At 70.4% G+C, this 89,254-nt stretch carries 88 protein-coding genes and 1 pseudogene (1 of these 89 cut by a window edge); 40 read left to right on the plus strand and 49 right to left on the minus strand.

Annotated elements, in window-relative coordinates:
• Positions 1 to 339: the 5' end (the start) of a DEAD/DEAH box helicase gene (locus KYX17_RS27670; RefSeq protein ID WP_243232081.1), read on the minus strand. Its footprint begins 1,845 nt before the window's first position; only the first 339 of its 2,184 coding nucleotides appear in the window; its start codon is at positions 337 to 339; its stop codon lies beyond the left edge, outside the window.
• A gap of 234 nt (positions 340 to 573) precedes the next feature.
• Here KYX17_RS27670 and KYX17_RS27675 point away from each other — a divergent pair, with 234 nt between their 5' ends.
• Both KYX17_RS27675 and KYX17_RS32470 read left to right on the plus strand, forming a co-directional pair.
• Entirely contained in the window at positions 574 to 1,482 is a 909-nt protein-coding gene (locus tag KYX17_RS27675) for an aldose 1-epimerase family protein (RefSeq protein WP_243232083.1), read from the plus strand.
• Positions 1,483 to 1,767: 285 nt separating this feature from the next.
• Positions 1,768 to 2,367 (plus strand): annotated as a pseudogene (locus KYX17_RS32470) (hypothetical protein); the annotation flags it as partial.
• Positions 2,368 to 2,587: 220 nt separating this feature from the next.
• Here KYX17_RS32470 and KYX17_RS27680 read toward each other — a convergent pair.
• The 5 genes from KYX17_RS27680 to KYX17_RS27700 form a co-directional block, all read right to left on the minus strand.
• Positions 2,588 to 5,752, minus strand: coding sequence for an efflux RND transporter permease subunit (locus tag KYX17_RS27680; RefSeq protein ID WP_243232085.1), 3,165 nt, complete (start codon positions 5,750 to 5,752; stop codon positions 2,588 to 2,590).
• A gap of 115 nt (positions 5,753 to 5,867) precedes the next feature.
• Positions 5,868 to 6,239 carry a CrcB family protein gene (locus KYX17_RS27685; RefSeq protein ID WP_243232087.1) on the minus strand — a complete coding sequence of 124 codons (372 nt, stop codon included), beginning with the start codon at positions 6,237 to 6,239 and terminating at the stop codon, positions 5,868 to 5,870.
• Complete coding sequence (locus KYX17_RS27690) at positions 6,236 to 6,610, minus strand: CrcB family protein (protein WP_243232090.1); 375 nt, start codon at positions 6,608 to 6,610, stop codon at positions 6,236 to 6,238. Before KYX17_RS27690 ends, KYX17_RS27685 begins: the two co-directional genes overlap by 4 nt.
• A 35-nt stretch (positions 6,611 to 6,645) precedes the next feature.
• Entirely contained in the window at positions 6,646 to 7,608 is a 963-nt protein-coding gene (locus KYX17_RS27695) for a DNA topoisomerase IB (RefSeq protein ID WP_243232092.1), read from the minus strand.
• A 1-nt stretch (position 7,609) separates the two neighbouring features.
• Positions 7,610 to 7,879 carry a Rho termination factor N-terminal domain-containing protein gene (locus KYX17_RS27700; RefSeq protein ID WP_243232094.1) on the minus strand — a complete coding sequence of 90 codons (270 nt, stop codon included), beginning with the start codon at positions 7,877 to 7,879 and terminating at the stop codon, positions 7,610 to 7,612.
• A gap of 229 nt (positions 7,880 to 8,108) precedes the next feature.
• Between KYX17_RS27700 and KYX17_RS27705 the strand changes: the two genes are divergently transcribed.
• The 4 genes from KYX17_RS27705 (at position 8,109) to KYX17_RS27720 (ending at position 10,910) form a co-directional block, all read left to right on the plus strand.
• Positions 8,109 to 8,273 carry a DUF2207 domain-containing protein gene (locus KYX17_RS27705; RefSeq protein WP_137418322.1) on the plus strand — a complete coding sequence of 55 codons (165 nt, stop codon included), beginning with the start codon at positions 8,109 to 8,111 and terminating at the stop codon, positions 8,271 to 8,273.
• Between the two features lie 76 nt (positions 8,274 to 8,349).
• Positions 8,350 to 9,213: a bifunctional 2-polyprenyl-6-hydroxyphenol methylase/3-demethylubiquinol 3-O-methyltransferase UbiG gene (locus KYX17_RS27710; RefSeq protein WP_243232096.1), complete on the plus strand. Its 864-nt coding sequence runs from the start codon at positions 8,350 to 8,352 to the stop codon at positions 9,211 to 9,213.
• Positions 9,214 to 9,471: 258 nt separating this feature from the next.
• Entirely contained in the window at positions 9,472 to 10,305 is an 834-nt protein-coding gene (locus KYX17_RS27715; protein ID WP_243232098.1) for a DUF4097 family beta strand repeat-containing protein, read from the plus strand.
• Positions 10,305 to 10,910 carry a PadR family transcriptional regulator gene (locus tag KYX17_RS27720; protein WP_243232100.1) on the plus strand — a complete coding sequence of 202 codons (606 nt, stop codon included), beginning with the start codon at positions 10,305 to 10,307 and terminating at the stop codon, positions 10,908 to 10,910. Before KYX17_RS27715 ends, KYX17_RS27720 begins: the two co-directional genes overlap by 1 nt.
• Positions 10,911 to 10,913: 3 nt before the next feature.
• Here KYX17_RS27720 and KYX17_RS27725 read toward each other — a convergent pair whose 3' ends face one another.
• Entirely contained in the window at positions 10,914 to 11,408 is a 495-nt protein-coding gene (locus tag KYX17_RS27725; RefSeq protein ID WP_243232102.1) for a universal stress protein, read from the minus strand.
• A 144-nt stretch (positions 11,409 to 11,552) separates the two neighbouring features.
• On the opposite strand from KYX17_RS27725, the gene KYX17_RS27730 reads away from it, so the two are divergent.
• Positions 11,553 to 11,747, plus strand: coding sequence for a DUF3073 domain-containing protein (locus KYX17_RS27730; RefSeq protein ID WP_137418327.1), 195 nt, complete (start codon positions 11,553 to 11,555; stop codon positions 11,745 to 11,747).
• Between the two features lie 96 nt (positions 11,748 to 11,843).
• Here KYX17_RS27730 and purF read toward each other — a convergent pair whose 3' ends face one another.
• Positions 11,844 to 13,304, minus strand: coding sequence for an amidophosphoribosyltransferase (purF, locus tag KYX17_RS27735; protein WP_243232104.1), 1,461 nt, complete (start codon positions 13,302 to 13,304; stop codon positions 11,844 to 11,846).
• A 6-nt stretch (positions 13,305 to 13,310) separates the two neighbouring features.
• Positions 13,311 to 14,429, minus strand: a complete 1,119-nt coding sequence (gene purM, locus KYX17_RS27740) for a phosphoribosylformylglycinamidine cyclo-ligase (RefSeq protein ID WP_308220969.1) — start codon at positions 14,427 to 14,429, stop codon at positions 13,311 to 13,313.
• A 212-nt stretch (positions 14,430 to 14,641) separates the two neighbouring features.
• Here purM and KYX17_RS27745 point away from each other — a divergent pair, with 212 nt between their 5' ends.
• A complete protein-coding gene (locus KYX17_RS27745) occupies positions 14,642 to 15,232 on the plus strand; it encodes a zinc-binding alcohol dehydrogenase (RefSeq protein WP_243232106.1) in 591 nt (196 codons plus the stop codon).
• Between the two features lie 2 nt (positions 15,233 to 15,234).
• On the opposite strand, the gene KYX17_RS27750 is transcribed toward KYX17_RS27745, so the two are convergent.
• The 7 genes from KYX17_RS27750 to KYX17_RS27780 all read right to left on the minus strand — a co-directional run bounded on the left by KYX17_RS27750 (position 15,235) and on the right by KYX17_RS27780 (position 22,483).
• The gene (locus KYX17_RS27750) at positions 15,235 to 15,585 is read right to left on the minus strand and encodes a potassium transporter Trk (RefSeq protein ID WP_243232108.1); all 351 of its coding nucleotides are present in this window, start codon (positions 15,583 to 15,585) and stop codon (positions 15,235 to 15,237) included.
• Between the two features lie 169 nt (positions 15,586 to 15,754).
• Positions 15,755 to 18,208, minus strand: coding sequence for an HtaA domain-containing protein (locus KYX17_RS27755; RefSeq protein WP_243232110.1), 2,454 nt, complete (start codon positions 18,206 to 18,208; stop codon positions 15,755 to 15,757).
• A 111-nt stretch (positions 18,209 to 18,319) separates the two neighbouring features.
• Positions 18,320 to 19,096, minus strand: a complete 777-nt coding sequence (locus KYX17_RS27760) for a heme ABC transporter ATP-binding protein (protein ID WP_243232112.1) — start codon at positions 19,094 to 19,096, stop codon at positions 18,320 to 18,322.
• Positions 19,093 to 20,127, minus strand: a complete 1,035-nt coding sequence (locus tag KYX17_RS27765) for an iron ABC transporter permease (RefSeq protein WP_243232114.1) — start codon at positions 20,125 to 20,127, stop codon at positions 19,093 to 19,095. The genes KYX17_RS27760 and KYX17_RS27765 overlap by 4 nt, the downstream gene beginning before the upstream one ends.
• A gap of 11 nt (positions 20,128 to 20,138) precedes the next feature.
• On the minus strand, positions 20,139 to 21,122 hold the full coding sequence (locus tag KYX17_RS27770; protein WP_243232116.1) for a hemin ABC transporter substrate-binding protein: 984 nt from the start codon (positions 21,120 to 21,122) through the stop codon (positions 20,139 to 20,141).
• 110 nt (positions 21,123 to 21,232) lie between these two features.
• On the minus strand, positions 21,233 to 22,054 hold the full coding sequence (locus KYX17_RS27775) for an HtaA domain-containing protein (RefSeq protein ID WP_243232118.1): 822 nt from the start codon (positions 22,052 to 22,054) through the stop codon (positions 21,233 to 21,235).
• Positions 22,055 to 22,129: 75 nt separating this feature from the next.
• Positions 22,130 to 22,483, minus strand: a complete 354-nt coding sequence (locus KYX17_RS27780; RefSeq protein WP_243232119.1) for a sterol carrier family protein — start codon at positions 22,481 to 22,483, stop codon at positions 22,130 to 22,132.
• A gap of 50 nt (positions 22,484 to 22,533) precedes the next feature.
• On the opposite strand from KYX17_RS27780, the gene purD reads away from it, so the two are divergent.
• Positions 22,534 to 23,820 (plus strand): phosphoribosylamine--glycine ligase, encoded by a 1,287-nt coding sequence (gene purD, locus KYX17_RS27785; RefSeq protein WP_243232120.1) that lies wholly within the window; start codon positions 22,534 to 22,536, stop codon positions 23,818 to 23,820.
• Positions 23,821 to 23,938: 118 nt separating this feature from the next.
• On the opposite strand, the gene KYX17_RS27790 is transcribed toward purD, so the two are convergent.
• From KYX17_RS27790 to KYX17_RS27800, 3 genes are all read right to left on the minus strand, one after another.
• Positions 23,939 to 24,430 carry a hypothetical protein gene (locus tag KYX17_RS27790; RefSeq protein WP_243232121.1) on the minus strand — a complete coding sequence of 164 codons (492 nt, stop codon included), beginning with the start codon at positions 24,428 to 24,430 and terminating at the stop codon, positions 23,939 to 23,941.
• A gap of 165 nt (positions 24,431 to 24,595) precedes the next feature.
• Entirely contained in the window at positions 24,596 to 26,071 is a 1,476-nt protein-coding gene (locus KYX17_RS27795) for a DHA2 family efflux MFS transporter permease subunit (protein ID WP_243232127.1), read from the minus strand.
• Positions 26,068 to 26,685, minus strand: a complete 618-nt coding sequence (locus KYX17_RS27800; protein ID WP_243232129.1) for a PadR family transcriptional regulator — start codon at positions 26,683 to 26,685, stop codon at positions 26,068 to 26,070. The genes KYX17_RS27795 and KYX17_RS27800 overlap by 4 nt, the downstream gene beginning before the upstream one ends.
• Before the next feature lie 59 nt (positions 26,686 to 26,744).
• Between KYX17_RS27800 and KYX17_RS27805 the strand changes: the two genes are divergently transcribed.
• From KYX17_RS27805 to KYX17_RS27815, 3 genes are all read left to right on the plus strand, one after another.
• Positions 26,745 to 27,092, plus strand: coding sequence for a TfoX/Sxy family protein (locus KYX17_RS27805; protein ID WP_243232130.1), 348 nt, complete (start codon positions 26,745 to 26,747; stop codon positions 27,090 to 27,092).
• A gap of 43 nt (positions 27,093 to 27,135) precedes the next feature.
• Positions 27,136 to 28,068, plus strand: coding sequence for a phosphoribosylaminoimidazolesuccinocarboxamide synthase (locus KYX17_RS27810; RefSeq protein ID WP_243232131.1), 933 nt, complete (start codon positions 27,136 to 27,138; stop codon positions 28,066 to 28,068).
• A 170-nt stretch (positions 28,069 to 28,238) separates the two neighbouring features.
• A complete protein-coding gene (locus tag KYX17_RS27815; protein WP_243232133.1) occupies positions 28,239 to 29,558 on the plus strand; it encodes a uracil-xanthine permease family protein in 1,320 nt (439 codons plus the stop codon).
• A gap of 70 nt (positions 29,559 to 29,628) precedes the next feature.
• On the opposite strand, the gene KYX17_RS27820 is transcribed toward KYX17_RS27815, so the two are convergent.
• The 5 genes from KYX17_RS27820 to KYX17_RS27840 form a co-directional block, all read right to left on the minus strand.
• Complete coding sequence (locus KYX17_RS27820) at positions 29,629 to 30,642, minus strand: LacI family DNA-binding transcriptional regulator (RefSeq protein WP_308220970.1); 1,014 nt, start codon at positions 30,640 to 30,642, stop codon at positions 29,629 to 29,631.
• Positions 30,643 to 30,648: 6 nt separating this feature from the next.
• Positions 30,649 to 32,121 carry a GH1 family beta-glucosidase gene (locus KYX17_RS27825; protein WP_243232135.1) on the minus strand — a complete coding sequence of 491 codons (1,473 nt, stop codon included), beginning with the start codon at positions 32,119 to 32,121 and terminating at the stop codon, positions 30,649 to 30,651.
• 28 nt (positions 32,122 to 32,149) lie between these two features.
• Positions 32,150 to 33,061: a carbohydrate ABC transporter permease gene (locus tag KYX17_RS27830; RefSeq protein ID WP_243232137.1), complete on the minus strand. Its 912-nt coding sequence runs from the start codon at positions 33,059 to 33,061 to the stop codon at positions 32,150 to 32,152.
• Positions 33,058 to 34,113 carry a carbohydrate ABC transporter permease gene (locus KYX17_RS27835; protein WP_243232139.1) on the minus strand — a complete coding sequence of 352 codons (1,056 nt, stop codon included), beginning with the start codon at positions 34,111 to 34,113 and terminating at the stop codon, positions 33,058 to 33,060. Before KYX17_RS27835 ends, KYX17_RS27830 begins: the two co-directional genes overlap by 4 nt.
• Before the next feature lie 72 nt (positions 34,114 to 34,185).
• Complete coding sequence (locus KYX17_RS27840) at positions 34,186 to 35,457, minus strand: extracellular solute-binding protein (protein WP_243232148.1); 1,272 nt, start codon at positions 35,455 to 35,457, stop codon at positions 34,186 to 34,188.
• Positions 35,458 to 35,682: 225 nt separating this feature from the next.
• On the opposite strand from KYX17_RS27840, the gene purS reads away from it, so the two are divergent.
• From purS to KYX17_RS27880, 8 genes are all read left to right on the plus strand, one after another.
• Positions 35,683 to 35,931: a phosphoribosylformylglycinamidine synthase subunit PurS gene (purS, locus tag KYX17_RS27845; protein WP_243232162.1), complete on the plus strand. Its 249-nt coding sequence runs from the start codon at positions 35,683 to 35,685 to the stop codon at positions 35,929 to 35,931.
• Entirely contained in the window at positions 35,928 to 36,635 is a 708-nt protein-coding gene (gene purQ / locus KYX17_RS27850; RefSeq protein WP_243232164.1) for a phosphoribosylformylglycinamidine synthase subunit PurQ, read from the plus strand. Before purS ends, purQ begins: the two co-directional genes overlap by 4 nt.
• Before the next feature lie 205 nt (positions 36,636 to 36,840).
• Entirely contained in the window at positions 36,841 to 37,794 is a 954-nt protein-coding gene (locus KYX17_RS27855) for an ABC transporter ATP-binding protein (protein WP_243232166.1), read from the plus strand.
• Positions 37,791 to 38,552, plus strand: a complete 762-nt coding sequence (locus tag KYX17_RS27860) for an ABC transporter permease (RefSeq protein ID WP_243232168.1) — start codon at positions 37,791 to 37,793, stop codon at positions 38,550 to 38,552. The genes KYX17_RS27855 and KYX17_RS27860 overlap by 4 nt, the downstream gene beginning before the upstream one ends.
• Positions 38,553 to 38,561: 9 nt before the next feature.
• Entirely contained in the window at positions 38,562 to 39,653 is a 1,092-nt protein-coding gene (locus tag KYX17_RS27865) for a sensor histidine kinase (protein ID WP_243232170.1), read from the plus strand.
• Entirely contained in the window at positions 39,647 to 40,264 is a 618-nt protein-coding gene (locus tag KYX17_RS27870; RefSeq protein WP_243232173.1) for a response regulator transcription factor, read from the plus strand. The genes KYX17_RS27865 and KYX17_RS27870 overlap by 7 nt, the downstream gene beginning before the upstream one ends.
• 138 nt (positions 40,265 to 40,402) lie before the next feature.
• On the plus strand, positions 40,403 to 41,713 hold the full coding sequence (locus KYX17_RS27875) for a threonine/serine exporter ThrE family protein (protein WP_243232175.1): 1,311 nt from the start codon (positions 40,403 to 40,405) through the stop codon (positions 41,711 to 41,713).
• A 195-nt stretch (positions 41,714 to 41,908) separates the two neighbouring features.
• Entirely contained in the window at positions 41,909 to 42,826 is a 918-nt protein-coding gene (locus KYX17_RS27880) for a 2-hydroxyacid dehydrogenase (protein ID WP_243232178.1), read from the plus strand.
• Between the two features lie 4 nt (positions 42,827 to 42,830).
• Here KYX17_RS27880 and KYX17_RS27885 read toward each other — a convergent pair whose 3' ends face one another.
• The 3 genes from KYX17_RS27885 to KYX17_RS27895 are packed head-to-tail and all read right to left on the minus strand — an operon-like array spanning position 42,831 to position 44,999.
• On the minus strand, positions 42,831 to 43,325 hold the full coding sequence (locus tag KYX17_RS27885) for a hypothetical protein (RefSeq protein WP_243232180.1): 495 nt from the start codon (positions 43,323 to 43,325) through the stop codon (positions 42,831 to 42,833).
• Positions 43,326 to 43,368: 43 nt separating this feature from the next.
• Positions 43,369 to 44,403, minus strand: a complete 1,035-nt coding sequence (locus KYX17_RS27890) for a hypothetical protein (protein WP_243232181.1) — start codon at positions 44,401 to 44,403, stop codon at positions 43,369 to 43,371.
• A 35-nt stretch (positions 44,404 to 44,438) separates the two neighbouring features.
• Positions 44,439 to 44,999, minus strand: a complete 561-nt coding sequence (locus KYX17_RS27895; protein WP_243232184.1) for an NTP transferase domain-containing protein — start codon at positions 44,997 to 44,999, stop codon at positions 44,439 to 44,441.
• Positions 45,000 to 45,049: 50 nt separating this feature from the next.
• Between KYX17_RS27895 and KYX17_RS27900 the strand changes: the two genes are divergently transcribed.
• Both KYX17_RS27900 and KYX17_RS27905 read left to right on the plus strand, forming a co-directional pair.
• Positions 45,050 to 46,126, plus strand: coding sequence for an XdhC family protein (locus tag KYX17_RS27900; RefSeq protein ID WP_243232187.1), 1,077 nt, complete (start codon positions 45,050 to 45,052; stop codon positions 46,124 to 46,126).
• A gap of 122 nt (positions 46,127 to 46,248) precedes the next feature.
• Positions 46,249 to 47,016, plus strand: coding sequence for a nucleoside phosphorylase (locus KYX17_RS27905; protein WP_243232189.1), 768 nt, complete (start codon positions 46,249 to 46,251; stop codon positions 47,014 to 47,016).
• Positions 47,017 to 47,111: 95 nt separating this feature from the next.
• On the opposite strand, the gene KYX17_RS27910 is transcribed toward KYX17_RS27905, so the two are convergent.
• Both KYX17_RS27910 and KYX17_RS27915 read right to left on the minus strand, forming a co-directional pair.
• Positions 47,112 to 48,089 carry a zinc-binding dehydrogenase gene (locus KYX17_RS27910; RefSeq protein WP_243232191.1) on the minus strand — a complete coding sequence of 326 codons (978 nt, stop codon included), beginning with the start codon at positions 48,087 to 48,089 and terminating at the stop codon, positions 47,112 to 47,114.
• Positions 48,090 to 48,158: 69 nt separating this feature from the next.
• Positions 48,159 to 48,551, minus strand: coding sequence for a DUF1304 domain-containing protein (locus tag KYX17_RS27915; RefSeq protein ID WP_243232193.1), 393 nt, complete (start codon positions 48,549 to 48,551; stop codon positions 48,159 to 48,161).
• Between the two features lie 74 nt (positions 48,552 to 48,625).
• On the opposite strand from KYX17_RS27915, the gene KYX17_RS27920 reads away from it, so the two are divergent.
• The 10 genes from KYX17_RS27920 (at position 48,626) to KYX17_RS27965 (ending at position 61,492) form a co-directional block, all read left to right on the plus strand.
• Complete coding sequence (locus KYX17_RS27920; RefSeq protein ID WP_243232195.1) at positions 48,626 to 49,216, plus strand: TetR/AcrR family transcriptional regulator; 591 nt, start codon at positions 48,626 to 48,628, stop codon at positions 49,214 to 49,216.
• 350 nt (positions 49,217 to 49,566) lie between these two features.
• Positions 49,567 to 50,403: an FAD binding domain-containing protein gene (locus KYX17_RS27925; protein ID WP_243232197.1), complete on the plus strand. Its 837-nt coding sequence runs from the start codon at positions 49,567 to 49,569 to the stop codon at positions 50,401 to 50,403.
• Positions 50,400 to 53,102: a molybdopterin cofactor-binding domain-containing protein gene (locus KYX17_RS27930; RefSeq protein ID WP_243232200.1), complete on the plus strand. Its 2,703-nt coding sequence runs from the start codon at positions 50,400 to 50,402 to the stop codon at positions 53,100 to 53,102. Before KYX17_RS27925 ends, KYX17_RS27930 begins: the two co-directional genes overlap by 4 nt.
• Positions 53,103 to 53,482: 380 nt before the next feature.
• Complete coding sequence (locus KYX17_RS32145; protein ID WP_243232202.1) at positions 53,483 to 54,097, plus strand: helix-turn-helix transcriptional regulator; 615 nt, start codon at positions 53,483 to 53,485, stop codon at positions 54,095 to 54,097.
• A gap of 351 nt (positions 54,098 to 54,448) precedes the next feature.
• A complete protein-coding gene (locus KYX17_RS27940) occupies positions 54,449 to 55,822 on the plus strand; it encodes an amidohydrolase family protein (protein WP_243232205.1) in 1,374 nt (457 codons plus the stop codon).
• 11 nt (positions 55,823 to 55,833) lie between these two features.
• Complete coding sequence (locus tag KYX17_RS27945; RefSeq protein WP_243232207.1) at positions 55,834 to 57,339, plus strand: aldehyde dehydrogenase; 1,506 nt, start codon at positions 55,834 to 55,836, stop codon at positions 57,337 to 57,339.
• A complete protein-coding gene (locus tag KYX17_RS27950; RefSeq protein ID WP_243232218.1) occupies positions 57,336 to 58,715 on the plus strand; it encodes an NtaA/DmoA family FMN-dependent monooxygenase in 1,380 nt (459 codons plus the stop codon). Before KYX17_RS27945 ends, KYX17_RS27950 begins: the two co-directional genes overlap by 4 nt.
• Before the next feature lie 26 nt (positions 58,716 to 58,741).
• Complete coding sequence (locus tag KYX17_RS27955; RefSeq protein WP_243232221.1) at positions 58,742 to 59,242, plus strand: thiamine pyrophosphate-binding protein; 501 nt, start codon at positions 58,742 to 58,744, stop codon at positions 59,240 to 59,242.
• Entirely contained in the window at positions 59,239 to 59,853 is a 615-nt protein-coding gene (locus KYX17_RS27960; RefSeq protein ID WP_243232222.1) for a thiamine pyrophosphate-dependent enzyme, read from the plus strand. The genes KYX17_RS27955 and KYX17_RS27960 overlap by 4 nt, the downstream gene beginning before the upstream one ends.
• Positions 59,854 to 59,926: 73 nt before the next feature.
• Positions 59,927 to 61,492 carry a GMC family oxidoreductase gene (locus tag KYX17_RS27965; protein ID WP_243232224.1) on the plus strand — a complete coding sequence of 522 codons (1,566 nt, stop codon included), beginning with the start codon at positions 59,927 to 59,929 and terminating at the stop codon, positions 61,490 to 61,492.
• A 324-nt stretch (positions 61,493 to 61,816) separates the two neighbouring features.
• Here the strand turns inward: KYX17_RS27965 and add (KYX17_RS27970) are convergent, their stop codons facing one another.
• The 7 genes from add (KYX17_RS27970) to KYX17_RS28000 all read right to left on the minus strand — a co-directional run bounded on the left by add (KYX17_RS27970) (position 61,817) and on the right by KYX17_RS28000 (position 68,259).
• Positions 61,817 to 62,857 (minus strand): adenosine deaminase, encoded by a 1,041-nt coding sequence (gene add, locus KYX17_RS27970; RefSeq protein WP_243232225.1) that lies wholly within the window; start codon positions 62,855 to 62,857, stop codon positions 61,817 to 61,819.
• Positions 62,854 to 63,474, minus strand: coding sequence for a helix-turn-helix domain-containing protein (locus KYX17_RS27975; protein ID WP_243232226.1), 621 nt, complete (start codon positions 63,472 to 63,474; stop codon positions 62,854 to 62,856). Before KYX17_RS27975 ends, add (KYX17_RS27970) begins: the two co-directional genes overlap by 4 nt.
• 9 nt (positions 63,475 to 63,483) lie before the next feature.
• Entirely contained in the window at positions 63,484 to 64,518 is a 1,035-nt protein-coding gene (gene add / locus KYX17_RS27980) for an adenosine deaminase (protein WP_243232227.1), read from the minus strand.
• 50 nt (positions 64,519 to 64,568) lie between these two features.
• A complete protein-coding gene (locus KYX17_RS27985; RefSeq protein WP_243232303.1) occupies positions 64,569 to 65,450 on the minus strand; it encodes an ABC transporter permease in 882 nt (293 codons plus the stop codon).
• A gap of 5 nt (positions 65,451 to 65,455) precedes the next feature.
• A complete protein-coding gene (locus KYX17_RS27990) occupies positions 65,456 to 66,283 on the minus strand; it encodes an ABC transporter permease (protein ID WP_243232228.1) in 828 nt (275 codons plus the stop codon).
• The gene (locus tag KYX17_RS27995) at positions 66,273 to 67,097 is read right to left on the minus strand and encodes an ABC transporter ATP-binding protein (RefSeq protein WP_243232229.1); all 825 of its coding nucleotides are present in this window, start codon (positions 67,095 to 67,097) and stop codon (positions 66,273 to 66,275) included. The genes KYX17_RS27990 and KYX17_RS27995 overlap by 11 nt, the downstream gene beginning before the upstream one ends.
• Positions 67,098 to 67,182: 85 nt before the next feature.
• A complete protein-coding gene (locus KYX17_RS28000) occupies positions 67,183 to 68,259 on the minus strand; it encodes an ABC transporter substrate-binding protein (protein ID WP_243232239.1) in 1,077 nt (358 codons plus the stop codon).
• Between the two features lie 305 nt (positions 68,260 to 68,564).
• On the opposite strand from KYX17_RS28000, the gene KYX17_RS28005 reads away from it, so the two are divergent.
• Positions 68,565 to 69,065 (plus strand): septum formation family protein, encoded by a 501-nt coding sequence (locus KYX17_RS28005; protein WP_243232240.1) that lies wholly within the window; start codon positions 68,565 to 68,567, stop codon positions 69,063 to 69,065.
• Positions 69,066 to 69,120: 55 nt separating this feature from the next.
• On the opposite strand, the gene KYX17_RS28010 is transcribed toward KYX17_RS28005, so the two are convergent.
• From KYX17_RS28010 to add (KYX17_RS28020), 3 genes are all read right to left on the minus strand, one after another.
• Positions 69,121 to 70,491, minus strand: a complete 1,371-nt coding sequence (locus KYX17_RS28010) for an amidohydrolase family protein (protein ID WP_243232251.1) — start codon at positions 70,489 to 70,491, stop codon at positions 69,121 to 69,123.
• Positions 70,492 to 70,782: 291 nt separating this feature from the next.
• Positions 70,783 to 71,847, minus strand: coding sequence for an ABC transporter substrate-binding protein (locus tag KYX17_RS28015; protein ID WP_243232254.1), 1,065 nt, complete (start codon positions 71,845 to 71,847; stop codon positions 70,783 to 70,785).
• Between the two features lie 28 nt (positions 71,848 to 71,875).
• Positions 71,876 to 72,928, minus strand: coding sequence for an adenosine deaminase (add, locus tag KYX17_RS28020; RefSeq protein ID WP_243232261.1), 1,053 nt, complete (start codon positions 72,926 to 72,928; stop codon positions 71,876 to 71,878).
• A 112-nt stretch (positions 72,929 to 73,040) separates the two neighbouring features.
• On the opposite strand from add (KYX17_RS28020), the gene KYX17_RS28025 reads away from it, so the two are divergent.
• Positions 73,041 to 73,625 (plus strand): helix-turn-helix domain-containing protein, encoded by a 585-nt coding sequence (locus KYX17_RS28025; protein WP_243232263.1) that lies wholly within the window; start codon positions 73,041 to 73,043, stop codon positions 73,623 to 73,625.
• Between the two features lie 207 nt (positions 73,626 to 73,832).
• On the opposite strand, the gene KYX17_RS28030 is transcribed toward KYX17_RS28025, so the two are convergent.
• The 5 genes from KYX17_RS28030 to allB are packed head-to-tail and all read right to left on the minus strand — an operon-like array spanning position 73,833 to position 80,512.
• Positions 73,833 to 75,140, minus strand: coding sequence for an allantoate amidohydrolase (locus KYX17_RS28030; RefSeq protein WP_243232304.1), 1,308 nt, complete (start codon positions 75,138 to 75,140; stop codon positions 73,833 to 73,835).
• Positions 75,140 to 76,366 (minus strand): alanine--glyoxylate aminotransferase family protein, encoded by a 1,227-nt coding sequence (locus tag KYX17_RS28035; RefSeq protein WP_243232266.1) that lies wholly within the window; start codon positions 76,364 to 76,366, stop codon positions 75,140 to 75,142. Before KYX17_RS28035 ends, KYX17_RS28030 begins: the two co-directional genes overlap by 1 nt.
• Positions 76,367 to 76,389: 23 nt before the next feature.
• Positions 76,390 to 77,958 (minus strand): AtzH-like domain-containing protein, encoded by a 1,569-nt coding sequence (locus KYX17_RS28040; protein WP_243232268.1) that lies wholly within the window; start codon positions 77,956 to 77,958, stop codon positions 76,390 to 76,392.
• Entirely contained in the window at positions 77,955 to 79,169 is a 1,215-nt protein-coding gene (locus tag KYX17_RS28045) for an acetamidase/formamidase family protein (protein ID WP_243232270.1), read from the minus strand. Before KYX17_RS28045 ends, KYX17_RS28040 begins: the two co-directional genes overlap by 4 nt.
• Entirely contained in the window at positions 79,166 to 80,512 is a 1,347-nt protein-coding gene (gene allB / locus KYX17_RS28050; RefSeq protein ID WP_243232272.1) for an allantoinase AllB, read from the minus strand. The genes KYX17_RS28045 and allB overlap by 4 nt, the downstream gene beginning before the upstream one ends.
• A 112-nt stretch (positions 80,513 to 80,624) precedes the next feature.
• Between allB and uraD the strand changes: the two genes are divergently transcribed.
• The 3 genes from uraD to KYX17_RS28065 all read left to right on the plus strand — a co-directional run bounded on the left by uraD (position 80,625) and on the right by KYX17_RS28065 (position 83,036).
• The gene (uraD, locus tag KYX17_RS28055) at positions 80,625 to 81,149 is read left to right on the plus strand and encodes a 2-oxo-4-hydroxy-4-carboxy-5-ureidoimidazoline decarboxylase (protein ID WP_243232274.1); all 525 of its coding nucleotides are present in this window, start codon (positions 80,625 to 80,627) and stop codon (positions 81,147 to 81,149) included.
• Positions 81,146 to 81,478 carry a hydroxyisourate hydrolase gene (gene uraH, locus KYX17_RS28060; RefSeq protein WP_243232280.1) on the plus strand — a complete coding sequence of 111 codons (333 nt, stop codon included), beginning with the start codon at positions 81,146 to 81,148 and terminating at the stop codon, positions 81,476 to 81,478. The genes uraD and uraH overlap by 4 nt, the downstream gene beginning before the upstream one ends.
• Positions 81,479 to 81,665: 187 nt before the next feature.
• Positions 81,666 to 83,036, plus strand: coding sequence for an HNH endonuclease signature motif containing protein (locus KYX17_RS28065; RefSeq protein ID WP_243232281.1), 1,371 nt, complete (start codon positions 81,666 to 81,668; stop codon positions 83,034 to 83,036).
• 226 nt (positions 83,037 to 83,262) lie between these two features.
• Here the strand turns inward: KYX17_RS28065 and KYX17_RS28070 are convergent, their stop codons facing one another.
• A complete protein-coding gene (locus KYX17_RS28070; RefSeq protein WP_243232282.1) occupies positions 83,263 to 83,445 on the minus strand; it encodes a hypothetical protein in 183 nt (60 codons plus the stop codon).
• A 112-nt stretch (positions 83,446 to 83,557) separates the two neighbouring features.
• On the opposite strand from KYX17_RS28070, the gene KYX17_RS28075 reads away from it, so the two are divergent.
• Positions 83,558 to 83,884 (plus strand): hypothetical protein, encoded by a 327-nt coding sequence (locus KYX17_RS28075; protein ID WP_243232284.1) that lies wholly within the window; start codon positions 83,558 to 83,560, stop codon positions 83,882 to 83,884.
• Between the two features lie 58 nt (positions 83,885 to 83,942).
• On the opposite strand, the gene KYX17_RS28080 is transcribed toward KYX17_RS28075, so the two are convergent.
• Entirely contained in the window at positions 83,943 to 84,476 is a 534-nt protein-coding gene (locus KYX17_RS28080) for an adenine phosphoribosyltransferase (RefSeq protein WP_137418411.1), read from the minus strand.
• Between the two features lie 119 nt (positions 84,477 to 84,595).
• Between KYX17_RS28080 and KYX17_RS28085 the strand changes: the two genes are divergently transcribed.
• Together KYX17_RS28085 and KYX17_RS28090 are read left to right on the plus strand one after the other, a co-directional pair.
• The gene (locus KYX17_RS28085; protein WP_243232286.1) at positions 84,596 to 86,269 is read left to right on the plus strand and encodes a glycoside hydrolase family 13 protein; all 1,674 of its coding nucleotides are present in this window, start codon (positions 84,596 to 84,598) and stop codon (positions 86,267 to 86,269) included.
• Between the two features lie 99 nt (positions 86,270 to 86,368).
• Positions 86,369 to 87,583, plus strand: coding sequence for an amidohydrolase (locus KYX17_RS28090; RefSeq protein WP_243232289.1), 1,215 nt, complete (start codon positions 86,369 to 86,371; stop codon positions 87,581 to 87,583).
• A 24-nt stretch (positions 87,584 to 87,607) separates the two neighbouring features.
• Here KYX17_RS28090 and KYX17_RS28095 read toward each other — a convergent pair whose 3' ends face one another.
• The 3 genes from KYX17_RS28095 to KYX17_RS28105 are packed head-to-tail and all read right to left on the minus strand — an operon-like array spanning position 87,608 to position 89,144.
• Positions 87,608 to 88,411, minus strand: a complete 804-nt coding sequence (locus KYX17_RS28095) for a hypothetical protein (protein WP_243232292.1) — start codon at positions 88,409 to 88,411, stop codon at positions 87,608 to 87,610.
• Entirely contained in the window at positions 88,408 to 88,740 is a 333-nt protein-coding gene (locus tag KYX17_RS28100; protein WP_243232293.1) for a hypothetical protein, read from the minus strand. The genes KYX17_RS28095 and KYX17_RS28100 overlap by 4 nt, the downstream gene beginning before the upstream one ends.
• Entirely contained in the window at positions 88,737 to 89,144 is a 408-nt protein-coding gene (locus tag KYX17_RS28105; protein WP_243232295.1) for a YbaB/EbfC family nucleoid-associated protein, read from the minus strand. Before KYX17_RS28105 ends, KYX17_RS28100 begins: the two co-directional genes overlap by 4 nt.
• Between the last annotated feature and the right edge of the window lie 110 nt (positions 89,145 to 89,254).

Consider the following 89,254-nt stretch of genomic DNA (forward strand, 5'->3'; position numbering starts at 1 on the left):
GTCGTCGAACGAACGACGGGGACGGTCATCGAACGAACGGGCCGGGCGGTCGCCCTCGCGACGGGCCGGGCGGTCGTCGAACGAACGGGCGGGACGACCCTCGCGGATGCCGCGGGCCTCATCGCGGCCGGCGCGCTCTGCCGAGGTCCAACGACGCTTGGGAGCCGACTCCGCGGTCTCCTCGCGGTAGCCGCGGTGACCCGGGCTCTTGGAGCCGGCCGAGCCGGCGGAGGACTCGCCCGGGCGACGCTTGCGGTCCTGGAACGAGGTCTTCGCGCCGTAGCGGGGCTCGAAGTTCTTGGCCGGACGTCCGCCGGCGGGCTTCTTGTTCTTGGGCATGGGTGATTCTTCCTGGGTTCTCTTCGCACGAGAACAGCACCCGCTCAGAACGCGGGCATACCCGGACTACCGTCGGCCGGGGCCATTTTCGATGATGGTCATGTGCGCCGAGCGGCGCTCACCATCGGCCCCATGGACTCACAAACCCATCCGCGCACCACGCGGTGTCCAGAGCCGACATTCCAGAGTAACCCACTCGACTGAGAAAGTGCCTCACGTGGGTACGCTGAGGGGATGAGCGCCGATCCGACCGGAGTCCGTCACCGCCTGTCGTCGCCGAACGGATCGGCCGAGATCACCGAAGTGGGAGCCTCGTTGCGCGCGTTGCGGATCGACGGCGTCGACCTCGTTCCGCACTATCCCGACACGGCGGCGACGCCCGCCGCATCCGGGGTCGTTCTGGTCCCCTGGCCCAACCGGGTGCGCGACGGACGCTGGTCGCAGCGCGGCACCGACTATCAGCTCGCGCTCACCGAGCCCAAGCTCGGCAACGCCTCGCACGGGCTCCTGCGCTTCACCCCCTACCGCCTGGCGGGCTCGGAGGCGGATGCGGTGACGCTCGAGGCCGATGTCTTCCCGCAGACCGGCTACCCCTTCCATCTCGCGACCCGGGTGACCTACGCCCTGACCGACGACGGCCTGGACGTCCTGCACCAGATCACGAACGTCGGCCCGGATGCGGCCCCTGTCGCGCTCGGCACGCATCCCTACCTCTGCATCTCGGATGTGCCCACCGCCGAGCTGCGCCTCGAAGTGGATGCGGCGACGTGGTTCCGTCTCGACGAGCGCAACCTCCCGATCGCCGAGGAGCCGGTGGATGCGGCGCACGACCTGCGCGCACCGCGCCGGGTCGGAGACCTGACGCTCGACACCGCCTACTCGACGCTCCGACGTGGAACGGACGGTCGTGTCCGCGGCGTGCTGCACACCCCCGACGGCCGCCGCCTCGAGCTCTGGGCCGGCGCCGGGTTCGAGTACCTCCAGGTCTTCACGACCGACCGTTACCCGGGGCAGGAGGTCGCCGTCGCGATCGAGCCGATGACCGCCCCCGCTGACGCCCTGAACTCGGGCCGCGACCTGCGCTGGCTCGAGCCCGGCGAGACCTGGGAACTCGAGTGGGGCATCTCCCTCCAACGCTCCTGAGGCGCCGGCCTCGACCCGCGAGTGAGCACTCCTTCATCGAGCGCGCACCCGATGGGGTGCTCACTCGGCGAACGGATGCGCGTTCGGCGCGTATAGACGGCGCCAACCGCGTCCGCCGGTAACACGCGCCGGGGTTGTCGGTAACCTCCGACGGATATCGTTGACCCATGCGGTTTCGACCGCTGCGGCGACGCCGACCGGCTGCGCTGCTCGCCAGCCGGTGCGTGCAAGGGGCTCCACGTTCCACCGGCTGGATCGGTGTCCGTCTGGGTGGAGGGTACCCGCATGCTGCGTACCGTTTTCGCGTCGTTTCCCGCTTCGAGCCTCAGTGGGGCAGACCCCACGCCGCCGCGCGTGCGACTGCACCGCGCGGTGAGCGGGCTCCTGCAGGCGGATGCCCTGCGTCTCGCCGTCCTGGCGCTGACGATCCTGCTCACCGGGCTCGGGATCTCGATCGCGACGACGACGAACCCGCAGTGGTGGCGTCTGCACTTCAGCCAGCTCGGGACCTACGGCGACGCGTCGGCGATGTTCTTCAACGGCACGCTCATCCTCGGCGGCTCCACCGTGCTGCTGTTCGCGCGCGCCGCCGCACGCCAGCTGCGCCCGCTGGAGGGGACGCACGTGCGCCGCGGCACGGCGATGACCGCCCGCATCCTGTTCTCCGTCGTCGGCGCCAACCTCGCCCTGGTGGGATGCGTGCCGCTGACGACCAACGGATTCGTGCACGACCGGGTGGCCGCCGCGATGGTCCTCGGCTTCGCCGGGCTCCTGCTGACCAGCCCGTTCATGATGCACCGCTTCCCGAAGCGACTGGTGCTCACGACGGGATTCGTGTTCGTCGGCCTGTTCGCCGGCGCCTGGGTCTTCGTCGCGGGCACCATCAACCTCGCCCTGTTCGAGGTCATCGCCTTCAGCGCGATGTTCGGCTGGTCGGGCGTGTTCCTCAGCGCTCTGTCGGCGTGCGGCGCCCTGGCCGAGCCCGCCGCCCCCGTGCCCGCGTCCGCAGCAAAGCCCGCATCCGCGCCCGAGGAGTCCGTTCCCGTCGTCGCGACGGCATCCGATGCCGGTCCGCGGCTCGCGGGCGGTACGGCGACCGTCGAGATCAGGACCCTCGCAGAGCCCGCCGCGTCGTCGGCGCACCGGGTTCCCCGGCGTTCTCGGGCGAGCCGGATGCCGGCCCGTCGCCGTCGCGTCGCGCCCGCCGTCGCTCTCTCGCACCCTCGACGAGGTTGTAGAGCGTCGGCAGCACGAGCAGCGTCAGCACCGTCGAGGAGACCAGCCCGCCGATGACCACGATGGCCAGCGGCTGCGAGATGAAGCCGCCGTGGCCCGTGATCCCCAACGCCATCGGCGTCAGCGCGAAGATCGTCGCCGCCGCGGTCATCAGGATGGGTCGGAGCCTGCGCGAGCCGCCCGCGACCGTCGCATCGTGGGCGTTCAGCCCCTTCTCGCGGTACTGGTTGACCAGGTCGACGAGCACGATCGCGTTGGTCACCACGATGCCGATGAGCATCAGCACGCCGATGAGCGAGGCCACCCCCAGCGGCACACCCGTCGCGATCTGCAGCAGGATGGCGCCGGTCGCCGCGAACGGCACGGACACGAGCAGCAGCAGCGGCTGACGCAGCGACTTGAAGGTCGCGACCATGACGATGTAGACGATCAGGATGGCCGCGAGCATCGCGAGCCCCAGCTGGGTGAACGCGTCGGTCTGCTGGGTGACGACACCGCCGAGGGAGGCATCGGCGCCCGTGGGCAGCGACACGTCGGCGAGCGCCTTGTTGACGGCCGCGTTGGCCGATGTCAGATCGTCGCCCGCCGGGGTGACCGTGACGGTGGCGCTGCGCTGGCCGCGCTCGGTCGTGATGGAGGTGGGCCCCTGGCTCTGCTCCACCGTCGCGATCTGGTCGAGTCGCACCACGCCCCCGGCACTCGGGATCGTGAGTGCGCGCAGGTCGTCGAGGGTCGCCGGAACCTGGGATGCGGCGAGATAGACCGTCAACGAGGTGCCGTCGATCTCCACCGTGCCGACCTGACGCGGCTGCATCGTTCCCGACACGAGCCCACCGACGGCGACCTCGGACAGACCGCGTGCCGCAGCCGCATCCCGATCCACGGTCACGGCGATGTACGGCAGCGATGCAGAGAGGTTGCTCGTGACCTGCGAGATGCCGTCCTTGCCCTCGAGGCCCGACTGCACCGCGTCCGTGGCCTCCTGCAGCGTCCGCTGGTCCGGCGCGGTCACATCGATCTCGATGTCGCTCGAGCCGAAGCCGCCGCCGGAGGAGGCGAGTGCGATGGTGCCGACGTCATCGAGATCGGCGAGGGCCGACTGCACCCGGTCGCGCAGGGCGAGCTGATCCGCCCCCGCATCCGTCGTGATCGAGTAGGTGATGCCGCCGCTGCCGCCGGAGAACGCGTCGCGCACAGCGGAGCCGCTCGAGCCGATCGAGACCTGCACGGTCTCGATGCCGTCGACGCTCTTGAGGGTCTCCTCCACGCGGGATGCCGCCGCATCCTCCGCGTCGAGGCTGGCGGCCGGGCCGAGGGTCTGCGTGATGGTCAGCGTGTTCTGACCGGAGTCGCCGAGGAAGTTCGTCTTCATCAGCGGGGCCAGCGCGCCCGTGCCGACGAGCACCAGCAGCGCGATGCCGAGCGTCACCCACGAGTGCTTGAGCGTCCACGACAGCACCGGCAGGTATGCCTTCTGCAGACGCGAGGGCGGCGCGGACGGGTCCTCCGGGTCGATGTGCTCTCCGTCGGGACCCTGCACCGGCTTGCCGGGCTTCAGGAACCAGTACGCGAGCACGGGCACGATCGTGAGAGACACGAACAGCGACGCCGTCATCGCGAGGGTGACCGTCAGTGCGAAGGGACGGAACAGCTCGCCCGTGAGGTCGCCCACGAAGGCGATCGGCAGGAAGACCGCGACGGTCGTGATGGTGGATGCGGTCACCGCCGCCGCCACCTCGCGCACGGCGAGCAGGATCGAGGCTCGTTTGTCCGCATCGCCGACGTAGTGCCGGCGGATGTTCTCGATGACGACGATCGAGTCGTCGACGACGCGCCCGATCGCGATGGTCAGCGCGCCGAGGGTGAGGATGTTCAGCGAGTAGCCGAACGCCTGGATGCCGATGAAGGTGATCAGCACGCTCGTCGGGATCGAGATCGCGGTGACGATCGTCGCGCGCACCGACAGCAGGAAGATCAGGATGACGAGAACGGCGAAGACGAGCCCGAGCAGCCCCTCCTGCGCGAGCGCCTCGATGGACTGCTCGATGTAGGGGGCCTGATCGAAGACCACGGAGAACTGGGCGTCGCCACCCAGCGCATCGCTGAGCTGCGGCAGCGCGTCGGTGACGGCACGGGAGACATCGACGGTGTTCGCCGCCGGGAGCTTCGTGACGGCGATCGTCAGAGCCGGCTCGCCATTGACCCGCGAGAGCGATGTGACCGGATCGGCCGCTTCGGCGACGGTGGCGACCTGACCGATCGTCACGGTCCCCTCACCGAACTGCGCCGCATCCGTCGGCACGAGCGGCAGAGCCGCGAGCTCGTCGACCGAGGTGATCTTGGCTCCGGTCTGCACGGTCAGCGTCTGGTCGCCCTCCGTGATGGCGCCGCCGGGGAAGAGCACGCCGTTCTTGTCGAGGGCGTCGGTGATCGCCTGCTGCGTGAACCCGGATGCGGCCAGCTTCGCCGCATCGGGGGTGATGACCACACGCTTGCCGATGCCGCCGACGATCTGCGCGGCGTTGACGCCGGCGAGATCCTGGATCTCGGGGACGACGGCGGACTCGAGCTTGTCCTGGATCGCCTGCGCGTCGCTGTAGCCCGTGACGGCCAGCTGGATGACGGGCAGGTCGTCGATCGACACGGAGATGACGTTGGGCTCGACGCCGGTCGGCAGCTGGTCCTTGATGCGTCCGATCGCCAGGTTGATCTTCTGCTCGGCGGTAGCGAGGTTGGTGCCGTAGGTGAACGACGCGCGCACGATCGAGGCGTTGGTGGTGCTCGTGGCCGTCGTGGATTCGAGACCCGGGACGCCCTGGATCGCCGTCTCGATCGGCGTCGACACGTCGTTGGAGACGACCTCGGGCGAGGCGCCGGGGTACGTCGACAGGATCGACAGCTGCGGGAACTCGACCGAGGGGATGAGCTCCTGCTTGAGGCTGGTGAGCGCGAGCGAGCCGAAGATCGCTGCGACGATCGTGATGAGCGCGATGAGCGCGCGGTTCTTCAGGCTGAGGACTGCCAGGTGTGACACGGGAGCGCTTTCATGACGGCCGACTCGAGAGGGTGCAGCGGCGAGGAGGCACGATACAGGGCTGTATCGAGGTCAGTATCTCACGCGTTCTCGCGGGAACGCCGGGCTCACCGGCCTATCCGGCGACGAGCCCGCCGATCGCCAGACCCGCGGCCGCGGCGGCGGCAGCCAGCACGAGTGTGCCGATCGTGTTGGTCGCGGCAGCCCATCCGCGACGGTCGGTCGCCATCACGGCGCTGACCGCGGCCACCGAGCTGAAGGTCGTGAAGCCGCCCAGGAGCCCCGTCCCGATGACGGCGAGCAGCACTGCATCCGACACAGCGCCGGTCAGCAGGCCGAGCGCGAAGGAGCCCGTCACGTTGATGACGAGCGTCCCCCAGGGGAATCGAGCGCCCACGAGCGCGGTGACCGCGAGGTCCACGACGTAGCGTGCACCCGCGCCGATCCCTCCCGCGACGGCCACGACGAGGAACGTGAGAGGCGTCATGCGGACCTCCGCCGCCCGAGGGCGAGGCCCGCCCACGCGGCAGCGAGTCCCACAGCCGCGGTCGCGAGGGTGAGTGCGACCGCCGCGCCGTCGACCGCCTGCACCGCGAACGTGCTGTAGGTCGTGTAGCCGCCGAGCACACCGGTTCCGAGCAGCTGGCGCAGATCGCGCGAGCGCGCGGTCTCGGCGCGACGGGTCAGCACCCCCGTCAGCAGGCCCAGCGCAAAGGCTCCCGTGACGTTGATGACGGGCACCGCGATCGGGTGCCAGCCCGGCACATCGATGAGCAACAGCCCGGCGCGCGCGGCGGTTCCGAGGGCACCGCCGAGGACGATCAGTCCGAGATGCCGCCACGAGAACCCTGCTGCCACCCGGCAACGGTACCGCCGCCGTTCCGGGTCTGCGCTCAGCCCTCGACGAGACGGCGGATCGCGGTCTCGGGCGAGACGCCCGACTCCAGCAGCCGTCCCTTCGCATATGCCCGCCACACGCGCGGGTCGATGTAGCTGCTGCGCGCCACCGAGGGGGTGTTGCACAGCACGGCCGCCGTCGCCTTCACGGCCTCGCGCTCCGCGAGCTTTCGCGCCTTCTTCGTCTCCACGTGACCGAGACGCGCGAGACTCTCCGCCGCAGTGACCGTTCCCCGCAGCGTCCGAAAGTCCTTCGCCGTGAAGTCTCCGCCGGTCAGCACGCGGATGTAGGCGTTCACCTCCCCCGGGGTGAGGGGCACACGTCGCCGCCCGCGCCGGTGGGCCAGCAGCGGCGAGCGCGGACGCCCCGCCGTCAACTGTTCGAGGACGACGGCGAGATCCTCGTCCTCGATCCGGATGCGGGCGCGCACCCCGCTCTTGGCGGGGAAGTCGAGCTCGATCACCCCCGCCTCGACGCGGACGTCGCGGCGCTGCAGGGTCGTCAGACCCCGTCCGCCGCCGCGGCGCAGGTACTTCGTGGAGCCGATGCGGATGGCGCCCGCATCCAGCATGCGAAACGCTGCGGCGAGCACGGCCTCACGCGAGTCGTCCGCGCGCCGCAGCGCCGCCGTCACCCGACCGCGCGCACGCGGCAGCGACTCCGCCAGCGCCAGCGCTCGCGCGTACTTGCCTTTGTCCCGTTTGGCCGACCACTCGGGGTGGTACAGGTACTGCCGACGCCCGGCGTCGTCGGTGCCGACCGCCTGGATGTGGCCGTTGTCCTTCGTGCAGATCCATACGTCCTGCCAGGCCGGCGGGATGACGAGGGCCTCGATGCGGGCGCGCTCCGCGGCCGTGACCTTCGTGCCGTCGGGCCGCGTGTAGCTGAACCCGGTCCCGCTGCGCGTGCGGGAGATTCCCGCATCCGATCCGGGATCGACCCGGGCCAGTCGCGCCACGTCAGTGGTCGCGCAGAGCCGAGATCAGCTCCGCCTTGCGCTTGCCCGAGTACCCCGTGAGACCGAGTTCCTTCGCTCGCTTGCGCAGTTCGGGCACCGTCCAGTCCTCGTAGTCGCCGGAGCGCCCGCCGCGTCTGCCGACGGCCGACCGCCCGTCACGCGCGGCCGCGTTGGAGATGCGCGCGGCCTTCTCCTTCGACGCGCCCTCGTCGCGCAACTCCTCGTACAGCTTCGGATCCTTCAGGCTGTTCGCCCCGCGTCCACCCGGCATGTCGGCCTCTCCCGCCCCGCGTCCGCGAAGCGTTCCCCCGACGCTAGAGCGCCCCGCATCCGTACCTCAGCGGGCTTGACATGTGAGAGGACGCGCGCCTACGCGACTAGCACCGGCCGCTTTCGAGCGTCAACCCCTCTGACGCTGGGAGTGCGCAGTGGGAACGTGGGGGTGTGCCCACGAGGCATCCGGGTCGCGCGGCGTCCCGGCGAGAACGAGGAGAATCCAGATGAACATCGCACTGCTCATCATCATCGTCGTCGCCATCGTGCTGGCGATCGTCGGAGGCCTCAACACAGCGCTGAACTGGCTGCTGTGGGTGGCACTCATTGTCGGCGTCATCGCGCTGATCGCGTTCCTGCTCCGAGTCATCCGAGGCGGCAGCAAGGTCTGACACCTCGAGAGAGGGGCATCCGTCGCCGACGGGTGCCCCTTTTTCGTGCGCGGCTGTGCGCGGGTAGCGTGAACGCATGGTCTCCGCGCGCGAGCACATCGATCCCACGCCCTTCGTCGAGGCGAACCGCGCCAACTGGGATGAGCGCGCCGAACTCCACGCCGCCCGCGACGGATCCGGGTACGGGATCGAACGCTTCGTCGCCGACCGCGAGGCGCTCTCCGATGTCGTCCGCTTCGATCTGCCCCTGCTCGGCGACATCCGGGGCAAGCGCGCCGTGCACCTGCAGTGCCACATCGGCACCGACACGCTCTCCCTCGCGCGGCTCGGCGCGCACGTGACGGGGCTGGACTTCTCCGAGACGGCGATCGCCGAGGCCCGCAGGCTCGTCGCGGAGTCGGGCGACGATGTCGACTTCGTCCGCTCCGACGTGCGGGATGCGGCATCGGTCCTCGAGCCCGCATCCTTCGACCTCGTCTATACCGGCATCGGCGCACTGTGCTGGTTGCCCCGGGTCGACGAGTGGGCCCGGGTCGTCGCGACCCTGCTCGCCCCCGGCGGGTCGCTGTTCATCCGTGAGGGACACCCGATCCTGTGGTCGGTCAACGAGACTCTCGAAGACGACATCCACCTCCGCTTCTCCTACTTCGAGCCGGCCGAGCCCCTCGAATGGGACGACGACTCGACCTACGTGCCGACGACGCGTGCGCTGACGGCGACCAAGACCTACGAGTGGAACCACGCCCTGGGCGAGATCGCGACCGCGCTGCTGGATGCGGGCCTGCGCATCGACGCGCTCGTCGAGCACGACAGCGTGCCGTGGGAGGCGCTGCCCGGTCGCATGACGCACCGCGCCACCGACGGCGAGTGGGTGCTGACCGGCCGCTTCGCCGGCGTCATGCCGCTGACCTACACGATCCGGGCCACCAAGCCCGCCTGAGCCGCCGCTCCTGCACCGGGCTCCCGCCTCGGCGCACAATTCCGCCACATCCCGCCCGTTGCCGCCTCCCGCCCGCAACGGCCCGCGGTTCTGGCTGAGTTGTGCACGCCAGCCGGCGCCCGAACTCCTGCAATTCCGCCGAGGCGGTGGGCTCGGCGCCCGCAGTCCGCAGATGTGCAGGAGCTCGGGCCTTCCGAATCGAGATATATCGTGTTATCTTCACAACGCGATATATCTCGATAGACGAGGAGAACCGACATGGCACCGGAAAAGTGGCTGATCCACCCCGGCGAGACGCGCGTCATCGACCTGGACGACATCACGCACCTGAAGGTGGGCCTGGTCGGCGGTGAGATCGACATCGTCGCCCACGACGAACCCGGCGTGCGCATCGAGGTGCACGCGGTGACGACGAAGGATCTGCGCATCTCCGCCGAAGACGGCCGCATCGAGATCGACCACCCGCAACTGCGGTGGGACAACTTCCTCGAGGTGTTCCGCAACTTCGGCTCCGGCGGCCCCAAGGCCGAGATCAGCGTCGCGGTCCCCGCGGACATCGCCCTGACCCTCGGCGTCGTCAACGCCAGCGCTCTCGTCTCCGGCCTCGCCGCGGATGCGCGGGTCAACACCGTCTCCGGCGACGTGATCGTCGACGGCTTGAGCGGCGACCTCACCGTCAACGCCGTCTCGGGCGACGTGCAGAGCCGCGGACTCGACGGCGCACTGAACGCCAACAGCGTCTCGGGCGATGTGACGGCGACGGGACGCATCACGAAGGCGACGGTCGACACCGTCTCCGGCAGCATGATGATCGACGCGATCGGCCCGGTGCACCAGATCGGCCTCAACACCGTCGCCGGCAGCACCACCATCCGTCTGGATGCGGGCCTGCCCGCCAACTACGTGGTGCGCAGTGTCAGCGGCCGCGTGCAGATCGACGGGGTGCCGCACTCCGGCCGCGGCAACGGACCGACCACGAACTACTCCGGCTCGATCGGCGAGCTCAGCGGCAGCTTCGTGGATGTGCGGGCGAACTCGGTCTCGGGCGACATCACGGTGCTCCGCCGCCCCGTCGGGGAGGACGAGCAGTGATGGCGCCGGTCTTCTCCCACGGCGACCTGCGCCTGTACCTGCTCAGCCTCCTCGACGAGTCCCCTCGCCACGGCTACGACCTCATGCAGGCACTGGCCGACCGCACGGGCGGCACCTACACGCCGAGCGCCGGAACGATCTACCCGCGCCTCGCGAAGCTGGAGGAGGAGGGGCTGGTCACCAAGACCGTCGAGGGGCGCAAGACGATCTACGCGCTCACGGATGCGGGGCGCGCCGAGGTCGCGGCCCGCGCGGGCGAGCTCGAGGGCATCCAGTCCGACCTCGCGGACTCCGTGCGCCTGATCGCCCAGGAGGTGCGCGGCAGCGTACGCGAGGCGATGCGGAGCCTGCGCGCCGATCTCGCCGCGGCATCCAAAGCCGACCGGGAGGCCCCGACACCGCCGCGCGAGGACGACGAACGAAGCGCCACGCGCGAGCAGCTGCGACGTGCGGAGGCGGCCGTCACCGAGTTCCGCACGCAGGTGCGCGCCGACATGCGCACGCACGTGGCTCGCGGCGGTCAACTCTCCGCATCCGCCGTCGACGCCTTCATCGAGGCGATGGATGCGGCCGCGCGCGAACTCACCCGGGGACTGCGCGGCTAGGGACTACTCGACCCACGGATCGTCGGCATCGGCCAGGGGCTCCTCGAGAGGAACGACGAGCACCGGCCGGTGCTGACGATGGGCCAGGCGCGCGGCGACCGAACCGGTGAAGAACTCCCGCAGGGTCTCGCCGAATCCCCGCCGGCGCGTGCCGACCACGATCATCACCGCGTCCACTTGATCGGCGAGATCCTTCAGCGCCATGGCCGGGTCACCCACCAGCGAACGCATCGTCCACGTATCCGGCGCGAGGAGCTTCTCGGCTCGATCACGCACCGCATCCGCTTGCGCCTGCCCCGCCGCGAAGTTCAGATCGATCGGCGCGCTGTGTTCCACCCCGTCGGGATCGGCGTAGGTGACGAAGCGGGTCACGTCCACATACGCGACGACGAGATCGCGCCCGAAGAGCCGCGCATAGCGGGCGGCTTCGGTCCAGACCCGATCGGGAAGATCCGCCGTCGCTCCCAGCACGACCGGTCCCACAGCCTCTTCGCCCATGACTCCTCCGCGGGCGGCCGCGGGAGAGACCCGCGAACCACCGTGTTATTGTTGATGCTACTCTTCCCGGTTCAGAAACCGGACTACGCGGATGCGATGGGCGCCAGCTGAAGCCCTCGCCGTCAGAATATGAGGGGGTCTCGCATGGGGCGTGGCCGTCAGAAGGCGAAGCACACGAAGATCGCCCGTGAGCTGAAGTCATTCAGCCCGTCGGTGAACTACGCGGCGCTCGAGCGCGAACTCGGTCACCCGAGTGACGAGAACGAGTACGTCGACAAGTGGGCCGACCAGTACGAGGACGAAGACGAGGACGAAGACTCGCTCGAGGGCGCCCGGTAATCCACCGGAGCCCGCGCGGCGACACCTCGCCCGCTCGTCGTCACAGCCAGGCCGCACGGCGCACCGCTCCGGTGCCCGTGCGGCTGCTCTGTGAGATCAGGACGTCTGCGTGCCCTCGACCCAGGCGAGATACTCGTCGCTGACCGTTCCGGTCACATAACGGCCGTCGAAGCAGCTCATGTCGAGATCGGTGATGTCCGAGCCCTCGAGGATCGCCGCCTTCAGGTCGTCGATCTCCTGGTACACCATGTAGTCCGCACCGAGCTCCTCGGCGATCTCGGGGATCGTCCGGCCGTGCGCGACGAGCTCGTGCCGTGAGGGCATGTTGATGCCGTACACGTGCGGGAACCGCACGGGCGGCGCCGCGGAGGCGAACGTCACCGACAGCGCGCCCGCATCCCGCGCCATCTGGATGATCTCCTTGCTCGTCGTGCCGCGCACGATCGAGTCGTCGACCAGCAGCACGTTCTTGCCCTTGAACTCGCTCGGCATGGCGTTGAGCTTCTGGCGGACGCTCTTCTTGCGCACGGCCTGGCCGGGCATGATGAACGTCCGACCCACATAGCGGTTCTTGTAGAAGCCCTCGCGGTACTCGATGCCGAGCTTGCGGGCGACCTGCATCGCCGCGGGGCGCGAGGAATCCGGGATCGGCATGACCACGTCGATCGTGCCCTGCGGGGTGTACTTCGCGATCGTGTCGGCGAGGCGGTCGCCCATGCGCAGGCGCGTCTCGTACACCGAGATGCCGTTCATGACCGAGTCGGGACGCGCGAGGTACACGTACTCGAACGAGCACGGCGCGAGCGTCGTGTCGCTCGCGCACTGGCGCGCATGAAGCGTGCCATCGAGCGCGACGAACACGGCCTCGCCGGGAGCGACGTCGCGGACGACCTCGAAGCCGGCGTTGTCGAGCACGAGCGACTCGGAGGCCACCACCCACTCGTCGTGACCGTCCGGGTTGGAGCGGCGACCGAGGATCAGCGGACGGATGCCGAACGGATCCCGGAAGGCCAGCAGACCGTGACCGGCGATCAGGGCGATCGCGGCGTACGAGCCCTCGACACGCTCGTGCACCCGGGCCACGGCACGGAAGACCTGCTCGGCATCCAGCTCGAGACCGGGGATCTCCGCCTGCAGCTCACCGGCGAGCACGTTCACGAGCAGCTCGGTGTCGGAACTCGTGTTGAGGTGGCGACGGTCCTTGCGGAACAACTCTTCGGTGAGCTCCCGCGTGTTCGTCAGATTGCCGTTGTGCACCAGGACGATGCCGTACGGGGCGTTGACGTAGAAGGGCTGCGCCTCTTCCTCGTTGGACGCCGTGCCCTTCGTGGCGTAGCGCACGTGACCGAGCCCGATCTCACCCAGGAGGGCGCGCATGTCGCGGGTGCGGAACGCCTCGCGCACCTGACCCTTCGCCTTGGCGATGTGGAAGACACCCGACCCCTCGGCGGTCGCGATGCCGGTGGAGTCCTGTCCGCGGTGCTGCAGCAGCAGGAGGGAGTCGTAGATGTCCTGATTGATCGGGCCCTGCCCGACCATTCCGACGATGCCGCACATGAGGTGTTAGTTCGCTCCGTCTCGCGTGCCGTCGCCGTAGGCGCCCACCAGGCGCACCGCGCCGCCGTCGACGCCCTTGGCGCCCTCGATCCACTCGCCGTCGGCCCGGGAGCCCTCGCCCACCACGCCGACCTGCCAGGCGTCGATGCCGTACCGGGCGAGGACGGATGCGGCCGCATCCACGCGCTCGGCCGAGATCACCGCGAAGAAGCCGATGCCCAGGTTCCACGTGCCCTCGGTGGCGGTGAGCTCCAGGCCGCCGAGATCGGCGAGCACCCGGAACACGGACGCGGGCGACCACGTGGAGCGGTCGACCTCGACCCAGCTTCCGGGCGGGAGAACGCGGGCGAGGTTCGCGCCGATGCCGCCGCCGGTCACGTGGCTGAGGCTGTGCACGTCGCCACCGAGCTCGTTGATGAGCGCGAGGATCGGTGTCGTATAGAGCCGGGTGGGCTCGAGGAGTGCCTCACCCCACGTGCGGCCGAAGTCCGCGGCATGGTCGCCGTACTGCACGCCCGCCCGCGCCACGATATGGCGCACGAGGGAATAGCCGTTGGCGTGGAGCCCGCTCGAGGCCAGCGCAATCACGGCGTCGCCGGGGCGCACGCGGTCGGCACCCAGCACGCGGTCGGCCTCGACCACGCCGGTCGCGGCCCCCGCGACGTCGTAGTCGGCGACTCCGAGGAGCCCCGGATGCTCGGCCGTCTCGCCGCCCACGAGCGCGGTCCCTGTGGCCTCGCAGCCCTCGGCGATGCCGCGCACGATGGCGGCGATGCGCTCGGGGACGACCTTTCCGCACGCGATGTAGTCGGTCATGAACAGCGGTTTGGCGCCGACCACGACGATGTCGTCGACGACCATGCCGACCAGGTCCTGACCGATGGTGTCGTGCTTGTCGATCGCCTGCGCAATGGCGACCTTGGTGCCCACGCCGTCGGTGCTGGAGGCCAGCAGCGGCCGGCGGTAGCCGAGAAGAGCGGAGGCGTCGAACAGCCCTGCGAATCCACCGACGCCGCCCAGGACCTCGGGGCCTTGGGTGCGACGTACGGCCGACTTCATGAGTTCGACGGCCAGATCACCCGCGGCGGTGTCTACACCCGCGGCGGCATAGGGATCGGGAGCCACCCCTTCAGCCTACCCGGCCGAGCGCACCGTCGCTCCGCCGGGTCAGGCGGTGCGACATCCGCACGATCGGTGGGGCACACGCGCACGCACGAGGCGCATGAGGCGGCGAAGACACGACGGGCCGTGCATATGTCGCCGTACGATGCGGACGACATGCGCGCCGCGGCGGCAAACACCGTCTGCGAGGGCCGGGCGGCCCCTACAATGACGGCATGCCGAGCGCCGAGAGGCCGCAGTGGGTGGTCCGCGAAGACGCGGGACCGAGCGTGCTCGCCGCGCTCTATCTCCGGCAGATGCTCGGCATCCGCAGTCCCGAGGAACTGCCGGGGCTTCGCGGCGTCCCGACCGACGCGCCCGAGGCGGATGCGGTGCTGGAGCGGCAGTGGCGCGCGCTGTGGGCGATGACCGTGGAGCCGATGGCCCACCCCTCCGAGGTGCCGCTGGAGCTCGTCGCGGGCATGGACACGCTGCTCGCACTGCCCGCCGACGGTGCCGACGAGCTGCGTGCGGCGATCGTCCCGCACGCGGGTGCTGCGCTCGCGTTCGCCCGATCCGCCAGCGCGGTCCACACCGATCGCGTACGCGGCTCGTCCTACCGCGCCTACGCGAGCGCGATCGCGGTGCACGAGCGCAAGGTGGGTCGGCGCGCGCACTCGTTCGAGCTGAACGTGCAGGTGCTGCCGCTGGCCCAGCGCGGGCTCTGGTGGATCGGCTCTCTCACGATCGCCGTGACCGACGGGCTGCGCGGCGATGTGGTGGCCTTCGACGCGGCGATCCACCCGATCATCGCGGAACTGGCCTGAGCTCAGTCCTCGTCGAGTCGGACGTGGGCCACCTCGACCGAGACGTCGCGGGCGCGCCGCGCCATCGCCCGGTCGAAGAGGAGGGCGATGATGCCGCCAATCGCGAGGCCGACGACGGCGCAGACGAGGGCGAGGAATCCGAACACCTGCATCTGCGTGTACTGCACGCCCGCGGCGCTCGGTTCATCGGTGCCGTGGAACGCGAAGGTCAGGATCATCGCGACGAGCACGCCCACGGCCGCGCCCAGAACGAGGAAGACGCCGTACTTGGGCGCGCGACGCACCCGCAGGGTCTCGACGTGTTCATCGGTGACCGTGCGGGGGGTCTCGGGGTCCTGCGGCTCGGGGGCCATGGGTCCATTGTCGCATCCACCGCACGCACGCTCGTCAGAGCGGCTGGAGCGCGATGTCACGGCGCGGGGGCTCGGCGCGCCCGCGGACACGCCGAAGCGCCGGCCCCCAGGACCAGCGCTTCGGATTTCGGCGCCCCGCGGAAGCCGTTCGCGCGGGGCGCCGAGCCCGTCAGGCCCGCTGACGGCGACGCATGGCCGCCAGCAGCACGCCGCCGAACGCGATCACACCGATGCCGAACCAGAGCGCATCCGTCGGCGCAGCCGAGCCCGTGGACGCCAGCGCACTGTCGGTGGCGCTGTCGCACGGCACCTCGGCACCGAGCGGCAGCGAGAAGGTGACGGCATCCAGCGCCGTGCCCGCCTCATAGAAGCCGGCGAAGGCCTGCGCGCCCGCCGAGGTGAGCGTCGCCGACGCCCCGGAGAATGTCACACGGTTCGCTGACTCCTGCGCCTGAGGAAGGGACAGCGTCGCGAAGACGATGCCCGATGCGTTCGTGTCGGGCGAGCCGTTGAAGCCCTTCGACTGCACGTTCAGGATGAGCGAGGCGGAACTCGCGTTGTTGATCTGGATGCGGGGGTTGGACAGCGTCATGTCGAGCGCACCGCTGTGCCCCGTGTAGTGCACGGACCCGCCGAAGCTCACCCGTCCGCGGTCGGCCTCGGTGTTGAAGGCCCCCGAGCCCGTTCCCCAGCCGCCGTTGATCGCGCCGTTCGCGACCGAACCGGTGACGTAGGAGCGGAACGACTCCTTGACGCCCCAGTCGATGCTCGCGCCCGACACGGCGCGGGCGACGCAGACGGGAGCCGCGACCTGCTCGACTGCGGGGACGACGGTCGCCGCGGTGACGGAGAAGGGAGCGGATGCGACGACCGCACCGTTCACGCTGAGCTCGACCGTGTGCGCGCCCACCGGGAAGTCCGCGGGGACGTTCCAGCTGAACGTGACGGTGCCGCTGCCGCTCGCCGGCACCGTGCCGATGGTCACCGGCTCGGAGTGAGCGACGGCCGTCACGGCGTCGCCGGCCTGGAAGCCGCCTCCGGTGATCGTGAGCAGACCACCCTGCTGCGCGCTCGCGCCGACCGGGAAGCCGACGAAGGGAGCTACGGGCTGCGCGACGGCGACCGGCGTGAACGTGTCGAGCGAACGGTCGGTGACGGACAGGCCGTGTGCCGCGGAGGTGACGACCTGGTAGCTCTTCGATGCGTCGAGCGCCCCTGCGGGCACGGTCAGCGTCGTCGAGAACGCGCCGTCGACGATACCGGCCGACGGGACCCACGCCTGGGCGATCCAGCCCGCGGTGGGCAGCGGCGAGCCGCCGCTCCAGGCGGAGGTCTCACCCAGCAGGACGTACGCGCCATTCGCGGCGCCGGCTCCGACGAAGCCGGTACCGGTGACGGTCAGCACGTTCTGCACCGAGGGGTCCAGCGGCGTGCTCGGCGTCACCGTGACGGCGGGCTCGGTCTCCGGCTCGGGCTCGGGCTCGGGCTCCGGCTGCACCGCCGCGAAGGACACGACGGCCTTGGCGTCCTGCGTACGGTCGTTCATCGCGGTGTGGTTGGCGAGCGTGTACAGCGCGGTCGATCCGTCCTTCGGCTGCACCGTGAACGTGGTCGTGAAGGAGCCGTCCGGCTGGAAGGCGACCATCGTGGGAGTGGTCGGGTTGGAGGTGATCTGCTTCGCGCCGGTCGTGCACCGGTTCGCCGAGATGAATGTGAACGAGACCTCGCCCAGGGGCACATCGACACAAGACGTGAGGTAGATCGGCTGGTTCGGGTTGTAGCCGGTTCCCGTGACGGTGATCTCCTCGCCGGCGGGGTTCAGCCCGGTCGACTTCGAGAGCGTGAGGGTCGGGGTGCGCTCCGCGGGGGGCGCGGTGATCGACACCGTGATCGCGGTCGAGGTCGACGCCGCGTATGCCGACGTGTCGGCGGGCGTGAACGCCGCCTTCAGGGTGTGGTCGGCAATGCTCAGCGACGAGGTCCGCAGCACCGCGGTGCCCGAAGCCGCTGCGACGCTGCCCAGAGACGCGGCGCCGTCGAAGAACTCGACAGAGCCCGCCGCGGCGGGCGTGACCGTCGCGGTCAACGTCACCTCGGCTCCTGCCACGGCGGATGCGGGCGCGGCTGCGAGCGTGGTGGTGGTTGCCGTCGCGGGGAACAACGCCGTCCAGTCGATCGCGACGCCGGTGCGCGCGTACAGGTTGCTCGCACTCGGGTTCGAGCGGGAGGGCCAGGCGATCACGTCGTAGGACTTCGTGCGGTCGAGCGTCGCGGCAGACTGCTCGAGCGAGCCGGAAATGGCGCCGGAGGAGTCGGGGGAGACCGCGGCGGCGGGGATGCTGCCGCCGAGCTGGATGCTGCCGAGATCCGTGTCGGCGGGGATGAGTGCGATGTACAGGGACGGCTGAGACTGCCCCGGAAGGGGCGTGATGTTCTCGTAGCCGGCCCCCGTGACGGAGACGGTGACGGAAACGCCGGGGTCGACGGCAGCGGTCGCCGAGAGCGTGTAGCTGGCGGCCTGGGCGGGAACGGCGGCGCCGAAGACGGCGGCGGAGGCGACGAGGGCGGTCGCCACCGCGCTCGCGAGCAGGCGCCGCAGCGACGCTCGAGGTGATCTGTGCACGGGTAACTCCTTGCGGAAGGCGGGTCGGTGATCGCGGGGCGTAACCCATCTCGCGATCTGGAGTTAGCTTAGCCTTACCAAAGTCGAATCTGAGAATTCGATATGCGCCCGTTACGCGACGCGCCGCGGCAGGACGATCGGCCGGCCGGTGTCGGGGTCGGTCAGGATCCGCACCGGTGTCGCGTAGACGGACTCGACACGCTCGGCGGTGAGCACCTCCGCGGGGTCACCGAAGGCGGCGAGCGCTCCGTCGGCGACCATCGCCACGTCGTCCGCGTATGCAGCCGCGAGGGACAGATCGTGCAGCACCACGACGACCGCTCGCCCGTCGGCGGCGAGTCGGCGGGCGATGCGCAGCACATCCTCCTGATGTCGGAGATCCAGCGCCGCGGTCGGCTCGTCGAGGAGCACCACGGGAGTGTCCTGCGCGAGCACCCGCGCGAGCGAGGTGCGGGCCTTCTCTCCCCCCGAGAGCGACATGTACGTCCGGTCGGAGAGATGCGCGACATCGGCCGCCGCCATGGCGTCGGCGATGGCGACGTCGTCGCTTCCGTGACCCTCCCCGCGCCAGGGAGCGCGGCCCATCTCCACCACTTCGTACGCGGTGAAGGCGAAGGCCACGCGGTTCTCCTGCAGCAGCACCGACCGCATCCGCGCCAGTTCCGATGGCCGGAGGACTCCGATGGGTCGCCCGTCCAGGAGCACCTCGCCGGAGGCGGGTCGCACGTCGCCCGCCATGATCCCCATGAGACTGGACTTGCCGGCTCCGTTGGGGCCCACGAGCGCGACGACCCGGCCGAACCCGATGTCCAGGCTGATGTCGCGCAGGATATCGGCGCCGCCCAGACGCAGGCCGATCGTGTCGAGACGGATCGCCGGCGCGCTCATGCCCATCCTCCGCCACGCCGACGGCTGCGCCGGATGAGCCAGTAGAAGAAGGGTCCGCCGATGAGCGAGGTGAGGATCCCGATGGGCAGATCGGCCGCGGGCACGATCGTGCGGGCGAGCAGGTCGGCGTAGACGAGGAGCACGGCGCCGCCGAGCAGCGATGCGACCAGCAGCGGCCGATTGGCGGGGCCCAGCAGCATCCGCACGAGGTGGGGGACGACGAGCCCGACGAACGCGATGATCCCCACGAACGCGACGGCGACACCGGTCAAGGACGCCACCAGGACGATCGAGACGATCCGCAGCCGCTCCACGCGCACGCCGAGGTGCGCCGCCGTCCGTTCTCCGAGCGCCAGCAGGTCGTACCTCCGCGCCAGCGCCAGAGCGCCGACCGCGGAGAGCACGCCGACGACGGCCACGACGACGACCTCGTCCCAACGCGAGCCGTTCATGGACCCGAGCTGCCAGAAGACGATCTGTTCACGGGAGGCGGTGTCCCCGACGAACATGAACACGGCCAGGGCCGCCCCCGCGAACGCGTTCACGGCGATGCCCGTGAGGATCAGCGTGACCGACTCGGTGCGCCCCTGCGCCCGCGCGGTCGCGTAGACGATGCCTGTCGCGGCGAGACCGCCCAGGAAGGCGAACACCGCGGTCGTCCAGCCGCCGAAGGCGGCAAGGCCCAGTGTGATGGATGCGGCCGCGCCGACGGCGGCGCCCGAGGAGACGCCGACGACGCCGGGCTCGGCGAGCGGGTTTGCGAAGATCGACTGCATCACGGCACCCGCCATCGCGAGCAGGGCACCGACGAGCAGCGACATGACGACGCGGGGGAAGCGGATCTGCCACAGGGTCTGCTCGACGAGCGGATCGGTCGGAGCCCAGGGGTTCGCGACGCCGACCGCGTGCAGGAGTGATCCGCCGACCTCGGATGCGGGGATGGGCAGCTGCCCCACACCCGCGGACAGGAACACCCCGACCACGAGGAGGGCGCCGGCCGCACCGCCCACCAGCACTCGACGGGCCCTCATCGCTCGAGCACTCACGACGCGGCTGGCGCGTACACGGCGCGCGCCAGCGCCTCGAGCACCTCGGCCGAGCGGGGGCCGAACGAGAGGATCTGACCGTCGGCCATGTCGACGAAGCGGCGGTGAGCCCCGGCCGTCGTTATGGCGATCGCCGGCTTCGCGGCGAGCAGTCCGTCGACGCCTCCGACGGACTCGATACCGCCGGACATGACCAGGATGAGGTCGGGATTCGCCGCGACCATCGCCTCGTCGGTGAGCGGGCGCATCCCGTCCCATCCGAGCTCGTCGGCCACGTCGACGCCGCCCAGCGCCCGGATGAGCTCGTCGGCACCGGACTCCTCGCCGAACAGGTAGTAAACGCCGGCCGTTCCCCGCAGATAGAGGAAGACCATGCGCAGCCGATCTGCGTCGCTCGCAGGAGCGATCGCGGCGATGTCCGCTCGCGCGCGTTCCACCTCGTCGCCGATGCGCGTGGCCAGGGCCTCCCCCGCCGCGGGCGCGCCGAACACCGCTGCGACGTCGCGGGCCAGCTGCTGCGCACCGGCGAAGGATGCCTCGTTCTCGAGGAAGACGACGGGGATGCCGACATCCCTCAGCTGTTCGACCACGTCCCTCGGACCGATCGAGCCGTCCGTGATGACCAGCGTGGGGCGAAGCGCGATGACGGCCTCGGAGCTGACGGTGTGGCCGCCGGTTGTGATGACGGGCAGGTCCTCGACGCCCGGGAAGACGGTCGACACGTCACGTCCGACGAGGGAGTCGCCGAAGCCGAGTCCCCAGACGGTCGCCGCCAACGAACCGGCCAGGTCCATCGCGACGACGCGGGAGGTGTCTGCGACCGTCACCTCAGTCATTCCGCCGAGATCGTGGGAGAGTGCGGTCGTCGGCAGCGATTGCGCGGGCTCGGCGGCGACCGGGACGATCGCCGAGTCGGGCAGGACGGCGGTGGACGGACCCTCGTACGAGCGCGGATCCTGGAGCACATTCCACTCCGACATCGGCACGGCCTCGACGGACGGGACCTCCGCGGAGGACGACGGCGAGGGTGCAGCGCACCCGGCGAGCAAGGCCGCGGTGGCTGCAAGAGCGGCGAGGAGAGCGCGGCGCCTCACGACGCGTCCTCGCCTCGGCGGCGTCTCAGCCGGGCGATGATCACCGTCGCTGCGGCAGCCACTGCGGCGAACGCGGCACCGATACCCCACAGCCACACCGGGGCCGGCGTCTCGGCGGCGGCCGTCTCGGCGGCCGGAGTCGGCTCGGGCGCGGACGCCACGTCGGGATCGGGGGCGGGATCGACGCAGGCGAACGTCACGTCGAAGGAGATCGGATCGAATGCCGTCCCCGTCTCGTAGTTGCCGAACTGCGCGTAGCCGTCCGCGGTGACGGCCGTGGGGACCTCCGTCGCGGAGATCCCGGTGTCGGTCGTCGTGGACGCCGCGGCTGCGAGGTCGAGTGCAACGAAGTCGACCTGAGCGGCGGAGTGGACCCGGTCGGTCGCCCCGGCCAGTGCGTCCTCCATCGAGAGCCCGCTCACGTCGAGCAGGAGGTGCGCGCCCGAGGAGTCGATGACGAGGGTGGGCTGGGCGATCGTGGTGTCGAGCAGCCCGTTGTGCCCGGTGAAGCGGACACCGCCGCCGAAGGACACCGACCCCTCGCCCGTCGCGGGATCCACGCTGCCGCCGGTGGCGGGCCAGCTGAAGACCGGCGTGGTGTAGGACGCACCGTCGACGGGCTCCCACGACCCCTTCGCGATCGTGCCCGAGATGTAGGAACGGAACGACTCCTTGAAGCCCCAGGTCAGCGAACCGCCGGTCACCGCGCACGTCTCGTCGACCGCTGCGGCAGACCGCTCCGTGCCGAGAGCGGGCGTGGGCAGTGCAAGCAGTGCGGCGGACAGCGCGATCGCGGACACAGCGGAACGAAAGAGCATGGCGGGACCATTCCGTTGACGAATGAGGTAAGGCTTGCCTACCCTATCGGATGGTCGCGGACCGCCCGGGAGACGTTACGGGCGCAACGGGAGCAGATCAGAGACGTCCGACCGGGTGCCCGACGCGCGGATGCGGCCGGCGGTCGCCGCATCCGCCCACGATTGAGTCCCGGTCGCGAGGGCGATCCACGTCCGCGCGTCTGTCTCCACGACATTCGGCGGCGTGCCTCGCGTGTGACGCGGCCCCTCGATGATCTGGACCGCGCCGAAGGGGGGAACGCGCACCTCGACCGTGTGGCCGGGTGCCTTCTCCGCGAGCAGTTGCAGGAGGTACCGCACGGCCGTCGCGAGGTCGGCGCGCGCGGGCTGTTCGGCCGCCGCCACCGCGGCGAGCGCGGCGCGGCCGGCGTCGGTGGTGATGCGCGGCATGACGCCACGCTACCCCGGCACCCGCGAGCCGCTCTCGGTAGGGTGGGCGCGTGAAGATCCTCGTTCTCGGCTCGGGCGCGCGCGAGCACGCCATCATCCTCGCGCTCGCTTCCGAACAGGCGCGCCACGAGATCCTCGCGGCGCCGGGCAATGCCGGAATCGCGCGCGACGCCACGATCGCGCGCGTCGCCGATGGAGGAGTGCTGAACCCCGAGGACCCCGCCGCCGTCACCGAGTATGCCAACGCCCACGCGATCGATCTCGTGGTCATCGGCCCGGAGGCCCCTCTCGTCGCCGGCGTCGCCGACGCCCTCCGCGAGCACGGCATCCCCGTGTTCGGCCCCGGCCGGGCCGCGGCACAGCTCGAGGGCTCGAAGACCTTCGCGAAGCGGATCATGGATGCCGCGGGTGTTCCCACCGGCCGCGCGGTCCGCGCTCAGACGATCGACGAGGTGCGGGCAGCGCTCGACGAGCTCGGCGCCCCGCACGTCGTCAAAGCGGACGGGCTCGCCGCCGGCAAGGGCGTGATCGTCACCGAGGACCGCGATGCGGCGCTCGCTCACGCCGCGGAGTTCCTCCCGACCGGCGCCGTGCTCGTGGAGGAGTTCCTCGCGGGCCCCGAGGTCTCCCTCTTCTTCCTCAGCGACGGCGACACCGTGCGCCCGCTCAGCCCGGCGCAGGACTTCAAGCGGCTGGGCGACGGCGACAGCGGCCCGAACACGGGCGGCATGGGCGCCTACTCGCCGCTCCCCTGGCTCGCCGAGAGCTTCGGCGACGAGCGCTCGTTCGTCGATCTCGTGACCGAGACCGTCGCCCTTCCCGTCATCCGCGAGCTCGACCGCGAGGGCACACCCTTCATCGGCCTCCTGTACGCGGGCCTCATCCTCACCGACTCCGGCGTCAAGGTCATCGAGTTCAACGCCCGCTTCGGCGACCCGGAGACGCAGGTCGTGCTGCCGCGCCTGGTCACCCCCCTCTCGCGGCTGCTCCTGTCGGCGGCGTCCGGCACGCTCGAAGACGAGCCGCGTCCGGAGTTCTCCGATGCGGCGGCGGTGACGGTGGTGCTCGCGAGCGAGGGGTACCCGGTGGCGCCCGTCACGGGCCGCGCCATCGAGGGGCTGGATGCGGCCGCATCCGTCGAGGGAGTGCACATCGCCCACGCCGCCACGCGCGACGAGGACGGCGAACTCGTCGCGACGGGCGGGCGCGTGCTGAACGTGGTGGCCGTGGCCGACGACTTCGCCACCGCCCGCGATCGCGCCTACCGCGCGCTCGCACAGGTCGAGCTGGCGGGCGGGCAGTACCGCACCGACATCGCGGCCCGCGTCGCCGGCTGACACACCGCGCCCTCGTATCCACCCCGGCGCGGCCCGAACTCCTGCACAATCGCGCCACGCAGGCGCGTGAGCCCGGTTCAGGCCGGATCTGCAGGAGTTCAGGCGCCCGCGGCGCGGGTCACTGCACGCGCGCCTGCACCCAGCCGGCGCTCGTTCCGCCGGTGGTGACGAGAACCTGCACGGGGCCTTCCGCGTCGACCTGCTGATGATCCTGCATCTGGAGGGTGTCGTCGCAGGCGAACGAGCCGGAGGCGATCGCACGGCGCTCCTGATCGACGGCGGAGGTCATCACCTCGTAGCTGATGTCGCCGCCCGTGCACCACGCGTCGATGCGGAGGATCTGGCCCGGCGAGACGACCGCCGGGCCCGTGATCGAGGCGTTCGCGGCGGCGTCGCCATCCGGGTCGAATCTCGTGAGCGCCACCTGGGCGGGGTCGTCGGCGTCGGGCTCGAGCGGCGCCGGGGGCGGGGTGGTCTGCTCACCGGAGGGCGCGGACGGCGTGACGGAGACGGTCGGTGCGCTGTCGTCGGACCCCGCCGTGCACCCGGCGACACCGAGAGCGGCGAGGACCACACCACCGAGAAGCAGGGGACGGATGCGGCTGCTCATGCCTTCCACGGTAGGAAGCGCCCGCCGCGGGTGCCCAACCCGTTGATCCGGGGCCGTTCTCCGCCTACGGTGGGCGCCCTCATCCGGCCCGAACTCCTGCAGAACCGGCGCACCGCGGCCCGGAAGCCCGTGATGGCCTCTATCTGCAGGAGTTCGGACCTACGCTCAGCGGCGCACGAGCTCCTTCGGACGCCGCATGAACAGCACCGCGACCAGGCCCACGACGATGATCCCGGCCGGCAGCAGCGTGGCCTGCGCCATGGCGGTGGAGAAGCCGGCGATCACCGGCTCCGGGAGGGTGCCGGCGCCGAAGCCGGATGCGGCATCTGCCGCACCCGGGAGGTTGGCCTCGAGGCGGGCCTGCATGACCGCCGCGATCGCCGCCGAGCCGATGACCGAGCCGACGACGCGCGTCGTGTTGTAGATGCCGGCGCCCGCACCCGCCTGGCGCGGCGGAAGTCCGCGCGTGGCGGTCGTGGCCAGCGGCCCCCACATCCCGGCGTTGCCGATTCCCTGCAGAGCGGAGGGGAGCAGGAAGAGCCAGATCGGCGTCGAGGGGTCGCCGATGAGGATCGAGTTAAAGACGAGCGAGCCGCCGACCAGGACGAGCCCCGGCACGAGGATGACCCGGGGGTCGACCCGGTCGAGGAGACGGCCGGCCAGGGGTGCAAGCACACCCGAGAGCACGGCCATGGGGATCATCAGCAACGCGGCCTCGGTCGGCGTGAGCCCCCGAGCCAGCTGCAGCGCGAACATGAACGGGACCGACATGGCCGTCACCGCGAAGCCCACCGCCGCGATGCCCGCGTTCGCCGCCGAGAAGTTGCGGTCGCGGAACAGGTCCAACGGCACGAGCGGTTCGCTGCGGGTGCGCCCCTGCGTCCAGATGAAGATCGCGAGCACGACGACACCGACGGCGATCATGAGCCACACCCACGGCGCCCAGTCGAAGTGCTCGCCCTCCTGCAGACCGAACACGATGAGGAACAGCGCGAGGGCGGAGAGGAAGACGCCGACCATGTCGAAGCGGTGACGGTGCGTCTCGAGCTGCGGCACCAGGATCCACGCGAGGACCAGTCCGATGATGCCCACGGGCACGTTGATGAAGAAGATCCACTCCCAGCCGAGGCCGTCCACGAGCAGTCCGCCGGCGAGGGGGCCGACGAGCATCGCCACACCGGCGGTCGCACCCCACAGGCCCATGGCGGCGCCACGCTGCGAGGGCGGGAAGGTGCGTGTGATCACCGCCATCGTCTGCGGCGTGACGAGCGCGGCGCCGATTCCCTGCACGGCGCGCATCGCGACGAGCATGCCGAGACTGGACGAGAGCCCGCATCCGAGCGATGCGAGCGTGAACAGCGCGAGGCCGATGAGGTAGATGTTCTTGGGCCCGAACCGGTCACCGAGACGGCCCGTGATCAGCAGCGGCACGGCGTAGGCGAGCAGGTAGGCGCTTGTCACCCACACGACGTTGTCGAGATTGTTCGTGTTCGGATCCAGCGCGGCCTTGATCGCGGGGTTGGCGACCGAGACGATCGTGGTGTCGACCAGGATCATGAAGAACCCGATGACGAGGGCCCAGAGGGCCGGCCACGGGCTGCGGGCGGGTGTGTTGGCGGTGGCGGTGGTGGGAGCGCTCATTCGCGAGCAGCCTTTCTCTGAGTGAGGTACCGGTCGCTGGTGCGGTCGTGCGCATCCGGCCCCCAGGCGAAGCTCGGGTCGCCGAGGCGCCCGAGGAAAGCGTCGAGCCAGGCCAGGTCGGCCTCGGCGAGTGCACGGGATCGATCGACCTCGATGAGGTACTGCTCGGACACTCCTCCCGGGCGGGCCTTGTTCAGCCCCGCGACGAGGTCGGCGATCTGCTCCGTCAGCGCGTCGCGGCGCACGGCGAGCAGCGCCGCGACGTCGTCACGGTCGAGGTTGTGGGCCTCGGCGAGCGCGACACGGAACTCGACCGGACGGTCGATGCGCACGAGCTCGGCGCGGATCCACTCGTCCAACGACGCCAGCCCGGCATCCGTCAGCGCGTACGTCGTGCGCTCGGGACGATTACCTTCGCGCTCGGTGCCCGCCTCCGCGACGAGTCCGGCCTTCTCCAGCCGGGCGACGGTGTGGTAGACCGTGCCGCCGGTGACGTTCAGGATGCGGTCGTCGTGGCGCAGTCTCATGAGCCGCAGCATCTCGTAGGGATGCATGGGGTCTTCGCGCAGCAGCGCGAGCACCATGATCCCCAACGGGGTGATCCGAGCCGTCATCCGATACTCCATCTCGATTAGTCCACATGGACTATACACCCGCGGCGTACCCTTCGGGCATGCCGGATGCCGAGCGCGAAGCCGCCCGCCGACGCGGTCACGAGATCTTCGATCCGATCGTCGAGCCGCTGCTCGAGATGCCCGACGTGGATGTGGGCAGGATGTTCGGCTCCGAGGGCATCCGCATCCGGGGCAAGGTCTTCGCCTTCCTCGGCTTCGACGGCACCCTCATGGCCAAACTGCCCACGGCACGCATCGATGAGCTCGTCGAGGCGCGCACCGCCCGGCGCATGATCATGAAGGGGCGCCCCCTGCGGGAGTGGGTCGAGGTCGGCACCGATCGGGCCGAGGCGTGGCCCGGGGTCATCCGCGACGCCTACACCTTCCTCGACGAGATCACGCCCTGACGAACGCGACGGGCGTACGCCGCCCGCACGGGATAATGGGCGGGTGAACGACCCTGCGCTCCTCGACGGCTGGCGGCACGTGTACTCCGGGAAGGTCCGGGACCTCTACGTTCCCGATGACACCCCCGAAGGCGCTTCCGGCGAGCGCATGCTCGTCGTCGCGAGCGACCGCGTGAGCTCCTTCGACCACGTGCTCGAGCCCGGCATCCCCGACAAGGGCGTGCTGCTGACGACGCTGAGCCTCTGGTGGTTCGACCGCCTCGCCGGCGGAGACGGCGGCCGCCGCATCCCGAACCACCTCGTCGCGGACCACGTTCTCGGCTCCGATGACAGCGCGCATGAGCTCATCCCGGATGCGGTCGCCGGCCGCGCCATGCTCGTGCGCGCGCTCGACATGCAGCCCATCGAGTGCGTCGTGCGCGGCTACCTCACCGGATCCGGCTGGCTCGAGTACCAGAGCACGGGGACGGTCTGCGGCATCCCGATCGCACCGGGTCTCGCCGACGGCGACCGCCTGCCGGAGCCGATCTTCACGCCGGCGTACAAGGCGCCGATGGGCGAGCACGACGAGAACATCTCGTTCGAGCGCACCGCCCAGATTGTGGGGAGCGAGATGGCCGAGCGCCTGCGCGAGCTCTCGCTGGAGATCTACGCGCGCGCCGCCGCCACCGCGGAGGAGCGCGGGCTGATCCTCGCGGACACGAAGTTCGAGTTCGGTCTCGACGAGCACGGCGTGCTCACCCTCGCGGACGAGGTCCTGACCCCCGACTCGTCGCGGTACTGGGATGCGGATGCGTGGCGCACCGGCGCGACCCCCGCCGAGCGGATGGCGAGCTTCGACAAGCAGATCGTGCGCAACTGGCTCGCCGCCGCGTGGGTTCCCCGCGAGGGCGAGCCGCCGAGGTTGCCCGACGAGATCGCGGCGCAGACCTCCGCGCGCTATGCCGAGCTGCTGCGCCGACTGACCACCGTCTGACCACCACCCATCCGCGTCGCCATGCGGGCCTGCGGCCACCACCGCTGCCCCCGTCGGCACGCCAGACTTGCCACGAGACTGCACTTTCGCCACGAGATCACGGGTAGTACCCGTGATCTCGTGCGGGAGATGCAGTCTCGCGGGATGAACCGCCCCGGAAAGGACCACCCATGCCCCTGTGGAAGATCCACGGAAACGGCCGCACCGTCGCCCCGGGCGACGTCGTCGCCCCCGACGAACGCCTGAACTGGCCCGCGACGATCGCGATCGGCGCCCAGCACGTGATCGCCATGTTCGGCGCCACGTTCCTCGTGCCGATCCTGACCGGCTTCCCGGTCGCCACGACCCTGCTGTTCTCCGGCATCGGCACGCTGCTGTTCCTCGTGGTCACGAAGAACAAGCTCCCGAGCTACCTGGGCTCCTCGTTCGCCTTCATCGCGCCCGTGACGGCGGCGACCGCATCCGCCGGCATGGGATCCGCGCTCGCGGGCATCGTCGCCGTGGGTGTGCTGCTGGCCATCATCGGCGTCGTCGTGCAGTTGGCGGGCCTCGGCTGGGTCGACAAGCTCATGCCCCCGGTCGTGGCCGGCGCCATCGTCGCGCTGATCGGCTTCAACCTGGCCCCCGCCGCGTGGAACAACTTCCAGCAGGCGCCCGTGATCGCCTCGATCACGCTGGCCGCCGTCATCCTGTTCAGCGTGCTCTTCCGCGGCTTCCTCGGCCGGATCTCGATCTTCCTCGGGGTCGTCGTCGGCTACATCGCCGCCGCGATCTCGGGCGAGCTCGACTTCAGCAGCGTCGCGGATGCGGCCTGGATCGGCCTGCCCACCTTCCACATCGCCGATTTCGGCAGCCCGGGCACGTGGAGCGCGATCGCGATGTTCCTGCCCGTCGTGCTCGTGCTGGTGGCGGAGAACGTCGGCCACGTGCGCGGTGTCGCCACGATGACGGATGCGTCCGTCAACCGCTCCACCGGCCGCGCCCTCATCGCCGACGGCGCCGCGACCACCGTCGCCGGGTTCTTCGGCGGCTCGGGCACCACGACCTACGGCGAGAACATCGGCGTGATGGCCGCGACCCGCGTGTACTCGACGGCCGCGTACTGGGTCGCCGGCGTGGTGGCGATCCTGCTGAGCCTCTCCCCCAAGATCGGCGCCGTCATCAACTCCGTACCGGCGGGCGTGCTGGGCGGTGTGACGACCGCGCTCTACGGTCTGATCGGCATCATCGGCATCAAGATCTGGGTGGACAACCGCGTGGACTTCTCCCGCCCGGTGAACCAGTACACCGCCGCCGTGGCCCTCGTCATGGCGATCGCCGGCTTCTCGATGTCGTGGGGCGACTTCCAGCTGGGCGCGATCGTGGTCGCCACCGCCGCGGCCCTGGTGATCTATCACCTCGGCAACGCCATCGCGCGCTGGCGCAAGACGGGCGCCGACGATGGCGGCCCCATCCCTGCGGTCGGCCCGCTGGGCGGCGACCCCGAGTGAGGCGTGGGCGTCGCGGGCGGGATCATCGCGCCGGCGGCGCCCCGCATCCGGTCGACCCGGATGCGGGGGCTCAGGCCGACTCGCGCCGGATGAGCTCGGACGACAGGATCGTGGCGTGCGGGGGGTTCTGGCCCGCGAGCAGCGCCAGCAGCACGTCGACCATCTGCTCACCCTGCAGCTGCGAGGGCTGGCGGACGGTTGTGAGCGCAGGTGTCACCGCGGTAGCGACCGGCGAGTCGTCGAAGCCGACGATGGCGATGTCGTCCGGCACGCTCAAACCCGTGCGCTCGAGCGCCGCCAGCGCGCCCCGCGCCATGAGGTCGCTCGCGATGAACAGGGCGTCGATCTCGGCGCCGGAGGCGAGGATGCGCTGCATCGCCGCGTAGCCCCCCGCCGAGCTGAAGCCCCCGTCCTCGATCGGACCGACCTGCAGCCCGGCATCCTGGAGCACCTCGCGGTACCCGGTGAGACGGTCGATGCCCGCGGGCATGTCGACGGGCCCCGAGATCGTGCCGATGCGGGTACGGCCCGCGTCGACGAGATGCCGTGTCGCCGTGCGCCCTCCGTCGACGTTGTCGATGTCGACGAAGTACGCACCGTCGCGGCCGTGGGCGGGCCGGCCGCCGTAGACGACGGGGACGGCCGCCGCGATCCGGTCGACGAACGTGTCGGTCGTGTGGTGCGAGACGACGATCGCGCCGTCGACGGCGCCGCTGCGCAGATACGCCGCCGTCTTATCCCGCGGGTCGTTGCTCGCGATGATGAGATTCAGCACGTAGTCGGACCTGCTGAGCCGGGCGTTGATCCCCGACACGATCGACGCGAAGAACGGGTCGCCGAAGAACCGGTTGGTGTCTTCGGGCACGATCAGCGCGATCGCCATCGTCGCCCGGCTCGCGAGCGAGCGCGCGGCCCGGTTGGGCACGTAGTTCAGTTCGCTGATGGCGAGTTCGACGGCGGCCACCGCAGCGGGACTCACTGCGGTGGCGCCGTTGACGACTCGGGAGACCGTAGACCGGGAGACCCCGGCCATCGCCGCGACGTCCTCGATGGTGGCGGTGGCACGACGAGGGTCGCTGGACACGGTTCTCTACCTCTGCAGGATGGCGCCCTCGGGCGCGTTATCGATCGCACGGGCGGCGATGACCCGACGATACTCCAGAGCGCTGTCCTTCAACGTACGCACCTGGGTGTCGTAGTCGACGTGGACGATGCCGAAGCGCTTCTCGTAGCCCCAGGCCCACTCGAAGTTGTCCAGCAGCGACCAGTAGAAGTAGCCGCGCACATCGACGCCCGCGTCAGCCGCATCCAGCACGGCCGACAGGTGCGCCCGCAGGAACGCGGTGCGCTCGACATCCTTCACACGGGCGGCGCCGTCCTCGACGACGAGCTCGTCATCGTAGGCCGCACCGTTCTCGGTGACGTACAGCACGGTGCCCGCGGGGGCGGCGTACTCGTCCGAGACGCGGCGGAGGAGCCTGGTCAGACCCTCCGGCTGCACCTCCCAGTGCATGGAGGTGCGCGGCAGGCCCCGGTCGTGCCAGTAGATGCCCTCCGCCGCCGGGAACGGCGAGCGTGCGGGGCGATCGGTGGGCGCATCGCCGGGCAGCGGCGGGTTCGGGTCGGGCTCGGCGCCCACGAACTCGCCGTGGTAGTAGTTCACGCCCAGGCTGTCGATGGGCTGCGCGATGAGCTCGAGGTCGCCCGGACGGATGGCGGCCTGCCAGGTCTCGACCGCCGCGGGATCGACCACGCGGATGTCGTCGATCACGTCCTGCGGGTACGAACCGCGGAAGATCGGGTCGAGGAACCAGCGGTTGAACTGGCCGTCGATGCGGCGCGCCGCATCCCGGTCGCCCTCGTTCCGCGGGTCCACGGGGTCGGGAACGGTGAGGTTCAGCGTGATCCCGAGGTTCTTGCCCGCGTCGCGTCCGCGCAGCTCCTGCACCACCTGGCCGTGCCCGAGCAGGAGGTGGTGCGAGGCCAGCATGCCCTCGGCGATGGAGTAGTGACCGGGGGCGTGGATCCCGGCCGTGTAGCTGAGGAACGACGAGCACCACGGCTCGTTCAGCGTGGTCCAGATGTCGACCCGATCGCCCAGCGCGTCGTACACGTCCAGCGCGTACTCCGTGAACAGGTCGCTGGACTCCCGCCCCGCCCAGCCGCCGCGCTCCTGCAGCGCCTGCGGCATGTCCCAGTGGTAGAGCGTGAGCCAGGGCAGGATATCCGCCTCGCGCAGCTCGTCGACCAGACGCTTGTAGAAGTCGAGGCCCTTCTGGTTGAGGGGACCGGCGTCCGGGCGCACCCGTGACCACGACACCGAGAACCGGTACGTGTCGAGGCCCAGCCCCTTCATGAGCGCGACGTCGTCGCCGTAGCGGTGATAGTGGTCGCACGCGACATCACCGTTGTCGCCGTTGATGACGGCACCGGGCTCACGGCAGAACGCATCCCAGATGGATGCGGTCCGCCCGTCCTCGAAGGCAGCGCCCTCGATCTGGAAGGCTGCGGTGGCCGCTCCGAACAGGAAGTTCCGCGGGAACGCGCGCAGAGCGTCGCTCATTGTCGATGTACCTTTCTCGCGCCGGGCCTCAGCCCTTGACGGCGCCTTGCATGATTCCGCTCACCAGCTGCTTGCCGGCGAAGACGAAGAGGATCAGAAGCGGGATCGTCGACAGCAGCACGCCCGCGAGGACGATGGAGTAGTCGACGAAGTAGTTGGACTGCAGCAACGACAGCGCGACGGGGAGGGTCGGATTCTGCCGGTCGAGCACGATGAACGGCCAGAAGAAGTTGTTCCATGCTGTCACGAACGTGAACAGCGCCAGCATCGCGGCCGCGGGACGCGCGGCGGGCACGCCCACCGTGAGGAAGGTGCGGAACGAGCTCGCCCCGTCGACACGGGCCGCCTCGATCAGCTCGTCCGGAACAGCCTGACGGATGTACTGCGTCATCCAGAACACCCCGAAGGCGCTCACCAGGGCCGGGATGATGATCGCGCCGATCTGACCCGTCCATCCGATCTCGCTGAACAGGAGGTACAGCGGCACGACGCCGAGCTGGGTCGGCACGGCCATCGTCGCGATCACGAACACCAGCAGCCAGCTCGAGCCGCGGAACTTCAGCTTCGCGAAGGCCCATCCGGCCAGCGTCGAGAAGAACACGACGGATGCGGCGATGAGCGCCGAGCTGAAGATCGAGTTCCACAGCGCCGGCCAGAAGTTGACGGCCGGGTCGTTGATGACCTTGGCGGCGTTCGCGATGAAGTTGCCGCCGGGGATCCACGACATGTTGGGGTCGCGGATCGTGTACGAGTCACCGGAGCCGATGAGCAGCGACCAGTAGAAGGGGAACGCGGCGCTGAGCAGCACGACGCCCAGGGCGGCGTACACGAACCAGCCCGGACGCGATCCGCGCACCGGCCGCCGCCGGCGCACCGGCTTGCGGCCGGGCTCCAACAGCGTTTCCTCCGCCGCGACGGGCGGGGTCTGCAAAGTGGTCATCGGAGGACCTCCGTCTTCTGGGACGCGGTGGTGCGGGAGGCTTCGACCGCCTCCTTGGCGGCGCGTCGGGCGGCGCGCATCTGGGCCCGGCTCATGTCGGACTTCTTGCCCTCGTCACGCACGAGCCCGCGGGTGACGAAGAGGTTGATCGCACCGATGGCGAGGATGATGAGGAAGAGGATCCACGCCAGCGCCGCAGCGCGGCCGAAGTTCCACTGGCCCCATCCGAGGTCGTAGAGCCACAGGGTGATGGTGAGCCACTGGTTGTCGGCGCCGCCGGTTCCGGTCTGGTCGTACATGCGCGGCTCGTCGAAGATCTGCAGGCCGCCGATCGTCGAGGTGATGATGACGAAGATCAGGGTGGGCTTCAGGCTCGGCAGCGTGATGGAGAAGAACTGGCGGATCTTGCCCGCACCGTCGACCGTCGCCGCTTCGTAGAAGTCGCGCGGGATGGCCTGCATGGCCGCGAGCAGGATGAGGGTGTTGTACCCGGTCCAGCGGAAGTTGACCATCGTCGCGATGGCGATGTGGCTGGCGAACGCATCCGAGTGCCACTTGATGGCGGGGATGCCGAGGTCGGTCAGGATCGAGTTCACGAGACCGTACTGGTCGCCGAACATGTTGGAGAAGATGAGCGCCACGGCGACCGGCGCCATGACGTAGGGCAGCAGCACGCCCATGCGCCAGAACGTCTTGGCGCGGATGTTCTGGTCCAGCAGCACCGCGATGAACACCGCGAGGATCAGCTGCGGGACCGTGGAGAGCAGGAAGATCGAGAACGAGTTGCGCAGCGCCGTCCAGAACTTCGGGTCGTTGATGACCGTCGCGTACTGGTCGAAGCCGACGAAGGTGCCCGTGCCGCGCACGAGATCCCAGTCCTGGAAAGAGATGTACGCCGTGTAGGCGATCGGGAAGAGCCCGACGATCAGGAACAGGATGAAGAAGGGGGAGATGTACAGATAGGGGGACAGCTTGAGGTCCCAGGAGCTGAGGCTCTTGTCACCGAAGCCGATGCGCTTGGGGGATCTGGCCGTCGTGGACGAGGCGCTCACGTCGTTCCTTCGTTTCGTTGAGCGTGAGACGGGCCCGCAGGGTCGGCCCTGCAGGCCCGTCTCACTGCGGGATTACTTGATGGCCTCGACCTCAGAGACCCACTGGTCCCACGAAGCCTTCGCGTCCTGCGTGCCGTCCTCGACGCGCGTGAGCGCCTTCTGCATCGCGTCGTTGACCTGGAAGTAGAACTCGCCCTTGAAGGGGGAGACCGTGACGGCCGTGGCCCGCTCGGAGAAGATCTGGCCGACCGGCGCGTTGTTGAAGTACTCGTTGGTCGAGTCCAGCAGCGTGGCGTCGGTGAGCGCGTCGTTCTGGCTCGGGAAGGTGCCGGCGTTCTCGAAAGCCTTGACCTGGGTCTTGGCGTCGGTCAGCCAGTCGGCCAGCTTCTGCGCGGCAGCGACGTTCTTGCCGTTGGCGGGGATCGTCAGGTACGAGCCGCCCCAGTTGCCGCCGCCGTTGGGGAACACCGGCGCGACGTCCCATCCGGTGACGTCCTTGGCGTTGCCGGAGATGACACCGAGCATCCAGCCGGGGCAGAGCATCGTGGCGAAATCGCCGTTACTGAGACCGGCGAACCAGTCGTCAGACCACTGGCTGAAGTGCGCCGACTGCGTCGCGCTGGCCGCGGTGACCTGGTCGTAGATGTCCTTGACCTCGGCGTTGGTGGTGGCGGTGATCTTGCCGTCCGAGGGGTTCTCGTAGGCTGCCTCGACCTGGTTGATCATGCCCTGGTAGGTGCCGCCGGCGGAGTCGAAGAAGGCCTTGCCGGTGGCCGAGACGTACTGGTCGCCGACCTTGAAGTAGTTGGCCCAGTCGCCGTCGAAGAGCTTGCCGACCTCGGCGCGGTCGGTGGGAAGACCGGCGGACTGGAACAGGTCGGAGCGGTAGCAGATGGCCTCGGGACCGATGTCGGTGCCGTAGCCGATGAGGTTGCCGTCGGCGTCGGTCGCGGCCTTGACCTTCCAGTCCAGCCAGCGGCCGGTCAGGTCGGTGGGAACCGGGGCGAGCATGTCGGAGTACTGCATGACCTCGGGCAGCCAGTCGACCTCGATCGCCTCGATGTCGGCGAGGCCCGTCTTGCCGAGCTTCTGGAAGTAGTTGGCGCGAGCGTCGTTGGAGGTCGCGGCCTTGTTGTGGACGATCTTCACGTTCGGGTTCTCGTCCATGTACTCCTGCAGGAGCGCATCGGTGTAACCGAAGTCGTTGAAGGTGGCGATGGTCAGCGTGACCGGCGCGTTCGGGTCGGACTGCTCACCGCCGCCGGTTGAACAACCGGCGAGGACGATGGCTGCGGTTGCGATGCCGGCGGCGAGGCCGAGCGGTCGCAGGGCGCGTGATTTCACGGGACACTCCTTTGTGGATGCGGTTCGGTGCCAGAAAGCTCTCCGCTGTCCCCAGGACTGGGAGCGCTCTCATCGGACGCGACTCACAGTATGGGAGCGCTCCCGAGAGGTCAAGAGAGCGCTCTCACCGTTCGAGTAACGGTTGGATAACGCACCGGCACCGCGGGCGTCCTGCCCGCCTCTAGACTGGGAGCAGACCATCTCCCGCGCACCCTCGGAGCCGTTATGCCCACGATCGTCGTCGATGTCATGCCCAAGGCCGAACTGCTCGACCCGCAGGGCAAGGCGGTCCAGAACGCCCTGCACCGCCTCGGCGTCGAGGACTTCGGCTCCGTCCGGATCGGGAAGCGATTCGAGCTGACCGTCGAGGGTGCCGTCGACGAGGCACTGCTCGAGAAGGTGCGCGAGATCGCCGACGACGTGCTCTCCAACGCCGTCATCGAGGACGTCGTCGGCATCGAGGTCGTCGAATGAGCGTACGCATCGGGGTCATCACCTTCCCCGGTTCGCTCGACGACCGCGACGCGCAGCGCGCCATCCGCGTCGCCGGGGCGGAGCCCGTCGCCCTCTGGCACGGCGATCACGACTTGCAGGGCGTCGATGCCCTGGTCCTGCCCGGCGGCTTCAGCTACGGCGACTACCTCCGGGCGGGTGCGATCGCGGCCCTGGCGCCGATCATGTCCGATGTGAAGGATGCGGCCGCCGCCGGCATGCCGATCCTCGGCATCTGCAACGGCTTCCAGATGCTCGTCGAGGCGCACCTGCTGCCGGGCGGACTGATCCGCAACGCGCACCAGCAGTTCGTGCGCCGCGACCAGCGGCTGCGCGTCGAGAACGCCGACACCGCCTGGACCAGCGACTTCACGGCCGGCCAGGAGATCGTCATCCCGTTGAAGAACGCCGACGGCGGCTACATCGCCGACGCCGAGACGCTCGCGCGCGTCGAGGGCGAGGGCCTCGTGGCGTTCCGCTACGTCGGGGTCAACCCCAACGGCTCGCTCGACGACATCGCCGGACTCACCAACGAACGCCGCAACGTCGTGGGGCTCATGCCGCATCCCGAGCACGCGGTCGAGCCGGGCTTCGGACCCGACACCTCCGCCGCGATGCGCTCCGGCGTCGACGGCCTCGGCTTCTTCAGCTCGGCCATTGCGGCCGTGGTCTCCGCCGCCGCCTGACCCGGGAGCGCACAGCCTCCCTTTTCCCCGCTCGCCTGTCACAGATCGAGCCCCGCGGGTCGATCTGAGACAGGCGAACGGGGGGGGTGGCGCGCCGCCGAACGGGGCGAGCACCGGTCGCGACCCATCGGGCATGACACGTGTCATGCCCGAGTCGTGACAGAAGCCTCCGGCGCGGAAGGTCGCCGCGCGGTTGGCTGAAGGCATGAGCGAACCGCGCGTGCAGATCCCCGACACCCCCCTCGCCCCGGATGCGGCCGCCGTCGAGCTACGCGGCATCGTGCGCCGCTTCGGCCGCGCCGGCCAGCGCTTCACCGCCGTCGACGGCATCGATCTGCGCATCGAGCGCGGCGAGATCGTGGCGCTGCTCGGGCCGAACGGCGCAGGCAAGACCACGACGATCGACGTGCTGTTGGGTCTCGCGGAGCCGGATGAGGGCAGCGCGCTCGTCTTCGGCGCCCACCCGCACCGCGCCGTGGCTGCCGGTCGACTCGCCGCCGTGCTGCAGACCGGCGGCCTGCTGTCGGATCTCACCGTGCGCGAGACGGTCACGGTCATCGCGGACCTGTACGGCGCGGGTTCCCGCGTCGCCGAGGTGATGGAACGCGCCGATCTCACCGAGATCGCCCGCCGCCGCGTCGGCAAGTGCTCCGGCGGCGAGAAGCAGCGCGTGAAGTTCGCGCTCGCGCTGTTGCCCGACCCCGACGTGCTGGTGCTCGACGAGCCCACCGCCGGCATGGACGTCACGGCCCGCCGCAGGTTCTGGCAGGCGATGCGCGCCGACGCGGATGCGGGGCGCACGATCATCTTCGCCACGCACTACCTCGAAGAGGCCGAGCAGTTCGCCCGGCGCACCGTCGTGATGAGCCGCGGTCGCATCGTCGCCGATGCCGCCACCGCCCACCTGCGCGCCTCCCTCGGAGGCCGCCTCGTCTCGGCGACGCTCGCCGACGAGACGCTCGCCACCGCCTTCGCCGCCGAACTGGTGGGCGACGAGTCCGCCGCCGAGGTGTCGGTGGACGCATCGCGGCTCACGGTGCGCACCGCCGCATCCGACGCTCTGGCCGCGCGCCTGCTCGCCGCGGGCGCCAGCGACCTGGAGATCACCGCACCGACCCTGGAATCCGCCTTCACCCGACTCACCGAGGAGCCCTCATGAGCATGCTCGTCTCGCCCGCGATGTACCGCATCGAGGGCCTGCGTCAGCTGCGGAACCCGTACACGCTGGCCTTCACCCTGGCCATGCCGTTCGCGATGTACCTGCTCTTCGGGGCCAGCATGGACTACGCCTCGCAGAGCGTCGGCCACGCGAATGCGTCGTTCTACGTCATGGTCTCGATGGGCGCCTACGGCACCGCGACGGCGATGAGCTCGCTGTGCTCGCTCGCCGCATCCGAGGTCGGACAGGGATGGGGGCGCCAGCTCGCTCTCACGCCGCTCTCGACCGCCGGCTACGCACTGACGAAGGTGCTGTCGGCGATGTCCTTCGCCGCACTGTCCGTGCTCATCGTCTACATCGCCGGGTATGTCACGGGCGCCGCGGCCGACGACGTGTGGCGCTGGTTCGCATCGGCGGCCATCACACTGGTGCTCGGCCTGGTCTACGGGCTGTTCGGCCTGGGTGTCGGACTGGCGTTCAACTCGGACTCGGCCGCCGCGCTCGCGTCGATCTCGATCACGTTCTTCGGCTTCTTCGGCAACGTCTTCGTGCCCCTGAGCGGCGTCATGCTCGACATCGCCAAGTGGACGCCGATGTACGGCTACGCCGCCCTCGTGCGCTGGCCGGCGACGGGCGGTGTGCTCGTGGCCGGAGGGTCGGACGAGCTCTGGGCCGTGATTGCCAACGTGGTCGTCTGGGGCGCCCTGTTCGCCCTGCTGGTGCGCTTCGGCGTCGTGCGCTCGCGGCGTCGTCGTTAGGCTCGAGCGGTGACGACCCCCTCCGCGCCCCGGCGCATGCCACAGGATCCGTGGCAGCGCTGGGGCTGGGTCATGGCCATCGTGTGGATGGTCTTCCTGGTCTTCCCGGTCGTCTCGCTGCTGTCGTCGCCGGCGCCGCTGGGCCTCGTCGTGCTGGGGTGGGCCGCGCTGGCGGGGTTCGCCGTGGCCTACGTCGTCGGGTTCGTCGCGGGGATGCGGTCGGGGTGGGGCACGCCGAGCCGGCTCGTGAAGACGCTCTTCTGGGTGCAGATCGCGTGCGCCGCAGCCACCGTGCCCGCGATCGGCGACGGCGCCCTGAGCTTCGTGCCGTTCGTGATGTCGTACGCCAGCTACGGCCTGAGGCGCATGTGGCACTGGGTGACGATGACCGCGGGCATCGGGCTCGTCGTCATCGTGATCGTCGTCACGGGCTCGATCGAGGACAACATCCAGATCCTGTCGGTGGTCGTCATGATCTCCGTCATCAACACCGTGACGAGCTGGCTCATCGGACGCTCCGTCGACACGGATCGGATCCGGCTGGAGCTCGCCGCCAGCGACGAACGAACCGCGATCGCTCGCGACGTGCACGACCTGCTCGGGCACACGCTGACGGCGGTGAAGCTCAAGGCCGAACTGGCCGAGCGGCTCGTCGAGCGCGACCCCGATCGAGCGAAGGCCGAGCTGGCCGACATCGTGCGACTCACCGGAGAGGCCATCACCGGTGTGCGCAGCACCGTGACCGGCATCCGCGGCCAGGCGTTCGCGGAGCAACTGGTGGCGAGCCGTGCGGCGCTCGAGTCGGCGGGGATGGCCGTCGAGGTCAGCGGCGACGCCGCATCCCTCTCTCCCGCCCAGTCGCTGCCCGCGGGGTGGATCGTGCGGGAGGCGACGACCAACATCCTGCGCCATTCGCACGCCCGCACGGTGCGCATCTCGGTGGCGCCGGGCGTCGTCACGGTCGACGACGACGGGCAGGGGGTGCACCAGGGCCCGGGCAACGGCATCCGGGGCATGCAGGAGCGGGCGGCGTCAGCCGGCGCCGTGCTCGCGGTCGCTCCGGCTCCCAGCGGCGGAACGAGAGTGAGCATGACATGGTGAACGCACCGATCCGGCTGATGCTCGTCGACGACCAGGCGCTCGTCCGCGGCGCGATGGGCGCCCTGCTCGAGCTGGAGGGCGACCTCGTCGTGGTCGCCGAAGCCGCCGATGGGGCGCAGGCCGCATCCCTCGCCCGTGACACGACACCCGACGTCTGCCTCATGGACATCCAGATGCCCGGAGTGGACGGGATCACCGCGACGCGTCAGGTGCGCGAGGCGAGTCCGGCGACCCGCGTGCTCGTCGTCACGACGTTCGCCCGGCCGGGCTACCTCCGCCAGGCTCTGGATGCGGGCGCCAGCGGCTTCATCGTGAAGGATGCGCCGGCGGATCGCCTGGCGGATGCGGTCCGGCGCGTGCACGCGGGGCTCCGGGTGGTCGATCCCGAGCTCGCCGAGGCGTCGCTCTTCGAGGGTCAGAGCCCGCTGACCGAGCGCGAGCAGCAGGCGCTGCGCCTGTCGGCCGACGGGCGGGCGGTGGCGCAGATCGCCGCCGAGATGTTCCTCTCGGCAGGCACCGTGCGCAATCACCTCTCGTCGGCGATCAGCAAGACGGGCACCGAGAATCGCTCGCAGGCGGCGCAGGTCGCCCGCGAGAAGGGCTGGATCTAGCGGTACCGGTCCGCAGCGCCCGTTCGAGAGACGCGAAACGTCGCCCCCGGGACTCCGACACGGCAATACGGGCCTCCAACACGAGCTCGCGGGGCCTTGGTCCCGCATCCGGCCGCGTGGGGATGGGAGGATGGCCCCATGGCCGGCGCCCGTATGATCCCGGCGGACGACGGCGACGCCTCCCCCCTCGATGAGACGCGTCTCGAACCCGTGCGGTTCGTCGCGCTCACCGATGCGGTGCTGCGGCTGGGAATCCTGATGCTGGGCGCGGGCGCCTCTTCCGCGCGCGTGCGCACGACTATGGAGCGCGTCGGCCGCGCCTGGGGCATCGAGACCATGAACGCCCGCGTCGGCATGCTCGACATCGTGCTCACTGTCAGCCGCGGCCAGCTCGTACGCACCCGCGTGGCAGAGGTCGCGCGCCCCGTCGTGAACGCAGAACGCATCGCGGCCCTGCAACGCCTCTCGCACGAGGTCGAGGCCGAGGCGGGCGGGAGCGTCGACGACTTCGCCGCACGTCTGGATGCGATCGCCGCGCGTCCGGCCCGCTACGGGATGCTGCTGCGGGTCATCGCCGCCGGCGCGGCGTGCGCCGCGTTCGCCCTGCTCAACAACGGCGGATGGGCGGCGGCTGTGGCGGTAGGCGTCGGCGCCGCCGCCGGTCAGGCGGTCCGGATGCTGCTGGGCCGCGCACGGTTGAACGAGTTCCTCACCGTGTTCGTCGCCGCGGCGGCGGCGTTGCTGATCTACCTCGGCGCCGCCCAGTTCTTCGAGGTGCTGGGCCAGCCGTTCGCCCACGACGCCGCCCTCACGAGCGCCGTGCTCTTCCTCGTGCCCGGCTTCCCTCTGGTCACGGGCGCGATGGACCTCGCCCGCCTCGACCTGAACGCGGGGATCGCCCGTGTGGTCTACGCGTGCCTCATCCTGCTCACCGCCGGCTCCGCCGTCTGGGCGGTGGCCGCGCTGTTCGCCACGTCGCCGGACGTGGTCGCGACGCCCCTGCTGGACGAGCCCGTGCTCGCCGTGATGCGCCTCGTGGCGGGATTCGTCGGCGTTCTCGGCTTCGCGCTGCTGTTCGCCACTCCCTGGCGCATCGCGATCGCCTCGGCCGCGGTGGGCGCGATCGCGAACACCGCGCGTCTGACGGCGGTGGATGCGGGACTCATGCCCGCCGTCGCGGCCATGGCCGCGGGGCTGCTCGTGGGCCTCGGCGCCTTCGTCTGCTACCGCCGGCTCGACGCGCCGCGGGTGGCGCTGACGGTTCCGGCGGTCGTGATCATGGTCCCCGGCGCGGCCGCGTATCGCGCGATCGTCGCCACGATCGACGGCGACACGCTCGCGGCGGTGCAGAACAGCGTGCAGGCGTTGTTCGTGGTGGCGGCGCTCGCGATCGGGCTCACGGTCGCGAGAGTCGTGTCGGAGAAGGAGTGGGGCGACCGCTCCCGCTGAACCGGCTGTCAGCCGCATCCCGTGCGCAGGAGAAATCCCCTCAACAGGACGATTCGCGCGGAATCGTCCTGAATGACGGAGATCTCCTGCAGAGCGGACGCGGGTGCGAAGCGGAGGCGGGTGCGGATGCGGGGCGCGCGGATGCGGCGACGCAACGCCCCGACTGCTCATCGACGGGGTGGCTACGCTCGCAGCATGACGCCCTCCCGCCTCATCGTGTCCGTGCCCGATCCCTCCTTCGCCGCCGAGCTGGCGGACCTCGGTGAGCAGGTGGAGGTGATGGTCTGGCCGATGGATGCGGCCGCCCCGGCGGACCGAATCGATCTGGTCGTACCGCCGTACATGAGCGCGCGCGACGTCGTCGCGCGACTCGAGGGGGTCGAGACCCGCCTCGTGCAGAGCCAGTCGATCGGCTACGAGGGCACGGAAGAGCTGCTGCCCCCGGGGATCGTGTTCGCGAACGCGGCAACCGTGCATGAGACGTCGACGGCAGAGCTGGCCGTCGCTCTGACCCTCGCCGTGCAGCGCGAACTCGACGTCTTCGCCCGTCAGCGCGACTGGACACGCGCCTTCGCGCAGAGCCTCGCCGACCGCCGCACCACCGTGCTCGGCTTCGGCGGCGTCGGCAAGGCGATCGCCGCGCGCCTACGCCCCTTCGAGGTGCACCTGCGCGCCGTCGCGACGCATGCCCGCACCGAGGACGGCGTCGAGGTGGCGGCGCTCGAGGATCTCCACGCGGTGCTCGCCGACACCGAGGTGCTGATCCTCGCGCTCCCCGCATCCGAGCGCACCCGCGGCATCATCGGCGACGCGGAGCTGGCCGCCCTGCCGGACGGCGCGCTCGTCGTCAACGTCGGGCGCGGCACCCTCATCGACACGGACGCATTGGTCGATCATGTGCGCCGGGGCCGCATCCGCGCCGGGCTCGACGTCACCGATCCCGAGCCCCTCCCGGCGGATCACCCGCTCTGGGAGCTGCCGGGCGTGCTCATCTCGCCGCACGTCGGAGGCGCATCGACGGCGATGCAGCCGCGGATGGTGGCCCTCGTGCGGCGCCAGATCGCCCACCTGCTCGCGGGCGAGGAGCCCGAGAACGTCGTGATCCGCACCTGAGGACTCAGAACCCGGGCGGTAGCTCCCCCTCGTCGACGAGGACGACGTCGCCGTGGCGCGTGAAACGCACGACACCCCCGTCGGGGAAGCGCGTGCGCAGCTCCTCGGGATAGCCCATACCGCCGGCCCCCGCACCCGAGGTGCGCGTGACGTAGAAATCGACGGTGGGCTCGAGACCCGCGCCCGCACACGTGCCGGAGCCCGACCCGCCTTCGTCCTGCGTCATGGCCCTGACGATGATGCACGCGTCGGTCGCGTAGACCTCCAGACCGCTGTAGGAGCCGTACGAACGCAGGTCGCCCTGCTCGAACCCGGGGATCTCCCACTCGGTCATGGCCGGGCTCTCCCCCGACTGCTCGGTGAGCCGCGCCGCGTGGTGCTGGTCGTCGCGCACGCCCCACGGCAGTGTCCACGCCGTGACTCCGGCAGCGATGCCCGCGGTCACGAGGATGCTGAGGACCCAGGCCAGGCGCAGACGGCGATCGAGCGTCCGCGGCACGGGATACGGGCTCAGCGAGACCGGGGCGATGAGCGGGACCGGCTCAGACTCCTCGGCGGAAGGCGGGTCCTCCGCGGTGACCGAAGCCGGCGCCGCGACCGGTTCTGCCTCCGGCCCCGGCTCCGGCTCTGTCTCCGGCTCCGGGGCGCGCGCGGCGCTCGATCCCCGCGGCGAGAGCTCCGCCTCGAGCGCGGCGAGCCGCGCGAACCCCGCCTCGTCGAGATCGGCATCCGGGCCGGCCGGGAAGGTCGCCCTCGTCGACGAGCACGGTGTCGCCCCGAAGGGCGAAGCGCAGCACGCCGCCGTCCGGGTACCGCTCGAGCACCGCATCCGGCACCGCCGCGTCCCCACCGGAACTCGTCCCGCCGAAGTAGATGTCCATGATCGGCGGGAGGCCTTCGCCTGCACAGGTGCCCCAGACCGGCGTGCGCGTCTCGCCCGCGGATGCCTCGATACAGGAGTTCAGCGAGTAGATGTGCAGACCAAGGTAGTCGCCGTAGTAGCGAACACCCTCCCGCTCCGACATCCCTCCCCGCGTACGTTCCCCGCTCACGACGTCGCCCTGGAGATGCATGCTCGCCAACTGTCCCGCGCCGTCCGAGGGACGCATCCACGTCGTAACCAGCGCCGTCACGACGACCGCCACCACGATGCTCGCGAGCCAGACCCACCGCATCCTTCCACTCGGCAGCCACGAGGCGATCCGCGTGGCGGGGTTCGATCGCACGGGCACCGCCGGTTCCTCCGCGGAGTCCTCCGGCGCAGCCTCGGGCAGCGGCTCGAACACGACCTCGGGCTCGGGTGCGGGCGCACGGTCGTCCTCACGCAGTCCGGCACGCAGCCCACGCCGCGTCGGGCCCGCGACATCGGAGGCGGCGCGCTCGGATTCCCCCGGCGGTCCGAAGAGCGCGGCGAGCGCGTCCGCGGCATCCGTCCTCTGCGCGGGGACGGGCACGGCGGAGGCCCTGCCCTCCTGCAACTCGGCGAGCCGGGCGAGGCCCTCCGCGTCGATGTCCGCGGCGGGACCGTACGCACGCGCCTGCAGACGCGCCAGCTCGTCGTCGGTGTCGTCCGGCATAGGCCCATTCTGGGCTGCGACGGCGACCGGGCGCATCAGCGGGTGTCGCGGTCTTCGCCAGACCAGAGATCGGCGCAGTCGATCATCCGAGCCCCGTGGGCACGGAGATAGTCGCGGGCGCCGCGATCGCCGACGACGGATGCGGCCAGCGCCGGCCAGTGCTCCCGGCCGATCACCACGGGATGCCCCGGTCGGTCGCCGTACACCGCCTGCGCGAGCGCTGCGGCATCCGCATCGCTCGCCACGCGGTGCACCGCGGCGGCGGGGAGATCGGGCGTGTCCACGGTGACGATCGCGAGAGCGACCGCATCCGAGGCGGTCGCGGCCGCGAGCCCCGCGCGCAGCGACGCGCTCATCCCCTCTGACGGATCGGCGACGAGGACCGGCTCCGCATTGGCGGGCACGAGCGGCAGCACGTCATCGAGAGCCGCGCTCACGGCGACGTAGATCGGCAGACAGCCCGCATCCCGGAGCGCCCCGACGGCGAGCGCCAACCACGAACGTCCGTCGGAGGTACGGGCGAGCGCCTTGGGAGAGCCGAACCGGCGCCCCGCACCCGCGGCGAGCACGAGGCCGGCGACGCGTGGCTGGGGCATGATCAGGTCAGCGTATCGCGCACGAAACACGCGCTGGTTAGCGTGGGAGGATGCTCGAACTCGCCGCCGACCTGTTGCCGCTGCTGCGCGCGGGGCAGACCGTGGCGACCATCACCGTCACGGGTGTCGCCCGCTCCGCTCCCCGTGGTGTCGGCTCGGCGATGGCCGTGACGCGCGACGCCCGGGTGATCGGCTCGATCTCGGGCGGATGCGTGGAGGGCGACGCGGTCGCACTCGCCCTCGCATCCCTCGCCCGCGGCACCGGCGATGCGGCGCGGTTCGGCTTCACCGACGATCAGGCCTTCGCCGCGGGCCTCGCCTGCGGCGGCACGATCGACGCCGTCATCAGCGTCGTCTCGCCCACGGATGCGGTCGCCCTCGATGCGCTCGAGCGGGCGGCGTCCGATCGCCCCGCCGCGATCGGCATCGTCGCCTCCGGTCCCGGCGCCGGCACGCTCGTGCCGCACGACACGGTGCCCGAGAGCGCCCTGCACGACGACCTGCTCGTGGTCGCCGCGCCCCGCCGCCCACGCCTCGTGATCCTCGGCGCGGGCGAGCACGCCGCAGCCCTCAGCCGGGTGGCCGCCGCATCCGGCTTCGCCGTGTCGGTGTGCGACGTGTGGGACACCCTCGTCACTGCGGAGCGGTTCCCCGAGGCCGACGAGAGGGTGTGCGCGCTGCCGCACGAGTACCTGCAGCAGCTGCACGAGCGGGGCGAGCTCGACGAGCGCACCGCGGTCTGCGTGCTCACCCACGACCTGCGGCTCGACATCCCGGCGCTGCAGACCGCCCTCGCCCTGCCCGTCGGCTTCGTGGGCGCCATGGGGGCGCGGCGCACGGTGGCCCGGCGGGCGGACCTGCTGCGCGAGGCGGGCGTCGCCGAGGCCGATCTCGCCCGCCTGCACTCGCCGCTCGGGCTGGATCTGGCCGGCGTCACGCCGCCGGAGACGGCGATCGCCGTGCTGGCCGAGATCGTCGCCGCGCGTCGCGGCGGGTCGGGCCTGCCGCTGCGCGCAGGGACCGGCGCCCTGCACCCCCGCACATCCGCATCCACCTCCACCTCGCCATCGCGAGAGAGCATCCTTTCGTCGGGCGAGCATTCGATCGGGTGCTCGCTCGACGAATGAGAGCGCGCTCGGCGAAGGAGGCGCGCACGCGGTGCTAGCCTGACCGCGCGTCCTAACAACCATGGCGGCAGCCAGGGCGGGGACTGCGACGAACCGTTCGTCTCAGCACCCGAGGAGCAACCATGTCTCAGCCCGTCGACAAGTCCCAGGCCGGTCTCACCGCCCGGCAGTACCACATCGGCATCGCGCCGGGAGAGGTGTCGTCCGTGGCTCTCCTGCCGGGCGACCCGTTCCGGGTACCGCTGGTCGCGGAGTTCCTGACTGACGTGCGCGAGGTCGCGCACAACCGCGAGCACCGCACGATGACCGGCTGGTACAAGGGGCGCCACATCACGGCCACCTCCACCGGAATGGGCTGCCCGTCGACCGCCATCGCCGTGGAGGAACTCGCCCGCGTCGGCGTGACCTCATTCATCCGCGTCGGAAGCTCCGCCGGACTCCAACCGGGCATCGAACCCGGCGATCTGCTCGTCAGCGAGGGAAGCTTCCGCAACGACGGCACGACGGATGCGTACCTGCCCAAAGGCTTTCCTGCCGTACCCGACCTCGCGCTCACGCTCGCTCTGCAGCGGCACTCCGAGCGGCTGGCCGCCGCCTCCGGCACGCGCTCGCACAGCGGCATCAGTGTGAGCGACGACGCGTTCTACGCCGAGACGCCGGAATGGATCGGCCAGCTGAACCGGATGGGCATCCTCAACGTCGAAATGGAGGCGTCGGCGCTTTATATCGTCGCGCGGATGCGGGGGCTGCGCGCCGGCATGGTGTGCGCCTGCTCGAGCAACCTCGTCGACGGCGCGTCGCTGTACGACGAGAAGAACACCGCGCTCAAGGACGGCTGGATGCGCTCGATCGAGGCCGCTCTGGAGACCGCGGTCGAACTGGAGCTGTAGCCCCCGTCCACGCGAAAGAGCACCCGTTCGCCGAGTGAGCACCCCATCGGATGCGCGCTCGGCGAACGGATGCTCGCTCGGCGGGATGACGCCGGTCAGGGCTTGAGCAGCACCTTGCCGATGCGGCCGGGCTCGAAGTTGGCGCGGGCCGCATCCGAGATCTCGTCGAAGCTGAAGGTGTGCGAGGCCGGGAGCGTGAGAACGCCCTCGCCGATGCGGGTCACGAGCTCGCGCAGCAGCTCACCGCGGCGCGCGGGCGCCATCGACGAGCTGACCTTGCTGCCCCAGAAGCCCTTGACCGTGGCCTGCTTGAAGATCACGTCGCCCGAGGCGATCTCCATAATGGGCGAGGCCATCGCACCGAAGGCGACCAGCGTGCCGTTCTCGGCGAGCAGCGAGAGTACCTCGCCGGATGCGGCACCGCCGACCGAGTCGACGCCGGCGACGATCGGGGCGCCGCCGGTGATCTCGGCGACGCGCTCGCGCCAGTTCTCACCCTCGGTCGAGACGACGTTGCCGATGCCGAGGCCCTCGAGCTCCGCCACGCCCGCGTCGCGGCGGACGAGACCGAGCACGTTCAGGCCACGGGCGACCGCGAGCTGCGCGACGAGGCGTCCGACGGCGCCGTTGGCCGCGTTCTGCACGAGCCAGTCGCCGCGCTCGAGCTCGAGGAACTCGATGAGGCTCAGGGCGCTGAAGGGCATGGAGACCAGCTGCGACGCCGTGACGTCGTCCATCGCGTCGGGTACGGGGATCATCGCAGCCGCGTGGCCGATGAAGTACTCGGCCCAGACGCCGAACGTGCCGCCGGTGGCGACGCGCTGCCCGACGCTCAGGTTCTCGACGCCCTCACCGACCGCATCCACGACGCCGACGGCCTCGGTGCCGGCGCGGGCCGGGAGCTCGGGCTTGAAGCCGTACGTGCCGCGCACGGTCCACAGGTCGTGGTTGTGGATGGGCGAGAGCAGCGTCCGCACGCGGACCTGTCCGGCGCCGGGCTCGGGGAGCGGGGCATCCTCGACGTGAAGGACCTCGGCGGGATCACCGAAGGCGGAATGCACGATGGCGCGCATGTTGTTCCTCTTTCTCGTGGGGTGAGGGAAGACGGGAGCGTCGGGTGGATGCCCCCGAGGTCGTTGCCGTCAGGCGACCAGCAGGCCGATCGTCGTCGCGATGACGGCGAGCAGCGGCAGGGTCCCCTGCGTGATCGCGGCGCGGGCTTTGGTGCGGTCGGAGAGCAGCAGCACGAGGGCCGCCGCCAGCATCGAACCGGTGCCGGTCAGCACGAGCGCCGCGCCCACCGCGGTCGCACCCGCGGCGACGCCGACGATGCCGACGAAGGCCGTGATCGCGAGGAACAGGTTGTAGAAGCCCTGGTTGTACGCCATCGGCTTCGTCATCTGCACCTGCTCATCGCTGCCCAGGCCGAAGGTCTGGCGGGTGCGCGGACGATCCCACGCGAACGATTCCATCCAGAAGATGTAGACGTGCAGCACGGCGGCGAGGCCGGCGAACACGAGTCCGACGATGAGCATGGAATCCTCCTGTTATTGCAACGGTCGTTTCAATATATACTGCAATGGACGTTCCAGTAAAGGCGGTGGTCGAAATGGGTCGCACTCGCACCTTCGACGAGGACGCGGTCGTGCGCGCGGCACGCGACGTGTTCTGGCAGCACGGCTACGCCGAGGCATCCGTTCCGGACCTCGAGGCGGCCACCGGGCTCGGCCGGTCGAGCCTGTACCACTCGTTCGGCAGCAAGCGCGAGCTGTTCGACGCGGCGATCGAGAGCTACCTCGACGAGGTGATCCGACCACGACTCGCCCCTCTCCTGGGACCCGACGTGAGCACCGATGCGCTCGAGACCTACCTCACCGGTCTTGCCGCCGCTCTGCAAGCCCCGCGCACACATCTCGCCGAGCACGGCTGCCTCCTGATGAACACCGTGCGCGGCACCCTCGCAGACGACGAGCACGTCAAGCGGGCGGTCGATCAGTACCGCACCGAGCTCACGACCGCCTTCGCCGCGGGCGTCGCCGCCCGCCGCCCCGACCTGGATGCGGAGGGCCGCGCCGTGCTCACCCGCTCCTGCACCGCCCACGTACTCTCGGCCATGGCCATCGTGCGCGCCCAGCCCGCGGCGGCAGCCGATCTGGTGGACAATGCCCGCACCCTGGCTACCGGGTGGGCACCGCACTGATCCGGCACCCCGCCGTCCACGCCGTCCCGGCGCCCGAACTCCTGCAGAACCGCCGCTTCGGGGCCCGCAAAGGGGCCAGCACCCCGTTCTGCAGGAGTTACGTCGCCATGAAGGGTCGGATGCGGCACGCACCCGAGCGCGGATCCCGCCGCATGCGCACGCCCGAACTCCTGCAGAACCGGCCGGTCGGTGCGTAGGCCGGGGCCAGCACCCCGTTTTGCAGGAGTTACGTCGCCAGGCGGGCGTAGCCTGCTCGCCGAGGGACCGCGGGCTCACGCACGCGAAACACCCACGAAACGCCGCCCTGGTTCACTGGGGGCTGTTCATGTGACCAACATCCCGAGGCAGCCGTGGACATCACGACCATCACGAGTTTCCGACCGGCGAGAAGCCGGTCCGACCTGCGCCTGAACGAGGGCGAGGTCTTCCTGGCGGGCGGCACCTGGCTCATGAGCGAGCCCCTGCCGGGCACCACGGGCTTCGTCGACCTCACCACCCTCGACTGGCCCGAGATCGAGCTCACCGACGACGGTCTGCGAGTCGGCGCGACCTGCACGATCGCCCGTTTCCTCGCCTGGGCCGAGGGACGCGCCGCCGACCTGCCACCGGTACCTTCCGAGTGGACCGCCGCGCACCTTGTCACGGATGCGGCGCACGCCCTCCTCGCCTCGTTCAAGATCTGGAACACCGCCACCGTCGGCGGCAACGTGTGCCGCTCGTTCGCCGCGGGCGCCATGATCTCCCTCGCCGCGGCACTCGACGCGACGGCCGTCATCTGGACGCCCGACGGCGGCGAGCGCCGCATGCCCGTGGCCGAGGTGCCCACGGGCAACGGCACCAACGTGCTGGCCCGCGGTGAGGTCCTGCGCGCGCTCGAGTTCCCCGCATCCGCTCTGCGCTCCACCGTGCGCCTGCGCAAGATCGCCCTCGCCGAGCTGGGCCGCTCCGGTGCGGTCGTCACCGGCCGCGTCGACGAGGACGGCACGAGCGTGTTCACCCTGACCGCCGCCACCGCGGCTCCCACCGTGCTGCGGTTCTCCGAGCTGCCGGATGCGGCGACCCTTGCCGCATCCGTCGGATCGGTGACCGGCTACTACACCGATCCCCTCGGGGCTGCGGACTGGCGGCGCGGGGTGAGCATCGAGTTCGCGGAGCGGATCCGCGCCGAGCTGGAGGAGGCCGCATGAGGTTCGAGGTCAACGGCACCGACATCGAGGCGGAACCTGCTCCCGGCCAGTGCCTGCGAACGCTCCTGCGCGAGCACGGACACACCGAGGTCAAGAAGGGATGCGACGCCGGCGACTGCGGCGCGTGCTCCGTGCTGCTGGACGGCGAGCCCGTGCACTCCTGCATCATCCCGGCCGTGCGGATGGAGGGCCGCTCGGTCACGACCGCCGCGGGTCTCGCTCCGGGCGACGACCTGCACCCGGTGCAGGAGGCGATCGCCGAGAACTTCGGGTTCCAGTGCGGCTTCTGCACGCCCGGCATGAGCGTGACCGCATCCACGGTCTGCGAGCACGATCTCGACGATCTCGACCGCAAGATGAAGGGCAACCTGTGCCGCTGCACGGGGTACCGCCCCATTCGCGAGGCCATCCGTTCGTCGGTCCTGGGCCCCGTGCGCGAGACCGGGCCCGCGCCCACCGGCGCCATCGGCACCTCGCTCGTACCGCCCGCCGCCCGCCGGATCGTGCAGGGGCTGGAGCCCTACACGTTCGACGAGCCCGTCGTCGGCACGCTCGTGCTGCGTGTGCTGTCGTCGCCGCACGCGCACGCCCGCATCCTCGCGATCGACACGGAGGCGGCACGCCGCATCCCCGGCGTCGTGGCGATCTACACGCACGCCGACGTGCCCGACCTGCTCTACTCGACCGCGCGCCACGAGCACCGCACCGACGACCCCGACGACACCCGCATGCTCGACGACGTCGTGCGCCACGTCGGCCAGCGGGTCGCCGCGGTGGTCGCCGAGACCGCGGCGGCGGCGGATGCGGCCTGCCGCGCGATCCGGGTGGACTACGAGACGCTGCCCGCCGTGTTCGACCCCGACGAGGCCCGCCGCCCCGGCGCGCCGCTGCTGCATCCCGACCGCACGCCGCAGGACCGCGTCGATCACGCCGATCGCAACACACTGCTCTCGCTGGACGAGAGCCACGGCGGCAACGTGGACGCGGCGCTCGCGGCGAGCGAGGTGACGGTCACCGGTACGTGGCAGACGAGCCGCGTCACCCACGCCCAGCTCGAGACCCACGGCACCGTGGGATGGATCGACGACGACGGCCGGCTCGTACTGCGCTCGAGCACCCAGGTCCCCTTCCTCGTACGCGACGAGATCGCCCGCATCTTCGACCGCGACCCGGCGACGGTGCGCGTGTTCGCCGCCCGCGTCGGCGGCGGGTTCGGCGGCAAGCAGGAGATCTTCACCGAAGACCTCGTGGCGCTCGCCGTGCTCGACACAGGCCGACCCGTCGCCTACGAGTTCTCGCGCACCGACGAGTTCCAGCGCGCCGCCGTGCGCCACCCCATGCGCTCCACCGTGACGCTCGGCGCCACCCGCGACGGCATCCTCACCGCCATGAAGCTCGACCTGCTGAGCGACACCGGCGCGTACGGAAACCACTCGCGCGGCGTGCTCTTCCACGCGTGCGCCGACGCGCTCACGGTGTACCGCTCGCCGGTGCGCGGCATCCACGCGGAGGTCGTCTACACGAACAACGTGCCCTCGGGCGCGTTCCGCGGCTACGGCCTGGGCCAGGTGATCCTCGGCGTCGAGTCGGCCATGGACGAGCTCGCCCTGAAGCTCGGCATCGACCCGTTCGAGCTACGGCGGCGCAACGTGATCCAGGAAGGCGACGCCCTGCACGAGGCCGACCTGCGCTGGGGGTCGTACGGCCTCGACCAGTGCCTCGATCTCGCGCAGACCGCGCTGCAGCGCGGCAACGGGGTCGAAGCGCCGGAAGGCTGGGCGGTCGGCGAGGGCATGGCGGTCGCGATGATCGCCACGATGGCTCCCTTCGGCCACGTCTCACACACCACCGCGACCCTGCGCGCCGACGGCACCTACGCGCTGCGCGCGGGCACGAGCGAGTTCGGCAACGGCACGACTGTCGTGCTGCGCCAGATCGCCGCATCCGTCTTCGGGGTGCCGATCGACCGCCTCGACCTGCGCACCGCCGACACCGACCTGGTGTCGCACGACACCGGCGCGTTCGCCTCGGCCGGCATCACCGTGGCGGGCAAGGCGCTGTACGCCGCCTGCCTCGCGCTCGAGCAGCGGATGCTGCAGGTCGCCGCCGTGCTCGTACCGGGCGTCGAGCCCGAGCTCACTCCCGGCGGCGTGCGTGTCGGCGAGCGGATGCTGAGTTTCGCCGAGATCCTCGCCGCCGCTCCCGAGACGACCGAGGCCGGGTTGACCGCGACGGGCGCGGAGCTCGGCGAGATCCGCTCGCTCGCCTTCAACGTGCACGCCGTGCGGGTGGCCGTGGACCCCTCCACGGGAACGGTGCGCATCCTGCAGTCGATCCAGTCGGCGGATGCGGGCACGGTCATCAACCCCGCGCAGTGCCGCGGCCAGGTCGAGGGCGGCGTCGCGCAGGGCATCGGCAGCGCGCTGTACGAGGAGGTCCTGATCGATCCGACGGGACGCGTCGCGAACCCGGTCTTCCGCACCTACCGGGTGCCGCAGTTCGCCGACGTCCCCGACACCGAGGTGTACTTCGCCGAGACCCGCGACGACCTCGGTCCGTTCGGCGCCAAGTCGATGAGCGAGTCGCCGTACAACCCCGTCGCACCCGCGATCGGCAACGCGATCGCCCGTGCACTGGGCTCACGCCCGTACCAGCAGCCGTTCACCCGCGAGCGCGTCTGGCGGCTCGCCCAGGGGTGAACCGCGGGGCTGACGCCGGCGCGTGACCCGCGGGGATCCGCGCTCGCGCGCCCGCATCCCCTGTTCGAGGGACCCGATGGGCGGCTCCGCGGCCCGAAACACGACGTTTCGGGTCCCTTGAACACTCGCCGGTGCCGATTCCCCTGTTCGAGGGACCCGGGATGCGGCTCCGCGGGCCGAAACAGCACGAGTCGCGTCCCTCGAATACCCTCCGGCGCCGATCCCCCCTGTTCGAGGGACCCGACGTGCGGCTCCGCCGCCCGAAACACGACGTTTCGGGTCCCTTGAACACGCTCGGCGCACGGGTCGGGCCGGGGGTGCAGTGTTTCGGCCGGCCGACACGGTTTGTGGCACAGCGGGCCCGGTGCGATCCTGGGTCCGTGACCACCGACGCCCTGACCGAGCCGGATGCGGCGAGCCCCGCCGACGCGGAGGCGTACATCGGCGTCTCGCTCGGGCGTCGCATCCGTGCCGCCCGCACGGCCAAGAAGCTGTCGATGCGGGCGCTGGCGGGTGCGGCGGAGATCAGTCAGCCCTTCCTGAGTCAGATCGAGGGCGGCCGCACGATGCCGTCCATCCTCACGCTCTTCAAGCTCGCGAAGGTGCTCGACATCTCACCGTCGGAGTTGCTGCCGGCGAACGAGGAGCCGGAGCCGATCCACGTCGTCCGCCACGGGGAGGGCGAGCTCGTTCCCGTCTCCGAGAGCGACGACGGCGCCGTCAGCCGGATCATCTCCTCGGCCGCCACGCGCGGCGCGACCGTGCAGGAGTACCGCATCGCGCGCGCCCCGTACGTGGGCGAGTGGTTCGAGTCCGACGGCGAGAACACGATCTACCTCGTCGCGGGGTCGCTGACGGTCGAGCTGGAGGACCGCGGGTCGTGGACGCTCACTGCGGGCGACGCCCTCTCGCACCCCGGAGCGCTGCGCAACCGCTGGCGCATCGACGGCGCCGACCCGGCCGTGCTGCTGCTCGTGCACGTCGCCGGGCGCTGACCGCCGAACACTGAGCGCTGAACGTCGAACGCCGACCGCTGAACGCCGAGCGTTGAACGCTGGGCACTCAGCGCTGAACACTGGGCACTGGGCGGTGACCGCTGAGCGCTGAGCGCTGAGCGGCAGCGCTCAGCCCCCGCGGCGCCCGCGCCCCGCCCTGCACATCCCGTTACCGCCCGCGCCCACCCCCACTCGTTCGCCTGTCACAGATCGACGCGGCGGCGTCGATCTGTGACAGGCGAGCTGACGGACGGAGAGCCGGAGACGAGATCCCCCGCGCCCCGCAAGAGGTAACGCGCGCGAAACGCGATTGGTATGTGTAATCAACGATAGGTATCTACGATCGGCAGCGTGCCTCCCACCGCGCGCCTCTTTCTGCCCGAACTCGTCGTCACGATGGACGACGAACGCCGCGTCCTCACGGATGCGGGCGTGCTCGTCACCGGCGACACGATCACCGACGTCGCGCCCCGCGCGGAGCTGATCGCGGCCCACCCCGACGCCGAGCGCATCGAGTTACCCGACCGCCTGCTCATGCCGGGACTGATCAACGCCCACCACCACTCCGGGATGCTGCGCGGCACCGCCGAGCACCTGCCCGTCTGGGAGTGGCTGCGGCTGCACATCGACCCCATGCACCGCGTGCTCCGCCCCGACGAGGCCGAGGCCGCCGCGTGGCTCTGCTACGCCGAGGGGCTCCTGTCGGGCACCACGACCGTGGTGGACATGTGGCGCTACATGGACGGCGCGGCGCGCGCCGCATCCGCCCTCGGCAACCGCGTCGTCACCGTCAACTACGTCGGCGAGCATCCCGACTTCGACTACTTCGACACCCTCGACGACAACGAGCGGATGCTCAGCGAATGGACAGGAGCGGCCAACGGGCGCATCATGCCGTGGGTCGGACTCGAGCACCCGTTCTACGCGGATGCGGCGGGCCAGCGCCGGGCGATCGCACTGGCGAACGCCTACGGCACCGGCCTCTACACGCACTGCAGCGAGTCCGAGATCGAACTCGCCGACTTCGCCGCCCGCCACGGCGCGCGCCCCATGTTCGCCCTCGAGCAGCTCGGCTTCTTCGACGTGCCGCGCGCGATGATCGCCCACGCGGTGTGGCTGGATCAGGCGGAGGTCGATCTGATCGCCGCTCGCGGCGTGGGCGTCTCGCACAACCCCGTCTCGAACATGAAGCTCGCCAGCGGCATGGCGCCCGTCGCCGAGATGCTCGCGGCAGGCGTCGATGTCGGTCTCGGCACTGACGGCGAGAAGGAGAACAACAATCTCGACATGTTCGAGGAGATGAAGGTCGCCTCCCTGCTCGGCAAGCTGCGCACGATGGATGCGGCCGCGATGGACTCGTGGCAGGTGCTGGGAATGGCGACCCGCGGCGGCGCAGCGGCGATCGGCCGCGGCGACGAGCTCGGTGCGCTGACGCCGGGCCGGAAGGCCGACTTCGTGGCCGTCCGCACCGACACGCCGCGTATGACCCCATTCATGCCCGACGGCGCATATCCCAACATCCACCACAACCTCGTGCACGCCGTGCGCGGCTCCGACGTCGACATGACGGTCGTCGACGGCGAGATCGTCGTGCAGGGCGGCCGCCTCGTGAACGCCGACCTCGGCGAGCTCATCGACCGGGTGCGCGCGCTCGTGCCCGACCTCTTCGCCCGTCGCGCCGACTGGATCGCCGCGCAGGGCGAGCTCGACGGACTGTTCCACTGAAAGGCCACGCCATGACCATCGCGCTCGATCACGGGCCGCTCCGCGAGCGGGTCGCCCGCTTCCTCGCCGATGACCCCGGACGCCTGCTCATCGGCGGACGCTGGGTCGCCGCATCCGACACGTTCGCCTCGCTCGACCCGGCGACGGGCGAGACTCTGGCGCACGTCGCCCGCGCCTCGGCCGGCGACGTCGATGCCGCCGTCCGCGCGGCGAGCGCCGCACTCGAGAGCGCGGCGTGGGCACGGATGCGGCCGGCCGACCGCTCGAAGCTGCTGTGGCGCATCGCCGACGTCATGGAGGAGCACCTCGACGACCTCGCCGAGCTCGAGACGCTCGACCAGGGCAAGAGCCTCGGCACGGCGCGCTTCGGCGAGGTCCCGGCCGCGATCTCGCAGTTCCGCTACTACGCGGGCTGGCCCACGAAGATCACGGGCGAGACGATTCCGACCTCGCTCACCCGCACACCTGAGGGCAAGGACGTGTTCGCCTACACGCGGCGGGAGCCCGTGGGCGTGGTCGCGGCGATCGTGCCGTGGAACTCTCCGCTCATCATGACGGCGATGAAACTCGCCCCCGCTCTGGCCGCAGGCTGCGCGATCGTGCTCAAGCCCGCCGAGAACACCTCGCTCAGCGCCCTCTACCTCGGGCGCCTGCTGCAGGAGGCGGGGCTGCCCGACGGCGTCGTCAACATCGTCACCGGCTACGGGCACGAGACGGGGCAGGCGCTCGTCGAGCACCGCGGCGTCGCGAAGATCGCCTTCACCGGCTCCACCGCGGTCGGCAAGAAGCTGGTGGCCACCGCATCCGACCGACTCGCCCGGCTCACGCTCGAGCTCGGCGGCAAATCGCCCTCGATCATCCTGCCGGATGCAGATCTGTCCGCCGCCGTCGCCGGCGTCTCGCGCGGCATCTTCGACAACGGCGGCCAGGTGTGCGTCGCGAGCGCACGGATCTACGCGCACCGCGCCGTGTACGACGAGGTCGTGGCCGGCATGGCAGCGGCGGGAGACGCCCTGCGACTCGGCCACGGCCTCGCGGCCGGCACCGATCTCGGGCCGCTCGTGAGCGAGACGCAGGCCCGACGCGTCGCCGCCTACGTCGAGGAGGGCGCAGCCGACGGGGTCACCGTCGTCACCGGCGGCGAGCGCACCGGACCCGCCGGCACCTTCTTCACGCCGACCGTCCTGACCGACGTCGCACCGCACGCCCGTCTTATGCGCGAGGAGATCTTCGGCCCGGTGGCCGTGGTCACTCCCTTCGACGACGTCGACGAGGTCGTCGGCTGGGCCAACGACAGCGACTACGGCCTCGCCGCGAGCGTGTGGACCGAGGGCCTGAGCGCCGCGCACCGCGTGGCGGCGCGCCTTCAGGCCGGCACCGTGTGGGTCAACTGCCATTCCTTCCTCGGACCGGAGCTGCCCAAGGGCGGCCACAAGGAGTCAGGGTGGGGCTACGAGAACGGGTCACAGGGCCTGGAGAACTACCTGGAGACGAAGTCTGTGGTGATGGTCGTATGAACGGGCGGATCGCGCTCGGGGTCTTCGAGATGATGAACCCCTCCAACGGCATGCCCACGTGGACGCACCCCGACGGGCGCGGCGACGACTGGGATCGGCTCGACTACTGGGTCGACCTCGCGCGCGAGCTGGATGCGGCGGGCTTCGACTTCCTGTTCTTCGCCGACACCTACGGCTACGCCACCCTCGGCGGACGCATGCCCGAGGAGGTCGCCGCCCACGGCATCCAGTTCCCCGCGCTCGACCCGATGCTGGCGATCGCGACACTCGCCCGCGAGACCGAGCGGATCGGGTTCGTCGTGACCTCGCCGACGACGGTCGAGAAGCCCTACGGCACCGCGCGGCGCTTCGCGACGCTCGACAGGTTCACGGGCGGGCGCATCGGCTGGAACGTCGTGACCGGCAGTTCGCAGGCCACGACGGACGAGCTGTTCGGGGTGACCGAGACGCTCGGCCACGACCAGCGCTACGACGCGGCCGACGAGTTCCTCGACACCTGCCTGCGGCTCTGGGAGCACAGCTGGGAGGACGACGCCGAGGTGCGCGACCGCGACCGGGGCGTCTACGCCGACCCGGCGAAGCTGCACCGCATCGACGTCGAGGGCACGTATCAGCGCGCCGCCGGCATCTTCGCGGTGCCGCCGACGCCGCAGCGCACTCCCGTCCTGTTCCAAGCGGGGACCTCCGACCGGGGCCGCGCCTACGCCGCCCGCAACGCCGAGGCCGTGTTCATCCAGGGGCAGACGATCGCCGCCGCCAAGGCCCACGTGGACGACATACGCGCGCAGGCCCTGCGGCACGGGCGCGCCGCATCCGACATCAAGGTGATCTCGGGCATGACCGTGACCGTGGCTGCCACCGAGGCCGAGGCGCGCGCCCTCCGCGACGAGTACGAGAGCGTGCTGCAGCGCGCGGATGCGGCCGTCATGTTCGCCGGGATCACGGGACTCGATCTCACCGGCATCGACCCCGACACCAAGGTCGTGGACCTGCGCACCGAACTCGGGCAGACCCTCATCCAGCGCTACGCGCGGCAGAACGCCGAGATGCGGGTGGGCGAGATCCTCGACCAGTTCCGCACGAAGGCGATCCGCGGGTTCCAGATCACCGGCTCACCCGAGCAGGTGGCCGACGAGATCGAGGCGATCGTCGACGGTTCGGGGCTCGACGGCCTCATGCTCGAGCCCACGTTCGGCGGGCCCGGCGCCTACCGCGCGTTCATCGAGCTCGTCCTGCCCGTGCTGGCCGAACGGGGCCGCGTCAGCCCGCCCGCCGGCGCCACGTTGCGCGAGCACTTCGGCGGCGGCCCCCGCCTCGCCGCCACCCACCGCGCGCATCATCTCGCGGCGCGCGAGACCGCATCCCTTCCGTCCTGATCCCACCCGCACGAAGGAGAGACCACATGAGAGCCGACGCCGTCGAGGCGGTGATCCGCGGGCTCAAACGAGCCGGCGTTTCCGTCGCCACGTACCTGCCCGACTCGCTCCTGAAGGAGCTCTACCCGGCGCTCGACGCCGATCCCGACATCCGCACCATCCCGGTGACCAACGAGGGCGAAGGCGCGGCGATCGCCGGCGGCGTCTTCCTCTCGGGCAAGCGCGCCGTGCTGGTGATGGAGAACTCCGGTCTGCGCGCCGCGACCGAGCACCTCGCCCGCATGGGGCTCGGCGCCGGCATCCCGGTCGTCATGATCATGAGCTATCGCGGCGAGATGGGCGAGAACAACTGGTGGGCGATCCCGCACGGGATCACCATGGAGCCGCTGCTGCAGGCCCTGCGCACCCCGTACACGATCGTGCGCGACGTCGACCAGCTCGAGACGGCGATCGTCCGCGCCTACGACACCGCCTACGCGTCGTACTACCACGCCGCCATCGTCCTCGGAGGGGATCTGGTCCGATGAGCTACTCCCGATTCGAAGCCATGAAGCTGCTCGCCGCACGTCTTTCGGACGAGCTCGTCATCCTCTCCCTCGGCGGCGCGGTCGACGAGTGGTACAACGCCGCTCCGCACATGCGCGAGGCGAGCCTGTTCCAGCAGCAGCTGGGCTGCGTGACGCCGGAGGCGTTCGGCCTCGCCGTGGGCCTGCCCCACCGCCGCATCGTCTCGCTCGACACCGACGGCGGCCTGCTGTTCAACCTCGGCATCCTCGCGACGCTCGGCAACGAGCGCCCGGAGAACCTCTTCATCGTCGTGTGGGACAACGAGCAGTACCAGTCCATCGGGGGACCTGCGACCCACACCGCGAAGGGCCGTGTCGACCTCGCCGCGATCGCCCGCAGCGCCGGAGTCGAGAAGGCGTTCACCGCCGAGACGCTCGAAGAGTTCGACGCGCACTGCGCGGCGGGGCTCGCCGCATCCGAGCCGTACATCGTCGTCGCCAAGACCGACGGCATCCTCGAGCCCGGGATCAAGCGCAAGCACTCCGACGGCCGCGAGGACAAGTACATCTTCGTGCGCCACGTCGAGGCCACGGAGGGCATCAGCATCATGGGTCCGAGCGAGCACAACTGATGGTCGCGTCTCGGATCGTGCCGGTCGCTCCACGAGCGTCGCGAGACGACACCCTCGTGCCCGGGAGCGCGTGATGCCCCTGGTGCGCACCCCCGCCGCCGGCTACGACGAGATCGTGGTCGGCGGCGGGGCGGCCGGATGCGTGCTGGCGGCGCGCTTGTCCGAGGACCCCACGGTCCGCGTGCTCCTCATCGAAGCGGGGAGCGACCACCGCGGCGTGCGGGAGATCCTCGACGCCGCCCACTGGGACGCCCTCATCGGGGGCGAATACGACCACGGCTACCGGTCGACGCCCACCCCGCATGTGCTCGGCCGTTCGCTCGCCATGCCGCGCGGTAAGGTGCTCGGCGGGTCGTCCTCGACCAACGCGATGCTCTGGTTCCGCGGCAACCGGGCGGACTACGACGCGTGGGCGGATGCGGGCGCCGCCGGCTGGGGCTACGACGACCTGCTGCCGTACTTCCGCCGGTCCGAGACACGCGCGGACGGCGACCCGGCCTACCGCGGACGCTCCGGTCCCATGCGGGTCGGACCGCTCGCACACGTGCATCCGATCGCGCACGCGCTCATCTCCGCCTCCGCAGAACGCGGCCTTCCGGTGATCGACGACGCGAACGCCGCCTCCAACGAGGGCGCGACCTACCCTGACTACAACGCGATCGAGACCGATGACGGTTCGTTCGAGCGCTGGAGCACGGCGCGAGGGTACCTCGAGCCCGCGCTCGGCCGCGCGAACCTCGATGTGCTGGTCGACAGCCGCGTCCACGCGCTGCTCCTGGCCGGCGAGCGCGTCATCGGGGTGCGGCACACGGTGGGCGGGGTGGCGGTCGAGACCACCGCTGCGCGCATCGTGCTGGCGGCCGGCGCCCTCGACACCCCGCGGCTGCTGCAGCTGTCGGGGATCGGAGACGCCGCGCGGCTCGCCGCATCCGGCATCCGCGCGACGCACCATCTGCCCGGAGTCGGCGAGAACTTCCAGGACCACCCGCTGATCCTGGGCATGAACTTCCGCGCCCGGCACGACCTCGGCCCGGTCATCGGCAACGGGGGCGGCGCGATGCTCAACTGGCGGAGCTCCTTTGCTGAGGCGGGGCCTGACCTCCATACCGTCGTCGCGCACGGCTCGCGCGGCGACGAGGCGCTGCACGCCCGTCACGATCTGTCGGGAGAGCGCGTCTTCGCTCTGGTCCCCGGCCTGTACCGCTCTCGGAGCGTCGGCTGGGTGCGGGTGCGTTCGGCGGATCCGGATGCGGCCGCCGACATCCATCCGAACTACCTCGCCGATCCGACGGACCTCGCCGCGATGGTCGAGGCGGTCGACGCCGTGCAGGATCTCGTCGCCGCATCCGCCTACGCGGACCTTGCGGAGGGCCCGATCACGCCGGTCGCCGGGCTCGCGCACGCGGACAAGGTGCGGTTCGTGCGCGAGAACATCGGCACCTTCTTCCACTGCTCCGGCACCGCGCGCATCGGCACCGACGAGCTGGCGGTCGTCGACCCGGCGCTGCGGGTGAGGGGCCTCGAGGGGCTGTGGGTGGCGGATGCGTCGGTCATGCCCTCGATCCCGACGTGCAACACGCAGGCCCCCACCGTCGCGATCGCCGAGCGCGGCGCCGAGCTCGTCGCCGCCGGCCGCTGACCCGAGGTCGCTTCCCTCCCGCTCCGGCTCCGTCCCGCGCTCCGCCCGCTGGGGCCCGGCCCGTTCTCCGGCCCGGCCCGCCTCCGGCCCCGGCCCGGGCCCCGGCTCCCGCTCCGGATTGCTCGCCTGTCACAGATCGCGCCGCATCCGTCGATCTGTGACAGGCGAGCTCTGTTCGGGGGACCCGAAACGCGGCTCCCCGGGTCTCCGCACCACAACACGCGTCCCTCGAACACAGGCTGCCCCTGTTCAAGGGACCCGAAACGCGGCGAAACGACGGAAAAGGCGGCGAAACGCGTCCCTCGAACCGAATGGGCCCGCGGGTCAGACGTCGAGGAGGGCGTCGAGGGCGATGAAGGCGCCCTCGAACTCGCCGCGCAGGCGCGCCTTCGTGGCCGCGTCCGCGAACGAGATGTCGATGCCCGCGAGGGCGATCCGCTTCGCGGCGGCCGCATCGACGCCCAGCGCCATGAGCCCCTCGCGGTACTCCTTGCCGATGTCGGTGCGGAAGAACATCGCGTCGTCGGTCGACACGCTGACCGTGAGTCCCGCGTCGATCATCGCGCGCAAGCGGTGGCCCTCGTCCAGCGTCCAGCCCGAGCAGATCGTCGTCGACACGGGGGTCGTCGCGAACCCGATGCCGCGTCCCAAGGCCAACGCCACCACCGCCGGATCGTCGACGATGCGGTACCCGTGGTCCAGGCGGTCGCAGCCCAGCACCTCGATCGCCTCGCGCACCGCATCCGGTGTCGCCGTCGGGGTCTCCCCGACGTGCGCCGTCAGCTTCAGCCCGGCGGATGCGGCGAGCCGGTACGCCGCGGCGAAGCGGGTGGGGTCCTCGGTGTTCTCCGGCGTCAGATCGTCCTGGCCGATGCCCACGACCTCGGGGATGCCGTGCTCGATCACCTCGCGCACCATCGCGACCGCGGACTCGGGGCTGTCGCGCCGGTTGATCGCGGCGACGATGCGGAATCCGACGCCGAAGTCGGCTTCGGCACGGCGCAGGCCCGCGATGATCGGGTCCATCACGTCCCGGTAGCCGATCCCGCGGGCGGCGAAGTACTGCGGGTTCACGTAATACTCGCGGTAGCGGAGGTTGCCCTCGGCGACGGCCGCGCGCACGCCCTCCCAGGCGACCCGCTCGAAGTCGGCCGGCTCGCGCAGCACGTCGTGCGCGGCGCGGAAGGCGACGAGGAACTCGGGCAGGTCGGCGAAGTCGAAGAGCGTCTCCGGGTCGTCGCCCCAGAGCTCCACGCCGTAGCGCGCGGCCAGCTCGATGAAGGTCGTCGCCGTCATCGTCGAGGCGAAGTGGCAGTGCAGCTCCGTCTTGGGCAGCAGCTGCAGGTAGTCGGCGTACGAGATCACGGTGTTCCTCCCGGCGTGCGGGGCCTGAGCACGCCCACGCTCTTGACGACGAGAAGCCGGTACGGCTCCCCGTCCAACGACCACCAGCGGTGCACCACGCCCCCGGGGAAGTGCACGGAGTCGCCGGCCGTCAGATCGTGCGCCTCGCCGTCGAGTTCGATCCGGATGCCGCCGGCCACCACGTAGAGGAACTCCTCCTCCTCGTGGGTGAAGCTCTCGCCGGGCACGAGCGCGTCCGCGGCCACCTCCATCGGATGGAACGCGCGCGCGTCGTGCGCGAGCATCCGTGCTGTGCCGGAGGCGAACCCCTCGGGCACGGCACCGGAGCCGGCGCGCTGGATCTCGATCGCGGATGCGGCCTCGCGCGGCTCGTCGGCGGCCGCGATCAGCTCGATCGGACTCGTCTCCAGCGCCACCGCGATGCGCCGCAGCGACGCCAGGCTCGGCTGGGCGAGCCCGCGCTCCAGTTGGCTCAGGAACGGATGCGACAGCTCGGTGGCCGCCGCCAGGCGCACGAGTGTGAGCCCGCGTGCCTGCCGCAGCTCACGGATGCGGGCGCCGAGGCGCTGGCCGGCCGCATCCTCGTCCGCGGCGATCGTGGCGACAGGGTCGGTCATGGTCCGAGGTTATGCGGCGGGCATCGCGACGCCGTGGCGCGCCGCGTAGTCGGCGACGGCCGCGAGGTAGGCGGCGCGGCGGGCGGGCGTCAGCCAGGAGGCCTCGAACGAGTTGATGGCGAACTGCACCAGGTCGGTCTCGGTCAGCTTCGCGTGCTCGGCGAGGGCGACGTAGGTGTCGCCGACGTAGGCACCGAAGTAGGCGGGGTCGTCGGAGTTCAGCGTGACCTTGGCACCCTGACGGAGCAGTCCCACGATCTCGTCCGCCTTCATCTGCTCGGTCACGAAGGAGTTCGAGACCGGGCACGTCGTGAACCCGAGCCCGCGCTCGATGGCGAGGGCGACGAGAGCCGGGTCCTCGACGATGTTGGTGCCGTGGTCGATGCGGTCGACCTGGATCTCATCGAGCACGGTGCGGATGTTGTCGATCGAGCCGGGCTGGTCGATGTCGCAGTGCATCGTGAGAAGGAAGCCCTCGGCGCGGGCCCGGGCGAAGACCTCGGCGAACTTCTCGGGCGGGTTTCCGCGTTCGTCGGAGTCCAGTCCGATCCCGAGGATCCACTGCTTGTAGGGCAGCGCCTGCATGAGGGTCGCGAAGGCGAACTCGGCGGAGTAGTCGCGCAGGAAGCACATGATGAGCTCGGCGGAGATGCCGAGCTCGCGCTCCGCGCGCACCACGGCACGGCGGTACCCGCCGATCACGTCGGCGAAGGGCACTCCGCGGCCGGTGTGAGCCTGCGGGTCGAAGAACATCTCGACGTGCACGACGCCCTGCGCCGCAGCCTTCTGGAGGTAGGCCCAGGCGAGGTCGTGGAAGTCGTCGGCCGTGACCAGGACGCGCATCGCCGGGTAGTACACCGCGAGGAAGCTGGTGAGGTCGGTGAAGTCGTAGGTGGCCTTGACCTCGTCGACGGTCTTCTCGGCGAGCTCGATGCCGTTGCGCTCGGCGAGCGCGAACTTGAGGTCGGGTTCGAGAGTGCCCTCGAGGTGCAGGTGGAGCTCTGCCTTGGGCAGGCCGTGCGCGAACGCGGTGAGATCGGTCATACCGAAGATCTTCCTGGAGTCGGCGGATGCGGCGCGAGTCGCCGCGAGGGTCAGACGCCCTTCTGCGAGTGCATGCCCATGCGTGCGAGGACGACGTCCTCCACGATCTGGATCACGTTGTACAGAATGAGCGAGACGGCGGTGACCAGCACGACCGAGGTCCACAGGGCGCTGAACTGCGCCTGTGGGATGTAGCCGGCGATCGATCCGCCGATGCCGCCGCCGACGGCGAGCCACTCGGCGAGCAGTGCGCCGGTGATGGCACCGGGAACGGAGATGCGCACGGCCGCGAAGAACGCCGGCAGTGAGGACGGCATAGCGACCTTGCGCAGTTTCGCCCACGCCCCGCCGCCGTACACCTCGACGAGGTCGTTCATCTGCGCGGAGGCGGACTTGAGGCCGAAGGAGATGTTCACGAGCGCGGGGAAGAGCACGACGATGCCGCCGATGACGGCGACGGTCGCGATGTCGCGGCCGAAGATCATGATGATCACCGGGGCCATGGCGATCAGCGGCACCGAGCGCAGCAGCATCGCGACGGGCATGAGGGCGTGCTCGGCCCCCTTGTTCAGCTGGAAGAGCGAGGCGCCGAGGATGGCGATCACGAGACCGGAGACGAAGCCGATGACGGAGTGGCCGAGGGTCACGGCGAGGTTGCCGAACATGAGTTCGCGGTTGGCCTCGGCGGCCGGCACCGTGAACAGGTAGTTCCAGACATCCACCGGGCCCTTGGCGATGAGCGGCGAGATGTTGAAGACGGCGAGCACGCCGACCCACAGGGCGAGCACGCCCACGAGCGTGCCGACGAAGGTCACCATGCCCCATCCGAACGCCTTCAGTGCGCCGGAGGCGGCCTGCTTGCGCACCGTGGCATTCAGGTCGACGTTCGCAGCGGAGCCGGGTCCCGCGACCGGAGGCTGAGCGGTCATCATGGTCGTCACTTCTGGGCTCCCTTCGACCAGGGCGCGATGAGTCGGGCGATGAAGCCCACCAGTACGTAGCCGGCGAGCGCGACCGCGCCCGAGGCGAGGGCCAGGGCCCAGACGAGCGGCGCGTTGGAGTTCTGCTGGGCGAGGATCATCGCGAGCCCGACGCCGGCCTCGATCTTTCCGAAGAACTCCCCGAGCACGGCGCCGAGGAAGGCCGCGGGCACGGCGATCTGCAGCGCGTTGAGGATGGCGGGAAGCGCTGCGATCAGGCGCACCTTGCGCAGCTGCGTGAGCTTGCTGCCGCCGTAGACCGTGACAAGGTCGAGGCTGGACTTGTCGGCGGACTTGAGGCCGAGCAGAGCGCCCACGACGGTCGTGAAGAAGACCGAGAGTGCGGCGAGGAAGACCGCGGTACCGCTGGGAGCGCCGCGCGGCGGTGCGCCGAAGAGCACGACCGCGAGCATGCCGATCGCGACGATCGGTACGCAATAGGTAAGGATCGCGATCTGCATCGCGACGCCCTCCAGGCGCGGGACGAGCAGCACGAGGAACGCGAGAGCCAGCGCCAGGCCGTTGCCCCAGAGGTAGCCGATGCCGCTTTCGACGAGCGTCACCGAGAAGTTGCGCCAGTAGTATTCCCAGCCGGTGTCGATGTAGCTGGCAATGACCTCCAGCGGGCTCGGGATGACATGCGCCCCCGAGGGCGCGATGAAGATCGCGGAGATGATCCACCAGGCGGCGATGAGTCCCACGCCGCCGATCACTCCGGTCACCCACGCGGGAAGCCGGATGTCCTCCCACTGGATGGTGCGCGTCTTGGCCGTGTCAGTGGTCATCAGCGGCAGCGCCTCCGGCGCCGAAGAGCAGTTCGGATGCCTGGTCCACGTAGGAGTGGAACTCGGGGCTGCGCATCATCTCGGGCATGCGCGGGCGGGGAAGGTCGATGGTCATGACCTCCTTGATGCGGCCGGGTCGCGGGCTCATGACAGCGACCTGGTCGGAGAGGAAGATCGCCTCGGAGATGCCGTGCGTCACGAGCAGGGTCGTGGCGGGCTTCTCGGTCCAGATCCGCAGCAGTTCGAGGTTGAGCTTCTGGCGGGTCATGTCGTCCAGGGCGCCGAACGGCTCGTCGAACAGCAACACCTCGGGTCGCATGATGAGCGAGCGCGCGATCGACACGCGCTGGCGCATCCCGCCCGACAGCTGCGCCGGCTTGGCCTTCTCGAATCCGCGCAGACCCACGAGGGCGATCATCTCGTCGATGTAGGCCTTGTCGGGGCTCTTGCCCGCGATCTCGAACGGCAGTCGGATGTTGGCGTAGACACTGCGCCAGGGCAGAAGCGCCGAGTCCTGGAAGGCAATGCCGAGCTTGTTCTCGCGACGCATCTCCTTCGGGCTCTTGCCGTCCACGCGGGTGGTGCCGCTCGTGGGCTGCTCGAGGCCTGCGAGGATGCGCAGGATGGTCGACTTGCCGCATCCCGACGGTCCGAGCAGCGACAGGAACGTGCCCTGGTCGGTGTGGAGGTTCGCATCCTGCAGGGCGACCACCGACTTCCGGCCGGTGGTGAAGACCTTGTTCAGGCCGGTGATCTGAAGGCCGGTGCCGAGCGCGGCGTCGGTCACGCCGGTCTCGACGACTGTGTGGGTCACGTCGATGGCTGCTTTCGGTCAGGGTCGGTGCTCGCACCGACCGGGGAGGGGGTGAGGGCGCCCGCGGCGGGGCGCCCTCACGGTGTCAACCTGCGTACTTCACCAGGTCGGGGTTCTCGCTGTAGAGCTCCTCGAGCAGCGAGGTGTCGAACAGCTGGTCGGCGGTGACGTCGATGCCGGCCTCACCGAGGCTCTTGACGGTGGCGTCCTTGAGCTCGTCCGAAATCGAGAAGAGACCGTTGGTCTCGGTCTCGTCGGAGACGACGAGGTCGCTGAGCTGGGCGACGGCTCCGGCCTCGGAGTTCGTCGGGTCGAGGTTGAGGTCCTTGCCGTAGTCGTCGTACGCGAGCTTCGCGCAGCCGGCAGGGTCGGCGACGGCGTCCGCCCAGCCCTGGATCTCGGCCTTCAGGAACGCCTTGACGGTGTCCGGGTGGTTCTCGATCATGTCCTCGGTCGTGACCAGCGTCTCGGCCGGGAACGGCAGACCGTTGTCCGCGAACGGCAGGTTGACGGTGTCGTGACCCTCGTTCTGGACGATGATCGCCTCGTTGGTCAGGTAGGCGATGAAGCCGTCGACCTCACCGTTGATGAGGGGCGCCGGGTCGTACTGCACGGGCACGATCGTCAGGTCGCTGGCGCTCATGCCGTTGGCGGCGAGGAACGCGTTGAACAGCGCGGTGTTGGAGTCCTGCACACCGATGCGCTTGCCTTTGAGGTCGGCGACCGTGGCGATGTTGCCGCCGTCCTTGAGCGAGAGAACCGTGAAGGGGTTCTTCTGGTACGTGGTGCCGATGATCTTCAGCGGCGCGCCCTCGCTCGCCACGACCGAACCGGTCGAGACGGCGTCGCTCATCGCGAAGTCGGCGGTGCCGGAGATGAGCTCAGAGGCGCCGGTGGAGGGACCGGGGACCAGTTCGACCGAGCTGAAGCCCGCGTCGGTGTAATAGCCCTTCGAGTCGGCGAAGAACTCGCCGCAGAACTCCTCGTTCTTGATCCAGCTGAGCTGAACCGTGATGTCGCCGGGGCCGGCGGCGTCACCTCCGGAGGAGGACGAGGATGCGGGGTCGCTGGATCCGGCACACGCGCTGAGCGCGAGGGCGGAGAGAGCGACGGCTGCGATGGACACGGCGACGCGCGTGCGGCGTGCGGTGAAGCGGGACATAAGCTGTCTCCCGGTTGTCGGGTGGTGCACTTCGGGTGGTTGGGATGCCGACGCCTCCCGTGCTCGGGTTCATCCCGGCGGCATCGGTCTGCGTGACGAGTTCGACGCTAAGCGATGTAGATTTCACGAACACTGGCGCTCGTGTTTCCGCACCGTTACACCTGACCTATCCACAGGTCCGCATCAAGCGGCTCATGCACGCACGCGTGGACCGATAGCCTGGCGGCCGTTCACCACAGCGAACACGTCCCCTTCAGCCTCCTCCGGCGGCACCGCCGTCCGAGCGCGCCCGAAAGCGAGTGCCCATGCGTATCTCCCGCCTCCTTACCGCCACCGCCGTCATGGGGGCCGCCCTGTTCCTGGGCGGCTGTTTCCAGATCAGCGACCTCGGGGGCGGACCCGAGGCCGTGCGCGACGCCGACACGGGCGAGATCACCGACGCCGGCAAGGCCGACGTCTTCACGCTCTCGGTCGGCGACTGCCTCAACAACCAGTCCGGCGAAGAGGTCACCGACGTCCCCGTCGTGCCCTGCAGCGAGCCGCACGACAACGAGGTCTACCACGAGTTCTCGCTGCCCGACGGCGAGTTCCCCGGCAAGGACGGCGTCTACTCCGCCGCCGAAGAGGGCTGCTACCCCGAGTTCACGACCTTCGCCGGCATCGCCTACGAAGAGTCCACGCTCGACTTCTCCTACTTCGTCCCGACCCAGCAGAGCTGGGACGGGGGCAACGACCGCCTGGTCTCCTGCATCATCTACGACACCGCGGGACAGGTCACCGGCACGCTGGCGGGCGCCGCGCGCTGATCGCTCGCACACGAAGGGGGCCGGGTCATCCCGGCCCCCTTCGGCGTTCACGGCATCACGCGGGGTGGCGCCCCAGGCGCTCGGCGACGCGCGGCAGGTCCTCATGCACGCGGATCGTCGCCTCCGGCGCCAGCGGGTTCGTCGAGACGCCGTCTTCGCTCACGAGGCGGCCTCCCACGTAGACCCGCTTGAGGTTGCGGGGGGTCATCGACAGCACGTAGCTGCGCACGGGATGCCAGAGCGGGCCGACGTCGGGCTTGCGAGGGTCGACCACGACGAAGTCGGCGAACTTGCCGACCTCGAGGCTGCCGACACGGTCGTCGACACCCAGGATCGCAGCTCCCCCCAGGGTGTGCAGGCGCAGCACCCGCTCGGGCATCATCGACAGCGGGTCCTTCGTGCGGGCGCGCTGCATGAAGATGCCGGCGCGCATGTTCTGCCACGGGTCGGAGACGTCGGTGCAGGCCTGGTCGTCGAGCCCCAGCCCGACCTTCATGCCCAGCGCCAGCATCTCGGGAACGAGAGCGACACCGGAGGCGAGGCGCCCGTTAGATGCGGGTTGCCACGACATCGAGGCGCCGCCGGCGGCGGTCTGCTCGATGATCTCGGGGGTGGTCTGGATGAAGTGGCCGAACATCATGCCGGGGCCGAGGGCTCCCGCATCCCGGTACATCGCGAACTTCGACTGCTGCAGGGGCACGGCCTCGGGGGACTCGAGGAAGTGGGCCTGGTTGGTCACGCCGAACCGCCGCATCGCCTCCACCTCGACCTCGGCCGCATCCGGACGCGGCGACCACTGCACCTGGCCCATGATCGACGCACCCAGCACGAACGCCGGGTCCATCGCGCGCGAGTGTGCGACCTCGGCGGCGAACCGGTCGAAGATCTCCTCATCGCTGCCGACGGTCGCATCCATGCCGATCGCGTCGACGAAGCGGATGCCGGCATCGAGGCAGCCGTCGGCCTGACGGGTGTGGTACTCGAGAGGGCGCATCGCGGCGTTGCCGACGCGCTTGCCGTCGACCATCGATTCCCAGGCCTGCAGCGGGTCGGTGAAGTTGTAGGCGGTGGTGACGCCGTTGCCGAGGAAGTCGAGGGCACCGTGCAGGGTCGACCAGTAGATGTCCTCCGGCGTCGCCGCGGAGGTCATGCCGAGCATCGAGTCGCACCATCCGTAGAGCGTCTCGCCCACGCCGAGACCACGCAGCCCGCTCGTGAACAGGTGCGAGTGGCTCGACACGAACCCCGGGGCGACGAAGGCGCCGTCGACGTCGAGGACCTCGTCGGCCGTGACCGCGGGAAGGCCCGACCCGAGCGCAGCGATCCGTCCCTCCTCGACGAGCATCCACCCGTCTTCGATGTAGCCGGCGTCCTCGGTGCCGGCGGGCACGGTGATGAGGCGGGCGTGCGTGATCAGCAGGCTCATGGGGCTCCTGTTCGGTTCGGGGCGGACGACACGGATGTTGGTGACGCTAACACTGCGATGTTTCGCGCGCGTGGCGCCGTCGCGATGCCCGAGTTGCGTCGCAGATGCGCAACTGCGCCACTATTGCGCACATGCGCCTGAGTATCCCTGTAGCGGATGCGGAAAAGTGTGGCGGTCCGGGCGACACGGACACACCGGCGGGCGGCACGGCCACACCACCGGGCGACACGCTGGGCCCGCGCGGCACCGCCCCGCATCCGGTGTGGATGCGGGGCGGCGGCGTGGGATGACTCAGCCCGCGTACGCGATGAGGTCGGGGTTCTCCTTGTAGACCTCGTCGAGCAGGCTCATGTCGAACAGGTCGGACGCCTCCAGCGTGATGCCGGCGCCCGCGAGGCTGGCGATCGTCTGCTTCTGCAGGGCCTCGGAGATGGTGAAGAGGCCGTTCTCGGCCGTCTCGTCCGTGGTGATGAGCGCGTTGGTGGCCAGCAGGCCCGCGATCGTCTTGGCGGGATCGAGGTCGAGGTCCTTGCCATACACGTCCTTCGCGAGGCGCGCGCCCTCGTCGGGGTCGGCGAGAGCATCGGTCCACCCGCGGATCTCGGCGACGAGGAAGGCCTTGAGCATGTCGCGCCGGTTCTTCAGGGTGTCGTCGGTGACCGAGAACGTCTCCGCGACGAACGGCAGGCCGTTCTCGGCGAGCGGCAGGTTGGCCGTCTTGAATCCGGCCATCTCGACCGTGATGGCCTCGTTCGTGAGGTAAGCCGTGAAGCCGTCGACCTCACCGTTGGTCAGCGGCGCCGGGTCGTACTGCACGGGGACGATCTCGACCTGGGAGGGGTCGATGTCGTTCGCCGCCAGCAGCGCCGAGAAGAGCGCCCGGTTGGAATCCTGCACGCCGATGCGCTTGCCGATCATGTCGGCGGGCTTCAGGATGTTGCCCCCGTCGGCCAGCGACAGGATGGTGAAGGGGTTCTTCTGCAGCGTGGCACCGATGATCTTGATGGGCGCACCCTCGGTGGCCACCGCAGTGCCGGCCGAGACGGCGTCGTTGATCGCGATGTCGGTCGTGCCGCTGAGCAGCTCCGCGACGCCGGTCGAGGGGCCGGGGATCAGCTGCACCTTTCCGAGGCCTGCTTCCTCGTAGTAGCCCTTCGCGTCGGCGAAGTACTCGCCGGCGAACTCCTCGTTGAGGATCCAGCTGAGCTGAAGGGTGATGTCGCCGAGACCGGCTGTATCGGATGATCCGGATGCGGCCGGATCCCCCGACCCGCCGGCGCAGGCGGTGAGTGCGGCGGCCGAGACGACGAGGCCCGCGAGGGCGACTCCCAGGCGGGATCGGTGACTGCGTGACATGGGTGCTCCTGGTGGTGGATGGGGTGGGTCAGGGGGTCGTCATGAGCGGCGCGGCGAGGTCGGCGACCATGCGATCGGCGCGCTGGCGCAGGTCGCGTTTGCCGTCCGCGTCGAGCCAGCTCGCCTCGATCGCGTTCTCGGTGAAGGAGGCGAGGGTCTCGAGGCCGTACCCGAGCGCGTGAGCGAGGGCACGGTAGTCGTTGGTGGGATCGGTACCGAACATCGGCGGATCGTCGGAGTCGATCGTCACGAGCAGCCCCGCATCCACCATCTGCTTGATGCGGATGTGGCTGCCGTCGCCGCTGCCGGAGTAGCGGCCGATGTCGCTCGAGACGGGCGTGCAGGTGAAGGGGATGCGCTCCTCGACGCAGCGGCGCGTGATGTCGGGGTCGTCGACGACGTGATAGCCGTGATCGACGCGACTGCACCCGAGCAGGTCGAGGATGGTCTCGATGTTGTGCGGCGGCCCCGATTCGGAGTGCGCGGTGCGCTGCAGGCCGGCCTCGCCGGCGAGCCGGAAGGCCTTCCAGAACTTCTCCGGCGGTCCGATCATCTCGGAGTAGTCGAGCCCGATCCCGATGACTTCGTCGTAGGGGTTGGCGATCATCGTCTCGACCAGCTCGGTAGCGGCACGCGGGGTGTCGTTGCGGTTGAGGCCGACGATGAGGTTGCTGCGGATCCCCGTGTCGGCCTCGGCGTCGCGCATCCCGGCGCGGACGCCGTCGATGATCGTGCGGTACTCGACGCCGGGGTGGCCGGGAGGGCTGAGGAAGATCTCGCGGTAGAGCACGTTGTGCGCCGCACCTCCCGCCGTCAGCGACTCGTAGGTGACGCGATGGAAGTCGTCGACGTCGCGGATGACGGAGCCCGCCACATCCAGTACACGCAGGAACTCGTCGAGGTCCTCATAGCTGGCGTGGTCGAACAGGTTCTCCGCGGTGCGTCCGCCGTCGAGCACGACGCCGTGCTTGGCCGCCAGGTCGACGAGGGTTGCCGCCTGCACCGAGCCGATGAGGTGGCAGTGCAGGCTGACCTTGGGCAGGCCCCGCACGATCCGCTCGATCTCGGCCGTCGTACTCATGGGCTCCCCGTGCTTCTAGACTGAGGGAGACGCCCTCGGCGATAACTGACAGCATTCATATTCGATGGATGCGATGACGAGAGCATTCGGCGAACGTTTCCGGAGCGTAAATTTGAGCGATCCCTCTCTCGAGGCCGATCTCGGCTCGGTCGTCGGTGCCGAGATCCGGCGGCTCCGGGATGCGGCCGGCCTCTCGACCCGCGAACTGGCCGCCGCAGCGGGGATGAGCCAGCCGTTTCTGAGCCAGATCGAGCGCGGTGCGAGCGCCCCCTCGATGGCGTCGGTCTACCGCCTCGCCCGCGCGCTCGGAGTGCGCCCCGGCGATCTGCTGCCGGCCGTGGGCGCCGACGAGGTCGATGTCGTCCGCGCCGGGGAGGGACGCCGCATCCCCGTCGCGGAGCGAGACGACGCGGCGCTCGGGCGTGCGCTGCTGTTGCGTGAGAGCTCGGCGCTCGAGGTCGTCGAGTACGCCTTCGGTCCCGACGAGTACATCGCCGAGTGGTTCGAGTCACCCGGCGAGAGCGGCCTGTACCTGGTCTCAGGGCACCTCGAGGTGGACGTGCTCGGCGCCGGTACATACGCACTTGGTCCGGGCGACTTCATCCGCTTCCCCGCGGGCGCCCGCGACCGCTGGCGTCTCGTCGGCGAGGAACGTGTCGTCGCCCTCTTCGTCACGAGCGTCCCGCGGCCACGCTGATCGCCCGGCGCGGCGGCCGGGATCTCGCGCCCGAGTTGCGACGCATGTGCGCAGATGCCACACGAATGCGCACCTGCGCCAGTCAAACACTGTCGCGGATGCGGAAAGGTGTAGCGGATGCGGGCAGGTCCCGGATGCGGGTGCCGCAGCCACGCCCGACGCCGCGAACCCAGGCCTCCAGGGCCCCCGGGGCCCCAGCCCCCGCCGTCAGCGCACGCGGACGTCGGCGGCGAGCGCCAGCACGGACTCGGCGAGGGCACGGATGCCGAGTGCCACGTCCGGGGCCGAGACGGACTCCCCCGGATGGTGGCTGATGCCGTCGGGGTTGCGCAGGAACAGCATTCCCACGTCGGTGATCGCACCGATCGACATCGCGTCATGGCCGGCGCGGCTGAAGATCACGGCCGGGTCGGCGGCGCCCGGCGCGTCGGCGGCGCCGATGCCCTCGCGCACGACGTCCTGCAGGAGCGGCGCACACATGACGGCGGCGGCGCTGTGCACTTCGCGTGAGCTCCAGCGGAGCCCCCGGCGGCCCATGATCGCGTCGAGTTCACGGGAGAGCTCGTCCCACACGTGGTCGCGGGTCTCGTCGAACTCGCCGCGCAGGTCGAGCGAGAAGCGCGCCTCGCCGGGCACGACGTTCACCGCACCCGGATAGGCCTCGAGCTGGCCGACGGTGCCGATGATGTGGTGCTCGTCGCGGCAGATGCGCTCGACGGCGAGCGCCGCCTCGCTCGCGCCCAGCAGGGCGTCGCGGCGCATGTCGTACGGCGTGCCGCCGGCGTGGCGGGCCTCCCCTTCGACGACGAGCTGGAAGCGACGCGCGGAGGCGATCGAGGAGACCACCGCGAGCGGCTCACCGCGCCGGTCGAGCTCCGGTCCCTGCTCGATGTGCGCTTCGAGGTACCCGATCAGCTCGTCGGGTCGTCGGGCGGCCTCGCCGATGCGCGCCGGGTCGAGCCCGAACTCGAGGAACGCCTGTCGCAGGCTCGTGCCGTCGGCATCCGTCAGCGCCCACCAGTCCTCGTCCCACAGTCCCGCCACCGCCGACGAACCGAGCAGGGCCTTGCCGAAGCGCGTGCCCTCCTCGTCCGAGAACGCGACCACCTCGAGGGCGAACGGAAGCGCGACGCCGAAACGCCCGTCACCGACCGGCGTCCGCAGGAGCCGGGCGATCTCGAGTCCCATGAGCACGCCCACGATCCCGTCGAACCGCCCCGCATCCAGCACGGTGTCCAGGTGCGAGCCGATGATCAGCGCGGGCGCGTCGGGGTCGAGCGTGTCGCCGACGATACGGTCGAACCGGCCGATCTGGTTGCCCGCCGCATCCTGGCGCGTGCGCATGCCGAGCTCGCGCATCCACTCGGCCGCGAGGCGATTGACCCGTGCGTGCTCGGGCGAGAGGTAGACCCGCTCGATACGGCCCGGGGTCGCCGTGACGCGCGCGAGCTCGTCGCATCGCGCCATCACTCGCCGGGCGGCGGCCGCGATGCGATCGGGCGACACCTCCAACATCATGCGCGCCCCGCGAAGACGTCGGATGCGGCCTCGACCCCACCGCCGGCGGGAACGGCGACGCCGTGGCGGCGCAGCACCGCCTCGATGGCGGCCAAGGTCGTGAGCACCGTGTCCTTGCGGGCGTTGTAGCCCATCGTGCCGATGCGCCACACCTTGCCGTGCAGCGGGCCGAAGGATGTGCCGATCTCGATGCCGAAGTCCTCCAGCATCGCGGTACGGGCGGCATCTCCGGGCACGCCTTCGGGGATGTACACGGCCACGACGTTGCTCATCTTGTGCGCCACATCGCCGAAGACGGCGAGACCGAGCGCCTCGACGCCGGCGAACATCGCGCGGCCGGCGAGCTCGTGCCGGGCGATGACCGCATCCCGGCCCTCGATGAGCAGCAGACGCGCACACTCGCGGGCGCCGTAGAGCATGCTCGTCGCCTCCGTGTGGTGGTTGAGCCGGCGCGGACCCCAGTAGTCGAGGATCATGCCGAGGTCGAAGTAGTTGGAGCGCACGAAGTCCGGGGCGTCTTCGTCGCCCGCCTCGCGGATGCCGGCCTCGATCCGCTTGCGCGAGCGGATGACCTCGACGGCGCGCTCGCTCAGCGTGATCGGAGCGGAGCCGCTCGGGCCGCCCAGGCACTTCTGCAGGCCGGCGGTCGCCGCATCCAGTCCCCAGGCGTCGGCCTCGAACGCGTTGCCGCCCAGGGACGCGGTGGCGTCCGAGTAGAAGAGCACGCCGTGCCTCCGGCAGATCGCGCCGATCTCCTCCAGCGGCTGCAGCATCGTGGTCGACGTGTCGCCCTGCACGAGGGCGAGAAGCGTCGGCTTCACCCGGACGATGGCCTCCTCGATCGCCGCGGGGGTGAACACCTGCCCCCACTCGGTCTCGATCGTGTGCACCTCGGCGAGCGCGCGTTCCGCGATCTCGGCGAGCAGGTGCCCGAAGCGTCCGAACACGGGCACGAGCACCGGGTCCCCGGGACGGATGAGGCTGACGATCGCGGCCTCGATGCCGGCGCGCGAGGTGCCATCGACGAGCAGGGTCGCCTCGTTCTCAGTGGCCCACACCTGGCGGTACAGCTCCTGCGTCTCGTTCATCGTGTGCGTCATGAACGGGTCGTACTGGCCCACCAGCGGCGCCGACATGGCGCGCAGCACGGACGGGTAGGCGGAAATGGGACCCGGCCCCATGAGCAGGCGGGCGGGCGGGTCGATCGGGAGGGTGTCGGTCATGAGTGCTTCCTGGGAGATCGCGGTCAGAGCGCGGCGAGGCGGCGGCCGAGACGGACGAGGGCGATGTCGGTGCCGCTGCGCGAGACGAGGCAGACGCCGACGGGTGCGGGCCCGAGCTGCGAGCGGACGGTCAGCAGCGGGATGGAGAGGGCGGGGGTGCCGGCGACGGCCGCGGGCGTCGTCATGCGCAGCGTCGCCTGGCGCACCGCATCCACCTTCGCCGGGTCGGATGTGCGCATGGGCGCGGGGCCGGGCACCGTGGGCAGCAGCAGCACGGCGCTCTGCAGCAGCGACTGCACGCGCTCGCGGAGCGGCTCGAGCGCCTGTCGCGCGACGCGCTCCGCGTCGGCCGTGACCTCGCTGGCGATGCGGAACCGCTCGGCGACCGCCGCACCCGTGGATCCCGGATGCGCGCGCAGCCAGTCGCGGTTGTTGCGCCACGCCTCCGCTGCCTGCACGGTGCGGAACGGTTCGAAGTACTCGTCGAGATCGCCGATCGAGACCGTCTGGACCTCCGGCGCGTTCTCGGATGCGGCCAGCCGCTCGACGTACGCGTCGAACGCCGCCCGAGTGTCGGGCTCGACGTGCGTCAGCACCTCCTCGGGAACGGCGAAGCGCCACGGCAGGTCGCCCGCGGATTCGCCGAACACGCTCTCGGTCGACTCGGAGCCGTCGTAGCTCAGGCACCAGTCGACGACGCGTTGGAGGGTGTTGCCGTCGCGCGTGAGCCAACCGATCGTGTCGAAGGACTGCGCGAGGGGCAGCATCCCCTGACGCGGCACGAGGTTGTGGGTCGTTCGCAGCCCCCACAGTCCCTGGTACGACGCGGGAACGCGCACGGACCCCGCGGTGTCGGTGGCGAGTCCCACCTCCGCCTGCCCTGTCGCGACGGCGGATGCGGGCCCGCTCGACGAGCCGCCCGGCAGCGCACCCGGAAGCGCACCGTTGGGCGGGGTGCCGTAGTGCGCGTTGTCCCCCGCGATCGAGTAGGCGAACTCGTCGGTGCGCGCGATGCCCCGCAGCGACGCCCCGCCGCGCAGCAGGTCGGCGACGGCGGGAGCCGTGGTGGACTCCGGCCTCGCCGTTTCGAGGAAGGTCGGGTTGCCCGCACCGATGCGGTAGCCCTTGATGGCGAAGAGGTCTTTGACGGCGACGTTGAGGCCCTCGAGCGGCCCCTCCCACGCCCCCTGCCACAGCGGGTCGCCGACCGTGCGCCAGACCGATCGGTCGAGCGCCTGCGCCTTGCCCGTCACGTGCGCGGCCTCGATGACCCATCCGGTCTCGCCGCGGCGCCACAGCTGGGTCTGCAGCCCCGTGCCACCGCCGGTGAACCGCGACACCGATACGAGCAGGGCGAGATCGTCGGCGAGCGGACGGTACTCGATGCGCTGGATCGTGCGCGGCGCGACTCCGCCGCGCACGCCCCGGAAGGCGCTGATCACGTCGTGGCCGACGAGCAGGCCCGCCGCATCCCCGCGCAGCGTCTCGTCGCCGGGGGCGAACATCTCGTCGAGCACCGCGAGGTCGTTGTCGAGGATGGCACGCTCGTAGCGGTCGAAGGCGGCGCGGAGGTCGGCGGGGATCTCGCTCATGCCCGGCCCTCCGCATCCGTCACGGTCGCCTGCGGCCGCGCGTGCGCAGGAGAATCACGCTCAGCAGGAGAATCCGGCGCGGAATCTCCTGCTGGGGGGAGATCTCCTGCGGAAGCGGCGTGGGATGCCGGGACTCCCGCGAAGTCCGACTCGCGGATGCGGGCGTGCACGCCGCACACGATGTCCACGACCTGCGAGATGTCGAAGTCGGTCGCGGCCGAGAGGTACGCATAGGCGAGGTGCTCTGCCATGCCGTACCGCGCCTGAAGCAGGGTGAGCGCCGCGCGCACGCAACGGCGCATCGCCTCGCCGAGGTCGGGGTCGAGCCCCGTGGGAACGAGGTACTCGTCGGTGCGCACGAGCGGACCGAGGAGCTCGCCGAACTCGGCAAGCGCCACCTGGCGCGGCACGACGTCGAACCGCAGGGTGGCCCGCAGCGACGCCTCGAGCGCGGTGAGCGCGACCTCGCCGTCGCCCTGCGCGAAGTGCGGATCGCCGACGTATGCGAGTGCGCCCGCGACCTGCACCGGCAGGTACAGCACGGCGCCCTCGGTCAGCAGCTTGATGTCGATGTTGCCGCCGTGCGCGCCGGGCGGCACGGAGTGCGGGCGGTCGCCGCCTGCGACGGCCACGCCCATCGTCCCGAGAAACGGCGCCAGCGGGAAGGTCACCGCGGCCGGTCCCCCCTCGACCAGCGGCAACGCGCCCACGAGGGCGCCGTCCTGCTCCACGACGGGGGTGAAGACGCTCACGTTGTGCTCGCCGCGGGGCAGCTCGCCCACGAGCGCACCCTTGCCGTGACGATTGCTGATCACTCCGTAGGGCACGCGGGGCTCGAGTCGCACGACCGTGATCTGCAGCAGGTCGCCGGGCTCTGCGCCGGCGACGTGGATCGGCCCGGTCACCACGTGCGGGCCGTCGGCCATCACGTCGCGCGAGAGGGATGCGGCGATCGCCACCGCGTCGTCGAGCACCTGCTCGGCGGCGACGCCGTGCGCGCCGAAGAACGCGAGGGGGTCCTTGCCCTGGTCCTCGAGGATCCCCTCGTGGCTGACGGTGTCGACCGTGACGGTGGCGCCGGGCTCGATCCGGAGCACGGGCGCGTCGGTGGCGCAGGGCAGCCGGCCCCAGAAGACGTTCTCGACGGCGGCGGGAAGATAGTGCTCGCCCGTGACGTCGCCGACGCCCGGCTGCAGGATGGGTGTGCTCACTGGCGCTCCTCGTCGATTGCCGCGATCAGCTCGCGCCCGGTGCGCGCGAGCAGACCCTCGCCGCGACGGTACACCGGCTCACCGTGCAGCCAGGTCTCGGCGACCACCCCGGTGAGACGCGCACCGTCCCACGGCGACAGCGGATTGCGGTACTCGAGGGCCGCCGCATCCACGGTGAACTCCTCGTCGGGCGCGAAGATCGCCAGATGGGCGGGCTCGCCGACCGCGATCGTGCCGCGGGAGCCGAGTCCGCCGATCCGCGCCGGCCCCGTCGTCATGAGCGGCAGGAACGCTTCGAGCGGGATGCCGCGCTCGCGCGCTCTTGTGTGCACGCTCGACAGCCCCGTCTGCAGGCCCGAGATCCCGCCCCACGCGAGGCCGAAGTCCGGCTCGCCCTTGAGCTCGGGGGTCGCGGGCGAGTGGTCACTGACGATCGCGTCGATCGTGCCGTCGAGCACGCCCTGCCACAGCAGGTCCTGGTTGGCGAGGTCGCGGATCGGCGGGCAGCACTTGAAGGATGCGGCGCCGTCGGGGACTGCCGCCGCATCCAGGGTCAGATAGTGCGGGCACGTCTCGACCGTGATCCGCACGCCCTCGGCCTTGGCGGCTCTCACGTCGTCGAGCGCCGTGCCGTCGGAGACGTGCACGATGTGCACACGCGCACCCGTGCGCCGCGCGGTCTCGATCACGAGCTGGATCGCTGCCCGCTCGCTGGCGGGCGGGCGGGAGGCGAGGAAATCCGCGTAGTGCACACCGAGCGCGCCGTCGGCGTGCAGGTGCGCCGGGTGCTCCGCGTGGACGATGAGCAGTCCGTCGAAGGCGGCGAGCTCGGTGAGCGCCTCGTCGAGCTGCTCGGCGCCGAGGTGTCCGAACTCGTCGATGCCCGAGGGCGAGAGGAAGCACTTGAAGCCGACGACGCCCGCCTCGGCGAGCTCCCGCAGGTGCCCGATGTTCTCGGGCACGGCGCCGCCCCAGTAACCCACATCGACGGCCAGGCGCCCGCTCGCTGCGGCGCGCTTCGCGGCGAGCGCATCGGGCGAGGTGGTGACGGGGATGCTGTTGAGCGGCATGTCGAGCACGGTCGTGACGCCGCCCGCCGCGGCCGCTGCCGTCCCCGTGTCGAAGCCCTCCCAGCTCGCGCGGCCCGGGTCGTTCAGGTGCACGTGCGAGTCGACCAGTCCCGGCAGCAGCACGAGATCCTCCGGCAGAACGCGTTCCGCGTCCGGATCGAAATCTCCGATCCCGCTGATGCGCCCGTCGGCCACGGTCACGGTCGCGGGGCGAAAGGCCCCGTCGAGGAACACACGTCGCGCCGCGATGACGGCGGATGCGGGGGTCTTCATGCCGACAACGCTAAGTGCTCCACATTTCGCAAATGTAACTGTTACCAACATTCCAGGCACCCGCATCCGGCGAGTCACGTCGTGGCAACGCGGGCTGGGTAGGGTGGCGCGCATGCAACTGGACGAGTTCAACGCCCTCGATGCCGCCGAGGTATCCCTGGTCGTGTCGGTGTGGGCGGCGGTGCCCGGCTGGGTCGACGCGATCGTCGCGGCGCGCCCCTACGCCTCGATCGACGCCCTGCGCTCCTACGCGGGCGACCTCGCAGCGGTCTGGTCGCGCGCCGACCTGGATGCGGCCCTCGCCCACCATCCGCGGATCGGCGAGAAGCCGTCGGGAACGGGTGCCGAGGCAGATGCCTCGCGGAAGGAGCAGTCCGCGATGGCGAGTGCGGCGGACGAGGTTGCGGCCGCGATCTCCGCCGGCAACCGGGCGTACGAGGAGCGGTTCGGCCGCGTCTTCCTCATCCGCGCCGCGGGTCGCAGCCCGCAGGAGATGCTCGCCGAGCTGCACCGCAGACTCGATAACGACGACGACACCGAGGCCCGCGAGGCGACCGCTCAGCTCGCCGAGATCGCGCTGCTGCGCCTGGACTCGACGATCGTCGCCGACCGCGTCGAGCCGGAGGAGGCGGAATGAGCCACCTGACCACCCACATCCTTGACGCCACCGCCGGGACGCCGGCGCCGAATGTCGCGGTCACGCTGCACCGGCATCTCGAGGGCGGGGGGATCGAGAGCGTCGACGAGGGGTTCACGGATGCGGACGGCCGGCTCGCGATCGGCCCCGACCTGCTCGAGCCCGGCATGTACGCGCTGACCTTCGCGACGGGGGCGTACTTCGCCGATCGCGGCGTGGAGACCTTCTATCCGCTCGCGACGGTCACCTTCACGGTCGCCGACCGCCCGCACTACCACGTGCCTCTACTGCTGAGCCCGTTCGCGTACTCCACCTACCGCGGGAGCTGACGTACGCGCTCGGGCCGACTCCCGCGGCCCGACTCCCGCCCGCACGCCGCCGATGTTGAGGAGCATGAACTCCAGGCAGTAGGCAGGACGCCCGGCGAGGCAGTTCTCGCAGCGACCGCACGACGCGAGACGGAACGCCGAGCAGGACGCCGGTCGCGATGTCTGAGGCCCCTTCTATTTTTAGAACATGTCTTCGAAGGTTGCGAGTGTCGTCGGTCTCTCCGACGCGGATGCGGCGGCGCTGGCATCCATCGCACACCAGGTGGATACGGCGCAGGCCGAGCTGGCCGCGGCCCAAGCGCGTCTGGTGCGCGCTCTCGCCCGCGCGGAGGAGCTCGCCTGCCGGATGAGCGACGGGCAGAGTCGCTCGGCGCGCGGCGCGGATATGGCCCACCGTGCGATCGCGAGCGAACTGGCGGTTCCGCTACGGATCTCCGACCGCACGATGCAGCGCCGGATGGTCGAGGCCGCGGAGCTCGTGACCAGCTACCCGGCAACCGTCGACGCGTGGGAGGCGGGTCACATCACGCAGGCGCACGTCCGCGTGATCAGCGAGAGCGGCGGAAGTCTTCCCGCGCACACGCGCGCGGAGTTCGAGCAGTACGCGCTCGTGCGGTGCGAGGAAGACACCGCGGGCCGCGTACGCACCAGCGTGCAGATGATCGCGGAGCGGCTGCATCCTCGAACCCTCACCGAGCGCCACCGCGACGCGGCCGAGCGCCGCGCCGTCACCGTGCAGCCGCTCGACGACGGAATGTGCGAACTGACCGCCACGATTCCTCTGCTGCTGGGCGACGCCATCCACGATCGCCTCACTCGCATGGCCACCGTCATCCACGATGCCCGGAGTGCCGCCGCGCAGCGGCTCCGCACGGGCGGCGACCCCACAGACGAGATCGTGGCATCCGACACGCGGACGATGGACCAGGTGCGTGCGGATGTGCTCGCCGACCTCCTCCTGAGCGCGGCCCCGACCGCCGACCCCACCGCGAGCGGCGACCAGCACGGCGCCCTCGGCGCCATCCGCGCGCACGTGCAGGTCGTCGTGCCCGCCCTCACCCTGCTTCACGCATCCGAGCACCCGGCCGACCTCGCCGGACGCGCCCCGATCGATGCTGAGACGGCTCGGCTCTTGGCGGGAATCGCACCGGGATGGGATCGCCTCCTGACCCACCCGGTCTCCGGTCAGGTGCTCGCCACCGACCGCTACCAGCCCACCCCCGACCTCCGACGTCGACTGCGCGCCCGCGACGCGCACTGTCGGTTTCCCGGATGCCGGGTGCCGGCCATCCGCCACGAGCACGATCACACGCACGACCACGCCCTCGGCGGGCGCACGTCGTTGGAGAACCTCGAGGGCCTGTGCCAGCGCCACCACTCCATGAAGCAGTTCACCGGCTGGCGGGTGAAACAGATCCACGCGGGCGTGCTCGCGTGGACCTCACCCCTCGGATACACCTACATCGACGAACCGCCCTCGCCCAGCGTGCACTTCATCCCCGAGTTCGGTCCGCTCGAACCCGATGATCCACCCTCCGGGGCGTCCCCGCCGTTCTGACCCGAGGTTCGGCTGATGCTCGACCGCGCGCCTGCGACCCTTCGGCGCGCGCGGCGTCGAGGAGACGTGTCGCGAGCGGATCGCAGAGATCGGCGGCCAGGAGTCAGGCGGCGAGAGCAGACCCACAGAGCTCAGGATCCGGAGCGCGTCACAGAGGGCGGGCCCGGGAGCACGTCGCAGTGCCGAGCGACTCGCAGAGATCAGCGTCGAGGGCCGATCGCGGAGATCAGCGCCGAGAGCGGGTCGCAGACATCGGGAGGAGCGGGATGGCAAGCCCGAGGAAAGCGACGAGCGGCCACCAACTCGCAGCGGCCAGAGCGAGCGCGGCGCCGAGCACGGCGAGTCCGAGAGCGAGTGACCAGACCACGACACGGAGCCACGCGGGCACGTCGGTCGAGGCGGAGGCCATACCCCGAGCGTACGGCGCACGCGTGCGTCGGTGAAGAGATTCCCCCCGAGGTCCACCGTCGAGCGAGACCGGCTGCTGCGCGCGTCGACCGCAAGGGCCCATACTCGGGACCATGACGCCGACGGAGCAGACGCGCGACATCCGCGTCGTCGCACCCAGCATCGGCCTCGCGCTCCTGCAGCTCGTCGTCACCGGCCTCGTCCTGCTGTTCGCGTTCTGGGATGCGTTCTCCCAGATCGCCTGCGCGGAGTGCTTCCCGGCGGCGCAGACCGCGCGCTGGGTGCTCACGGGAGCCTTGGTCGTCGGATGGGTGATCACGTTCGCCGGGATCGTGACGGGCTACATCCGGCAACGAGCACGGTCGTGGGCTCCGCTCGTGGGCAGCGCCGTCATCCTCGGCGGCTATCTCCTGTTCCGCAGCATCATCTACGCAGCCTGATCATGCGTGGCGCTCTGACCACACGCCGCGTTCTGATCACACGCCGCGTGACGCGGACTCAGGCGTGGAAGACCGAGTGCAGGTCGTCGTGTCCGGCGACCGAGCGGCCGCCCAGCGCGTCGAGCTCCATCAGCACCGCCACACCCGCCACCGAGCATCCGATCCGCTCGACGAGGTCGCGCGCTGCAGCGATCGTGCCGCCGGTCGCGAGAACGTCGTCCAGGAGCAGCACGCGCGTGCCCGGCGCGATGTCGTCGTGCATCTCGATCGTCGCCGTGCCGTACTCGAGCGCGTAGTCGACGGATGCGGCCGGCCGCGGCAGCTTGCCCGCCTTGCGGATCGGAACCAGACCGACCCCCGCGGCGATCGCGGCGGCACCGGCGAGCAGGAAGCCACGCGCTTCGATACCGGCGACCACGTCGTACGTTCCGGCGAACGGCTCGAGCATCGCGTCGATTACGACGCGAAGGCCCTCACCGTCGGCGAGCAGCGGGGCGATGTCGCGGAAGAGCACGCCGGGCTCCGGATAGTCGGGGATGACGGCGATGAGCTTTTCGGCGCGCTCGAGCGCGGCGGAATTCGAGGGGGTCACCCGTCGATGGTAGTAGCCGCACCGTGGACGCCGCCCGCCACCGGGGCCGGAGAACACGAAGCGCCCCCCGAAAAACCGGGCTTCGAATCGATACGATCCCACCCGCTACCATCGGATGTATGACCTCGACGCACGATGCCTCGACCTTGATCGCCGCGCCCGGATCCGAGTGGTGGCGCACCGCCGTGATCTACCAGATCTATCCGCGCTCGTTCGCGGACGCCAACGGTGACGGCATCGGCGACCTCCCCGGCATCACGGCGCGTCTCGACTCGCTCGCCGAGCTGGGCATCGATGCGATCTGGCTGAGCCCCTTCATGGTCTCGCCCCAGAAGGATGCCGGCTACGACGTCGCCGACTACTGCGACGTCGACCCGCTGTTCGGCACGCTCGACGACTTCGACGCGATGCTGGCTAAGGCGCACGGCCTCGGCATCCGCGTGATCGTCGACCTCGTGCCCAACCACTCCTCCGACCAGCACGTGTGGTTCCAGCAGGCCCTCGCCGCCGCTCCCGGCAGCCCCGAGCGCGCGCGGTACATCTTCCGCGACGGCAAGGGCGAGAACGGCGAGCTGCCGCCCAACAACTGGGAGTCGGTGTTCGGCGGCGGGATGTGGGAGCGCGTCGTCGAGGCCGACGGCACGCCCGGCCAGTGGTACCTGCACATCTTCGACGTGAGCCAGGCCGACTTCGACTGGACCAACCCCGAGGTGCAGGAGTACTTCCGCGGCGTGCTGCGGTTCTGGCTCGACCGCGGCGTCGACGGGTTCCGAGTCGACGTCGCCCACGGCATGATCAAGAAGGAGGGCCTGCCGGACTACACGCCTCCCGCCGACGGCGACTCGATGGGCGGCGACGACGACGATGTCCCGTACTGGGGCCAGCCCGGCGTCCACGAGATCTACCGCGACTGGCACAAGGTGCTCGCCGAGTACGACGGCGACCGCGCACTGTGCGCCGAGGCGTGGCTGCCGACGCCCGACAAGACCGCGCTGTGGGTGCGCCCCGACGAGATGCACCAGGCGTTCAACTTCCCGTACCTGACGACCGCGTGGGATGCGGACGCCCTCCGCACGGTCATCAGCGACTCGCTGCGCGCCTTCCCCGCGGTCGGCGCCCCGGCCACCTGGGTGCTCTCCAACCACGACGTGATCCGTCACGCTTCGCGTCTCGCTCTGACGGCCGAGAGCCCGCAGGGCGAGGGCATCGGGCCGCTGTCGGAGGCTCAGCCGATCCCCGAGCTCGGCCTGCGCCGCGCCCGCGCGGCCACCGCGGTGATGCTCGCGCTGCCCGGCTCCGCCTACATCTACCAGGGCGAGGAGCTCGGGCTGCCCGAGGTCATCGACATCCCCGACGACGCGCGCCAGGATCCGACGTGGTTCCGCACCAACCACGAGAAGTACGGCCGCGACGGCTGCCGCGTGCCGATCCCCTGGGAGGCCGCATCCCCCGCATACGGGTTCAACGGCACCGGAGCGTCATGGCTGCCCCAGCCCGCCGAGTGGGCGCAGCACGCCCGCGACGTGGAGCAGCGCGACCCCGACTCGACGCTGGCGCTCTACACGCACTTGCTCCAGGAGCGGAAGGCGCACGGCCTCGGGGCCGCCGCCTTCACGTGGCTCGACGGCTACCCGGAGACGACCCTCGCCTTCCGCAGCGGCGACGTCACAGTGATCGCCAACCTCGGCACCGCCGCGATCGATCTTCCCGCCGGCGACGTGCTCGTCTCGAGCGAACCGCTCCACGGACGGGTGCTTCCCGCTGACACGGCCGTCTGGCTCGCCGACGCCTGATCGTCGATCACGAACACGCCGGCGCACCCTCCCGGGTCGCCGGCGTGCTCGTGTGGGCGGGGGATCCGATCGCTCAGGGCTCCCGAGTAGGGTCGGGACATGGCTCTCGACCTCGAAGCGCTGTACACCGACCTGCACCGACACCCCGAACTGTCGTTCCAGGAGACGCGCACCGCGGGCGTGATCGCCCGCACGCTGGAGACGCTCGGGATCCCCTTCACCGAGGGCGTCGGACGCACCGGCGTCGTGGCGACGCTCGCCAACGGCGACGGGCCGGTCGTCTGGTTGCGCGCTGATATGGACGGCCTGCCCGTCGCCGAACGCACCGGCCTCGCGTACGCGAGCACGGCGCGCGGCGTCGACCCGCAGGGCGCGGACGTGCCGGTCATGCACGCGTGCGGCCACGACATGCACGTCACCGCCCTCCTCGGTGCGCTCGAACGGCTCGTGACGACCGCATCCGAATGGTCGGGAACGGTCATCGCCGTCTTCCAACCGGCCGAGGAGTTCGGCGCCGGTTCGAAGGCGATGATCGCCGACGGCGTGCTGGATCGCTTCCCGCGCCCCGACATCGTGCTCGGCCAGCACGTGACGCCGCTCCCGGCGGGAACGATCGGTGTGCGGCCGGGGACCCAGATGGCGGCGTCGGACGGCCTGACCGTCACCCTCCACGGACGCGGCGGGCACGGTTCTCGGCCGCACGCCACGATCGACCCGATCGTCATGGCCGCCGCCACCATCATGCGTCTGCAGACGGTCGCCTCGCGCGAGGTCGACCCGCGCGAGGTCGCCGTGGTGACGGTGGGATCGATCCACGCCGGACTCAAGCACAACATCATCCCCGCCGAGGCGACGCTGCAGCTGAGCCTCCGCTACGCGGACGACGGGATGCGGGAACGCGTGCTCGAACGGGTCGAGCGGATCGTCCGCGCCGAAGCCGACGCCTCCGGCGCAGAGGTGGCGCCCACGATCGTCAACGACCACACGCTGCCGCCGACGATCAACGATGCCGACGCGACCGCGCGGCTGGCGGCGGCCTTCCGTCGCGCCTACGGCGACGCGGCGGTCGTCGACCCGGGCATGTTTACCGGCAGCGAGGACGTCTCGTGGTTCGCGCGCGAGGCCGGCGTGCCGCTCGTGTTCTGGTTCTGGGGCGGCGTCGATCCGGAGCTGTTCGCCCGCGCGAGCGCCGAGGGCACGATCGACCGCGACGTGCCGACGAACCACTCGCCCTTCTTCGCTCCCGTGCTGCATCCGACGATCGAACGCGGCGTCGAGAACCTCGTCATCGCCGCGCGCGAGTGGCTCGACTGACGGATTCGCAGCCTCGCGCGGGGGTCAGGCGGTGCCGAGCTTGCCGTCGAGGGTCTGGGTGACTCGGTCGTAGATCTCCTTGAGCGTCTTGGCGAGGTCGGTGTAGGTCGCCGCGGACGTGATCAGATCCTTGATGAACTTGGCCAGCAGCGCAGACCACTTGGCCGTCTTCGTCGCCGCTTGCCCGGCGATGACAGGCGCCAGCGTCCCGAGCGAGGCCGCACCCAGAATCAGGCTCTGGGCGATGAAACCGACGACGTCGCTGATCACGTCGCGCACCATGTCGTGCACGGCCTTCACGATCGTCGAGAGCAGTTCGACCGCGACGCCCACGCCCTGTGCCGCTGCCGACGCCGTGTGCAGCGTGCTGGCCATCGTGGCGAGGAACTTGCCGTAGACATCCATCGCGAAGCCCTGCAAGCCCTGCAGATCGCCGATGCTCGCGTCGAGCTCGTTCGCTGCACCGTTGACCGCGGTCGACACGTTGCCCCATGTCTGGGCGTAGCTGCTGACCATCCGGTGATCACCGGTGAGCTGGTCGAGCCAGTCCTTCAGCGGCCAGAGATGCTCCAGCATCCACCCGACGCCGAGGGAGATCAGCCAAGAGATCGGATTGAGCACGGCGTCCACGGCGGTTGCACCTATCGACCCGAGTGAGAGGCCGAGCTGCACCCAATCTCCGCTCTGGAAACTGCTGGCGAGGTTATATCCGTCCTCGAACGGACCCACGCCATCCATCCACCCCGGCGCCTCGGGGGCGACGACCAGGGAGTTCATGTTCGACGCCACCGTGCTGGTGAGCAGGCCGCCGTAGCCCACCGGAGTCATACCTCGACCACCCCGTCGAGACGCGCCTCCATGATGCGGATGGAGTCGATGTTCTCGCGCTCGCACGTCGCGAAGTCTCGCGAAATCGCGCGAACGATGTCGGCCGATCGGCGTAGGAGTGCGCGGGTTGCGACGAGCGAAGCGCCCGCACCCGCACCCATGGCATTGGTCGGCATCGCCGCCATCGCGCACATGACGCCGTACGCGTCGCCACCGAGCGTCATGTAGGTGATGGCACCGATCGGGTCGTCCAGCGAATCGGCGATGCGGTCGATCTTCTGCGCGTGGGCTTCCAGCTGGTCGCAGTCGATGGCGATCTCGTAGCTCATTGGATCTCCCCTTCGTCGGGGCGATTGATTCGCGGTGCGTTAGCTTCGACACCTTCGCGCAGGTGCGCAACGGTGGGCGACTGCGGACCGAGCGTCGCTTCAGCGAGGTCGACACTCGCCGTGCTCGTTCGCCGGTATCCCTCGGCGACCGCATCGAGCACGAGCGTCGAGAGTTGACGCGGCGTGAGATCGAACGCGGAGTCGTCGAACCGCAGGTCGGTCAACCGACCACTGACATCGACGGTGATCGACACCTCGCCCCTCGGCGAGCTCACCTCAGCGCTGAGCTCCGAGATCTGAGCAGCGAGAAGCTGCATCTGATCGGCATGAGCGGCCGCCTGCGCCACTTGCTCATCGATGCGCTGCAGTGCCTCGCGCATCTCCTCTGCTGCCGCCTGGTCCATCTGTCCCCCTTCTCCGACAGCGCCGATCGTACCGAGAGCATGTTCTTCCTGGGTTCCTCTTGTGCATAACCCTCGGTTCCAGCAATGGAGCTCGAGGCACAATGTGACCG

It is taken from the genome of Microbacterium sp. CIAB417, from assembly GCF_022788845.1.

Excerpts from the sequence above, each read along its gene's own strand:
- KYX17_RS27815 (WP_243232133.1), top strand. The coding sequence starts at position 28,239 with ATGCCCCTGTGGAAGATCCACGGAAACGGCCGCACCGTCGCCCCGGGC.
- purS (WP_243232162.1), top strand. The coding sequence starts at position 35,683 with ATGCCCACGATCGTCGTCGATGTCATGCCCAAGGCCGAACTGCTCGAC.
- KYX17_RS27685 (WP_243232087.1), bottom strand. The coding sequence starts at position 6,239 with ATGACGCCTCTCACGTTCCTCGTCGTGGCCGTCGCGGGAGGGATCGGC.
- KYX17_RS27985 (WP_243232303.1), bottom strand. The coding sequence starts at position 65,450 with ATGATGACCGCTCAGCCTCCGGTCGCGGGACCCGGCTCCGCTGCGAAC.
- KYX17_RS27805 (WP_243232130.1), top strand. The coding sequence starts at position 26,745 with ATGCCGGATGCCGAGCGCGAAGCCGCCCGCCGACGCGGTCACGAGATC.
- KYX17_RS27950 (WP_243232218.1), top strand. The coding sequence starts at position 57,336 with ATGAACGGGCGGATCGCGCTCGGGGTCTTCGAGATGATGAACCCCTCC.
- KYX17_RS28010 (WP_243232251.1), bottom strand. The coding sequence starts at position 70,491 with ATGAGCCTGCTGATCACGCACGCCCGCCTCATCACCGTGCCCGCCGGC.
- KYX17_RS27700 (WP_243232094.1), bottom strand. The coding sequence starts at position 7,879 with ATGCCGGGTGGACGCGGGGCGAACAGCCTGAAGGATCCGAAGCTGTAC.
- KYX17_RS28100 (WP_243232293.1), bottom strand. The coding sequence starts at position 88,740 with ATGAGCTACGAGATCGCCATCGACTGCGACCAGCTGGAAGCCCACGCG.
- KYX17_RS28040 (WP_243232268.1), bottom strand. The coding sequence starts at position 77,958 with ATGAGCGAGATCCCCGCCGACCTCCGCGCCGCCTTCGACCGCTACGAG.
- uraH (WP_243232280.1), top strand. The coding sequence starts at position 81,146 with ATGAGCCACCTGACCACCCACATCCTTGACGCCACCGCCGGGACGCCG.
- uraD (WP_243232274.1), top strand. The coding sequence starts at position 80,625 with ATGCAACTGGACGAGTTCAACGCCCTCGATGCCGCCGAGGTATCCCTG.
- KYX17_RS27945 (WP_243232207.1), top strand. The coding sequence starts at position 55,834 with ATGACCATCGCGCTCGATCACGGGCCGCTCCGCGAGCGGGTCGCCCGC.
- KYX17_RS28015 (WP_243232254.1), bottom strand. The coding sequence starts at position 71,847 with ATGTCACGCAGTCACCGATCCCGCCTGGGAGTCGCCCTCGCGGGCCTC.
- KYX17_RS27760 (WP_243232112.1), bottom strand. The coding sequence starts at position 19,096 with ATGAGCGCGCCGGCGATCCGTCTCGACACGATCGGCCTGCGTCTGGGC.
- KYX17_RS27825 (WP_243232135.1), bottom strand. The coding sequence starts at position 32,121 with ATGAGCGACGCTCTGCGCGCGTTCCCGCGGAACTTCCTGTTCGGAGCG.
- KYX17_RS28090 (WP_243232289.1), top strand. The coding sequence starts at position 86,369 with ATGGCTCTCGACCTCGAAGCGCTGTACACCGACCTGCACCGACACCCC.
- KYX17_RS27780 (WP_243232119.1), bottom strand. The coding sequence starts at position 22,483 with ATGCCGCGCATCACCACCGACGCCGGCCGCGCCGCGCTCGCCGCGGTG.
- add (WP_243232261.1), bottom strand. The coding sequence starts at position 72,928 with ATGAGTACGACGGCCGAGATCGAGCGGATCGTGCGGGGCCTGCCCAAG.
- KYX17_RS27910 (WP_243232191.1), bottom strand. The coding sequence starts at position 48,089 with ATGCGCGCCATCGTGCATTCCGCCTTCGGTGATCCCGCCGAGGTCCTT.
- KYX17_RS27725 (WP_243232102.1), bottom strand. The coding sequence starts at position 11,408 with ATGGGCGAAGAGGCTGTGGGACCGGTCGTGCTGGGAGCGACGGCGGAT.
- KYX17_RS27915 (WP_243232193.1), bottom strand. The coding sequence starts at position 48,551 with ATGCTCATCGTCGGACTCGTGTTCGCCGGCCTCGCCGCCGTGCTGCAC.
- KYX17_RS27705 (WP_137418322.1), top strand. The coding sequence starts at position 8,109 with ATGAACATCGCACTGCTCATCATCATCGTCGTCGCCATCGTGCTGGCG.
- KYX17_RS27955 (WP_243232221.1), top strand. The coding sequence starts at position 58,742 with ATGAGAGCCGACGCCGTCGAGGCGGTGATCCGCGGGCTCAAACGAGCC.
- KYX17_RS27900 (WP_243232187.1), top strand. The coding sequence starts at position 45,050 with ATGCTCGAACTCGCCGCCGACCTGTTGCCGCTGCTGCGCGCGGGGCAG.
- KYX17_RS28065 (WP_243232281.1), top strand. The coding sequence starts at position 81,666 with ATGTCTTCGAAGGTTGCGAGTGTCGTCGGTCTCTCCGACGCGGATGCG.
- add (WP_243232227.1), bottom strand. The coding sequence starts at position 64,518 with ATGACCGATCTCACCGCGTTCGCGCACGGCCTGCCCAAGGCAGAGCTC.
- KYX17_RS27790 (WP_243232121.1), bottom strand. The coding sequence starts at position 24,430 with ATGAGCAGCCGCATCCGTCCCCTGCTTCTCGGTGGTGTGGTCCTCGCC.
- KYX17_RS27965 (WP_243232224.1), top strand. The coding sequence starts at position 59,927 with ATGCCCCTGGTGCGCACCCCCGCCGCCGGCTACGACGAGATCGTGGTC.
- KYX17_RS27930 (WP_243232200.1), top strand. The coding sequence starts at position 50,400 with ATGAGGTTCGAGGTCAACGGCACCGACATCGAGGCGGAACCTGCTCCC.
- KYX17_RS27770 (WP_243232116.1), bottom strand. The coding sequence starts at position 21,122 with ATGTCGGAGTGGAATGTGCTCCAGGATCCGCGCTCGTACGAGGGTCCG.
- KYX17_RS27745 (WP_243232106.1), top strand. The coding sequence starts at position 14,642 with ATGCCGAGCGCCGAGAGGCCGCAGTGGGTGGTCCGCGAAGACGCGGGA.
- KYX17_RS27880 (WP_243232178.1), top strand. The coding sequence starts at position 41,909 with ATGACGCCCTCCCGCCTCATCGTGTCCGTGCCCGATCCCTCCTTCGCC.
- KYX17_RS28070 (WP_243232282.1), bottom strand. The coding sequence starts at position 83,445 with ATGGCCTCCGCCTCGACCGACGTGCCCGCGTGGCTCCGTGTCGTGGTC.
- KYX17_RS27750 (WP_243232108.1), bottom strand. The coding sequence starts at position 15,585 with ATGGCCCCCGAGCCGCAGGACCCCGAGACCCCCCGCACGGTCACCGAT.
- KYX17_RS27720 (WP_243232100.1), top strand. The coding sequence starts at position 10,305 with ATGGCGCCGGTCTTCTCCCACGGCGACCTGCGCCTGTACCTGCTCAGC.
- KYX17_RS27860 (WP_243232168.1), top strand. The coding sequence starts at position 37,791 with ATGAGCATGCTCGTCTCGCCCGCGATGTACCGCATCGAGGGCCTGCGT.
- KYX17_RS27895 (WP_243232184.1), bottom strand. The coding sequence starts at position 44,999 with ATGCCCCAGCCACGCGTCGCCGGCCTCGTGCTCGCCGCGGGTGCGGGG.
- KYX17_RS27890 (WP_243232181.1), bottom strand. The coding sequence starts at position 44,403 with ATGCCGGACGACACCGACGACGAGCTGGCGCGTCTGCAGGCGCGTGCG.
- KYX17_RS27875 (WP_243232175.1), top strand. The coding sequence starts at position 40,403 with ATGGCCGGCGCCCGTATGATCCCGGCGGACGACGGCGACGCCTCCCCC.
- allB (WP_243232272.1), bottom strand. The coding sequence starts at position 80,512 with ATGAAGACCCCCGCATCCGCCGTCATCGCGGCGCGACGTGTGTTCCTC.
- KYX17_RS27870 (WP_243232173.1), top strand. The coding sequence starts at position 39,647 with ATGGTGAACGCACCGATCCGGCTGATGCTCGTCGACGACCAGGCGCTC.
- KYX17_RS27730 (WP_137418327.1), top strand. The coding sequence starts at position 11,553 with ATGGGGCGTGGCCGTCAGAAGGCGAAGCACACGAAGATCGCCCGTGAG.
- KYX17_RS27800 (WP_243232129.1), bottom strand. The coding sequence starts at position 26,685 with ATGACGGCTCGGATCACCCCGTTGGGGATCATGGTGCTCGCGCTGCTG.
- KYX17_RS27675 (WP_243232083.1), top strand. The coding sequence starts at position 574 with ATGAGCGCCGATCCGACCGGAGTCCGTCACCGCCTGTCGTCGCCGAAC.
- KYX17_RS28105 (WP_243232295.1), bottom strand. The coding sequence starts at position 89,144 with ATGGACCAGGCGGCAGCAGAGGAGATGCGCGAGGCACTGCAGCGCATC.
- KYX17_RS28035 (WP_243232266.1), bottom strand. The coding sequence starts at position 76,366 with ATGACCGACACCCTCCCGATCGACCCGCCCGCCCGCCTGCTCATGGGG.
- KYX17_RS27710 (WP_243232096.1), top strand. The coding sequence starts at position 8,350 with ATGGTCTCCGCGCGCGAGCACATCGATCCCACGCCCTTCGTCGAGGCG.
- KYX17_RS27960 (WP_243232222.1), top strand. The coding sequence starts at position 59,239 with ATGAGCTACTCCCGATTCGAAGCCATGAAGCTGCTCGCCGCACGTCTT.
- KYX17_RS28095 (WP_243232292.1), bottom strand. The coding sequence starts at position 88,411 with ATGACTCCGGTGGGCTACGGCGGCCTGCTCACCAGCACGGTGGCGTCG.
- KYX17_RS27715 (WP_243232098.1), top strand. The coding sequence starts at position 9,472 with ATGGCACCGGAAAAGTGGCTGATCCACCCCGGCGAGACGCGCGTCATC.
- KYX17_RS28005 (WP_243232240.1), top strand. The coding sequence starts at position 68,565 with ATGCGTATCTCCCGCCTCCTTACCGCCACCGCCGTCATGGGGGCCGCC.
- purQ (WP_243232164.1), top strand. The coding sequence starts at position 35,928 with ATGAGCGTACGCATCGGGGTCATCACCTTCCCCGGTTCGCTCGACGAC.
- KYX17_RS27855 (WP_243232166.1), top strand. The coding sequence starts at position 36,841 with ATGAGCGAACCGCGCGTGCAGATCCCCGACACCCCCCTCGCCCCGGAT.
- KYX17_RS28085 (WP_243232286.1), top strand. The coding sequence starts at position 84,596 with ATGACCTCGACGCACGATGCCTCGACCTTGATCGCCGCGCCCGGATCC.
- KYX17_RS27795 (WP_243232127.1), bottom strand. The coding sequence starts at position 26,071 with ATGAGCGCTCCCACCACCGCCACCGCCAACACACCCGCCCGCAGCCCG.
- KYX17_RS28000 (WP_243232239.1), bottom strand. The coding sequence starts at position 68,259 with ATGTCCCGCTTCACCGCACGCCGCACGCGCGTCGCCGTGTCCATCGCA.
- KYX17_RS27975 (WP_243232226.1), bottom strand. The coding sequence starts at position 63,474 with ATGACCGACCCTGTCGCCACGATCGCCGCGGACGAGGATGCGGCCGGC.
- KYX17_RS27775 (WP_243232118.1), bottom strand. The coding sequence starts at position 22,054 with ATGCTCTTTCGTTCCGCTGTGTCCGCGATCGCGCTGTCCGCCGCACTG.
- KYX17_RS27920 (WP_243232195.1), top strand. The coding sequence starts at position 48,626 with ATGGGTCGCACTCGCACCTTCGACGAGGACGCGGTCGTGCGCGCGGCA.
- KYX17_RS27765 (WP_243232114.1), bottom strand. The coding sequence starts at position 20,127 with ATGAGGGCCCGTCGAGTGCTGGTGGGCGGTGCGGCCGGCGCCCTCCTC.
- KYX17_RS28075 (WP_243232284.1), top strand. The coding sequence starts at position 83,558 with ATGACGCCGACGGAGCAGACGCGCGACATCCGCGTCGTCGCACCCAGC.
- KYX17_RS27905 (WP_243232189.1), top strand. The coding sequence starts at position 46,249 with ATGTCTCAGCCCGTCGACAAGTCCCAGGCCGGTCTCACCGCCCGGCAG.
- KYX17_RS27830 (WP_243232137.1), bottom strand. The coding sequence starts at position 33,061 with ATGACCACTTTGCAGACCCCGCCCGTCGCGGCGGAGGAAACGCTGTTG.
- KYX17_RS27990 (WP_243232228.1), bottom strand. The coding sequence starts at position 66,283 with ATGACCACTGACACGGCCAAGACGCGCACCATCCAGTGGGAGGACATC.
- KYX17_RS28030 (WP_243232304.1), bottom strand. The coding sequence starts at position 75,140 with ATGTTGGAGGTGTCGCCCGATCGCATCGCGGCCGCCGCCCGGCGAGTG.
- purF (WP_243232104.1), bottom strand. The coding sequence starts at position 13,304 with ATGTGCGGCATCGTCGGAATGGTCGGGCAGGGCCCGATCAATCAGGAC.